This window comes from Pseudoalteromonas sp. P1-13-1a, assembly GCF_001401875.1.
In the GTDB taxonomy this organism is placed as follows: domain Bacteria; phylum Pseudomonadota; class Gammaproteobacteria; order Enterobacterales; family Alteromonadaceae; genus Pseudoalteromonas.
Genome location: NZ_LKDV01000001.1, coordinates 57,672 through 173,014 on the forward strand (window position 1 = coordinate 57,672; position 115,343 = coordinate 173,014).

113 protein-coding genes and 2 pseudogenes (2 of these 115 cut by a window edge) are annotated in these 115,343 nt (G+C 40.0%); 50 read left to right on the forward strand and 65 right to left on the reverse strand.

All coding sequences use genetic code 11. From position 1 onward, the window contains the following. Together AN391_RS00270 and AN391_RS00275 are read left to right on the forward strand one after the other, a co-directional pair. A protein-coding gene (locus tag AN391_RS00270; RefSeq protein ID WP_055013522.1) for a hypothetical protein crosses the window boundary here: on the forward strand, positions 1-324 show its 3' end. The gene continues 357 nt to the left of window position 1, outside the view; the window shows 324 of its 681 coding nt (coding positions 358-681); the start codon falls outside the window, past its left edge; the stop codon is at positions 322-324. 134 nt (positions 325-458) lie between these two features. Beyond that, entirely contained in the window at positions 459-1,433 is a 975-nt protein-coding gene (locus AN391_RS00275; protein WP_055013523.1) for a transposase, read from the forward strand. A gap of 426 nt (positions 1,434-1,859) precedes the next feature. On the opposite strand, the gene AN391_RS00280 is transcribed toward AN391_RS00275, so the two are convergent. Then, positions 1,860-3,941 carry a TonB-dependent hemoglobin/transferrin/lactoferrin family receptor gene (locus AN391_RS00280; protein ID WP_055013524.1) on the reverse strand — a complete coding sequence of 694 codons (2,082 nt, stop codon included), beginning with the start codon at positions 3,939-3,941 and terminating at the stop codon, positions 1,860-1,862. Between the two features lie 140 nt (positions 3,942-4,081). On the opposite strand from AN391_RS00280, the gene AN391_RS00285 reads away from it, so the two are divergent. Genes AN391_RS00285 through AN391_RS00300 form a run of 4 tightly spaced genes read left to right on the forward strand, consistent with a single transcriptional unit; the run spans position 4,082 to position 7,441 of the window. After that, the gene (locus AN391_RS00285; RefSeq protein ID WP_055013525.1) at positions 4,082-4,891 is read left to right on the forward strand and encodes a hemin ABC transporter substrate-binding protein; all 810 of its coding nucleotides are present in this window, start codon (positions 4,082-4,084) and stop codon (positions 4,889-4,891) included. Further along, positions 4,888-5,940, forward strand: a complete 1,053-nt coding sequence (locus tag AN391_RS00290; RefSeq protein WP_055013526.1) for an iron ABC transporter permease — start codon at positions 4,888-4,890, stop codon at positions 5,938-5,940. The genes AN391_RS00285 and AN391_RS00290 overlap by 4 nt, the downstream gene beginning before the upstream one ends. Beyond that, positions 5,937-6,725, forward strand: coding sequence for a heme ABC transporter ATP-binding protein (locus AN391_RS00295; protein ID WP_055013527.1), 789 nt, complete (start codon positions 5,937-5,939; stop codon positions 6,723-6,725). The genes AN391_RS00290 and AN391_RS00295 overlap by 4 nt, the downstream gene beginning before the upstream one ends. Further along, positions 6,722-7,441, forward strand: coding sequence for a HugZ family protein (locus tag AN391_RS00300; protein WP_055013528.1), 720 nt, complete (start codon positions 6,722-6,724; stop codon positions 7,439-7,441). The genes AN391_RS00295 and AN391_RS00300 overlap by 4 nt, the downstream gene beginning before the upstream one ends. Before the next feature lie 61 nt (positions 7,442-7,502). On the opposite strand, the gene AN391_RS00305 is transcribed toward AN391_RS00300, so the two are convergent. Next, positions 7,503-8,435: a ChaN family lipoprotein gene (locus tag AN391_RS00305; RefSeq protein WP_055013529.1), complete on the reverse strand. Its 933-nt coding sequence runs from the start codon at positions 8,433-8,435 to the stop codon at positions 7,503-7,505. Positions 8,436-8,611: 176 nt separating this feature from the next. Here AN391_RS00305 and AN391_RS00310 point away from each other — a divergent pair, with 176 nt between their 5' ends. The 5 genes from AN391_RS00310 to AN391_RS00330 are packed head-to-tail and all read left to right on the forward strand — an operon-like array spanning position 8,612 to position 10,466. Then, entirely contained in the window at positions 8,612-9,031 is a 420-nt protein-coding gene (locus tag AN391_RS00310; protein ID WP_055013530.1) for a hypothetical protein, read from the forward strand. Between the two features lie 3 nt (positions 9,032-9,034). Next, a complete protein-coding gene (locus AN391_RS00315) occupies positions 9,035-9,442 on the forward strand; it encodes a hypothetical protein (protein ID WP_055013531.1) in 408 nt (135 codons plus the stop codon). 13 nt (positions 9,443-9,455) lie between these two features. Beyond that, entirely contained in the window at positions 9,456-9,638 is a 183-nt protein-coding gene (locus AN391_RS00320) for a hypothetical protein (RefSeq protein WP_055013532.1), read from the forward strand. Positions 9,639-9,649: 11 nt separating this feature from the next. After that, positions 9,650-10,150 (forward strand): superoxide dismutase, Ni, encoded by a 501-nt coding sequence (sodN, locus tag AN391_RS00325; RefSeq protein ID WP_055013533.1) that lies wholly within the window; start codon positions 9,650-9,652, stop codon positions 10,148-10,150. Between the two features lie 10 nt (positions 10,151-10,160). Beyond that, a complete protein-coding gene (locus AN391_RS00330; RefSeq protein ID WP_268795547.1) occupies positions 10,161-10,466 on the forward strand; it encodes a S24 family peptidase in 306 nt (101 codons plus the stop codon). A 76-nt stretch (positions 10,467-10,542) separates the two neighbouring features. On the opposite strand, the gene AN391_RS00335 is transcribed toward AN391_RS00330, so the two are convergent. From AN391_RS00335 to gcvA, 3 genes are all read right to left on the reverse strand, one after another. After that, entirely contained in the window at positions 10,543-11,754 is a 1,212-nt protein-coding gene (locus AN391_RS00335) for an MFS transporter (RefSeq protein ID WP_055013535.1), read from the reverse strand. Positions 11,755-11,811: 57 nt separating this feature from the next. Beyond that, positions 11,812-12,333, reverse strand: coding sequence for a carboxymuconolactone decarboxylase family protein (locus tag AN391_RS00340; RefSeq protein WP_055013536.1), 522 nt, complete (start codon positions 12,331-12,333; stop codon positions 11,812-11,814). Between the two features lie 155 nt (positions 12,334-12,488). Continuing rightward, the gene (gcvA, locus tag AN391_RS00345; protein WP_055013537.1) at positions 12,489-13,418 is read right to left on the reverse strand and encodes a transcriptional regulator GcvA; all 930 of its coding nucleotides are present in this window, start codon (positions 13,416-13,418) and stop codon (positions 12,489-12,491) included. A 169-nt stretch (positions 13,419-13,587) separates the two neighbouring features. Here gcvA and AN391_RS00350 point away from each other — a divergent pair, with 169 nt between their 5' ends. The 5 genes from AN391_RS00350 to AN391_RS00370 all read left to right on the forward strand — a co-directional run bounded on the left by AN391_RS00350 (position 13,588) and on the right by AN391_RS00370 (position 17,097). Then, the gene (locus AN391_RS00350) at positions 13,588-14,364 is read left to right on the forward strand and encodes an SDR family NAD(P)-dependent oxidoreductase (RefSeq protein WP_055013538.1); all 777 of its coding nucleotides are present in this window, start codon (positions 13,588-13,590) and stop codon (positions 14,362-14,364) included. Between the two features lie 72 nt (positions 14,365-14,436). Beyond that, positions 14,437-14,721: a hypothetical protein gene (locus AN391_RS00355; protein WP_055013539.1), complete on the forward strand. Its 285-nt coding sequence runs from the start codon at positions 14,437-14,439 to the stop codon at positions 14,719-14,721. A gap of 24 nt (positions 14,722-14,745) precedes the next feature. Next, positions 14,746-15,090, forward strand: coding sequence for a carboxymuconolactone decarboxylase family protein (locus AN391_RS00360; RefSeq protein ID WP_055013540.1), 345 nt, complete (start codon positions 14,746-14,748; stop codon positions 15,088-15,090). Between the two features lie 225 nt (positions 15,091-15,315). Then, a complete protein-coding gene (locus tag AN391_RS00365; RefSeq protein ID WP_055013541.1) occupies positions 15,316-15,990 on the forward strand; it encodes a cupin domain-containing protein in 675 nt (224 codons plus the stop codon). A 3-nt stretch (positions 15,991-15,993) separates the two neighbouring features. Then, positions 15,994-17,097: an FAD-dependent oxidoreductase gene (locus AN391_RS00370; RefSeq protein WP_055013542.1), complete on the forward strand. Its 1,104-nt coding sequence runs from the start codon at positions 15,994-15,996 to the stop codon at positions 17,095-17,097. Positions 17,098-17,487: 390 nt separating this feature from the next. On the opposite strand, the gene AN391_RS00375 is transcribed toward AN391_RS00370, so the two are convergent. Beyond that, positions 17,488-17,859, reverse strand: coding sequence for a helix-turn-helix domain-containing protein (locus AN391_RS00375; RefSeq protein WP_055013543.1), 372 nt, complete (start codon positions 17,857-17,859; stop codon positions 17,488-17,490). 119 nt (positions 17,860-17,978) lie between these two features. On the opposite strand from AN391_RS00375, the gene AN391_RS00380 reads away from it, so the two are divergent. The 3 genes from AN391_RS00380 to AN391_RS00390 are packed head-to-tail and all read left to right on the forward strand — an operon-like array spanning position 17,979 to position 19,483. Then, positions 17,979-18,560, forward strand: coding sequence for an NAD(P)H-dependent oxidoreductase (locus AN391_RS00380; protein ID WP_055013544.1), 582 nt, complete (start codon positions 17,979-17,981; stop codon positions 18,558-18,560). Between the two features lie 9 nt (positions 18,561-18,569). Then, a complete protein-coding gene (locus tag AN391_RS00385; RefSeq protein WP_055013545.1) occupies positions 18,570-19,112 on the forward strand; it encodes a peroxiredoxin-like family protein in 543 nt (180 codons plus the stop codon). An 8-nt stretch (positions 19,113-19,120) separates the two neighbouring features. Then, entirely contained in the window at positions 19,121-19,483 is a 363-nt protein-coding gene (locus AN391_RS00390) for a hypothetical protein (protein ID WP_055013546.1), read from the forward strand. 494 nt (positions 19,484-19,977) lie between these two features. Here AN391_RS00390 and AN391_RS00395 read toward each other — a convergent pair whose 3' ends face one another. Continuing rightward, complete coding sequence (locus AN391_RS00395; protein WP_055013547.1) at positions 19,978-20,862, reverse strand: LysR family transcriptional regulator; 885 nt, start codon at positions 20,860-20,862, stop codon at positions 19,978-19,980. A gap of 166 nt (positions 20,863-21,028) precedes the next feature. On the opposite strand from AN391_RS00395, the gene AN391_RS00400 reads away from it, so the two are divergent. Both AN391_RS00400 and AN391_RS00405 read left to right on the forward strand, forming a co-directional pair. Beyond that, positions 21,029-21,511 (forward strand): DUF2938 domain-containing protein, encoded by a 483-nt coding sequence (locus tag AN391_RS00400; RefSeq protein ID WP_055013548.1) that lies wholly within the window; start codon positions 21,029-21,031, stop codon positions 21,509-21,511. 21 nt (positions 21,512-21,532) lie between these two features. Next, positions 21,533-21,943, forward strand: a complete 411-nt coding sequence (locus AN391_RS00405; protein ID WP_055013549.1) for a disulfide bond formation protein B — start codon at positions 21,533-21,535, stop codon at positions 21,941-21,943. Positions 21,944-22,070: 127 nt separating this feature from the next. Here AN391_RS00405 and AN391_RS00410 read toward each other — a convergent pair whose 3' ends face one another. The 7 genes and pseudogenes from AN391_RS00410 to AN391_RS20510 form a co-directional block, all read right to left on the reverse strand. Then, positions 22,071-22,661 carry a TetR/AcrR family transcriptional regulator gene (locus tag AN391_RS00410; protein WP_055013550.1) on the reverse strand — a complete coding sequence of 197 codons (591 nt, stop codon included), beginning with the start codon at positions 22,659-22,661 and terminating at the stop codon, positions 22,071-22,073. Between the two features lie 126 nt (positions 22,662-22,787). Further along, complete coding sequence (trxB, locus tag AN391_RS00415; protein ID WP_055013551.1) at positions 22,788-23,738, reverse strand: thioredoxin-disulfide reductase; 951 nt, start codon at positions 23,736-23,738, stop codon at positions 22,788-22,790. A 19-nt stretch (positions 23,739-23,757) separates the two neighbouring features. After that, positions 23,758-24,081, reverse strand: coding sequence for a co-chaperone YbbN (locus tag AN391_RS00420; RefSeq protein ID WP_054982009.1), 324 nt, complete (start codon positions 24,079-24,081; stop codon positions 23,758-23,760). A gap of 718 nt (positions 24,082-24,799) precedes the next feature. Next, on the reverse strand, positions 24,800-25,114 hold the full coding sequence (locus AN391_RS20865; protein ID WP_268795548.1) for a GNAT family N-acetyltransferase: 315 nt from the start codon (positions 25,112-25,114) through the stop codon (positions 24,800-24,802). Positions 25,115-25,171: 57 nt separating this feature from the next. Next, positions 25,172-25,369 (reverse strand): annotated as a pseudogene (locus tag AN391_RS00430) (GNAT family N-acetyltransferase); the annotation flags it as partial. A gap of 167 nt (positions 25,370-25,536) precedes the next feature. Further along, positions 25,537-25,617: pseudogene (locus tag AN391_RS20740) on the reverse strand (GNAT family N-acetyltransferase); the annotation flags it as partial. 203 nt (positions 25,618-25,820) lie between these two features. Continuing rightward, positions 25,821-25,973 carry a hypothetical protein gene (locus AN391_RS20510; RefSeq protein WP_408003037.1) on the reverse strand — a complete coding sequence of 51 codons (153 nt, stop codon included), beginning with the start codon at positions 25,971-25,973 and terminating at the stop codon, positions 25,821-25,823. Positions 25,974-26,151: 178 nt separating this feature from the next. On the opposite strand from AN391_RS20510, the gene AN391_RS00435 reads away from it, so the two are divergent. From AN391_RS00435 to AN391_RS00465, 7 genes are all read left to right on the forward strand, one after another. Continuing rightward, positions 26,152-26,664: a DUF2796 domain-containing protein gene (locus tag AN391_RS00435; RefSeq protein ID WP_055013552.1), complete on the forward strand. Its 513-nt coding sequence runs from the start codon at positions 26,152-26,154 to the stop codon at positions 26,662-26,664. Positions 26,665-26,725: 61 nt separating this feature from the next. Further along, entirely contained in the window at positions 26,726-28,060 is a 1,335-nt protein-coding gene (locus AN391_RS00440) for a dihydroorotase (RefSeq protein ID WP_055013553.1), read from the forward strand. Positions 28,061-28,077: 17 nt separating this feature from the next. Beyond that, the gene (folE2, locus tag AN391_RS00445; RefSeq protein WP_055013554.1) at positions 28,078-28,986 is read left to right on the forward strand and encodes a GTP cyclohydrolase FolE2; all 909 of its coding nucleotides are present in this window, start codon (positions 28,078-28,080) and stop codon (positions 28,984-28,986) included. A gap of 28 nt (positions 28,987-29,014) precedes the next feature. Further along, positions 29,015-29,575 carry a carbonate dehydratase gene (locus AN391_RS00450; protein WP_055013555.1) on the forward strand — a complete coding sequence of 187 codons (561 nt, stop codon included), beginning with the start codon at positions 29,015-29,017 and terminating at the stop codon, positions 29,573-29,575. After that, complete coding sequence (locus tag AN391_RS00455) at positions 29,565-30,608, forward strand: GTP-binding protein (protein ID WP_055013556.1); 1,044 nt, start codon at positions 29,565-29,567, stop codon at positions 30,606-30,608. Before AN391_RS00450 ends, AN391_RS00455 begins: the two co-directional genes overlap by 11 nt. Then, positions 30,595-32,223: an HAD family acid phosphatase gene (locus tag AN391_RS00460; protein ID WP_055013557.1), complete on the forward strand. Its 1,629-nt coding sequence runs from the start codon at positions 30,595-30,597 to the stop codon at positions 32,221-32,223. The genes AN391_RS00455 and AN391_RS00460 overlap by 14 nt, the downstream gene beginning before the upstream one ends. Positions 32,224-32,247: 24 nt before the next feature. Then, on the forward strand, positions 32,248-32,415 hold the full coding sequence (locus tag AN391_RS00465; RefSeq protein ID WP_055013558.1) for an SEC-C metal-binding domain-containing protein: 168 nt from the start codon (positions 32,248-32,250) through the stop codon (positions 32,413-32,415). Positions 32,416-32,499: 84 nt separating this feature from the next. On the opposite strand, the gene AN391_RS00470 is transcribed toward AN391_RS00465, so the two are convergent. Beyond that, positions 32,500-32,937: a hypothetical protein gene (locus AN391_RS00470; RefSeq protein ID WP_055013559.1), complete on the reverse strand. Its 438-nt coding sequence runs from the start codon at positions 32,935-32,937 to the stop codon at positions 32,500-32,502. A 1-nt stretch (position 32,938) separates the two neighbouring features. Beyond that, positions 32,939-33,517: a DUF3299 domain-containing protein gene (locus tag AN391_RS00475; protein WP_055013560.1), complete on the reverse strand. Its 579-nt coding sequence runs from the start codon at positions 33,515-33,517 to the stop codon at positions 32,939-32,941. A gap of 80 nt (positions 33,518-33,597) precedes the next feature. Between AN391_RS00475 and AN391_RS00480 the strand changes: the two genes are divergently transcribed. After that, the gene (locus tag AN391_RS00480) at positions 33,598-34,308 is read left to right on the forward strand and encodes an ABC transporter ATP-binding protein (RefSeq protein WP_055013561.1); all 711 of its coding nucleotides are present in this window, start codon (positions 33,598-33,600) and stop codon (positions 34,306-34,308) included. Next, entirely contained in the window at positions 34,302-35,540 is a 1,239-nt protein-coding gene (locus tag AN391_RS00485; RefSeq protein WP_055013562.1) for an ABC transporter permease, read from the forward strand. Before AN391_RS00480 ends, AN391_RS00485 begins: the two co-directional genes overlap by 7 nt. A 98-nt stretch (positions 35,541-35,638) precedes the next feature. Here the strand turns inward: AN391_RS00485 and AN391_RS00490 are convergent, their stop codons facing one another. Next, the gene (locus AN391_RS00490; protein WP_008130525.1) at positions 35,639-36,139 is read right to left on the reverse strand and encodes a lactoylglutathione lyase family protein; all 501 of its coding nucleotides are present in this window, start codon (positions 36,137-36,139) and stop codon (positions 35,639-35,641) included. 101 nt (positions 36,140-36,240) lie between these two features. Between AN391_RS00490 and AN391_RS00495 the strand changes: the two genes are divergently transcribed. Next, complete coding sequence (locus tag AN391_RS00495) at positions 36,241-37,107, forward strand: LysR family transcriptional regulator (RefSeq protein ID WP_055013563.1); 867 nt, start codon at positions 36,241-36,243, stop codon at positions 37,105-37,107. Between the two features lie 64 nt (positions 37,108-37,171). Here the strand turns inward: AN391_RS00495 and AN391_RS00500 are convergent, their stop codons facing one another. The 7 genes from AN391_RS00500 to AN391_RS00530 all read right to left on the reverse strand — a co-directional run bounded on the left by AN391_RS00500 (position 37,172) and on the right by AN391_RS00530 (position 46,304). Continuing rightward, on the reverse strand, positions 37,172-38,227 hold the full coding sequence (locus AN391_RS00500) for a heparan-alpha-glucosaminide N-acetyltransferase domain-containing protein (RefSeq protein ID WP_055013564.1): 1,056 nt from the start codon (positions 38,225-38,227) through the stop codon (positions 37,172-37,174). After that, positions 38,211-38,849, reverse strand: a complete 639-nt coding sequence (locus AN391_RS00505; RefSeq protein ID WP_055013565.1) for a hypothetical protein — start codon at positions 38,847-38,849, stop codon at positions 38,211-38,213. Before AN391_RS00505 ends, AN391_RS00500 begins: the two co-directional genes overlap by 17 nt. Next, positions 38,842-41,190, reverse strand: a complete 2,349-nt coding sequence (locus tag AN391_RS00510) for a GNAT family N-acetyltransferase (protein ID WP_055013566.1) — start codon at positions 41,188-41,190, stop codon at positions 38,842-38,844. The genes AN391_RS00505 and AN391_RS00510 overlap by 8 nt, the downstream gene beginning before the upstream one ends. Positions 41,191-41,215: 25 nt before the next feature. Next, entirely contained in the window at positions 41,216-42,394 is a 1,179-nt protein-coding gene (locus AN391_RS00515) for an MFS transporter (RefSeq protein WP_055013567.1), read from the reverse strand. Beyond that, positions 42,391-43,710 (reverse strand): lysine N(6)-hydroxylase/L-ornithine N(5)-oxygenase family protein, encoded by a 1,320-nt coding sequence (locus AN391_RS00520; RefSeq protein WP_055013568.1) that lies wholly within the window; start codon positions 43,708-43,710, stop codon positions 42,391-42,393. Before AN391_RS00520 ends, AN391_RS00515 begins: the two co-directional genes overlap by 4 nt. Continuing rightward, positions 43,710-45,248, reverse strand: coding sequence for an aspartate aminotransferase family protein (locus tag AN391_RS00525; protein WP_055013569.1), 1,539 nt, complete (start codon positions 45,246-45,248; stop codon positions 43,710-43,712). Before AN391_RS00525 ends, AN391_RS00520 begins: the two co-directional genes overlap by 1 nt. Before the next feature lie 378 nt (positions 45,249-45,626). Further along, on the reverse strand, positions 45,627-46,304 hold the full coding sequence (locus tag AN391_RS00530) for a haloacid dehalogenase type II (RefSeq protein ID WP_055013570.1): 678 nt from the start codon (positions 46,302-46,304) through the stop codon (positions 45,627-45,629). A gap of 385 nt (positions 46,305-46,689) precedes the next feature. Here AN391_RS00530 and AN391_RS00535 point away from each other — a divergent pair, with 385 nt between their 5' ends. Both AN391_RS00535 and AN391_RS00540 read left to right on the forward strand, forming a co-directional pair. Further along, positions 46,690-47,655: a hypothetical protein gene (locus AN391_RS00535; RefSeq protein WP_235576460.1), complete on the forward strand. Its 966-nt coding sequence runs from the start codon at positions 46,690-46,692 to the stop codon at positions 47,653-47,655. Positions 47,656-47,810: 155 nt separating this feature from the next. Beyond that, positions 47,811-48,632 (forward strand): hypothetical protein, encoded by an 822-nt coding sequence (locus tag AN391_RS00540; RefSeq protein WP_055013571.1) that lies wholly within the window; start codon positions 47,811-47,813, stop codon positions 48,630-48,632. A 161-nt stretch (positions 48,633-48,793) separates the two neighbouring features. Here AN391_RS00540 and AN391_RS00545 read toward each other — a convergent pair whose 3' ends face one another. Continuing rightward, positions 48,794-49,585, reverse strand: coding sequence for a class III extradiol ring-cleavage dioxygenase (locus AN391_RS00545; RefSeq protein WP_055013572.1), 792 nt, complete (start codon positions 49,583-49,585; stop codon positions 48,794-48,796). 104 nt (positions 49,586-49,689) lie between these two features. Between AN391_RS00545 and AN391_RS00550 the strand changes: the two genes are divergently transcribed. Beyond that, positions 49,690-50,595, forward strand: a complete 906-nt coding sequence (locus AN391_RS00550) for a LysR family transcriptional regulator (protein ID WP_055013573.1) — start codon at positions 49,690-49,692, stop codon at positions 50,593-50,595. A 1-nt stretch (position 50,596) separates the two neighbouring features. Next, complete coding sequence (locus tag AN391_RS00555) at positions 50,597-51,544, forward strand: LysR family transcriptional regulator (protein ID WP_055013574.1); 948 nt, start codon at positions 50,597-50,599, stop codon at positions 51,542-51,544. A 225-nt stretch (positions 51,545-51,769) separates the two neighbouring features. Here AN391_RS00555 and AN391_RS00560 read toward each other — a convergent pair whose 3' ends face one another. Further along, on the reverse strand, positions 51,770-52,777 hold the full coding sequence (locus AN391_RS00560; RefSeq protein WP_055013575.1) for a zinc-binding alcohol dehydrogenase family protein: 1,008 nt from the start codon (positions 52,775-52,777) through the stop codon (positions 51,770-51,772). 205 nt (positions 52,778-52,982) lie between these two features. Then, positions 52,983-53,867, reverse strand: coding sequence for a LysR family transcriptional regulator (locus tag AN391_RS00565; RefSeq protein WP_055013576.1), 885 nt, complete (start codon positions 53,865-53,867; stop codon positions 52,983-52,985). Between the two features lie 111 nt (positions 53,868-53,978). Here AN391_RS00565 and AN391_RS00570 point away from each other — a divergent pair, with 111 nt between their 5' ends. Further along, positions 53,979-54,704, forward strand: a complete 726-nt coding sequence (locus tag AN391_RS00570) for an aspartate/glutamate racemase family protein (RefSeq protein WP_055013577.1) — start codon at positions 53,979-53,981, stop codon at positions 54,702-54,704. 28 nt (positions 54,705-54,732) lie between these two features. Here the strand turns inward: AN391_RS00570 and AN391_RS00575 are convergent, their stop codons facing one another. Then, positions 54,733-55,983 carry an NADH:flavin oxidoreductase/NADH oxidase family protein gene (locus AN391_RS00575; protein ID WP_055013847.1) on the reverse strand — a complete coding sequence of 417 codons (1,251 nt, stop codon included), beginning with the start codon at positions 55,981-55,983 and terminating at the stop codon, positions 54,733-54,735. Between the two features lie 86 nt (positions 55,984-56,069). Between AN391_RS00575 and AN391_RS00580 the strand changes: the two genes are divergently transcribed. Further along, a complete protein-coding gene (locus AN391_RS00580) occupies positions 56,070-56,474 on the forward strand; it encodes a MerR family transcriptional regulator (protein WP_055013578.1) in 405 nt (134 codons plus the stop codon). 40 nt (positions 56,475-56,514) lie between these two features. On the opposite strand, the gene AN391_RS00585 is transcribed toward AN391_RS00580, so the two are convergent. From AN391_RS00585 to AN391_RS00605, 5 genes are all read right to left on the reverse strand, one after another. Further along, positions 56,515-56,799, reverse strand: coding sequence for a hypothetical protein (locus tag AN391_RS00585; protein ID WP_082422646.1), 285 nt, complete (start codon positions 56,797-56,799; stop codon positions 56,515-56,517). A gap of 140 nt (positions 56,800-56,939) precedes the next feature. Continuing rightward, entirely contained in the window at positions 56,940-58,406 is a 1,467-nt protein-coding gene (gene rmuC, locus AN391_RS00590; RefSeq protein WP_055013580.1) for a DNA recombination protein RmuC, read from the reverse strand. 771 nt (positions 58,407-59,177) lie between these two features. Then, on the reverse strand, positions 59,178-62,321 hold the full coding sequence (locus AN391_RS00595) for a DEAD/DEAH box helicase (RefSeq protein ID WP_055013581.1): 3,144 nt from the start codon (positions 62,319-62,321) through the stop codon (positions 59,178-59,180). A gap of 436 nt (positions 62,322-62,757) precedes the next feature. After that, positions 62,758-63,720 (reverse strand): hypothetical protein, encoded by a 963-nt coding sequence (locus tag AN391_RS00600; protein WP_055013582.1) that lies wholly within the window; start codon positions 63,718-63,720, stop codon positions 62,758-62,760. Positions 63,721-63,735: 15 nt separating this feature from the next. Next, on the reverse strand, positions 63,736-64,974 hold the full coding sequence (locus AN391_RS00605) for an AAA family ATPase (protein WP_004586301.1): 1,239 nt from the start codon (positions 64,972-64,974) through the stop codon (positions 63,736-63,738). 774 nt (positions 64,975-65,748) lie between these two features. Here AN391_RS00605 and AN391_RS00610 point away from each other — a divergent pair. Beyond that, a complete protein-coding gene (locus tag AN391_RS00610) occupies positions 65,749-66,963 on the forward strand; it encodes a hypothetical protein (protein ID WP_055013583.1) in 1,215 nt (404 codons plus the stop codon). A 62-nt stretch (positions 66,964-67,025) separates the two neighbouring features. Here AN391_RS00610 and AN391_RS00615 read toward each other — a convergent pair whose 3' ends face one another. After that, complete coding sequence (locus tag AN391_RS00615; protein ID WP_055013584.1) at positions 67,026-67,901, reverse strand: DNA replication terminus site-binding protein; 876 nt, start codon at positions 67,899-67,901, stop codon at positions 67,026-67,028. Between the two features lie 949 nt (positions 67,902-68,850). Here AN391_RS00615 and AN391_RS00620 point away from each other — a divergent pair. Beyond that, the gene (locus AN391_RS00620; RefSeq protein WP_055013585.1) at positions 68,851-70,200 is read left to right on the forward strand and encodes a class II 3-deoxy-7-phosphoheptulonate synthase; all 1,350 of its coding nucleotides are present in this window, start codon (positions 68,851-68,853) and stop codon (positions 70,198-70,200) included. 60 nt (positions 70,201-70,260) lie between these two features. Here the strand turns inward: AN391_RS00620 and AN391_RS00625 are convergent, their stop codons facing one another. Continuing rightward, the gene (locus AN391_RS00625; protein WP_004586305.1) at positions 70,261-71,070 is read right to left on the reverse strand and encodes a pyruvate, water dikinase regulatory protein; all 810 of its coding nucleotides are present in this window, start codon (positions 71,068-71,070) and stop codon (positions 70,261-70,263) included. Positions 71,071-71,225: 155 nt separating this feature from the next. On the opposite strand from AN391_RS00625, the gene ppsA reads away from it, so the two are divergent. Continuing rightward, the gene (gene ppsA / locus AN391_RS00630; RefSeq protein WP_055013586.1) at positions 71,226-73,601 is read left to right on the forward strand and encodes a phosphoenolpyruvate synthase; all 2,376 of its coding nucleotides are present in this window, start codon (positions 71,226-71,228) and stop codon (positions 73,599-73,601) included. Between the two features lie 65 nt (positions 73,602-73,666). Here ppsA and AN391_RS20305 read toward each other — a convergent pair whose 3' ends face one another. After that, positions 73,667-73,876, reverse strand: coding sequence for a PGPGW domain-containing protein (locus AN391_RS20305; protein ID WP_082429286.1), 210 nt, complete (start codon positions 73,874-73,876; stop codon positions 73,667-73,669). Positions 73,877-74,021: 145 nt separating this feature from the next. Between AN391_RS20305 and AN391_RS00635 the strand changes: the two genes are divergently transcribed. Continuing rightward, on the forward strand, positions 74,022-77,069 hold the full coding sequence (locus tag AN391_RS00635) for an FAD-binding and (Fe-S)-binding domain-containing protein (protein ID WP_055013587.1): 3,048 nt from the start codon (positions 74,022-74,024) through the stop codon (positions 77,067-77,069). A 138-nt stretch (positions 77,070-77,207) separates the two neighbouring features. Here the strand turns inward: AN391_RS00635 and AN391_RS00640 are convergent, their stop codons facing one another. Next, positions 77,208-78,404 (reverse strand): sodium:proton antiporter, encoded by a 1,197-nt coding sequence (locus tag AN391_RS00640; RefSeq protein WP_055013588.1) that lies wholly within the window; start codon positions 78,402-78,404, stop codon positions 77,208-77,210. After that, positions 78,404-79,615, reverse strand: coding sequence for a tyrosine-type recombinase/integrase (locus tag AN391_RS00645; RefSeq protein ID WP_055013589.1), 1,212 nt, complete (start codon positions 79,613-79,615; stop codon positions 78,404-78,406). The genes AN391_RS00640 and AN391_RS00645 overlap by 1 nt, the downstream gene beginning before the upstream one ends. A 137-nt stretch (positions 79,616-79,752) precedes the next feature. On the opposite strand from AN391_RS00645, the gene AN391_RS00650 reads away from it, so the two are divergent. Further along, positions 79,753-80,316: a YSC84-related protein gene (locus tag AN391_RS00650; protein WP_055013590.1), complete on the forward strand. Its 564-nt coding sequence runs from the start codon at positions 79,753-79,755 to the stop codon at positions 80,314-80,316. Between the two features lie 159 nt (positions 80,317-80,475). On the opposite strand, the gene AN391_RS00655 is transcribed toward AN391_RS00650, so the two are convergent. The 5 genes from AN391_RS00655 to AN391_RS00675 form a co-directional block, all read right to left on the reverse strand. Next, positions 80,476-80,826 (reverse strand): DUF4145 domain-containing protein, encoded by a 351-nt coding sequence (locus tag AN391_RS00655; RefSeq protein ID WP_161804099.1) that lies wholly within the window; start codon positions 80,824-80,826, stop codon positions 80,476-80,478. 318 nt (positions 80,827-81,144) lie between these two features. Beyond that, positions 81,145-82,179, reverse strand: a complete 1,035-nt coding sequence (locus AN391_RS00660; RefSeq protein ID WP_055013592.1) for a patatin-like phospholipase family protein — start codon at positions 82,177-82,179, stop codon at positions 81,145-81,147. 137 nt (positions 82,180-82,316) lie between these two features. Next, positions 82,317-83,723, reverse strand: coding sequence for a sodium:alanine symporter family protein (locus tag AN391_RS00665; RefSeq protein ID WP_055013593.1), 1,407 nt, complete (start codon positions 83,721-83,723; stop codon positions 82,317-82,319). Between the two features lie 125 nt (positions 83,724-83,848). Beyond that, positions 83,849-84,760 carry a citrulline utilization hydrolase CtlX gene (gene ctlX / locus AN391_RS00670; protein WP_055013594.1) on the reverse strand — a complete coding sequence of 304 codons (912 nt, stop codon included), beginning with the start codon at positions 84,758-84,760 and terminating at the stop codon, positions 83,849-83,851. After that, positions 84,757-85,839 (reverse strand): ornithine cyclodeaminase, encoded by a 1,083-nt coding sequence (locus AN391_RS00675; protein WP_055013848.1) that lies wholly within the window; start codon positions 85,837-85,839, stop codon positions 84,757-84,759. Before AN391_RS00675 ends, ctlX begins: the two co-directional genes overlap by 4 nt. 167 nt (positions 85,840-86,006) lie before the next feature. Between AN391_RS00675 and AN391_RS00680 the strand changes: the two genes are divergently transcribed. From AN391_RS00680 to AN391_RS00690, 3 genes are all read left to right on the forward strand, one after another. After that, positions 86,007-86,438: an Lrp/AsnC family transcriptional regulator gene (locus AN391_RS00680; protein WP_054201566.1), complete on the forward strand. Its 432-nt coding sequence runs from the start codon at positions 86,007-86,009 to the stop codon at positions 86,436-86,438. Positions 86,439-86,512: 74 nt separating this feature from the next. Further along, positions 86,513-87,223: an AraC family transcriptional regulator gene (locus tag AN391_RS00685; protein ID WP_082429287.1), complete on the forward strand. Its 711-nt coding sequence runs from the start codon at positions 86,513-86,515 to the stop codon at positions 87,221-87,223. A gap of 95 nt (positions 87,224-87,318) precedes the next feature. After that, positions 87,319-88,176, forward strand: coding sequence for a DMT family transporter (locus AN391_RS00690; protein WP_055013596.1), 858 nt, complete (start codon positions 87,319-87,321; stop codon positions 88,174-88,176). Positions 88,177-88,242: 66 nt separating this feature from the next. Here the strand turns inward: AN391_RS00690 and AN391_RS00695 are convergent, their stop codons facing one another. The 3 genes from AN391_RS00695 to AN391_RS00705 all read right to left on the reverse strand — a co-directional run bounded on the left by AN391_RS00695 (position 88,243) and on the right by AN391_RS00705 (position 91,395). Next, positions 88,243-89,238 (reverse strand): patatin family protein, encoded by a 996-nt coding sequence (locus AN391_RS00695; protein WP_055013597.1) that lies wholly within the window; start codon positions 89,236-89,238, stop codon positions 88,243-88,245. 282 nt (positions 89,239-89,520) lie between these two features. After that, complete coding sequence (locus tag AN391_RS00700; RefSeq protein ID WP_082429288.1) at positions 89,521-90,510, reverse strand: LLM class flavin-dependent oxidoreductase; 990 nt, start codon at positions 90,508-90,510, stop codon at positions 89,521-89,523. Positions 90,511-90,651: 141 nt separating this feature from the next. Next, positions 90,652-91,395 carry a siderophore-interacting protein gene (locus AN391_RS00705; protein WP_055013599.1) on the reverse strand — a complete coding sequence of 248 codons (744 nt, stop codon included), beginning with the start codon at positions 91,393-91,395 and terminating at the stop codon, positions 90,652-90,654. 123 nt (positions 91,396-91,518) lie between these two features. On the opposite strand from AN391_RS00705, the gene AN391_RS00710 reads away from it, so the two are divergent. From AN391_RS00710 to AN391_RS00720, 3 genes are all read left to right on the forward strand, one after another. Further along, the gene (locus AN391_RS00710) at positions 91,519-91,938 is read left to right on the forward strand and encodes a MarR family winged helix-turn-helix transcriptional regulator (RefSeq protein ID WP_055013600.1); all 420 of its coding nucleotides are present in this window, start codon (positions 91,519-91,521) and stop codon (positions 91,936-91,938) included. 81 nt (positions 91,939-92,019) lie between these two features. Continuing rightward, the gene (locus AN391_RS00715) at positions 92,020-92,433 is read left to right on the forward strand and encodes a LexA family transcriptional regulator (protein ID WP_055013601.1); all 414 of its coding nucleotides are present in this window, start codon (positions 92,020-92,022) and stop codon (positions 92,431-92,433) included. Further along, the gene (locus AN391_RS00720) at positions 92,421-93,680 is read left to right on the forward strand and encodes a Y-family DNA polymerase (RefSeq protein ID WP_055013602.1); all 1,260 of its coding nucleotides are present in this window, start codon (positions 92,421-92,423) and stop codon (positions 93,678-93,680) included. Before AN391_RS00715 ends, AN391_RS00720 begins: the two co-directional genes overlap by 13 nt. A gap of 1 nt (position 93,681) precedes the next feature. Here AN391_RS00720 and AN391_RS00725 read toward each other — a convergent pair whose 3' ends face one another. From AN391_RS00725 to AN391_RS00745, 5 genes are all read right to left on the reverse strand, one after another. Then, positions 93,682-94,137: a hypothetical protein gene (locus AN391_RS00725; RefSeq protein ID WP_055013603.1), complete on the reverse strand. Its 456-nt coding sequence runs from the start codon at positions 94,135-94,137 to the stop codon at positions 93,682-93,684. Positions 94,138-94,318: 181 nt separating this feature from the next. After that, positions 94,319-94,834 carry a DUF4240 domain-containing protein gene (locus AN391_RS00730; protein ID WP_055013604.1) on the reverse strand — a complete coding sequence of 172 codons (516 nt, stop codon included), beginning with the start codon at positions 94,832-94,834 and terminating at the stop codon, positions 94,319-94,321. Continuing rightward, positions 94,831-95,025, reverse strand: coding sequence for a YwbE family protein (locus AN391_RS00735; protein WP_055013605.1), 195 nt, complete (start codon positions 95,023-95,025; stop codon positions 94,831-94,833). The genes AN391_RS00730 and AN391_RS00735 overlap by 4 nt, the downstream gene beginning before the upstream one ends. 59 nt (positions 95,026-95,084) lie before the next feature. Further along, positions 95,085-95,366 carry a hypothetical protein gene (locus AN391_RS00740; protein ID WP_055013606.1) on the reverse strand — a complete coding sequence of 94 codons (282 nt, stop codon included), beginning with the start codon at positions 95,364-95,366 and terminating at the stop codon, positions 95,085-95,087. Between the two features lie 3 nt (positions 95,367-95,369). Further along, positions 95,370-95,582 (reverse strand): hypothetical protein, encoded by a 213-nt coding sequence (locus tag AN391_RS00745; protein WP_055013607.1) that lies wholly within the window; start codon positions 95,580-95,582, stop codon positions 95,370-95,372. 100 nt (positions 95,583-95,682) lie between these two features. Between AN391_RS00745 and AN391_RS00750 the strand changes: the two genes are divergently transcribed. Then, positions 95,683-96,510: an ion transporter gene (locus AN391_RS00750; protein WP_055013608.1), complete on the forward strand. Its 828-nt coding sequence runs from the start codon at positions 95,683-95,685 to the stop codon at positions 96,508-96,510. A 206-nt stretch (positions 96,511-96,716) separates the two neighbouring features. On the opposite strand, the gene AN391_RS00755 is transcribed toward AN391_RS00750, so the two are convergent. Further along, complete coding sequence (locus AN391_RS00755) at positions 96,717-97,832, reverse strand: DUF748 domain-containing protein (RefSeq protein WP_055013609.1); 1,116 nt, start codon at positions 97,830-97,832, stop codon at positions 96,717-96,719. A gap of 434 nt (positions 97,833-98,266) precedes the next feature. On the opposite strand from AN391_RS00755, the gene AN391_RS00760 reads away from it, so the two are divergent. Continuing rightward, on the forward strand, positions 98,267-99,427 hold the full coding sequence (locus AN391_RS00760) for a GGDEF domain-containing protein (protein ID WP_055013610.1): 1,161 nt from the start codon (positions 98,267-98,269) through the stop codon (positions 99,425-99,427). A 57-nt stretch (positions 99,428-99,484) separates the two neighbouring features. Here AN391_RS00760 and asd read toward each other — a convergent pair whose 3' ends face one another. The 13 genes from asd to AN391_RS00825 all read right to left on the reverse strand — a co-directional run. Continuing rightward, on the reverse strand, positions 99,485-100,624 hold the full coding sequence (gene asd / locus AN391_RS00765; protein WP_055013611.1) for an aspartate-semialdehyde dehydrogenase: 1,140 nt from the start codon (positions 100,622-100,624) through the stop codon (positions 99,485-99,487). 366 nt (positions 100,625-100,990) lie between these two features. After that, positions 100,991-103,708, reverse strand: coding sequence for a TonB-dependent receptor plug domain-containing protein (locus AN391_RS00770; protein ID WP_055013612.1), 2,718 nt, complete (start codon positions 103,706-103,708; stop codon positions 100,991-100,993). A gap of 95 nt (positions 103,709-103,803) precedes the next feature. Beyond that, positions 103,804-105,405, reverse strand: coding sequence for a hypothetical protein (locus AN391_RS00775; protein ID WP_055013613.1), 1,602 nt, complete (start codon positions 105,403-105,405; stop codon positions 103,804-103,806). Between the two features lie 300 nt (positions 105,406-105,705). Next, positions 105,706-107,028 (reverse strand): lipopolysaccharide assembly protein LapB, encoded by a 1,323-nt coding sequence (locus tag AN391_RS00780; protein ID WP_055013614.1) that lies wholly within the window; start codon positions 107,026-107,028, stop codon positions 105,706-105,708. A 33-nt stretch (positions 107,029-107,061) separates the two neighbouring features. Next, complete coding sequence (locus tag AN391_RS00785; protein WP_171042071.1) at positions 107,062-107,667, reverse strand: energy transducer TonB; 606 nt, start codon at positions 107,665-107,667, stop codon at positions 107,062-107,064. 12 nt (positions 107,668-107,679) lie between these two features. Continuing rightward, a complete protein-coding gene (locus AN391_RS00790; protein WP_055013616.1) occupies positions 107,680-108,093 on the reverse strand; it encodes a biopolymer transporter ExbD in 414 nt (137 codons plus the stop codon). A gap of 51 nt (positions 108,094-108,144) precedes the next feature. Next, positions 108,145-108,672, reverse strand: coding sequence for a MotA/TolQ/ExbB proton channel family protein (locus AN391_RS00795; protein WP_055013617.1), 528 nt, complete (start codon positions 108,670-108,672; stop codon positions 108,145-108,147). A gap of 3 nt (positions 108,673-108,675) precedes the next feature. After that, positions 108,676-110,043 (reverse strand): MotA/TolQ/ExbB proton channel family protein, encoded by a 1,368-nt coding sequence (locus AN391_RS00800; RefSeq protein ID WP_055013618.1) that lies wholly within the window; start codon positions 110,041-110,043, stop codon positions 108,676-108,678. A gap of 10 nt (positions 110,044-110,053) precedes the next feature. Further along, the gene (locus AN391_RS00805) at positions 110,054-110,806 is read right to left on the reverse strand and encodes a DUF3450 domain-containing protein (protein WP_055013619.1); all 753 of its coding nucleotides are present in this window, start codon (positions 110,804-110,806) and stop codon (positions 110,054-110,056) included. A 231-nt stretch (positions 110,807-111,037) separates the two neighbouring features. Next, a complete protein-coding gene (locus AN391_RS00810) occupies positions 111,038-111,652 on the reverse strand; it encodes a DsbA family protein (protein ID WP_055013620.1) in 615 nt (204 codons plus the stop codon). Continuing rightward, a complete protein-coding gene (locus AN391_RS00815) occupies positions 111,645-112,748 on the reverse strand; it encodes a GGDEF domain-containing protein (RefSeq protein WP_055013621.1) in 1,104 nt (367 codons plus the stop codon). The genes AN391_RS00810 and AN391_RS00815 overlap by 8 nt, the downstream gene beginning before the upstream one ends. A 627-nt stretch (positions 112,749-113,375) precedes the next feature. Continuing rightward, on the reverse strand, positions 113,376-114,629 hold the full coding sequence (fucP, locus tag AN391_RS00820; protein ID WP_055013622.1) for an L-fucose:H+ symporter permease: 1,254 nt from the start codon (positions 114,627-114,629) through the stop codon (positions 113,376-113,378). Between the two features lie 78 nt (positions 114,630-114,707). Next, positions 114,708-115,343, reverse strand: partial view of an ABC transporter substrate-binding protein gene (locus AN391_RS00825; RefSeq protein ID WP_055013623.1) — the 3' portion only. The gene runs 258 nt beyond the window's last position; only the last 636 of its 894 coding nucleotides appear in the window; its start codon lies off the right edge, out of view; it ends in the stop codon at positions 114,708-114,710.

The window sequence follows — 115,343 nt, forward strand, 5'->3', positions numbered from 1 at the left end:
CATTTTGAGCGCGGTGGCAACGCATTGTTTGCAACAAAGTTAACGTTTAAAAAACCGTTATATGTGAAAAAACTCGCTATAACTAAACCCAAAAAAACAGAGTTTGATTTAATAAAGGTTTCAGCAACGCAAGGCTTGGTAATTCATAAAATACAAAGCAAGCCAAGCTATGACTCAATAAGCTTAGTACCTTTGCGAAATGGTAAATATAACGCAGAGTTAAAGTGTCATACTGCGATAAATACTGCACTTAAAAGTAAGCTAGAGGCCTGTTTTAAAAATGCGCCGAGTTATTTAGAAACCCGAGACTTTACAGTTTTATAAAGTGTAACTATTTAGTAAGTTTAAGATGATGAAGAGCTAAAAGTTTACATTTACAATGACACCCACTGTTAATTTTGTACTTTAGCCATTTAGCAACTAAAATTTATTTAGCTTAATAAACAAACAGGCGCTACATGGTTATTGCAAGAAAACGCCAAATAAGTTTGGCTGATACAAAATACTATCACTGTATTTCGCGCTGTGTACGCAATGCTTATTTATGCGGCGAAGACTCATTAACAGGCAAATCTTACGAACACCGAAGAGGCTGGGTAGAGCAAAAACTATTTAGCCTCGCTAAAATATTTTGTATTGATATTTGCGCTTACGCAGTTATGAGCAATCATACGCATATTGTACTTTATGTGGATGATAAAAAAGCAAATAGGTTAAATGACAAAGCCATAGTGCTGCGCTGGCATAAGCTTTGTAAAGGCACACCACTAACGCAAAAATTTTTACAAGGTGAGGAGCTTAGCAGTACTGAGCGCTATTTTTTAAGCCAAACTGTTATTCAATACAGAGAAAGATTATCTAGCATTAGCTGGTTTATGCGCGTTTTAAACGAACATATTGCCCGAAAAGCTAATAAAGAAGATAAATGCACTGGCCGGTTTTGGGAGGGGCGGTTTAAATCACAAGCTCTTCTTGATGAAGCAGCCCTTGCAGCTTGTATGGCTTACGTTGATTTAAATCCAATTAGGGCAAAAGCGGCTAAAACTCCTGAAAGCTCCAACTTTACAAGTGTGCAAAAACGTATTGAGGGCGCTAAAAATTCAAAGCAGCCCAAACAACTTTTAAAGTTTGCAGGTAAACCACGTAAATTTATGCCAAAAGGTTTACCGTTTGAGCTTAAATATTACCTTGAATTAGTTGAACTTACTGGGCGCATCATTCGCGATGATAAACCAGGGTTTATTGAAAGCACCCAACTCCCTTTATTAGAAAGAGTAAACATATCGCCAGAGAATTGGTTAAAACTCACTACTGACTTTACCCGCGTATTTCACGGTGCGGTAGGTAAACCGCAATCACATGTAAGTTATTGCGAACACTTAAATAAAAAGCGACGAGTAAATTATAGTAATTGTAAAAAGCTACTAGCCTAAAGCCTCCTTAATAGTTTAAAACTGCATAGCAGCAGGTTTAAGCATGCTCTTAATTTAGCTAACCACATACCTAACAACACATTTTTAAAATAACCGCCGTAAATGCCTCTAAATAAGCAATTAGCTTATGAGTTTTTAAAGTTGCCTGATTAATTAAGCCAATTTATTTAAAATTATGATGGGTGTCCTTCTAATTTAGTTATGGGTTATTCAAGTGGGTGTCTTATTAAGTTTATAAGCTTAGGTCGTTAACCCAATCAATCGATTGAAAAGTTAAGATGGGTGTCTCCTTATAATTATTCCAGTTAATACCGATAAGTTAAAATGGGTGTCATTTAAAAAAAATACCATTTAAAAAAAATAACAAGGCGCTGCAGCTTCACGCAGCATACAGCGCTTGTTGGCATGTAATGCGTTAAACGCTAATTAAAACTCATAGCTTATTTTGGCTGAAAAATTACGCCCAGGTTGGGTGTATTGGCTAAAGTCAGCACTTTGTGATTGCCCTGCAATTAGCTCAAAAGGGACATATTCTTTATCAAGCAAGTTAAGTACGCCTACATTTAACTGCCATGCCTGCCACTCGTAATTTGCGTATAAATCAACAACGCCGTAGCCATGTCCTTGGGTAGTTTTATCGCCGTTTGTATCAAGCACCACATCCGATTGCGATTTAGCTAAACGCCACGCAGCGGTCCAGTTAATATCGCCAAGCTCCGTGCTTAACAATACCGAGCCGTTTAGCGGGCTAATGCTGGTAAGTGGCTGATCGGTTTCTTTATTTTCACCATCAACATAGGCCACGTTTGCCTCTAGTAGTATATTTTCAGCAATATACATGGCAATTCCTCCTTCCACACCGCTTATTTGAGTTTCACTAATGTTTTGATACTGAAACAGCGTTTTGTTTACGCCAGGAATATATGTTGGCTCAACACCCACTACGGCGGTTTCAATAAAGTCATCGTATGCTGCATAAAAAGCACTTAAATTTACGCTAATATCGCTGCTGGCGTATCTTAACCCAAGTTCAAATGAGTCGCTGCTTTCAGGGTCTAAATCAGCGTTTGGTAATATTTGATAAAACGGTTCAACACCATGGCTTTGATAGGCTTGGTCGTGTGGCGGTATTTTAAAGCCTCGTACGTATTGCCCGTACCACGATAAGTTATCATCCACTTGGTAAATAACACCTAGTTTAGGCGAAAAAGCAGATTCGGTAATATCATCAAGCTGTGCATCCAAGTATAGCTCATCATTTTTAGCCTCTAGGGTGTAGTAATCATATCGCACACCTGCAATAACCGACCACGCACTGTTTTTAAACGACATACTATCTTGTACGTAGGCTCCTATTAAAGAGGTATCAGCCCCCGGGAATGCTTTTTGTTTTTGGTCTGTAAAATCAACCGTGCCATCAGCTAAAACACGGGTTTTAAAACGTGGGCGGGTGGTGTCGTATAAGTCTATATCAATCCCATATACCACTTCGTGATCGGTGGTTTCTCCTTTAAGTCCTTTATTAAATACCGCTTTTAAACCTAAAATATTTTGCTCAAAACGATAGTCGTTATAATCGGTGTAGGTGCTTGCACCGCTAATTTGGTCGCTTTGTTGCTCGTAACTACTGTAAGACACTTGCCCGTGCCATTTATCAAACGCCGCTGTTGCTACCTCTGAGTAGTAATCTAGCGCTAGTGACCAATTAGTGTCGTCTTCTTCGGTTTCTTGAACGGCGGGAGTAATTACTTGCTCAGTTGTTTGGTTAAAGTAATCAAGGGTGTATTTAACTGTGCGTTTTTCATCAAGCTGTTGCTCAAATTTAACTAATAAAGCGTCCGATTTCGCATCGTAGCCAGGTAAGTTTTCATCATAGTTTTGTACTTCTTCGCTGTCGCGGTGGCTATAAACGGCGCTTACAGCAAAGTCGCCTAAATCTTTTGCAGCGGTAATATCGGCGGCAACTTGGTTGCTTTGACCTTGATACCCAAGTGCCATTTTTACAAAGCTGCTGTTATCTTTTAAATAATCGCTTGGATCTTTGGTGGTTATAACCACAATGCCACCCAGTGCATCAGAGCCATACAAAGACGATGCTGCACCTTTGGCTACTTCTACTTGTTTTACGCCTGCAACATCAAAGTAATTGCGGCCAACTAAATACCCCCCTCCACCTGCGTAGCCATCGTTAGTGCGTCGGCCATCTTTTATAAATACAACACGGTTACCACCAACACCACGCACGGTAAGTGTTTGCGCGCCTGCGCCACTGCCTGTGGTTGCAATGCTAGGATCGTATTTAAACATGGTTTGTAAATCTACTGCTAGCTGGTGCTCTATGTCTTGTTCGGTAATAACCGTTACTGAGCCTGTTACATCTTTAAGCTTTTGTTCAAAGCGCGAGCCACTTACAACAATATGGTCGTCAATTATGTTTTCGGCAAATGCAGCACCCGAGCCAAGTAATAAGGTTGCTATAGCAGTAAATTTAAATGCAGAGGGATTCATTTCAACTCAAAATGATAATAGTTATTATTTATGGCGGAGATGTTACAACTAAGTCAAATTGAGATCAATTAATTATGATAATCATTTTCATTTAGGTTTAATTGATTATAATAGCCGAAAAATAAAAACCGGAGTATGTAATGAAATACCTATTTATAGTGTTTGCTTTAATGGCCCAACCTGCACTTGCGCAAGAACGCGTTATTAGCGCGGGCGGCACCCTAACTGAAATAATTTATGCGCTAGGCCAACAAAATGACCTTGTAGCGGTTGATCAATCTAGCATGTACCCGCAACAAGCTACGCAGTTACCGCAGGTGGGTTATTATCGCGATTTAGCAGCAGAAGGCGTACTTTCTATGCGCCCAACCACCTTATTAGCGCTTGAAGGGGCAGGGCGAAGCCAAGCACTTAAGCAAATTGAGGCAACAGGGGTTAAGCTCATTCATTATAAAAAGCCTACTTCTGTTAACGAGCTACTTGCGCTAATTAAACGCTTGGGTGACGATTTAAACGCCCAGCAAAAAGCACAGTCACTTATTACTCAAATTAAAAAATCGCTGCCCAAAAAGGCAAAACAGCAAACGCACAGTGCGCTATTTTTACTCTCAGCTAATGAGCGCGGGCTTGTTGCCGCCGGGCAAGAAACCGTGCCTAATTTATTATTTAGCTACGCAGGCATTACTAATATAGGCGCTACGCATTCAGGATTTAAAGCAATTAACACTGAGATACTGGCTGTAAATCAGCCCGATTTTTTAGTCGCCCCAGCCCACGTTGTACACAGCCTTGGCGGTAAGCAGGCCTTTTGTGAGCAGCCTACTCTACGTTTATTAAAAGCGGCGCAAAGCTGTAATTTACTTGTAATGAATAGCCTGCTTTCGCTTGGCATGTCGCCGCGCATTGCCACAGCAATTAATGCGCTTAGCGAGTATAAAGCTAACTTATGAACACCCTAACATTGAGCCACTTTAGGCCTGTAACTCTTAGTCCAACCCATAAATGGATGCTATTTTCATCTGTTTGTATTTTTGCTTTGGCGCTACTAAGCATAGGGTACGGGCCTGCCGGATGGGATTGGCGTTTAGCCATTGCGTGGCTGGCACCCGAGTACTTTAACCAGTTTGATGCGCTACAAATTAATGTGGTTATGCAAATACGTTTGCCACGCTTTATGCTTGCTGTACTTGTCGGGTTGGTGCTTGCCCAAACAGGCGCGTCAACGCAAGCACTGTGCCGCAACCCATTGGCCGACCCATCTATTATTGGCATTAGTGCGGGTGCGGCCATGGTTGCAGTAGCATTTATTGCACTTAGCGCGCAGTTTAGTTTTAACGCGCAGTTGTATTTACCTTATGCCTCGTTTTTGGGGGCGCTTGGGGTAACCTCGCTGGTATATTTTATTGCCAAGCAACAAGGGCAAATTAATATCACCACACTTATATTAGTGGGAGTGGCTATTAACGCATTAGCCTTTGCGGTTATTGGGCTATTGAGCTTTTTTGCTGACGACAGCGCACTACGATTAATAAATTACTGGACCATGGGCTCGTTAGGCGGAGCAAGCTGGGGCACTATTATTCAAGCTGCGCCTTTGCTGCTTATTAGTCTTATTGGCCTGTGGCGCTTAAAAGAGCCCATGAACTTACTCCTAATTGGCGAATCCCAAGCTCAGTACCTAGGAGTAGACACCAATAAACTTAAATTATATGTCATTATACTTGTTGCATTAGGTGTTGGTGCAGTCGTGGCGCTTACCGGCTTAATAGGGTTTGTTGGTTTAGTCGTCCCGCATATTGCCCGCCTAATGGTGGGGCCGCATTTACGTAATATGCTGCCGCTTTGTATGTTAATTGGCATAGTAGTATTGCTACTTTCAGACTGGTTAGCACGCTTAGTCGTTATGCCTGCAGAGCTACCTATTGGCATTATTACTGCGCTTTTAGGTGCGCCATTGTTTATTTATTTAATCGTTAAAAATAAGCGAGGTTGGTCATGATCGCGTTTAGTAATCTAAGCGTTGGCTTTGGCAACCATAGCGTTTTAAACACCATTAATGGCAGTGCTGAACAAGGCCAACTTGTCGCATTACTTGGTGAAAATGGCGCGGGTAAGTCTACTTTGCTACATACCTTAGCGGGTATGCATGCCTTTACAGGTAGTGTACTTTTTAATAATAAGCCGCTGGCCACTCACGCTAAAAAAAGCCTAGCTACACAGCGCGCAGTAATGATGCAAGCTAACCATGTAGGGTTTGATTTTACCGTATTTGAGCTTATTGCTATGGGCCGCTACCCGTATGTAGAGTCATTAAAAATGCAAAGCGAAAAAGTACATAAGTACGCCGCTATTATGGATTTAAGTAATTACTTAACTCGCCGCGTAAGTGCGCTTTCGGGCGGCGAGCAACAACGTGTGCATATGGCGCGCACTTTAGCGCAACTAAACGCCTTCACACAATCGGCCGAGCCAAAACTCATGCTGCTCGACGAGCCTACATCCGCACTTGATATGCGCCACCAGCATGCTTTGCTCAGCTGCGTTAAAGCATTTGTAGAGCAAGGTAACAGCGCTATTATAGCAATACACGATCTAAATTTGGCCAGCCTGTATGCAACCGACGCTATTTTACTGCACAACAAAAAAGTGCTGCAAAGCGGGCCTATAAACACTGTACTAACTGAACAAAACTTACAACAAATGTACGCCATGAAACTGCACGTAAATCCTCATCCTTATAACGATGCACCCATGGTTTTTTCTCAACGTCAGGAGTTTTTATGAGAGAGCAAGCATTAAACGATGCACGCACCTTGGTTTACAAAACCAATGCCGGTGTTATGTCAACTATTTCAAATAATTTACGCGGCTACCCGTTTGGCTCAGTAACTCCCTATATGTGCGACGAGCAAGGCCGGGTTTACTTTTTTATTAGCGATATAGCCCAGCACACTAAAAACCTAAAACACGACTCTCGTATGAGCCTAACTATTTTTGATGCCGCCGCCAGTGGCGATCAAAACGAGCACGGGCGAGTAACGCTTGTAGGCGATGGCTCTATTGTGCCAAGTGAGCAAGCACACACTTTACTTAATAACTATATTGCCCTATACCCCGAAGCCGCTAGCTATCGCAACGCGCACGACTTTCAATTATGGCAATTAGACGTAGTACGAGTGCGTTACATTGGCGGATTTGGCAAAATATTTTGGCTTGAACAAACCGAGTGGCAGGGCGAGGCAAAAGCCTGGGACGAAAGCCAGCAGCAAAGCATGATTAACCACATGAACGACGATCATCAAGATGCTATGTCGCTCATATTAATGCAGCACCACAGCGTTGCTGATAACACCCCAATAATGAGCGGCCTATTACCCACAGGCTTTTATATACAAAGCCAAAAGCGTAACTACTTTATTAACTTTAAAGCCTTGTGCAACAGCCCGTTAGAGGTTCGTAAAGCGTTGGTTGAGTTAACTAACCAAGCCCGCAATAACTAAATATATGACGACATAGTTAACCTGAGCCCTAGCTAAAAGATTCACTAACTATGTCGTTATTTTATAAGCAAACTGTTTGCTCGCCGCGTTTAGCTAACGCTTTAAAAGCCGCTTGTTGATGCTGTTTTTGCACATAACGAGGTGGCAAAGCGTTAACCTGCAACTGATACCCTGTTTGATTAGCTTGCACACTTGTTACCGGCGATATCCAAACAACATTGAGCGATGGTGCTAACCGCTTAATAACACGCGCTATACCTTCACCATTTTTCACATGAAAATCGCCCGCTATATGCATTACCCGCGCACCGTTATGATTATTCAAATAGTTAACAATAGACTCAGCCATGGTTTCATCCCAGGTAACTTGCGCAGCATAATAGTTTTCGTTTTGACTCGCCGTGCCGTGGTGCATTGATGCCATAAAGCGTTGTTTATAATCACTGGGGGAGGTATCAATAGTGCTGGCAATATAACTTTGCTGTGTTTCATCAAGTTTATTTAGGTAACTTATGCCTTGCCTGCCAATACAGGTAACAATGTTTTTAGGTGCATTTGCTGCTATTACATCGCTATTGTTCGCTTTAGCCAGCTCTATAAGTGGCCGATAATCGCTTTTGTAATTGGGCCACGCTTGCGTGTTATCAATTAAATATTGCTCGCCAATTTCACCCTTAACGTACTGATTTAAAATAGGCTGATCGGCACGGCTAAATTGCTCAAGCGACAGGGCAGTGCGTTTATTACTTTTGCTTAATTGCTCAAATAACGCAGCCTGAAATAAATGCACGCCTGGGTGCGTATGCCATTCACCTACTAAAATCACATCGGCATTTAAAAGTGTTGGCTCTAATAATACAGAGCTAACAGGTTTTGCTTGTGAATTGTAAAGTGCTGAAAAATATAATGATGAGCTGTTATCAGGCGGCACAGTGGTTGTACTACAACCGCCCAAACCAGTCACTAACGCCAGAGCTAACATAGACTTTTTCATACGCACTTCACACACCCATTAATACAAATAATTATCAATATCATATATTTATAATGCGCTTTATACCACCCCAATAAAACACAAACCCAAATAAATACAAATAAAAACAATTATCATTTGATCTATTTGTATTTCTACTTTACAGTTTTAGCAAGTAAATAAATGAGGAACATATTATGGCTTTGCCATTTCTGTGCGCTAGGCATAAACAACATGTTTTATGCCAACCTGAGCAAGCACTTATAGATATTAAAACCGCACAATTAAGTGGTGAGGCATTATTTAAACAAACCCAGTTTGCACAGGCATTACCGCATTTAGGTAGTGCGCTAGAAAGCGTTACGTTACTAACGCAAATGCATAATTACGCCGATAAAACGCAGCTTATCCAAATAACCTCACTTACAGAGCGCCTGTATGCCACGCTGTATTTTTTAGGCGAAAAACACGCTGCCCATAACGCCCTAGCACAATCAATTAGCCTGCTATACGACCTTTTTTATTGTGACGACAAACTCAGTGATTTTGTTTTTGCATGTATTGCGCAACTTAAAAAGCTCGCATTACAACACCCACAACACCTTACAGAGCACTAATATATGCACAATTTAAGCGAGTACCAGCAATGGCAAAGCTATACAAAAGTAGGTAACGAATGCTTTAACAATGGCAATATTAAAAGTGCTAAAAGCCACTACCAAGTTGCTTTGTCGTTATCTAATAACTTGTTAAGCGCACACCCAACAGATAAAGCCGCTGTATGTGCCATGTTGGTCGCTCATCATAATTTAGCAACGTTACTCGCGCAGCAAACGCAATGTGGCTCAGCCTACAGTTTATTAAAACAAGCCCAACACCGCCTAGAAAAACAGCTTAGCAATAGCCATAAGCACAACGACTTATCGGCTTTATTGTGGGGGCTAAGTAAAAACCGCAGTGAGCTTATGGTGTTTGTTAAAACGCATTCATTTACACCCGTATCGTTTGCAACACAGAGTCTTAATTAAAGGAGATAAACACATGAAAAACTTACTCGTTATTTTTATAGCCATGGTGAGCTTACCGCTTTTTGCCCACGAAGGTCACGACCACGCGCATTGGTCTGCTGCGTACTTACACTTACTATTTTATGGCGCCATTATAGCCGTAGTAGCCGCTTTTTCGTTTTCGTTTTACAAACGTGCCAAGCGCAATAAATCATAAGGAAACGCAGTATGCTTTACTCATTTATTAACAGCCTAGATAAACTTTTAAAATTTAAAAGTGCAGCAGCACATTGCGATATTCCTTGCAAAATATACGACCCAAGCACGGCACAAATTGCAGCATTAAGCGTAATTAGATTTATAGACATTATTAACGAATTAGAACAACCGCTATCAGTAGCAAATACTGCACAACTTGCGCGGTTAGTGCGCGAAAAAGAAATTCATGCTTCTAAAGTAAAAGAAGAAGTACGCGTAATTTGGGGCGACTACTTTAAACAGCCTCAGTTTGATCAGTTTCCTGATACGCATGCATTAGTGCATTCAATTATGCTCACTGCATCAAAGTGTAAACAACATATAGATCGCGAACACGCTGAGCAATTACTCGCACTAGTAAATCAATTTGCAGACTCGTTTTGGCAAACCAAAGGCATTGCAACCTATCAAGCAAAAAGCCCATACCCGCCAAGCGAGCACGTGGTCTACCCAGACCTAAAAAGCGCCTAGCTCTCACGTTGTGTTAAAGTGCAACATAAGCAAAGTAAGGGGGCAGAGTATGTCTCCTACTTTTTTTGATTTAGATTATGTACTAAGTATGTGCTGGCCAAATATAAACTACCAACTAGGTGATGTAGTACTGGTAGAGCACCCAAAGTATGGCCGCATCATCAAACGTATTTGCCATATAGGACTGCATAATACCTACTTATTAAGCGGCGACCATGCCAGTAGCACAAGTACAAAAGAGCTTGGTTTAATCAAGCAAGGGAATATTTTAGGCCGCGTTATATTTCATATAAAACAGCCTCGCTACAAAAATTAAAAGTAAGGCTACTTTGCCAGCAGCTTAATAAACTTTAGCTTGCTTATATAAGCGGCTTGTAGGGCGGTTAGTGTGTTTAGGCTTGGTATTTTTTGGTAAATATCAAAACAATAACGGCCAGTAATAAAGGCACAAACGATGCCCATAAAACGGTGTGCCAACCGTAGGCACTTAATAACCCACCCGATGAAAAAGAGCCCACCGCCATTAAGCCAAACATAATAAAATCACTAAACGATTGAGCACGGTTTTTTTCTTCTGGCTTGTGCGTTTCGAGCACTAATGCTGATGCCCCTAAAAAGCCAAAGTTCCAACCTATGCCTAACAAAATTAACAGCGCGTAAAAGTGATATACACCTTCACCTAAAAAGCCTATAGCTGCTGAAATTGCAGTTAAACTAATACCAAAAACAGAAATACGAGCAGCCCCAAAACGTGCAATGAGCTTACCGGTAAAAAAGCTAGGTGCATACATAGCAATAACATGCCACTGCATTCCTAAGTTTGCTGACTCTTGGCTATGTCCGTGCATATGCATTGCCAAAGGGGCCGATGTCATCAAAAAGTTCATCACCATATACGATGCTGCACCACAAATAACCGCGCTTATAAATCGTGGTTGCAAAGCTATTGTGCTCAATGACCTTCCTGAATATGCTTGATTTGCTAAAGGCTTAGCCAATTTAACGCCAAACAAAATAACACCAGCGAGAGCCGCGACAATGGCTTGCGCTATAAATGTGGCAGCAAACATTTTGTCTGACCATAGGTGCATGGTATGCGTAACTAACTGAGAGCCAATAACACCTGCAGCTACGCCACCTGCCATTACCATAGAAAGCGCTTGCGGGCGTTTATTTTCGGGCACGCCATCGGTTGCAGCAAACCGAAATGATAAGGCCACTGCCGCATAAGCGCCGCCCAATAGCGCAGATAAACAGTACAGCCAAAAACTGTCTATATACAACGCAATAGCCGCTAATAGTCCGGTTAAAACTCCCGCGCCAGTTCCGGCCATAAAGGCTGCACGGCGGCCATATTTTCGTGCTAATTCACCGGCGGGTAAAACACACAACGCCATGCCCAAAACAAAAATAGAAACAGGTAAAGTGGCTAAAAGTGCAGTAGGAGCAAGCAAACTGCCCACTACCGCACCTGTTGCATATAGCACAACGCTATTAGCCCCAGAAAGTGCCTGGGCTAACATTAAACGCCATAAGTTAGCTGTTTGAACTTGAGGGTCGCTCGGCTCAAGCCTATCTGAGTCTATAGCGTTTAATTTTTGCATGATTTCACTTTCCTAAAAGTATGTAAGGGGCTAAAAAGAGAGTTGTAGTTGAGGTATTTAAATGTCTAACGCCACTAAAAAGCGCGATACCATGTTATAAGCAGCCACAGTTGCTACCGCTTCTACAGTTTGCGTTTCGCCAAATAGTGCTTTTAATCGTTCAATAACGTCGCTATCAACATTTACTTTAGTGGTTGACTGCTCAGTAAGTTCAAGCAAAGCCAGCTCCTGCTCAGAGAATAACTCAGCATTTACTACCACACTTTTAAGTGCAGTTGCTTTTTCATCGCTACCGCCAGCTTGTATGTATGCTGGGTAGTGCACATTCCATTCAAAATCGGCTTTGTTTAATACCGCCACACGCAGCATAATAAGTTCGCGGTACTCAAGCGATAAACCAAAGTTTGCTCTAACGCGCCCTAGCAACTCATTCCAGCCTTTAGCTAAAGGAAAGCTTTTTAGTAGTACTCTATCTATACCTATTAATTCACCGTTTGGACGACGACCTTGCATTTCGGCGAGTAGTTCGGCTGGGGCTTGCTCGCCATCTTGCCATGGCGATACTCTTACTTGTGACATAATATTTACTCCTAATTAAACGCCACTTTAGTCATTTAAGTGGCTAACTTGGAGCGAAATCTTACGGGGAATGAACGTGGTTAACCACAGAGATTATCTTTTAATATGGTAAACATTTTCTTTACTGTTATGAGTTATAAAAGTACTCCTGAGCTTTAATTTCTTTTAGCCCGCGGGTTTTCTACCTCTTTAAATAGCCATTCTTTAAATGCCTGTATTCTTGGCAGCTCAGCACATTCGGGGCGATAAATAACGTAATACGCCAAAGGCGATTCAAAATAAATATGAGGGAATAACCTGACCAATCGCCCAGAGGCTAGGTCATCTTTAGCCATTACACTGCGTGCTAACGCCACGCCGTGACCGTCAATAGCTGACTGCAATACAGCCGCTGAGTTATTTATTTGAATACTTTTAGTGGTTAAAGGGCCTGTTACTCCGGCTTTTTTTAACCACGCCGACCAAGACGGAAAACCCGTATGGTCATCCATTGACTGATCGTGTATTAGGGTTTCGTTCAATAGTTTATCTATGGTATTTAAGCGGTTTGAGTCTTCTAAAAACTTAGGAGAGCATACCGGGTATACCTCTTCATCCATTAGTTTTTCTGCGCTTAAGCCCTGCCAAGTGCCTACACCAAAGCGTATGCCTATATCTATACGTTGCTCAGTAAAATCGACCGGCTTTAAATTAGTATTTAAATTTACACTGGTTTGCGAACATATTTCTTGAAAAAAATGCAACCTAGGTAATAACCATTTAGCGGCAAATGCAGGGCTTACTGCAACCGTTAATGCACCGCTTATGGCGTTGTCTTTTAAAATGTCTAGCCCTTGAGCAAGTTTATCAAACCCTTCGCGTATTAATGGCAGGGCACTTTGCGCGGTTTCGGTGGTTATTAGCCGTGTTTTACCAGAGCTCATTCTATGAAACAGCGGTGTGTCGAGCCACTCTTCTAATGTTTTTACCAGCTGCCCAACGGCTGCTGGGGTTACGTTTAGCTCATCAGCTGCCGCTGAAAAACTTTGGTGCCTTGCGCTTGCTTCAAACGCTTTTAATGCATTGAGATGTATAGGTGATTTCATACGATAAACTTTTTCTTTATTGATGATTCAGATTATCTCGTTTGTTAAAGCAAGTAAATAAGTAAAAAATACCTCCCAAGCCAAACAGCAAGTTACTTGCTATTAGGCAACTCAATACTTTTTATTTATATAACAAATACAGCGCATATTAGCGCTTGGAGAAATAATCATGACTAAGCAATTTTTAGGTAAAAAGTTACTCGTTATTGGTGGTACTAGCGGCATGGGTTTTGACACGGCTCGATTAATTTTAGAGCAAGGCGGCCAAGCTGTCATTGTTGGCCACCGTAAAGAAAAAGCCCAAGCAGCAAAAGAGCAGCTATCAGCTTTAGGCACTGTTGAGGTGTTAACCGCTGATTTAACCAGCGATGAAGGCGTGCAAAACTTAATTAATACACTTTCACAAGACCACACAGACGTCGATTTACTGGTAAATGCTGCCGGTGTGTTTTTCCCTAAACCATTTTTAGAGCACGAAGCGGCTGATTACGATCAATACATGCAAATTAACCGCGCGTTGTTTTTTATTACACAAAAAGTAGCCGCTAATTTAGTGGCAGCAAAACGCGCAGGCGCCATTGTTAATGTGGGTTCTATGTGGGGTAAGCAAGCTATTGCCGCTACCCCCTCGTCGGCGTATTCAATGGCTAAGGCAAGTTTACATGCGCTAACGCAACATCTAGCAATGGAATTAGCAGCGCACAACATTCGCGTTAATGCAGTATCGCCAGCGGTTGTACAAACGCCAATTTACGAAGGTTTTATTCCTAAAGCACAAGTAAACGATGCCCTGCAAGGCTTTAACAGTTTCCACCCAATTGGCCGTGTAGGTACAAGCGAAGATGTCGCCAACACCATTACGTTTTTACTCAGCGACAAAGCCGCTTGGGTCACAGGTGCAGTATGGGATGTTGACGGCGGCGTAATGGCAGGTCGTAACTCATAGCTATTAATAAATACTGTAAGCGCTAATGGGCTAAAGCAGCCCATAGCTAAATTTAATCACTGGAGAACAAATATGGTTTATTTACAAATTACACTAAATGTTGACCACGGTAATAGAAAAGCAGCAGCAGAGGTTTTTAATACCTACAAAGCCCCATTTTTAGACACTGTAAGAGGCGCAGTTTCAAAAGAGTTATTAGCGCGTGATGAAGATGTACAAGTGCTTCACGGCTTTGAAACTATTGAGCACGCTCATGAGTATTTAGAAAGCGATTTATTTAATGCCGATGTAGTTACCGCGCTCGCGCCACTACTTACTAATGACCCAGAAGTACGCATTTACTGCGTAGCTGAGTAAAAACTTAAGATAGGAAAGTAAAAAATGTCACAAGATTGGAACGCGTACCGCACCGAAGTAATGAACACTGTAGGTGCGTTTGCTAAGCAAAGCCCAGATACCCTACGCGGATTAATGACAATGGATGGCGCTGGCGCAAAAACAGGCCATTTAACGCCTAAATTACATGAGCTAATAGCACTCGCTGTTGCCGTAACAACACGTTGTGATGGGTGTATTGCGATGCACACTAAAAAAGCGGTTGAGCACGGCGCAACAATTGGTGAAATATCTGAAGCGTTAGGCGTTGCTGTAGCCTTAAATGCAGGTGCAGCGCTAACTTACAGTGCACGAGTACTTGACGCTCACGCACAATTACAAAACGCTTAATAAGCGTAAATTTATACCAATTCGCTTAATTAAGTGATCTATTTTGAGGTTGGAAAAACGTGTTGATAGTTAGGCAAGAAATTCGCTATTTAGTTGTTATATATGAGAATTTTTTAACGCAGGTAGCGACACGTTTAGCCCCGCAAAATGATTAAGTATTAGTGCGGATTGGTATCACAGAGTAATAACTTATGTTATTGCTCTTATTTTATTTAGGTTGGACAAATGCGAGTCAATTCAGATTTTTCACAACACGCTTTAATGCTGCCAAGTCAATATAGTTGGCAAACATCGCCTCAGGCGGGTGTTGAGCGCGTAATGCTCGACAGAATAGGCGCTGAAAAAGCCAGAGCAACAAGCGTAGTACGCTACGCGCCTGAGTCTACTTTTCCAAGCCATGCTCACCCAGGTGGAGAAGAAATAATGGTACTTTCGGGCACTTTTTCAGATGAGTCGGGCGACTACCCACAAGGCTTTTATTTACGAAATCCGCCAGGGTCTTCACATGCACCTAAAAGTAAAAGTGGCGCAACCATTTTTGTAAAACTGTGGCAAATGTGCGTAACAGAAACCACCTCTGTGCGCATAAATACACACGATCCGGCTACGTGGATAACACAAAATAACCGCACAATATGCCCGCTTTATCAAGATGATAACGAAGTAACTAAACTGGTTAAGTTAACCCCGCAACAGCCCCTATTTGATAACCTAAAAGCACATAATGCCTTAGAGCTATTTGTACTGGGCGGCAGCGTAATACACAACGAGGTAGAATATTCAAAAGGAAGCTGGCTAAGGCTGCCAAGCACGAGTAAAGCGTTAATATCAGCGGGAAATAACAGCGCTACAATTTACCTAAAAGTAGGGAATTTTAAAAACGTAGGCTGTGGAGGCTAAATAATGCGTACAAAAATTGCGATTATAGGCGGTGGGCTAAGCGGCGTGTATGCAGCTTATCAGTTAGAGCAACAAGGCATTACCGATTACATATTGCTTGAAGCCAGAGACCAATTAGGTGGCCGTATTATGGACTTTACAAGCCTGTCGCAAGCGACAACAAACAGCTTTGATCTTGGCCCAACGTGGTTTTGGCCAGAGTTTCAGCCGCAATTAAATGCCATTATTAAAACGCTAAACCTAGAAACATTTGCCCAGTACGATCAAGGCAATACGTTAGTAGAGCACTCACATACGCAGCCGCCAACAGCAATGCCCGGTTATACGCATGCGCCTAAGTCTATGCGGCTAAAGGGTGGCATGGGCATACTTATTAATACCTTACATGAAAAGCTTAGCAACAAACACATAGTGACCGGCGCTTTGGTAAACACAATTACCCACCAACACGGTCATATTGAAGTTAACTTTAGCACCTCTAACACAGCCGATAATAAAGTAAACGTTGAGCACGTAATGCTTGCGCTACCACCACGCTTAGCCACAAGCCAAATAACATTTACCCCCGCATTGCCAAGCGATTTAGTATCGCAGTGGCAAAATACCGCAACCTGGATGGCACCCCACGCTAAGTATATTGCTGTGTACGATACGCCATTTTGGCGTAAGCAAACGCTCTCGGGCAGCGCCCGCAGCAGCGTTGGGCCAATGGCAGAAATACACGACGCATCAAACCCACAAGGCCAAGCCGCATTATTTGGCTTTATTGGCATACCCGCCGATGATCGAAAACGCATTAGTAATGAAGATTTAATCACACATTGCAAAGCGCAATTAGTCAGGCTTTTTGGCGCACAAGCCGCCACACCAAAAGCCGATATTATTAAAGACTGGGCACAAGACCCGCTCACCGCAACATCGCTTGATATACACGCAGCTAATACGCATGCGCCAGCACCTTACATAACCGCGCAAAATGGCCCATGGCATCAAAATTTAGTCGGTATTGGCAGCGAATGGTCGGTGCAATTTCCGGGCTATGTAGCTGGTGCGGTTGATGCAGCAAACATAGGCGTTGAGCTGTATTTAAAAAAAGTTAACGCGTGATGTGTAGAGGCTGAGGTTTGAGCTTAGCGTTTTAATGGATAGCTCATAACGGCAGCTGATGGGCGGTTATGAGCGAACTCCGGAGATTAGACATAATTTTTGCGAAAATCCGCTTCAGACAAAGAGCGGACGCTCAGGTTTAAAAACTCATAGTGCTGCTTTGTGCCAATAGAGGATCACCAGCCTAAACTCGTTTTTGCCCCAAAACGAGTTAACGTAAATGCTCTAAGGGTGGCTTTAAGCGGAGAGCAGAGAGTCGAACAAAATCATTTTTGGACAAAAGTGATTTAACGTAATTACTCTATAGGTCGTAAAGTTACCCTAAATTCGAGGCTTGCTCATCTGATACGGAAAGACCACTGTTAAATATTGACTTGGAACAGGTAAAAACTACTTTGAATTTAACTCTATCCCATTTGCCTCTGACCATTTTCTTAAATCATCTAAAATAGAAAGTGCTGATTTGCCAAAATCAGTAAGTTCATATGTAACAGCTATGGGTCTGTCGCTTATAACCCTTCTAATTACCATACCTTCTTCTTCAAGTTCCTTGAGACGTTGATCAACCATTTTTTTTGTTGCGCCGCCTAGCATTCGAGTTAAGTCATTAAATCGGACTGGCTCATCTTTTAAATGATAAATGATTGATCCTTTCCATTTTCCACCGATCAAACGCATACCTTTTTCAATCGCGCAAGGCTCCATGCACGCGTTATAAACTTTTTTCCTTCCCTTACCATCTGTTTTTATTGAACTTTCCACAGTTTCTCTCTTATTTTCTTAAGGTTACTAAAAGTATACTAATTGATTGTAGTTAAAAGGTATATAAAATATACCACGGTTAGGCATTCAGAATAAATTTTATTTTTGGAGAAACACAAATGAGCAATATTTTAATTATTAATGGTCACCAATATTACCCTTTTTCGGAAGGCAAGCTAAACACTACGCTAGTAGAAAAAGCAGTTTCTATATTAGAGGCAAAAGGCCATAAAACTCGCGTAGTTACAATCTCAGAAGAGATTAATGTTGAGAAAGAACTTGAAAATCATCAATGGGCTGACATCGTTATTCTTCAAACCCCGGTAAACTGGATGAGTGTTACCTGGTCATTCAAAAAATACATGGATGAAGTCTATACAGCGGGTATGGGGGGTGCACTATGTGTTGGTGATGGTCGTGACGAATCTGCACCTAAAAAGAACTATGGCATGGGTGGCACACTAACTAATACAAAATACATGATGTCGCTAACGTTAAATGCGCCAGAAGAAGCGTTTAATGATGAAAACGAATTCTTTAATGGAAAATCAATTGATGACCTATTATTCCCTATGCATATGAACTTCAAGTTTTTTGGTATGAAGCCTATGGAAACATTTGCATGCTTCGATGTGATGAAAAATGCAGAGATTGAAAGCGACTTCAAACGTTTTGAAGCTCACATTAACAAACATTTTTAAGGGGTAGTTATGAGCGTTGAATATACTACTAAATTACACGCGGGAGCTGACTTCCCTGTAATTGAAGCAAAGCTATTAAATGGTGATATTAAAAAGCTTTCTATTCCTGAAAATGGTTTGGATTGGAAGATGGTTGTTGTTTACAGAGGTCAACATTGCCCTCTTTGTACACGATACCTGAACCAATTAGGAAACGCGAAAGACTTACTTGCTCAAACAGGCGTAGATTTGATCGCCGTTTCTGGTGACAGTAAAGAGCAACTCGAAAGTCATATGGAAAGACTTAATGTGGCTTTCCCTATTGCATACGGCCTTACCCTTGAACAAATGGAAGAACTTGGGTTGTACATATCAGATCCAAGGTCCCTAGAAGAAACCGATCATCCATTTGCTGAACCGGGGCTATTTGTAGTCAATAGTGAAGGAAAAGTTCACGTAGCAGACATTTCTAACAATCCGTTTGTAAGACCTGAACTTCAGTCTCTAATTAGTGGCTTAGCTTGGATACGAAACCCTGACAACAACTACCCCATTCGTGGTATGCATAAATAGGAGCTACTATGAAAAAGGTTGTATTGACTGCTGTTATTTCAGCCCTATTACTTGGAAACGCATTTGCAGATGACACAATAGTCGAACCTGCTCACATCGCATCTCCAAAACAATATGAACTTCTTCTTGAGAACGAACAGGTTACGGTGCTTAAGATGACACTTAAACCAGGAGAACAAGATAATTGGCATAAGCACAATGCTGAGACTGTTTACTTCGAAAAAGGTGGCAAGGCAACGATAATAACGAGTGAAAAAGACATGACTTTGGAGATCCCGGATGGCTACGTGATGTGGCATGACCAATGGGAACACCAAGTTAAAAATGTTGGTAACAAAACAATCACTGCAATTATCGTAGAGAAGAAATAATGATGTCAAAGACCCAAACTAACGATTGAAATCGTTTCTGGTGTGGTATGTCCTAGGTGTGTAATTGGCTATAGTCGCTTAAAAGCAGCATTAGCCAATTGCCTTGCCCTGAATCTTTAGTCACTCTGTAGCATCGAATTAGAACGATTGGGACAGTTTGGTTTCAATTCTAATGGGCATAAACAATTTAATCATGAATGACTGCTCATGACACAGCACCGTCCTTCGCTCATAGTTGACCTCTGTCCCTAAAAGTGCAATTTCCGCAATACGTAATCTTCTGCCGCTTAATTACAAATAATCGAACACCAGCTTTTGGCACTCTCTAGCCACACGACAACATAAAATGGTGATAATAATTGGCAAGGTATTTTACTATTTAGGATGGCGCTTCGCTTATCCGACCTAAACAGGCATATACCTAACAGCTAAAGTTAATACTCCACAAACTTCGTTAATTCGCATTAACGCCCTACATTTAACAGCAAATCCATTTACACATTAGAGCGCGTTGATTCTATAAACCCTTTTACATAATCAAGCTGTAAGTCGTCATCGCGCACACCTACATTAACGCTTTTTTGCAGCCCTTTATTACCTATGCTGATGCCTTTTATGCCTAAACGACTTTCGTGCGATGACACTAGCCACTCTGGTAATACTGCTACCCCCCGATTGGCCGACACTAATTGCAGCATCATTTCAGTGCTTTCTATGGGTACTCTGCGTTTGGGTTGCACGTTAGCGGGGTCTAAAAATCGGGTGTAAACATCTAAGCGGTTGTAGCCTACGGGCACGGTGTAAAGTATTTGGTTTTCGAGATCTTGTGCTGTAACAAACGCTTTGTTGTATAGCGGGTTTTGCTCGCTTACTACAATACATAAATTGTAGTTAAACACAGACCTAAAATTTAAGCCCTCTGTATTTACGGGGTCGGGGGTTATTAGCACATCTATTTCGTTGGCTTTTAGCGCTGCTATGCCATCAAATCTAAAGGCACTTTTTATTTCTACGTCTACCTCTGGCCATGCTTTTAAAAATTGCTGAATTTTGCCCATCAACCATTGCTCACACGGGTGACACTCCATTCCTATACGCATTATTCCTCGGCGGCCTTGGGCAAACTCTTGTAATACTCGCTCGGCGTGCTCAAACTCGGTGACCATTTTGTCTGCAAGTGAAAGTAAATAAAGCCCCGCCTGAGAATATACAAGCGTATTGCCTTTACGATGCCACAGTTTTACGCCAAATCGGCGCTCTAATTTAGCAATAGTATGGCTCACAGCCGACTGACTTAAGTTTAAACTTTCGGCCGCGGCGGTCACGCTTTTAAGGCGATTAACCTCTTTAATAATGTGTAGATGATTACGTTCAAGCATTATGATTTATATTCATTCCAAAACCAGTTTTTACCATTAGTGTTCATAATGGCGTTTTGGTAATATTATCACATTACATACCCAAGTCTATGCACTTTGCTGTTGTGCTATGTATACACACCAGCAAAACACCTAGCATTTAACGTATTACCAGGAGATACAGCCTATGTTTAGCGACTCTTTCTATACTTTTATATTAATAGGTATAGGGGGCACACTAGTGTTAGATATTTACGCGGGGTTACTCGCTAAGTTTTTTGATTTACCCGCCACAAATTGGCGATTAGTTGGGCGCTGGGTAGGTCATATGAAGTCGGGGCAATTTTATCAGCCTGCACTACCTAAGGCCGAAAAAATACCGGGTGAGCTTGGTATTGGTTGGGTTGTACATTACCTAATTGGCATAGCGTACGGGTTAATATTAATGGTGTGTGTAAACACGCAGTGGCTTGATTTGCCAACCATACTACCTGCATTACTTGTTTCGTGGTTTGGCATAGTTGCCCCCTTTTTTATAATGATGCCAGGCATGGGCGCGGGTATGGCCGGTGCAAAAACACCTAACCCCACAGTTACGCGCATAAAAAGCTTTGTAGGGCACACCATATTTGGCTTAGGCATGTTTTTAACCGCACTGGTTTTAGCATAATTTTAAGTAGGAAAGCAGTACATGAACATTTTAAATTTAAGCACCTATTCTACGCATATAAAAATAGTGGGCTTAATCGCTATTGTTATTTCAATAGCTGCGTGGAGCACAGACTTATTAGGCATAGTGTATGCTTGCCCCTATTGTAGAGTGCAGCGCTCAGTAATAGGCCTGTTAGGTTTATTATTAATAACGCCTGCGGTTACACACTGGATAGGCAAATATTTTGCTTTAGTGATTGGTTTTTTTGGCGCAACAGTGGCCGCTAATCAGCACTTTATGGGCTGGAAAAAAATATCAGCTGGCACCTTTGAATTTAAAGATAACCTGTTAGTTGACCCCTTTATTTTATCGGCCTGTGCACTAACAGGTATTATTGGGCTCACTTATTTAGCAGTAACAGCCGCAAAGTTACCTGCTAAAACGGCTTAACATTTAGTACCCTAGCTAAAACAAACAAGGCGCACTTTTTATTAAAAGTGCGCCTTGTTTTTTTATATATAAATTTAATTTAGTTACGTTAAGTCTGTTTTTCTATGCGCTTAAAGCAATCTACTTATTACCACCTATCTAAAAATAACTCACAGGCTTCTAAAAGCTTTTCTCGTGCAATGCCGTCTCTTGATTGAATAGAAAGGCCATTAATAAAGGTATCTAAAATTAGCATAAATTGCTCTACGGGCATTTCTTGTTGCCACTCTTGCCGGGCTGTTCCGCGCTCTATGCATTTTACAAGCGCTTTACGAATGTCGTTGCGTACCGACAGCGCCATTTGCTCAACTTCTTTATTTTCGTCGCCGCAATTTAAGCCAGATAAAACAATCATGCAGCCCGATGGTTGCTTAGTTGAGGTTTGCATATGAATGGTTTTAAACACCATGTTTTTAATCGCTGCTTTTGCAGGAACCGACTCGTTTTCTAGCTCCGAAAAGGTCTCTCCACAGGTGCTGGTATAAAGTGCTAAACATTCACTGTATAGAGCTTGCTTTGAGCCAAATGCTGCGTAAAAACTCGCAGATGAAATATTGCCTAACACTTTGCGTAGCTCAGCTAAAGAAGTGGATTCGTAGCCTTTTTGCCAAAATAAATCCATTGCACTTTTTATTGCATCTTCACGGTTAAACTGGCGTGGGCGTCCGGTTCGGGCCATATAAATTACCTCAAGTAAGTAAATTTTAAATAAGTGTATTGTTAGTTAAAACACTCAAGCCCGAAATACTAAGTATTGTCGGGCATTGTGTTGATCATACCATAAGTTTTAAATACAGTTGCTGTGCTAAGCACCTAAGCGAGTAAAGTATTGCTCTACATCTAGTGCTGCTTTACACCCAGAACCTGCAGATGTAATTGCCTGCCTATAATGGTTATCGCTTACATCACCTGCGGCAAATACGCCGGGAATATTCGTTAATGTTTCACCATTTTCAAACCCAGAATACACATTAATGTAGCCATCGCGCATATCAAGCTGATCTTTAAAAATATGTGTATTAAGCTGATGCCCAATGGCAATAAACACCCCATTAACGCTCAGTGTTTCTCTGTCTTGCTCCGGTAACGTTGATTTAATAGTAATTCCTGTAACGCCGTTAGCGTCACCCACTATTTCATCTACTTGGTTATTCCACTTAATAGTTACTTTACCTTGCGCTACTTTATCAAATAGGCGCTGTTGTAAAACCTTTTCGGCACTGAGTGAATCACGACGGTGAATAAGCGTAACGTGCGACGCAATATTAGCTAAATACAAAGCCTCTTCAACTGCGGTATTACCACCGCCAACCACAGCTACGCTTTGGTTTTTATAAAAAAAGCCATCGCAAGTTGCACACGCCGATACACCCTTACCTTTAAACTCAGTTTCGCTTTGTAGGCCAAGGTACTTTGCCGATGCGCCCGTAGAAATAATTAACGCATCAGCTGTGTAAGTTTGCTGACCTTTAAGCACAAACGGTCTTTGCTGCAGGTCAACATATGTGATGTAGTCATGCACTATTTCGGTATCAAAATTTTCAGCATGCTCTTTAAACTGTCTCATCAGTTGTGGCCCCTGAATACCCGTTGGGTATCCTGGCCAATTTTCAACATCAGTTGTTGTTGTGAGTTGCCCACCCACTTCAAGGCCAGTAATTAGTAATGGTTCAAGGTTTGCTCTAGCTGCATAAATAGCGGCAGTGTAACCAGCAGGCCCCGAACCCAAAATTATCAACTTTCGATGTGTGCTCATTTATCACCTCTTTGGCGTACTAATCTTTTAAAATTAGCGCTTGTAGCTCTGGCGCAGGCATCATACCTACAGAGCGATTTATTTCTTTACCGTTTTTAAATACAACAACAGTAGGAATACTTCTTACCGCTAATTTGGCTGCAACTGATGGAAAATCATCAATATTAAGCTCCCCCATAATAATATTTTCATCAGCGAGGTTATCGGCTACTTGCTCGTAAATAGGCGACATCATTTGGCATGGAGCACACCACTCAGCCCATAGTCTTACAACTAATTTGGCGTCTTTTTTGTTTAGCGATTCGAAGTTTTCATCATTTAATTTAATTACTTGGTTAGTCATTTTTGGCTCCTAGTTAAAAGTAAAAATCGACCCACAGTGACACACCTATATTTCGCCTAACAGGGTATTTATATATGCAAACTACGCATAATAAATATCAGAGCTATAAACGTGTTTTAAAAAGATGCTATTTAAAATAAGAGGAACAAACTCTTAAAATATCAACTTAAAACACATTACCCATAACACTTGTGGATCGATTGATCCGAAATTTACACGCAAAAACAGAGAGTGTCAATAACTTATAGAACGCTCAATCCACAAATAAGTAAAATTAACACTCAAAAAGCCGCACTAAAAAATTAATTTTAAGCGACTTTGTTTTTATTTTTTAAATTAAAGCAATAGGTTATAAAGTAAAAAAAACAACGCAGCTAGGAGCTGAAATTTAAAATAATTAATTTATGATTTTTGAGAAAAGAGTAGGGAAGGAGAGCAATATACATTCTGAGGTTGTGAGTTTTTCTTAAATAATTTGAATAATAAATGCGATTTAAAAGCATAATAATGAACGCACATTGTATTTATTATGCTATTTAAAGGTTTAGAGGCCTACGACGGCGCTGCGCCTTTCCATTAAAGTTACATTGCGCCATACGCCATGCAGCTGTCCTAATTTTTCTCGGTTTCCAACTTGCCTAAAACCATTACGAGTATGAAGTGTAATGCTGCTTATGTTTTCAGGGAATATACTGGCTTGTAGCATCCATATACCGTTTTATTCTGATTCTTTAATGAGTGCACAAAGCAATGCGTGCCCCAAGCCTTTACCTTGGGCTTGGTTTGCAACATATACACTTACCTCGGCAACGCCCGAGTATACCTCACGGCTTGAAATCGCAGATAACCCAGCCCAGCCAAGCACCTTTTCATCCTCAACTGCAATAAGACGACAACAGTTGAGCATAGAGCTATTCCATTGCTGCCAGCTTTTTGCTTTAGTTTGAAAGGTCGCGTTGCCGGTATCAATACCTTGCTGATAAATATTTTGAACGGCTAAAAAGTCGTTCTCTGCAAATGGCCTTATGTTCACAGTATTTCCTTAAAACTATTATTATTCTTTAAAATTAGCGGCTTACTTATAAATGAGTTAACGGCTAATTTTAATAACGGCTAACATGTCGCCCTCATCGAGGCCAACTTCCTCAAATCCAAAACTTGAATAAAAATCTTTAGCTATTGGGTTTTGCGGGTTATAACAAATCTCGATTTGTTCAAGCTCAGGGTTTGTTTTAATCTCTTCAATTGCCATGAATAGTGCTTTGCGCCCAATGCCTTTATTTTGATAATACCAACTCCATTTAAGTATGTGTTCTAAATTTTACGCCGAAAAAACAATTCAGTTCTAGGCGTAAATTGATGTAAGTGGTTGTTCCCTTTACGAAATTTAAAACAAAGAAATGGGTTGTTTTAGCAAGTAAAATAGAGCAACTATTTATTGGAGTTGGTATAAGTTTGATCAACCATAAAGCGCCAAATAGAAACCTTTGTTGGGGTTTCTTGTACCCACATAAAAAAGCCTACTGGCAGAGCATTTAGGAAAATAACCTGAACTCTGGTTAAGAGATTTACTAACATATTGAGTCAAAAGTGATATTTATGCTTATTCTCTCTAGCCAGAGATTTCCAGTGAAAACAAGGCGAAATTACGCGTCAATAGCTAGCTTATTGCAAGTAAATTCAACGCAGTTAGCGCTGAAAATAACTGCTTGAGATAGATTTATTATCCAGAGTTCAGGTTAATTCGCTTTACAGGTATACCCGCTATTGTAGTGCGCCTCTACTAACGACCACATATTACACGCTACGTATTCTTCTTGAGTTTTAGTAACCTCTAAATCGCATACGGCTTCGTAATTATTGGCGGTGATGTCTTCCAATGACAGTTTCATGTTTTTCCTTAAAAATAAATTATTTATATAGCTAAAACTTACCAGCATCTGTACCTATAAACAATAAATGGCTTTACTAGCCCAATAGAGCCTTAATTATTATCTTTTTAGGACACAATCGGTATGTTATACTATAACAATTGCTGTATTTAGCTCTATTTTGTATAAGGGTTAGCTTATGAAAACGTTTACAAAAGGGTTCACTATTGCCCTGCTATTAGGGTTGGGTTTTAGTGCTAATGCGCAAAAACATGTACATGGGGAAGGTGAGTTACTTATTGCTCAACAGGGCAATGTGCTGCAAATGCAGTTTATTATTCCGGCTGCTGATGCGCTTGGTTTTGAGCACCAAGTTGCAAGCTCAACAGATAAAAATGCGATTGATGTACTTGCCCAGCAGTTAAAAAATAGCAGCCACGCCATTGATATAAAAGGGCAGTGTATTTTACAAAGCACCGAAAACTCACTTGCTCACAGCCATGATGAACACGCAGACCTTCATAGCCACGATCATCATAATGTTGAAGCCACCTACAATTTTAACTGCAAAACACCGGTTAGGGGCTTTACGGTCACGTTGTTTAAGTTAATGCCTTCACTGAATGCGCTTAACGTGCAATGGATTAGTAACACAGGGCAAGGCTCAACAGAAGCGACGCGTAATAACCCTGTTATTAGTTGGCAAAGCTAATATTTGGCCGCCAACTCACACCCATTAAACATACATTGCTGACTAAATAAGAGCCGTAAGCATGAAAAGCCAACTAATAAAAAATGCCCAAATGGTTAACGAAGGTAAAACGCAACGTGCTGATGTACGCATTACCAACCAATTTATTGAATGCATTGCTGCTAATATCACCCCGAGCATAAACGATGATGTATTTGACGCAAAAGGCGCGTACTTGCTCCCAGGTATGATAGATGACCAAGTGCATTTTAGAGAGCCAGGCCTTACCCATAAAGGCTCTATATTAACTGAATCACGCGCGGCAGTGGCAGGCGGTATTACAAGTTATATGGAAATGCCTAATGTTACCCCTTCAACCACAAACAAAGCGGCGCTTGAAGAAAAATACGCCATAGCTGAGCAGCACTCTTATGCTAATTACTCTTTTTACCTTGGCGCAACCGAGCACAATTTAGATGATATTAAAGCGCTCGACCCTAAAAGAGTATGTGGCGTAAAAGTGTTTATGGGCGCCTCTACCGGTAATTTATTAATAGAGAACCCACAAGCGCTTGAGGGGATATTTCGCGAATGCCCTGTGCTTATAGTTACCCACTGCGAAGATGGAAAAATCATTAGCAAAAATAATCAGCGCTACGAGCAACAAGGCATTGTGCCTAGTATTACCGAACATCCAAAAATACGTGATGCGCAGGCGTGTTATGCCTCATCGTCGTATGCGGTGTCGCTTGCTAAAAAATACAATGCGCAATTGCATGTATTACACATAACTACCGAAAAAGAGCTGAGTTTATTTACTAAAGGCGATATAGCCAATAAAAGCATTACCGCAGAAGCCTGTGTACACCACTTATACTTTTGCGAGCAAAATTACGAAGCCTTAGGCAACTTAATAAAATGTAACCCTGCCATAAAAGCTAAAACCGATCGCGATGCGCTTATAAACGCGGTTAAAAATAATCAAATAGATATTATTGCCACCGATCACGCTCCGCATACATGGCAAGAAAAACAAACCGATTATGTTAACGCGCCAGCAGGTTTGCCCTTAGTAGAGCACGCACTTTTAAGCTTACTAGAACACGTTAAACACAACCGCTTAAGCATTGAACAAGTAGTAGAAAAAACCGCACATAACCCCGCGCTGCGTTTTAAGGTAGATAAACGCGGCTTTATAAAAGAAGGTTACTACGCCGATTTAGTGCTGATAAGTACACAGCAAACTACAAAGGTGAGCCACGACGCTTGCCGCTACCTTTGCGGCTGGACGCCTTTTGATGGCGTTGAGTTTTCATCAAAAATAGTAAGCACGTGGGTTAATGGCGAGCGCCTTTACGATGGCAAAACAGTCACTAAACCAAGTAAACCTGCAATGCCTCTTATTTTTAATCGTTAACCGGAATAGTTAAATTTATGAATGCTAAAAGCCATTTGCCCGATATTACTTCGCAGCCTAACTCTCTTAATGCACGCCCATTACAATGGGTGGGTATGGAAGAGGTTTCGCTGCCGTTACATATTTTAAACAACAAAGGTGAGCAACTACACACTCACGCCAAAGTAGGCATATTTGTTAGCCTTGATAAAGCAAATGCAAAAGGCATACATATGTCGCGCTTGTATTTATTGTTTAATGAACAACTGGCTAATAAGCCACTCAATGGCCAAGTTTTAACAACGCTAGTTGAAAACATGCTGAGCTCTCAGCAAGGCTTAAGCTTAAGTGCCAAAGTAGATTTAGCTTTTGAGCTTGTAATAAACAAGCCAGCGCTTTTATCTAATCAATCTGGGTTTCAGACGTATCCGGTGGCTATTAGCAAAACCATTAAAAATGGCGTTATTAATACCGAGCTTAGCCTCACAATTCCTTATTCTAGCACGTGCCCGTGTTCGGCCGCGCTTTCTAGACAAGCGTTAAGTGACGCCGTAGCAGAGCAGTTTACAGAGCAGCAGCTTGATAAAAACACTTTATTAGAGTGGCTTACATCGCAGCAAGGCAGTGTAGCTACCCCGCACAGCCAACGCTCGTATGCGTATATAAATATGAGCTTACAAGGCGAGCAACTCCCTGATTTACCCACTCTTATTACCCAAATGGAACAAGCCATAGGCACGCCAGTACAAACCGCGGTAAAACGAGAAGACGAGCAAGCCTTTGCTAAATTAAACGCCGAAAACCTACTGTTTTGTGAAGATGCCGCCCGCAGGTTAAAGCACGCCCTTGAGCAAAATACAGATATTTGCGACTACCACTTTAAAGTTGAGCACCAAGAAAGCCTACATGCGCACAATGCCGTAGTGTACGACCAAAAATTTGCATAGCAAAAGCATTAATTAGTAAGGAATAAACATGTTAAGAAAAAACCCAAACGGCCACATGCCAAGCGTAGCGCAAAGTGCATTTATAGACCCAACCGCCATTATTTGCGGCAAAGTAATTATTGAAGACAACGTATTTATTGGCCCTTATGCGGTTATTCGCGCAGATGAAGTAGACGACACCGGCGATATGCAACCAATTATTATTAAAAAAAATTCAAACATACAAGATGGCGTGGTTATTCATTCTAAATCGGGGGCGGCGGTATCCATTGGTGAGCGTACATCTATAGCGCATCGTTCAATTATACATGGCCCGTGCAGCGTAGGGGATGATGTATTTATTGGCTTTAACTCGGTAGTATTTAGATCAGAAATTGGCAATTGTTGTGTAGTAAGGCATAACTGTGTAATTGATGGGTTAGATTTACCTAAAGACTTTCATGTACCGCCAATGACCAATATAGAACCCGGCTTTGATTTAAACAGCATAAGCAAAGTGCCGCCAGAATATTCAACATTTTCTGAATCGGTGGTGTCGGCAAATCACGATTTGGTAAAAGGTTACAAAAAATTGGCTAATGAACTCTAATAAGCAAACGCTAAAGGCAATACCCACTAATATTATTAGTGGGTTTTTAGGTGCCGGAAAAACCAGCACTATTGTATCGCTACTTAAAACCAAACCACTCACTGAGCGCTGGGCAGTATTAGTAAACGAATTTGGCGAAGTAGGTATTGATGGCGCGCTACTTAATGGGCAACAAAGCCCAAACAGTGGTGTATTTATTCGCGAAGTACCCGGTGGCTGCATGTGTTGTACCGCAGGCGTGCCAATGCAAGTTGCACTTAATCAGCTGCTAAAACAAGCAAAACCAGACAGGCTTTTAATTGAACCCACAGGGCTTGGCCACCCAAAAGAAGTATTACAAACACTTTCATCATCGCATTATAAAAATGTACTGAGCTTACAAAAAACAATTACTTTAGTTGATGCCAGAAAGCTCAATGACTCGCGTTATACAAGCCATGCTACGTTTAATCAGCAAATTGATATTGCAGATATTATTGTAGGTAACAAGCACGATTTATACGCTCAAAATGACACTGAAACATTAACTGATTATGTAATAAGCCGCGCAAACCAAACACAGCAAATTGTATTTACTACACAAGGTGAAATAGCGCCTGAGTTGTTACAAGGTGAGTGCGACTATAATCAATCGGCGCCTTGCACTGCGCATACTCATACAAAGTCAGGCATTAATACCCGTGAAGTGCCATTACCCACAAATGGCATACTGTGCATTAAAAATAGCGCTCAAGGCTATCAAAGTATTGGTTGGCGTATTAGTGCAGCACACATACTTAGTAAAACCGCGCTGCACGCTTTGTTTAGCAACTTAAAAGTAGAGCGAATTAAAGCTGTTATAAAAACAGACGAAGGGTTTGTAGGCTTTAACCTAGCGGAGCAAACCTTAACCGTTACCCCCTTAAACGATTGCCAAGAAAGTCGTATAGAAATAATAGCGATACAAATTAACTCTATGTGGGAGCAACAACTCATGAACTGCTTAATTAATAATAAAACCAACTCAGAGAAAACCAACCATGAACACATTTAATACATTAACCATTGCTTTAGTCAGTGCGCTTAGTGTTGGCTGTACATCTAACCTAGCCAAAAATACTAATGAAAGTTTTTCAGCGCAGCCGGCCTCGCAGCTACAAGCACAAACTCTACCTGCTTTAAAAATAGCGACTTGGAATGTTGAGCACCTTGCATACCCAATAGATACAGGCTGTAGAGCCAGAACGCCTAGCGATATTGAGGCTATGAAAGCCTACGCAAATAACTTAAATGCTGATGTAATCGCCCTGCAAGAAGTGGCTTCTAAAGAGGCGCTAGAGCAAATATTCTCTGAAGACGACTGGCAACTAATGGTATCGAGTAGAGCGCCTAGCCCTGCATATACGTGTAGAAAAACAGGGGCTAAATCTACCCAACAGAAAGTCGCTTTTGCGGTTAAAAAAACAGTGCCGGTATTAAATATTGAACCCTTTGAACCACTTGGTCTATCAAAAACAGGGCTGCGTTATGGCTTGCAACTTACAATTAATACAGCAAAAGGGCCTACCGATATACTTAACGTGCACATGAAAAGCGGCTGTTTTGTAGATGACTACTTAAAAAGCGACTCACCTGCGTGTAAAACTTATGCACAACAAGCACCGGTGCTTAATAGCTGGGTAGAAAAACGCGAAACAGCAGGTACGCCTTACGTAATATTAGGTGATTTTAACCAACGTATATCAGCACCTTATAATAGGCTAACTCGCACTTTATTAAGTAATGAGCGCTCAACTCGTATTACAACCAGCCAATTATTAGGGTGCCAAGCACGCTATCCTGCGCCTATCGATCACATTATTGTTGGCGGTATGAATGCACAAAATATTACAAAGTCGGCTCAGGTGCATAAATTTAAAAATATGGATAACAAAGCCATGTTGAGTGACCACTGCGCTGTATCGGTCTCACTTGCTGCTAATGCACACTCATTGTCGTCGGCAGTGTTATGGCAAACAACCAGTAAAGAGTACAAAGCACTAGCAACTACAACCTACGAACAAGCAAAAGCAGCAGTAATGCAATTGCCAAACACAACAAGTAACTGGGTAGCTGTGATGGATGTAGATGAAACCGTGCTTGATAACTCAGCTTATCAAAAGCAAACCGAGCTTAACGGTAAAGGATATACACCACAATCCTGGCAGGCATGGGTTGCAAGCGAAAAAGCCACACTGGTACCTGGTGCTAAATCGTTTATAGAAACAGTGTATAAACACGGTGGAAAAATAGCGCTTGTTACTAACCGTAATAAACAAAACGATTTGCACACATGGAATAATTTAAAAGCAGTAGGTTTACCTGTAACACTTAAAAACACCTGTTTAATTGGCCGTTCAGAGGCTGACAAAAACGCCGTTAATAACAACGAATTTATTAACGATAAAGACTTGCGCCGCCAACAAATAACACAAGGCACAGCCGATTGTTTTTCACCAAGTGGGCAAAATAATAACTGGCAGCAGCCACAGGTTATTAAATTTCAGGTGGGGGATAACATTGAAGACTTTAGCGGTGTAACACAAGAAACCGCCAATATAAAAACGCTACAACCCACGCTTGGTAAATCATTATTTTTACTACCAAACCCTATGTATGGTTCGTGGTAAATACTATTTAAAAGGAACAGTAATATGACAGATAAACCTTCAACGCCAACCAGTTCAGGCTGCACTAACACAAGCTGCTGCCCACCACCGCAAAGCCCTATTACGCGTGGCACGCCTAAAGTAGGGCGAAACGATCCGTGTGTATGCGGTAATGGCCGTAAATATAAAAAGTGTTGCGGTAAAAACGCATAAATTGCAGCAAAGCTGCTTTTAATTTAGGTATAAAAAAAAGGGCTAGCGTAATGTTAGCCCTATTAATTTCTAAGCTCAGCGTATTTAACTGGCTGTTACTTCTATTTTTTGCTCTAGCGTAAAAGGCTTTTCATTTAAAAGGCCGCTTATTTGCACCAAAATTTCTGATTTACCGGGTTTATTAGCTACGTATTTTAAACTGTGTATTCCGCGTGTACGCTCTAATAATATTATTGGCTTACCGGTAAGTTTAATACCTTGTGGCGCTACAAACTTTACACTTACCGCGCTGTAACGTTTAGGCACTAAGTAGCTAAATTTAGCTGTGCTTGTATCGCCAACATTTACTTGTGCTTGCTTAGCGTGCTTTACAGAAAAACGCTCAAGTATAGGGGTTTGAAAGCTTTGACGAGCAAACGGATGAAATTGATTTAAACCAACCCTGGAGTGAAACTCGCATGCATTAACGCCAACAGACGCACTTGCCAAAACGAATGAGCAAAGCAGATATTTTTTATTCATATTATTCCTCGTACGGTAAAACTCGGTCTAACTTAAGCTCGTACGCCGATGTACCTAATTCGTTTTCTACGGTATTAATTATTATTTTTCCTTCAAACCAAAAAGCGTCGTATAAGCTTTCAAGCTCAACGCCTTGTTCAAATTTAACGTAAATTATTTGGTTTGGCGGCGGTGGCGGCATATGCAAACACGCCCCAAAGTAAGGCACTACAAAAAACTCACTAATGCGCTTACCTTCTTCTGATTCAAGCGGCACAATAAAACCAGGCACGCGAATTTTTTTATTGTTATAGCTATCAATGACTCGAGCTGAGCTTAATGCTTGCTGATAGCGTTTATCTTGCTCGTTTTCGAACGACTTAGCGTCTAGGCTATCTAGTGTGTCTTGCTCTGAGCCATCTTCAATTTCGGTTAAATACTCTGGCGGATTAAGCAGTGCGTCTAAATCGTCTTTAGGCATTAACTGAATCCACTCTATTTGTTCGTAGCTTGAACTTTTAGCCACTGACTCACAGGTAATTACTAAACTGGCCAAGGCTATAACACACCAAGCAACCATGTTAGTTACATTCTTTGACATATTTTCATCTCAATTAGCTTATTGCTTAACTAAAAACGTTATAACATATCAATACTTATCAAACCATAGGAGTCTCATCATTGCCTAATACAATTTCTTCGGCCTCTACTCCCTTTGCCATACATATTAATCAACTTAATTATAAGTACCATAAAGCCGATAAAACCGCGTTTTATATTCCTAACTGGCAAGTAAAGCAGGGGGAACAGGTGTTTTTACACGGTGAATCTGGCTCAGGTAAAACCACATTACTTAATTTATTAGCAGGGGTGCTCACACCGCAAAGTGGTGAAATAACCTTACTTGAGCAAGCATTTTCAACGTTTTCGTCAAAAAAGCGCGATAAATTTAGAGCACAAAACATTGGCGTGGTGTTTCAGCAATTTAATTTAATACCGTATTTAAGTGTTTTAAAAAACATTCAGCTGGCTAGTTACTTTGCAAAAACGAGTAATACGCAAATAGAGCAAGAGGCGAGCGCTCTGCTTTTAGCGCTTAAGTTACCAACGACTATTTTGCACAAAGCAGCAAATACATTAAGTGTTGGCCAGCAACAGCGTGTAGCTATTGCCCGCGCTTTAATAAATAAACCTAAACTGCTATTAGTTGACGAACCTACCTCAGCATTAGACGCCGCATCGCGCGAAGCATTTATGGCCCTGCTAATTGATTTATGTAAGCAGTACGGCATAACGCTTGTATTTGTAAGCCACGATATGCACTTACAACAATTTTTTGAGCGCAGCGTAAATGTAACTTCGCTTTTAAAAGGGGAGGGCAGCAAATGCTAGTATCGTTAGCGTGGAGCAGCTTAGCCTGTAGGCGCAAATCGGTCATACTTACGTTTTTATCATTACTTATAAGTATAAGCGTGCTGTTAAGTGTTGAGCATATTCGCCAGCAAGCCAAAGAAAGCTTTAACAGAACCATCTCTGATGTAGATATGATTGTGGGCGCACCTAGCGGGCAGTTAAACCTTTTACTTTATTCGGTATTTAGAATGGGCAGCCACACCAGTAATATTAATTATAAAAGCTATGAAACCCTAAAAGGCAGCTCATTAGTTAAATGGGCAATTCCCATTTCGCTTGGCGACTCGCACCGTGGTTTTAGAGTAATGGGCACTAATAATAGCTACTTTGAACACTTTAAATACGGCACTAAGCAACCACTTACTTTTAGTAGCGGCCAGCCATTTAACACATTATTTGAAGCGGTAATAGGGGCCGATGTAGCCAAAAAACTCAAGTATAAAATTGGCCAAAGCGTAGTGATTGCCCATGGTATTGGTAACACAAGCTTTACCCATCACGACAACACCCCCTTTATAATTAAGGGCATACTTAGCCCCACAGGCACACCCGTTGATAAAACCATACATGTAAGCTTAAACGCCATTGAGGCCATACATTTATCACCGGCAAAACAAGCTAAATTACTTAATAATGTAGACTCAGTAAACACCACACCCGAGAGCATTACCGCAGTAATGCTGGGTTTAAAATCTAAGTTTTCTACCTTTAAATTACAGCGCGATATAAACAACTATAAAGCCGATAGGTTAATGGCCGTGTTACCCGGTGTTGCCATGGCCGAGCTTTGGCAAATGATGGCAACCGTTGAAAACCTATTACGCGTTATTGGTATTTTGGTGCTGGTATCGTCGTTATTTGGTTTATCAACCATGTTACTTGCCTCTATGGCACAACGTAAAAACGAAATTGCCGTGCTACGTGTATTGGGCGCAGGGCCAAGCGTTATTTTTAGCTTAGTACTGGTAGAGGCGCTAATTTTAGTAATGCTGGTAAGCGCAGCCGCAACGGCTTTACTAAGTTTAACTTTATGGCTTTTAGGCGATTGGCTAGGCACCAGGTACGGCTTATTTTTAAATGCAAATATGCTTAATGTAGAGACTTTGAAAGTAATAACGGTTATTACTGTTGCGGCTATTATTACCTCAGCTATACCCGCGTATGAGGCCTATAAAAATGCCCTGCATAGCTCACTTGGTGCTAAAAGTTAGCCCCTTTAAAAGTTGCACCACGTACTAAACAAAAAGGCCGCAGTAATAAATACTGCGGCCTTTTTGTTTTTTGCTCAACTTTTTTAAACTAGTTAAGTTTAGTAAGCGCCTGCGCTGTAAATAAGCTCGTAGCTGTGGCTGTAAATCTCAAGGATGTTACCAAACGGGTCTTCCATGTAGATCATGCGGTATGGCTTTTCGCCAGGGTAGTAGTAACGTGGCTCTGGCATACGCTTTTTACCACCTGCAGCAACAATACGATCCGCTAAGCCTTCTACATCTGGGTCTTGTACACAGAAATGGAAGATACCGGTTTTCCAGTATTCAAAATTGTCTTTAGGGTTTTCTTGGTCTTTAAATTCAAAAATTTCTACACCAATACGGTCGCCTGTTGAAAGGTGCGCTATTTTAAATTTTTCCCAATTTGGACCAAATACATCGGTACACATTTCGCCAATTGGGCTGTTATCTTCGGTGATCACGGTAGGCTCCATTATGGTGTACCAGCCCATCACCTTAGTGTAAAACTCTACGGCTTTTTCAACATCCGGTACTGAAATACCAATGTGCGAAAAACTACGTGGATATGTATGACTCATAATATGTCCTCTTTAACTGTGATTAGTTGATGGAGTTAGTTTACGAATCAGCCTTTATTAAGTAAAATTATCATTAATCATCATTTTGAGTACGTTTTGTAATGATAAACCCGACATGGTTAAACACGTTTTGTACGTTGGTTGAGGTAAACCACTTTACCCAAACCGCCGAGCGCTTATTTATGACCCAATCTGGCGTGAGCCAGCATATTAAAAAGCTAGAGCAGCAAGTAAACTGCGCGCTATTAGAGCGCCACGGTAAACAATTTACCCTTACCGTACATGGGCAAAATTTGTATCAGCAAGGCAGCTTGTTATTAAAAGAGTGGCAATTTTTAGAGCAGCAATTAAAAGATGATTCGCCTTACAGCGGCCTAGTAAAAATACAATCGCCAGGTAGTTGTGGGCTACAATTTTATAGCCAGTTATTGGCGCTGCAGGCAAAGCATACCGAGCTTAATATTGATTATCGCTTTGCACCTAATACAAGTGTAGAGCAAGCTGTGGCAAACCACAGTGCCGACATAGGCTTTTTAACCCAAGCTCCCACACTTAGCGAAGTTACTAGCCACAAAATTGGTAAAGAAGCGCTATTACTTGTCACTCCCGCACATATTAAAAACCCTACGTGGGAGGTTTTATGTGAGCTTGGTTTTATTGGCCACCCCGATGCAAAACACCACGCGCAGCTGTTACTTAGCGAAAACTACAGTGAGTTTGAACATGTTGATCAATTTAAGCGTTCGGGGTTTTCTAACCAAATAAGTTTGATACTGGAGCCGGTAAGTTTAGGGCTGGGGTTTACGGTTTTACCTGCGCACGCCGTTAGCGCATTTAATAAACCTGCGCTTATTAAAACGCATCACTTAGCTAATCCGATAAGCGAAAATATTTATGTGTGTCACCATCGTAATAGGCCAATGGCAAAGCGCATGAATACCGTAATTGAGGCGATAAAAGCGGGCTAGGGCACGTGTGTAACTGCGCCCGTAAAGCCCCTTTACAGTTTATGCTGCACGCTTAGGTTTTTGCTTAAAACCAAGTAAGGATTAACTTAGTTTGCAAATACATTTTGTGTACTGCAAAAGTGAGTAAACTCATAAGCGCCATTAGGCACAACGTTGGCACAAGCGACTGCGTATGATAACCAAACACGCCCATAAACCAGCAAATAAGCACCCACTGAATAACATACAAAGCGGTAACATGTTTGCTCGCATATAAAAGAGCGCGGGTGATAGGGCCATTAAATTTATTAGCAAAAACATACTCTATAAGAGCTAAAGCACATAAATTTAAGCCAATTAAATAAATAATACCGCCGCCATTTAGGTGAAAAAAGTTACCAAACTGACCATTAAAATCAATAAATAACCATGCTGCACCAATCACTAATAATGCAGCCCCTAACTTTGCGCACACGCTAAATAAGTACGCAGCATTATGCTGGCTATTTATATATAAACGACCAAGCACGTAACCGGTTAATATAGCACTTATCCACGGAAACACCGGAAAATAAACTTGGTAGTTATTAGCAAAAAACAAATCGCTAATATAAGGCGAAAGTGTAAACTGCTGCCCCCTTACAAACTGGCTTACAAGTGCAATAGCAACGGCTAAAAAAGCAATCCCTGCGGTTTTCCAGCGGGCAATATTAAACGCACCAAACAGCACTAAGCTAACCCCAGCAAGTTGTAAAATATCACCCGTTAGCACCATAAATTGTAACTGCCCAGCACTTAATGGGCTTTGCCAACCATAGGCATTTATAAATGCCTCGGGCATGGTGTTAAATACCTCAATAGGTAGCCAAAACTTTGCCGCATTCATTAAATACGCAAGTAGTAAAAGTTGTACGCCGCGCTTAATTAATAACATGGGTGTTTGCCTACGCGAAAGTGCCATAGATAGCCCCATTGCCACTAAAAACGAGGCGGTACCTTTGCCAAGTATATGAATAACAGCACCAAATAAGCTTTCACTTTGAAGCGCTGTGCTTGAGTACATCCATAACGTGTGGACTAAAATCATAATAAAAACGCTCGCACCTCGGGCAAGGTCAATCGTTTTAAGACGTGTGTTCATTGCTTTTAATATCCTTTTTAGGGCAGGTTTGGCATTTGTTATAACCTGCTAAATAATAACGACAGCACGTTAAGCGCTCGGCCGTTAATTTAAATGGGGTGTGTAAATTAAAGTGATTACTGATTAAGTTATGTAGCTGTTGATGGCAATGCGTAATGTGCTCAGCACTTGCTAAATTTAAGCTATGAGCGCGCTCAAATGCGCTGTTAAGGGTGTCGAGTAATAAGCGCCCTTGCTCTTTATTACTCAGCGCATAATCGGTATTTATCCACTTACCTACACAGTTAATAAACTCAATAAGAACATTGTTTTGATCAGTTTTACTTAATATAGGCCCACCTGTGAGGTTAAAACCCCGGCTGTAAGCACCGCTAATATTTAACTGTAAGTGCATGGGGTTATGCGCGTTGTGTTTACACGTATACCAATAACAATAGGCATACATAGTTTGCCAACAAAGCTGCAAATATAAATGCCGGCTAATAAATTGCGTAGGCGCATGTGGGTAATGCGCCTTGCAAAAAACCGCTAATTTGCGCACTAAACCTAAGCTTGGGTAAGCCGCTGCAACCGGCTCATTTGGGCTAAATAAAAAGTGCGCAAGGGTTATGGGCTTAGCCATACAGCGTTGCCGATACCGGGTTATTTAAACTTCCGGCAAACTGTAAGCTGCCTGCGGGGTCGGTTAAATCAACCATTTGTTTATTATTGCCAAGCTGTAAGCGGTTTAAGCAAGAGTGCGCAAATTCATCACTAAAAAAGTCATACTCTTTAAAGCGCGCATTTAAGGCCGGGTTGGCTTGTTGATACACTTTTACACTTTGCGCAACGCCGTGCCAAAAATCGTGCTCGGTTATGCGTTTTTCTCTTACTAAAATAGCGACTAGGTATCTGAAAAAGCAGTCAAATACATCGGTAAATATACTTAGTAATTCAAGCTCTTTAGGCATAGCAATATGAATGCGCGATACTTCCTCAGGCAAAGACTCAGTGCTGTTAAGTAGCGCCACTTCTTCACCTATGTCTTTCATGTAGGCGCCTACAGGTACTGAATTTTTAAGCTTTAAAATGAGGTTTTCGCCGTGGGGCATAAACACCAGTTTATGAGCATAAAAACAATGCACTAACGGGATAAGGTAGGCATTAAAGTAGCTTTGTAGCCAAGCGTTTGCATTTAAGCCGCTTTGATCTATTAATGCACCTGCCATACTTTTACCGTGGTTATCTAGATGCAGCAATGCGGCCATGGTAGTGAGCTGCTCATTATTTTGTAAATTATGGTTTGGGTTTTCGCGCCATAAACACGCAAACATTTTACGGTACGGCGTATCGCCCAATGCGCTTTGCTCAAAGGTGTGATGCGCATACCCTAACGTGGCGTACTCTCTAAGCGCTGTAAAGTTACACGCGCTAAGTGTTGGGTCGTGGTTTACTTTATTAAACACCCAATCGTTTATGGCCGGAGTAACCGCCATATAAGCGCGCGAAAGCCCGCGCATAAAGCCCATATTTAAAATAGACAGCGCCACTTTTAAATACGGTTTATGTGGGTGTGAGCAGTTATATAACGTACGAATAGATTGCTGCGCTTGATATAGATCGTCACCTTCACCTAAATACACTAAGCGGTTATTGGCAAACTCGTTAGCAAACACCACACTTAATTTGTGTTGGTACTGCCACGGATGGGCAGGTATAAATAGGTAGTCGTCGGGGTTTAGATTTTGCGCTTGTAGCGCTTTGTTAAACGCATCACGAGTGGTTAAATCAAGCTCGTCACTAATGTGGCTTGGGTAGTCACTAAAATATTCACTGTGGGCAAAATCACATACTGTTTTGTGCGCCGCTAACCACAGTACTTTAAACGGTTTGCCTATTTCTGGCGCATAGCGTAAAAAGTCGCTTTTGCTAAAGCCAATTCGGCCATTATTAGCCACAAACGCAGGGTGGCCTTCGCTCATTGCCGCCTCTATTTGTTGCAGCCCTAATTTCGCAAGTTCGGCTGCGCTAAGGGTGTTATTTTCGCGTTTATAACAGGCACTGGCAAGTGTGGCATTAAGCTCTTCAAGGTAGGTGGCTAAACGCTCGCCAGTTAACCCCAGCGCAGGGCCTTGCACACTAAAAAAGTGCAGCACATCAAGCGCTACTTGCTCATTGTTAAGGTTATAAAAGCATAAACTTGGCTCGTCTATATCTATGTGGTTAAGCGCCATAGCGCGGCCGTTAAATAAAAAGTAACCCCCTTCAATATTTACTTTAAAACCGTGCGGGGTTTGCTCTGCAACCAATAAGCGCTCGTGTACAAGTTCGCTAATGGCTTTACTTTGTAAGTGCCTATTTGCCCACTGCCAATGATCAAACTTTACATAGTCGGTGTTTATGGGGGCTTGGATTTTGTGGTGTAAATTAACGTGCGCTTCAAACGCGGCTTTATTACAAAACCCAAGGTATGCGTTTTTCTCACCAAGGGTTATTTGCTTAGTATGCACAAAGCCTAAACGCTTATTTAAGGTATGAATTTTACTATTGGCAATATCGGGCTCTACCACTACGCGCGCATTATCGTTATGGGTAAAAATACTGTGTAATACACACTGCATTATTTCAAAGCTAAAATGGCGTTTTGGCCGTGTATTTGGGGCAAGTAAAATGTGCATGCCGGTATCGTTTGGCATTACCTCATAGGCAGCCGCAAGTAGCTTGTCGTGCACGGGGTTGTAAAGCTCAACAAGGGCTAGTAGCTCATTATTTTGCTCAATAACATACGCATGATGATGCGGGTTGTTTATTATATCTTGGTAGGCGCTGCACATTTGCTCGGGTGTGTGTTTATTCATACCCCAAAAATGCGCATAAGGCAGGGTAAGCCACTGGCAAATGATAGGCATATCGCTTTGCTTTAGTAACCGCATAGTCACATTACCTGTGTGTTGTAACGTGGTTACAAAAGATGAAAAATACATAAAAACTCCTAAATCTTTTTAATTATTAAGTGGCTGTGTGTGCGGCTTGGCTAACAAATTTAACGCGCCAGAGCAAAATAGCGCCAAGGCTTGCAAAGCCAATGGCAGCAAAGTAAAAAGGCACGGTGGTATTAAAATATTCCACACTCATACCCACCAATAACGACGCTAAAATAACGCCAATATTTTGCGCAACATGCACTTTGGCAAAATCACTGCCGTAGTGAGCAGGCTCACTTTTAGCAAATAACATAACCTCTAATAAAACCATTACTTGAAACAGCGCTATACCGTATAGAATGCGCGAGCTGACGACTAACCACACCGACTCTTGCGCCTGTAAATAAAGCCCAATAGCGCCAAAAATAAGCGCGCACGAAAATGTACTGGTGCGGCTAAGCGTAGGAAGAGGTAAATGCTGCCTAAAGTGGTTAAACAAAAGCATTAGTAGCGCTGCAAAAGCAGGAATGGCGTACACAAGCGCACTTTGAAATGCACTGCTTTGCGCACTCATTCCTTGCCAATGGGTCGTAAAAAATGGCCTAATTAAAAAGGCGCTAAAGTAAACAACCACGCTTATAAAACAAAATTGCCATATAAAATAAGGTGTGCGAGTACGTGGTTTTTCGCTTTCAATCGCTTGCTGATAAATACCTAGCTTTAAGCTCAGCATTAAATAGGCGCACAGCAGCACTTGTATTACATCGCCCGCCGCACTTAATAACAATGCATAACGCGGTTCGTTTAAACTAAAAAAGTAACCGCCCACTAACGCGCCGCCAATAGCACCAAAGTGCATAAGTACCGAAAACAACCCAATAATAGAAAGGTGCTTACTTTGCTGCTCTAAACGCAGTGCAAACGGGTAGATAAGCAAGTAGCTGGCTTTAAGCACCAACATAAACTGGTAATAAAACCAAAATTCCCACACGTTAGTTGCAAAATAACAAAGCAAACCAAAGCATGCGGCAATCACTTGGGTTACAAGCCAAAGAGCCAGCTCGTGGTATTTTTTGACAACCTTTGCCCACAGCGGTAATGCCAACATAACCGTAATACAACAGTTAGCTACAAACACCCCAATAAGTGTGGGGTTACTTACAGAAAATTCGCTGGCAAAAAATTGCGGATAAAACGGCAGTAATAAGGTGTCGCACACCACCGAAATAACCGTAAGCAAAATAAGCGCTAAACGTAAACTCATGCGGCGTTACTCTTTTGCTGTGAATGGGTTTCTACATCGCTTAAATCAAAACACTGAAATGCAATTTTTTGCTCAACCTGATACGGCGCATAACCGAGTATTTCGCGCAAAATTATACTATTTCGATAACACGCCATGCCTAAATCGGGGGTTACAAAACCATGGGTGTGCTGCTCTGCATTTTGCACAAATATACGCTTTTGGTCGGTATCTATTGCGTATTCACGGCTTACTATATAACGGCCTTGATCGTCTTCTGGTAGCTGCTGCGCAATGGGGTTTAAAAAAGCGGGGCGCTTGTATTTAAAGCCCGTGGCACAAATTAAATAATCGGTTTTTATTTTAAAGGCTTCATTTAGCTCTTGATGGTAAAACTCAGTCACTAAGCGCCCAGCACTTTTACGTGTATTCGTAAGCTTGCTGTTAGTTTTAAACGTAGTAGAAATTGGCCCATCTAAGCTTTGCGCGTAAAGGGTGTCAAAAATGTCATTAATTAAATCGCTATTAATGCCTTTAAATAAGTTTTTTTGATTTTGATTAAGCCAATCTCGTTGCTCGGTCTTTAAATTATAAAAGTAATCTACATACTCAGGTGAAGTCATCTCAAGAGTGAGTTTGGTGTACTCCAGCGGGAAATAACGCGGCGATCGCGCAATCCAATCTAGTTGTAAACCGTTTGGCACGGCTTGCTGTAATAAGGTGTGATAAATTTCGGCAGCACTTTGCCCAGCACCCACAACCGTAACGCGTTTAGCAGCTTTTAGCTCATCTAGGCGGTGGCAAAAGTCGCTACTGTGCAGTACGTTATTTGAATTACTTTGCACTGCGCAATCAGGAATGTACGGGGCAGGGCCGGTGCCAAGCACTAAGTGGCGCGTAACATAGTGTTGCTCCCCATTTGGGGTGTTACAGGTAACGGTATAGCACTCACTTTGCTGGCAAAATTCAACCTTGGTTACACTTTGCTCAAAGCTTACGTTACTCAGCTGCGAGCACACCCACTGGCAATAGAGGTTGTATTCTTTACGCAGTAAAAAAAAGCTCTCACGAATATAAAATGGGTATAAGCGGTTATTAAGCTTGGCATAATTTAAAAAACTGTACTTGCTGGTAGGGTCTGCAAGAGTCACCAAGTCAGACATAAATGGCGTTTGCAAAGTAACACCTTCTAGCATCATGCCGGGGTGCCAATCAAATTGGCTACGCTGCTCTAAAAATAAGCTTTTAACGCCCTCTAGTGGCTCACTTAAACACGCTAACGATAAATTAAACGGGCCAAGACCAATGGCTATAAAATCATAAGGTTGGTTGCTCATTATTTTTGCTCCTTATACGTTTGCCACGCAATAGCGCTAATTTGCTCAAGCACAGCGCGCACATCGCTCAATTGGCACTGGGCATTAAGTAACGTAAATTTAAGATAATGACGGCCGTTAATTTTGGTGCGTGCAATCATTGCGTCGCCGGTGTTTAAAAATGTTTGGCGCACGTGCAGGTTTAGGGAGTCGAGTAAATCGGGATTTTGTTTTAGCGCCTCTGGTGCAAACCGAAATACCAGTGCGCTAAGCTCTGGGTAATTTATAACTTCAAAATCAGGGTGGTCGTTAAGTACAATGTGGGTTTGACGAGCAAGGCCAATTACTTTATCAAACGCTCGCCCAAGTGGCGCTTCGCCCATAGTGCGCAGCGTTAGCCAAAGCTTTAAGGCATCAAAACGGCGTGTGGTTTGTAAGCTTTTATCAACTAAATTTGGCGTGCCATTGCCGGCCTCAGCAAGCGGGTTAAGATAGTCGGCGTAAAGGGTGATATGGCTAAAGTGGCGTTTGTCACTTAATAAAAAAGCACTGCAGCTAACCGGTTGCATAAACGATTTATGGTAATCAATAGTAATTGAATCTACGAGCTCTATACCGTTTAAGGCACTGCGATGGTGCTCACTGACCAATAATCCGCCGCCGTATGCGCCATCTACATGGCACCAAAGCTGCTCCTCTTTAGCAAGTTTTGCTATGTCTTCAATTGGGTCAATTGAGCCAAAATCGGTTGTACCTGCGGTAATTACCACAGCGATAGGTAAATCGCCCTTTGCTTTAGAATCTGCAATTGCATGGTTAAGCGCGTCCATATCCATTTGCATTTTGCTGTTTGTAGCCACAGGGACTACCGCGTTATAACCTAAGCCCAATAACGCCGCAGCCTTTTGAATACTAAAATGCGCCACCTCTGAGCAATAAATACGAAAACGCGAGGCCACGTTTGGCAAACCTTGCAGTTTTACCTGGTGATCAGGGGCATAGCGGCTCACGGCAACTTCTCGTGCAACTAGCATGGCCATTAAATTCGATTGCGTACCACCACTTGTAAAAACGCCATCGGCAGTACTCGGTAGCTTTGCTTTTTCACAGCTCCAATCAATTAATTTTTGTTCGATAAGGGTCGCGCCAGCACTTTGATCCCAGGTGTCTACTGAAGTGTTGATTGCGCCTATGATGTGCTCAGCCACAACCGCAGGGTACGTAACAGGGCAATTTAAATGCGCCATGTAACGCGGATGATGAAAATACACAGCGTGATCTAAATACACGCTTTTAAGCTCGTTTAATACCGCAGGGAAATCAGCGAGAGGTTTGGCTAAATCTACATCATTTACAGTCGCGGCAAGCGTATTAACCGCCACGCCAGAAAACGGCTTTTGCGCTTTAGCCATAGCTTGTTGTACAGCCGAAAGCCCCTGCAAAGACGCTATTTGGTAGTTAATAAATTGATCGAGATTAAATTGAGGAGGTAACCCGTTTTGCTCAAATATTGCTTGATTTTCGACAGGACTGAGCTGCGCCGATTGTAATTGTGACATATTCGCTCCTTGGTTGTACTTATATTGGGGCTGAGGATCTTAATAGTAACAATTTGCATTTACAATAATGATTAAGGGTTAGATATAGCTTTATTTTCGCATTTATAAGTGATTGATTAGTTATAAGGAATTACATTTGAAACTAAAAGAGTATGTAAAATGAGCTATGGGAAGGTGCAAAGGCGCGTGTTAAATAATGGCGGTTTGTAAAATAAGTGCGGTGGGTGAAATACTAAAGTTGAGAATTGAAAAAATGGGGAGAAGAGAGCTAAAAGCTAACGTTCTGTAAAGTGGCAATACCACGATAAAAAGTAAACCCCCTTTACAACTCGGTTAAACCTAAAGTATTAAAGAGGGATATAAAAGTAAAAATGCAGCTTAATTGATATCTTCAAGCTTGTTTTTCAAATCCACTAAATCAGTGGCAACCGTATTAGGCTGAATTTCCCACGGATCAAAAATAGAATCTTCAGAGCGCTTTATCCACGCACCGCGCATACCATGCGAAATAGCGCCGGTTATATCAAACGGATTACTCGAAATAAGCCACGTATTTGCACCCGTTGAGTTAGTTTCGCGTAAAAAATGGCTGTAAACACCTGGGTTTGGCTTAAATGTTTTCATATCGTCGGCACTTACAACACCTTCAAAAAACTCACTAATACCAGCGGTTTCGAGCAATTTATTTACCGCATCAGCAGCGCCATTAGAAAACGCAAACAATCGGTAGTTTTGTGCTTTAAGTTGCTCAAGGCCTTTTTTCACATCGTCAAAGGCGGGTAAAATTTTATACTGCTCAAGCAGTTGCTGCTTTTGATCATTACTAAGCTGCGTTTTATGCGTTAAACAGGCGTAATCGAGAGCATGTTTAGTACATAACGAAAACGGTATATAGTTTTGCATTAATCCGCGCCTAAAGGAGTATTCCAACTGTTTTTCGCGCCATGTATTTGAAAAGTTTTGCGCGTTATCGCCAATCATATCTTCAAGTAAGGTCAGTACGCCATGGGTATTTATAAGCGTGCCGTATACGTCAAATGCGAGTGTGGTTGCCATGTTTACTCCCAATAAATTTAAATTACTTGTAGGTTAGTCGCTCTGAGCTTAACTTACTTTGAACGATTGCTCAAATTAATAAAGCTTATTTGCTTTAAGCGCTAAAGTGTTAATTATCATATTGGTAAAAAGGGGCTATCTTTGTTGTTGATTACTTTGATAGCTGAGTAAAAAAGAGTGGAGCTTAGCTAGTTAAAAACCACAGGATACTATTTTTCAGTATTATAATTTGATTTAAAAATACACTAGACGAAATGTTTACGAATAGATATTATTTGTTCCTATAAAATGTAAAAGGATGAACATTATGACTTGGAAGCACTCAGGGAAAGCATAGGCTTTTGAATATGTAGCCTTAGATGAAAGTGTAGCTCAATCTTATAACTTGATTTATAACCCAGTAGAACTAAAAAGTACTCGGATTTTAATAACGAAACAAGCTTTAGCTATGCTTGGCAGTTTAAATCGATTTGATCAACAAAAAGTTATCGAAGAAATTACTTTTGTTTGCAATAACCCCAATAGTTGTAGTTCAGTTAAACACAGCACTCTCCCATTTAAACGCTTATTTCGCTCTAAAAATCAGTTCAAGTCTTATCACTATTTAATTGACTTTAAAATCACTGCAGATAATCAAGTTGTGATTCACGATATATACTTCGATACTAATGCCACTGGACCAAAGCCAAGAGAAAGTCTAGAGCGTAACATGCTGTATAACGTCAAACGTCAAGGTGGACGCTTTAATGGGGCTTGGGATAGTGATGAGTTACAGCAAAGTAAAGATTCATGGGGATTATCTGGTTCTGGCGCCACTCAAGTATCTAATCAGCATGCCGCAGTTAATGGAATGCAGAATAGTCTAAATAAAGCTACTTGGTTAATGGGTGCTCATTTAGATGTAGCTTACCCTAAGGATAGTTTTGATACATACACTTTATTTCACAACCCAACGGATCGCATGCTCTATGACGTTGTTGAGTGCATATTTGATAAACGTAAAGGGACTAAATCACAAAATGCACAACATTTAGCGGCTATTTTTTTTCAATCTCAGCAACAGGGGAAAAAAATAAAATGGGTCGTGCACAGTCAAGGTGCTATTATCTTTACTGCGGCACTTGAAGAATATGCTAAAACCCACACTTTTAAACTAACTTCCCAACAAGTAGCCGTTCACTCTCCTGGAGCGTACCTTCCACGATTAAAATCCGCAGCTGCGAGGTTAGGTATGTTAGTGCATCAAGCTAATAGTAACCCGTTTGACTTAGTACCTAACCTGGCAGGACAAAATAATTTATCCCCAAGCAGTTTGGTACGTAGCTTAAAGTTTATGGGGTTAACTTTTTAGGTACAGAATTAACTAGTCCCCATACGTTACCATATCTGGGGCTCGAGTCTTACCACACTCAACTACGCTTAGCTGGCAATCATCGTAGAGCACAAGATGTACTAAACTATATAGAAAAAAATACATAAAGCGGTTGTATTGAGAAGGATATTTAGATGCTATTGAAAAAAATACTCAGGAACTACCGCGGAGGCCCTGATTTTAAAAATATTCAGGAAGATTATTATTACCTTGACGGTGAGTTTAAATTAACAGTTGCACTTCCAGTTTGTAACCCATTAAAACCACCTAGAACAAAAATTATAAATTATCCTTATACAGAACCAAACTGGTTTGAGAATCATCATAGTCAAATTCGTCACTCGAAATATATTCCAATTCACGAGTCTTATTGGTTTTACTGGCCTCTATTTCGTACTCCAATGACAGGTGAGTTAGGAAACTTGCGTCTAAATATTACCCTTGGAAAGCTATTATCTCCCGTTGCTAGTAGTGAAGAACTTGGTCTTGCCATTCTGAAAGAATATAACGACTATTATAATTCACCCTCAATAGGAAAATATTTTAAAGGACATAACACTGAACTAGTTAATGAAATAGAAGCTCATTCTGCTCGTCGCGCCACACCATTTTCAGATGAAGAAAAGCAGGAGCAAATAGAGTCTCATATGTTTAATGCCGGCTTCCCTGAAATATCTCAATTTAATGAATATAAATTTAATAATATTGAGTGGATAAAATATACTGAGCTTCGTTCTAATGAAACAAAGAAAAAATACGTTTTTGCAACGTTATTAGATAAAAAACACTACCTTATGGCTAATTTTACATTCGATCTAAATATGTCCCATAATGATAAACCTTGGTATAAAGATGTCAATGCAGCTATAGCTCCTATAATGGAAGGAATTACGCTTAAACAATTAGAAAACATAAGTGAGGAAAAAAAGTTACTAAATGACTCTTTTGATAACTAAACAAATTGTAATTTAAAAATATAAAATCAAAGTCCTAGTTTCTTAAGAGCCCCCCCTAGCTTTATACCTTCGTTTAGTTACTCTAAATTAACCACTCTTGTAAACCCCCATTACACTTTGATTAAATAAACGACTAGGTGCTTGCACTGTACTAATTAAAATTAATAAAACTTATACGCATCGAGCGCTAAAATATCCATTTCGGTATCACTAAAGAGTTTTTCAACCTGCGTGCCGCCTGCACCCATTGCCGCAAATAATGGTAAAAAGTGTTCTTGAGTAGGGTGGTTAAATAACACATGCGGTGCTTGGGTTAAATAATCTAACAGGGCGGCAGTGTCTTGCGCTAAAAGCGTTTGTTCAACCCATTGAGTAAACTCATTAACCATTTGCACACGATTGGGGGTAGGTGGCTTTTTAAATATTTCGGGTAGATTATGGCTAATCCCGCCGGAGCCAATAATTAATATATTTTGCTCGCGAAGTGGAGCAAGTAACTGACCGAATTCGTACATGGCCTTTGCGCCTAAACGCGTATTTATAGACACCTGCACGATAGGAATATTAGCCTGTGGGTACATTAAGCGCAGAGGTATCCATACGCCATGATCCCAACCTTGGGTTGCATTAAGCTCGGCCTCAATACCTTTGTCTTTAAAGCGCGCTGCAATATCGTTAGCAAGTGAAGGCTCGCCCGGTGCGGGATATTTAATGTTATACATATGGGCAGGGAAATTATAAAAGTCGTGAATGGTTTTGGGCGCTTTGCCTGCAGTAATCACTATGTTGTTGCTTGCGTCATTGTTAGCAACATCAAAATGGGCCGAAAAAATAATAATAGCGCTCGGTGTTTTAAGCGTTTTACTAAGCGATGTTAAAAAATCAGAAGTGGGAGATTGCTTAATTGCCATTATTGGCGAGCCATGTGAAATAAATAAAGTGGGCTGAACCATGCTATTACCTAATTAGTCTATTTTAATATGGCCACTTTATTGCTTTTTAATTTGGTGATAAATATGCTATTTATTTATAAATTACAAACAACGTATTGTTAATTATGGACAAGCTAACCACCATGAAAACTTTTGTGAGCGTAGTGCAAGAGGGTTCATTTTCTAAAGCCGCCGATAAACTCGATATATCGCCGCAATTGGTGAGTAAATATGTATCAGCACTGGAAGAGGGGCTGTCTACCCGTTTATTGCACCGCACCACACGAAAAGTAAGCACCACCGAGGCGGGGGATCACTATTTCACTCGCTGCCTACAAGTACTTGGCGATATAGACGATATGGAAAACTCGCTTAATAACTTAAGCGAAAACGTATCGGGTGTACTGAGTATTAGTGCGCCTATGTCGTTTGGGGTTAAGCATTTAGCACCACTGCTGGTTGAGTTTCAAAAGCAATATCCAAATTTAAAGTTAGATTTAAAACTCACTGACCAATTTATAGATATAGTTGAGCAAGGCATTGATATAGCGCTGCGTATTGGGGTGTTAAAAAACTCATCCCTTATTGCTAAAAAAATAGCGCCTATACGCTTAGCGGTATTTGCATCGCCTGCGTATTTAAAGCAGCACGGTACACCCACTACACTGCAAGAGCTTCAACAACATAATTATTTACGCTACGCCAACGCAGAGCCTGCTAAAAGGCTTACAGGGGTTAATGAACTTAAAAGCGAGTTTAAACTTGAAAGTAACTTAGTGGCTAACAACGGTGATTTAATACTAAATACAGCCATTGCAGGCGGCGGCATTGCTATGCAACCTACCTTTATAGCTGGTGAGGCACTCGCGCAGGGTAAAGTTGTGCGTATTTTACAAAAGTTTGAGCCTGAGCCTATGGGGCTTTATATGGTGTACGCAAACAGGCAGTTTTTGCCTAGTAAAGTGCGCGCATTTGTTGACTTTACTAGTGACTATTATGGCGATGTGCCTTATTGGGATTTAGGAGAATGACATGTCGATCACCAATCAATTAGCGTTATTTGTAGATGTAGTGCAACAAGGCTCATTTGCTAAAGCTGCCGCCTTAAACGATATGGATAATTCGTCACTTTCTAAACAAATTAAAAAGCTTGAAAGTAGCTTAGGTGTGCAATTACTTAACCGGTCTACGCGCTCGTTTTCGCTTACCTCGGCAGGGGATGAAATACTCCAACAAGCGCACATTATTATAGATACCCTTAATGATATTCACAATATTGCCGACTCCTACCAAGCCAAACCTAAAGGCATTTTACGCATAACCTCGGGCATGTTTTTTGGGCAGCAATATATTCAGCCTGTTATTAATATATTTATGCAAAAGTACCCAGAGGTAAAAATTACCCTAATGCTTGATGATAAGCGCAACGATATTATTAGCGACCATTACGATTTAGCGTTTAGAATTGGCAAACTTGACGACTCAAACCTAACGGCAAAAAAAATATCTGATATGCATTTTGCCTTGGTTGCCTCGCACGATTTTATAGCGCGCCATGGTATGCCAAATACACCTGAGGAGCTTTTAGCTTTACCTGCAATAGTTTATGGCAATGGCGATGTAAGCCTAGATCAAGTTAAATTAAGCACACAACCTCATGGTGATGAATTCAAAACCCATAAAATGAAGGGCAATTATAAAGTAAGTGACGTACGCGCTATGCTTGATGCCACTAAAGCGGGCTTAGGGTATGTGATGCTTGATTTATTTAACCTAGAAAAACCCATAGACGAAATGGGGTTAGTGCCACTTTTAACGAATTATAAGCTTAGCGCATCGGGCACTGGTATTTATGCGCTTTACCCGCACCGTAAGCAAACGCCACTGGTAAGCGAATTTATAAAAACGGTACAAGAGTATATTGGCAGCCCAGCATTTTGGGTTAATCATATTCCTAATTACAAACAGCTTTATAATTAATACCAATCCGCATTAATACTTAATCATTTTCAGGGGCTAAACGTGTCGCTATCTGCGTTAAAAAATTCTCATTTAGAACAACTAAACAGCGATTTTTTTGCCTTGCTATCAACACGTTTAGCCATCCTCAAAATAGATCACTTAATTATGCGGATTGGTATAACAGCCACAAAAAAGCCCTGTTAGGGGCCTGTATACTCAAAAAAACTTTATTAGCTAAAGGCCTTAAAAGCCTTCTAACACCACTTTACCTTTAGCGGTTTGCGATTCAAGGTGCTGATGCGCTTTGCGTAAATTGGCTGCGTTAATTTTACCTAAGTGTTCACCTACGGTGGTTTTAATTTGCCCTTGGTCAATCATAGTGGCTACGTTATTTAAAATAATGTGTTGCTCTTGCATATCGTCGGTTTTAAATAACGAGCGAGTAAACATAAGCTCCCAATGTACCGACACGCTTTTGTTTTTAAAAGGCACAATATCAAGTGTTTCAGGGTCATCAATAAGTGCAAATTGACCTTGTGGTTTTACTATTTTCTCTATTTCAGGCAAGTGTTGCTCTGTATTGTTTAAGCTTACTACGTAATCCACTTCGCTTAAGTTTTTGGCTGCAAATTCTTCACTTAATGGATTGCGGTGATTAACAATCATATTGGCACCTAAATCTTCTAACCACGATATTGTTTCGGGGCGAGAGGCGCTGGCAATAATATTTAATTTAGTACGCTGCTTTAACAGCTGCACCATAATTGACCCCACACCACCGGCGGCTCCAATAACTAAAATGCTTTTAGAGTCATCGTTTTTAGCTACGTTTAAACGGTCAAACAATAATTCCCATGCAGTAATGCTGGTAAGTGGTAATGCAGCCGCTTCGCCATACGAAAGCGAACTTGGCATATGGCCAACAATACGCTCGTCAACTAATTGAAACTGCGCGTTACTGCCTGAGCGCGTTATATCGCCTGCGTACCATACTTTGTCGCCTGGCTTAAATAACGAAACGTTTTCGCCAACCGATTTAACAATCCCAGTTGCATCCCAACCAATTACTTTATACTCGCCATTTGCTGCCGGCATTGCTTGGCGAATTTTAAAATCAACTGGGTTAACCGATACCGCTTTAACTTCAACTAAAATATCGTGGCCGTGTGCTGTTGGCGTTTCAAGTTCAATGTCTTGTAGTGATAGTTCGTTTTCGATAGGTAAACTTTTTTGATATCCGATTGCTTTCATGGGAGTTGCCTCGTTAGCTAGTTAATACTCTGTGTTGATGTCGCTATTTTGGCTTCACCAACGCTATTAAAAAAGAGACAAAACGCCCAATTATTATGGAAATAAAACTCCATAATTAAATAGGCAAATAAGTAAAATACAGATTCATATTGCTTTAAGCACGTTAAATTAATAACGCCTATTTAACTGTAACGGGGGTTTACAGTTAAGTTATATTAAGCTCGGTTAATTTATTCCACACACTTTCGCCACCGGGGTGCAAAGCCGCATGATACCTATACGCGTAGTAAGTTATAGGCACGCAGTGGTGCTCACTCCCTACAACTACAAGCGTATTATTTTTAAGTTCATTAGATATAACGTAGTCGGGCAGCCAAGCAATACCATTACCCGCAACAGCGTGTATTTTTAATAGCTCCGTCATGGATGAAACAAATACTTTTTTTAGCTTAGCACTGGATATAATCGGCTCTAATTGCCGGCCCATGTAGGAGTCGAGGCTGTAGGCTAAATGCGGTATAGGCGCAGCGCTTTCTAGGTTATACAGGGCTTTGCCCTGAATGTCACAAGCACTAACAGGTAATAACTTAGCATTCCCTATTTTTTGATGACTAAATGGCGGCAGTTTAAGGCGTTCGTTATCAAAGGCGATAAGTAAGTCGCATTCACCTTGCTCTAACGCTTCAGTGGCTTTATCTACGTCTATTGCCTCAAGGTTGAGTACTATATCTCGCTCATCTTGCGTTTGAAAATTAGCAAGTTTTAAGGTTAAAAAACTCGCTAAAGAATGGGCAGCCGCAACCTTTACAGAATAATTTTGCTGCACCGATAACTCCTCAAGCATGCTAACCGAGGTATTCATTTGGTTTATTAAATTACGCGCTGTTATATGAAATATTTTACCGCTTGGGGTAAGGGTAATAGGCAGATTTTCTCGATCGATTAACGCTGCGCCAAGCGTATCTTCAAGGGCTTTTATACGCCGACTAAATGCAGGCTGTGTAACATGCCTGAGCTTTGCCGCTTGCGAAAAGCTTTTTGTGTGCGAGAGCGTTAAAAAATCTTCTAACCATTTACTTTCAATATTCATAGCTGCTACTTAGTTATGCAAGTTATGCATGGGTGGTAAAATAATAGCATTATTCAAAGTAAATAAAACATTATAAATTAAGCCTATAGACTCAATAACTGGAACGTAATCATGCTCAGAACTCTTGGTGTATTAGGCGGAATGGGGCCCTTGGCTACCGCCTCATTTATGAACCAGGTAATTGCGCTATCTCCTGCTAAAAATGATCAAGAGCACATACCTATGTTTATAAGGAATATCCCACAAATTCCTGATCGAACAAAATTTTTAATGGGTATTGAAGATGAAAATCCATTTTTTGAGCTAAAAAAGGGCTTTAAAGAACTATCAAACTTAGGTGTAAGTTGTATTGTTATTCCGTGTAATACCGCGCATTATTGGTACGATGCACTCACTAAAAATGCCGATGTACACACTATTAGTATTGTAAAAAGTGTTATTAAAAAGGTTAAAGCTACTAATAAGCAAAAGGTGGGTATTCTAGCTACTACAGCCACACTAAATATGGGCATTTACCAAAATGCGTTTAAGCAGCACAAAATTGATTTTGTTGAACCAAACCCTCAACAACAAGCTGACATAATGGATGGCATAACCGCCGTAAAAGCGGGGGATTTAAATACAGGGCGTAACTTATTAAGCAAAGCTTACGATTTAATGCTTGCCCAAGGTGCAGATTGCGTATTGTTTGGCTGCACCGAAATACCGCTAGTACTAGATGAACAAGCTAATCAATCGCCAGATACCTGCTTAGATACCATCGCTATTTTAGCGCAAGAGTGCGTTAACTGGGCGTATACAAACGCCCACCAACCAACGCTCTCAAGTGTGGCATAGTAATGATAGGGTAAATACTAGGTGCAAGCTAATTAAGCTCTTTAGCAAAGCGTTTTCGGTAGCGCTTTGTAAGCTTTGCAGCACGTATTTGGTCGCTTATTATAGTAAAAATAGCCGAGGCATTTGCCTTAACGTGTTTACCTTCGCCAAGGCGACGAAGCTGCCTTTTTACCAGTGCCATAGTGGCAAGCCCAGCGAGTGTTTTGTCTTTAAAAGTAACCCGCGGCATAAGTGGGTTATGCATTGGCTGTGTTTGCCAACTATTAACTAAGTTTGGTTGAAATGCCAGTGCTGTTGCAATACCAACGAGCGCAACGCCTGAGCTAATAACTTTATTTGCCACCTCTAATCGGCTAATACCACCTGTGGTCATAATAGGTATGTTCGACTGCTCGCTAATTGCTTTAGCAAACTCTAAAAAGTATGCCTCACGCGCAAGTGATCGCTCATCGCCTGTTTGGCCTTGCATAGCTGGTGCTTCGTAGCTGCCGCCCGAAAGCTCTACAAAATCAACCTTTAGTGCACTTAGCATATCTACAACCGCTTGCGCGTCACTTGGCTCAAAACCGCCGCGCTGAAAATCAGCAGAGTTTAGCTTAACTGATACCGAAAACCGCTCGCTACAGTGTGCTTTAACGCTTTTGGTAATTTCGCGTAATAAGCGGGCACGGTTTTCAAGGCTACCGCCCCATTCGTCATTACGTTTATTAGTCAGAGGAGATAAAAACTGTGCCAGTAAATAGCCATGTGCAGCATGTATTTGCACACCATTAAACCCAGCTTTCTCAGCTTGTTGCGCCGTATGAGTAAATCGGGCGATAACATCATAAATTTCGCTTTTATCCATCGCTTTTGGCTGTGCAAAATAGTGCGAGTGTTTGCCCATATTAAGCGCGATATCAGAAGCACTAAGCGCTTTACCGCCCATTTTTTTAAACACTTGGCGGCCAGGGTGATTTATTTGCATGACAATTTTACAGTCATTTTGCTGTGCTAAACGTGAAAGTTCTGCAAAAGCTGTAATATCGGTTTTCTGTTCAAGTGCAAGGCCTCCAGGTCCTGTCATTGCAAGGTGGTCAACCATAACATTGCCGGTGATAATTAATCCGCAACCACCTTTAGCCCATTCGCTGTATAGATTTTTAAGCACTTGCGAAGGTGTTAAATCGGCTTCTGCGAGGTTTTCTTCCATAGCGGCTTTTACTACTCGGTTTTTAAGGGTTAAACCACTTGGTAAGGTAAAAGGGGTAAATACAGGGTGTTGTTTATTTTCAGACATAATGTAAACCATAAATTGACATTACAGTCACTATAACCTTAAAGTCAGCTTTAAGGTCAACTGTCATTTTAGGCTAATAAACAACAATGAAAATAGGTGAACTTGCAAAACAAAGTGGTACAGCAGCCAGCACAATAAGGTATTACGAAAGCATAGGTTTGCTTCCAGCTGGTGTGCGTAGCAGCAATGGCTATCGCCAATACACGGCAAATAGTGTCGAGCAGCTCAAAATAATTAAGTTTGCACAAAGTTTAGGGTTTTCGCTTGAAGAGATCCCCTCCCTGCGTAAGCCTAATGAGGAGCTTGAACACAACGCCATTATTGAGCGCCTCAAGCAAAAACAACATGAGGCCAACGCACTAATAAAGCAGCTACAGCGTAAATCAGAGCGTATAGGTAGTTTAATTACCCTACTAGATACAAGCTGGTCTAATGGCGGGTGTATTGGCAATGAAAAAATCAATGAGTTATTAAATGAGTTGGAATATTAAAGCCGTAAGCGAGTACATGTGAGCTTTACTTGTGTTAGTTTTACGGCGCTTTACCATGAAAATTGATATAAAGCGTTTGTAAACTTTCCGGAACGAAGGGCCACCCAAGCGCAATAGTATGGGGGCTTGCGCCCCAAAATAATGTTTCTACGTAATATACGTCTATGTGTTCAATTACTTTTGCCTTAGCGTTTATTGGTTTTTCAGCCATGTAATTTAAATAACACAGGGCCTGCTCCACATTACCAAGAGCAAAAGCCTGCGTTGTGGCTTTAGAAAATGCCTCCATTTTAAACGTGGTTTCATCTTCATCATAGATGCTCATTAATTGCTTTAACTTCAGGGAATTGAATATTGATATCATCTAACAAATTAAAAATCGTTTTCATATTTTTTTACCGAGAGCTCAATTAATTGCAACCTAAGCAAAGAGAACCATAAACCTTTTGCATATAAAAAGTAGAACTAATCCAGCTCTAATTGAGCTTTTTCTACGCTTTCGTTTGGTAGCTCTTTTTGAACCGATACACCTAGCTCTTTAAATTCAGACGCTTGTTTAATTAAGTTACCTTTACCACGGTAAAGCTGTGAAAAGGCTTTATCGTAACTTTCTTTTGCGCGGTCAAGTTGTTTTCCAACACCTTCCATACTTGTTAAAAAGCCATTGAGCTTGTTGTAAAAGCGTTCGGCACGATTTGCCAGCTCTTTAGAGTATTTAGTTTGCTCTTCAAAGCGCCACAGCTGTTTAACAATATTAAGGCTTGTAAGTAGGGTAGTTGGTGTAGCAACTAAAATATTTTTTTCGATGGCTTGCTGGTAAATATCGCTTTGGTATTTAAGGGCCTCTACAAAGGCAGACTCAATAGGGACAAACATAATAACCACTTCAGGTGAGTTTATACCAGGGAGACGATCGTACGATTTACTGGCAAGCTCGTTAATACGTGCTGTAACAGCATGTACATGCTCTTTAATTGCTTGGCTAGCCTCTAATTCGTTTTCGGCGTTAACGTAGCGGGTATAAGCATTTAGCGAAGTTTTAGCATCAATCACTAAGTGGCGGCCCTGTGGTAAATACACTACTACGTCGGGGCGCAGTCGGCCGTCTTCGGTATTAAACGATACTTCGCGTTTGTAGTCCGTTCCCGCGCGCAGGCCTGCGCTGTCGAGTACGTTTTCGAGCATCAGTTCGCCCCAATTACCTTGGGTCTTTTTTTGCCCTTGTAAGGCATTACTGAGTTTATCGGCTTGCTCGGTAATAGCTTGGCTTTTGGCTTGTAAGTGCAGTAGTTCTGTTTTAAGAGCAGCCCGTTGCTTTAAATCTTCAACGTGAATCGATTCCATTTTATCTCTAAAACCTTTTAGCTCCCCTTGAACAGGTTTTAATAGTTGTTCAATGCTTTCTTGGTTTAGCGTTTTAAAGCTTTGCGACTTTTCTTCTAAAATTTTATTAGCTAGGTTTTCAAACTCTTTTTTAAGCACACTTTTGCTTTGCTCTATTTGAGCAAGCTGCTCGGTAAAGTTTTGCTGCTTTTGTTCAAGCGTAGTGCGCATATTATTAAGCTCAATATCGCGCTGGTTAAATTGCTCTCGCAAAGCGGTTAGTTCGCCTTCGGCTTTACGCCAGAAATGGTTGTATTGAATACTTTGTTTTTCTTGCTCGCTAAAGCGAGTTTTAAAGTGCTGTGCTTCATCGCGCTGCTCTTGGTGTGATTGCTCAAGTAGCTCATGCTCGTCAAATAAAGCAGTGTATTGCTGCTGCTTGTTGTCGTACTGATTTTGTAATAACGATAGCTGCTGCTGTTGTTCGCTAATTTGCTTTTTTAACTTGTTCCGAGAAGGTAGCGAAACAAGGCCATAGAGTACAAGCCCAGTTGTAATCCCTGCACCGGCGCTTAACCAATCAATATGCGTTATTAGCTGAGTAAACATAAAATAAACTTATAAAATTTAGAGACATGCCATCATAACGAATAAAACTTGTGGGGGGTAGAGGCTAATTTAAGACAGAAAAAAACCAGCTTAAAAGGAGCTGGCTTATTCATTACTAAATTCAGTAACTAATCGGGAAATCAACATGAAGCTTGTGATAACTGCAATTAATCAACAAGCAAAATAGTAGACGCCGTGTTTTAAATTTAGTTCAAACAATTTATAAAAAATGCAATTTAGGTGGCTAATGCGGGTATAAAAAAAGCCAGCTTAAAAGGAGCTGGCTCAATCATTACTAAAATTAGTAATTAAACGGGGTAAATCAACATGAAGCTTGTGTTAACTGCAATTAATCAACAAGCATAATAGTAGACGTCGCACATGAAATTAAGTTCACATAAAAATATAAAGAATTTAAAAATTAAAATATGGGCATAAAAAAAGCCAGCTTAAAAGAAGCTGGCTCAATCATTACTAAAATTAGTAACCAATCAGGGAAATCAACATGAAGCTTGTAATAACTGCAATTAAACAACAAGCAAAATAGTAGACACGTGTTTTTAAATTTAGTTCAAACAATTTATAAAAAATACAATTTAAGGTCTTATTTACAGGCATAAAAAAAGCCAGCTAAAAGGGCTGGCTTAATCATTACTAAAATTAGTAACCAAACAGGGAAATCAACATGAAGCTTGTAATAACTGCAATTATTCAACAAGCATAATAGTAGACGCCCTCGTATTAAATTAGTTCAACTGTTTATTTAAAAATTTAACTTTTTATAAGTGATAACATTTGCTGCTCATCAAACGATGTGAAGCTCATTGATTTATCGGTAAATAATGCATCAACAAGCGCTTGCTTATCTTGCTGCATTTTAAATACCTTTTGTTCAATTGAATTACTCATAATTAATTTATAAACAAACACTGGATTTGTTTGGCCAATACGATAAGCGCGATCGGTGGCCTGTTTTTCAACAGCTGGGTTCCACCATGGATCAAAATGAATAACAGTATCGGCCTGGGTTAAGTTAAGCCCAGTACCGCCTGCTTTTAAACTGATTAAAAATACCGAGGTTTTGCCACTAGTAAACTCGTCAATTACTTTGTCGCGATGACGCGTTTGCCCAGTTAGCATACTAAAATTAATATGTATGTCGTTTAAACGCTCTGCAATTAAATCGAGCGCAGAGGTAAATTGGCTAAAAATAATTACTTTACGACCAAGTCTTAGCATTAACGGCAAATGCGTAGTTAGCCATTCTAATTTTGCTGAACCTGCTTGTGTTTCTGGCTCTATTAATTTTGGATGACAACAAATTTGCCTAAGCTTTAATAGCGCTTCTAAAAATGCGAGCTTACTTTTTTGTGCGCCTTGCTCAGCAAATAAGTCTATAAGCTTTTCTTCTAATGCGCGCGTAATACCTTGGTACATATCTTTTTGTTTGGGCTCAAACTCAAACTCTTTTAGCAGCTCTGTTTTTTGTGGGAGCTCTTGCGCTACCTGCGCTTTTGTACGGCGTAATATAAACGGCATAATAAGCGACTTTAGTTGCTCAGCGCGTTCAGAATCGGCTTCGCGCTCAATAGGTGTTTGAAAGTGCTGTTTAAAATGTGCCTGCGAGCCGAGCAATGAAGGCATGGCAAAGTCGAGTAACGACTTAAGCTCAAATAAATTATTTTCGATTGGCGTACCGCTTAAACATAACTTAAAGTCAGCATTTAAACGCTTAACTAAGCGCGAGACTTGTGCAGTATCGTTTTTAATATATTGCGCTTCATCTAAAATAATATTTTCAAAATAAAGTGGCGAGTAATAAGCAATATCACGTTTTAGTAATGGGTAAGTCGTCAAAATACATTGCGCTTGCGCTAAATGTTGTAAAGGCTCATTACGTTGCGAGCCAAAGATAGTGGTTACTTTAAGGCTTTTGGCAAATTTGGTTATTTCGTTTTGCCAATTACTTACCAAGCTAGTAGGGCACACTATAAGAGTCGGCCCCGCTTGCGGGCGATTAAAACTGCTGGCTAAAAAGGCAATAACTTGTAGCGTTTTACCAAGTCCCATGTCATCAGCAAGTATGCCGCCCAATTGGTGGCGTTTTAAAAAGCTAAGCCAATCAACACCTTGTTGCTGGTATTCACGTAGTGTTACCGAGTCATTTAAACCGTGTAAGGGCACCACTGGCATTGCTTGCTCGGTGTTATTTAACTCATCAAGATAACGCTCAAGAGAGTCATCATGAAGGTCTATAGTGACTGCGGTATGCTTTACCAGCTCAGGCAAATAAGAAAGCGGGATATTAAATTCTTCGCGTGTTTTTACAAACTCAAAGCGTTGTTTAAATTCTGTTAGTAAATTAATCGCATCTTTACTAATAACACCAAATTGACGCCCAACAGGGTAGTAATAAAACAGCTCACTTTGACGATTTAATGATTGATAAGTGGCATCATCAGTATTAAAAAGTGCACCGGCTTTGGCATCACTTAATTGCACTTTGCAGTGCATTTGGTGCCCTGCAGCACGGTTTACATCGAGTGTAACGTGTCCTTGAGGGTCGGCTACATTTACTTTGGTTTGAGTTACTTGCCAACCACGCTTTTTGAAGCCAGGGAATACTTCGTAAACAAGCCAATGTAAATGTATAGGTGATTGTTTATTAAATATAAACTCACTTTGTAAACCCCCTTTACAAAACTCAAAGCCTAAATTTACTAACTCATTTGTTACTGTGTTTTCAAATGCACTATTTATTAAACTCGATGGCGCTGTTCCCGCTGGGTAATTTTTGTTTTTATATTTAAACAGTAGCGAGACTTTAAGGGCTTGCTCATCCATAGTGGCTTTTAAAACAGCATTACCAAGTTGCTTAACGTTGACTTGTTCGTTATTCGGATGCGGTATAACACCGGCTCCAAAATTGTCTGCAAGTTGTTTATAAATACGATCAAAATTTGCATCATGTAGTGCAGGAATTGATTGTAAATGTGCTATTTCATCAGCACTAAGCTGCGTTCTGATCCGGCCAACTTTAAAGTGATCAAGATCTAAATAAGCAGGCGGCGTGGTTTTGATCAGTGCCCAATTTTTACTGTGTTCAAGCTCAGTAATTAATTGCGATAACTCGTTTTTTTGCTGCCATTTAAAATTCAGCGACTGGCCTGTTTGGGCTTTAATAGCCACACGCGAACGCTGCAAAAACAATCGCTCAGTTGCAATTAATTGTTGTAAAGCGCTAAAGCCCCATTGTCCTTTTAGCTCTAAATTACCCACTGCATTTTGTGAGCGAATCCAACTAAATAGTCTGAAGTCACTTTCGAGCAAATCGTTAGGCGTTACAAAACTATTTAATTGTTGTTCCGTAAGATTACGGCCCAGCGTGTAGTTATTATTTTTGTTGTAATTAGCAATTTTTGGCGTTAAAAAAACTTTATTATTTTCAATGTCTAATACAAATAGAAGAACTTGCGAAGGATGTTTAGTATTTAAACTTTTAAGTGCTGACAGCTCACTAAACCAATCATTAATAAAGTAGTCTTCTCCGTATTCACCTGAGTGCTCTATTTTGAGTTTAAATAATACGGCAGCTAAGTGCCTACATTTGGTTTTAGCATTACAAGAGCAATGCGTATCTACAGAGTAACCAGTCGGTACTTTACTAATTTCAATACGTTGGTTAAATGCTGATCCGGTAGCGCTTTGTACAGTTGAGTCAATAACAGCAAAATCACTACTGAATTCTAGCCAACTAATTTGGCCGTTTTTATAATACTCTTTGCCTTTATCAAGCACGTTAGGCCTAAATAGCTTTTTTATAAAGCGCTCAGAAAGAGGAAACAAGGTTGCCTGCTCATTTTTTATTTCTTCAAAAATAGCCAGTAAATCATTTTTTGATAAGTTAGCAGACATGTCACTCTAAGTATTAAATTTTTAAAATAATTCTGCCAGTATATTCTTTAACTGCGCACAGCAAAAGCAATATTAACGTTATATAAACTGGTTGGAGCTGCTAGGTTAGTAAAAAATCGGTTTATACGTAGTTTGTAGTAATTTATCTGCCAAAATAAGAATAGGCAAACAGTAAGCTCACAAGTTACAAACAACTTATTAACAACGCAGGGGCTTTACAGATCAGTTTTTTACTAACAAACTAAAATCCAGCATCAAATAGTCGCAAAAACTAAATTAAGTTGGTAAAAATGTGATCTTAAGAGCAGAAATGAGGGATTGATGGGTTATAAATAGCAAAAAAGATCAGGATTTTACTAAGTAAAAGGCCCGTTAGATCAGAATTTAACTAACCTAACAGGCTTTAAAGATCACTATTTTACTAAGTAGTAAGGTACTAATTAAACGCGCTTAAAAGCTTAGTAAGCTGTTCTAAGCGTTTGTCAGTCAATACTTTATTATCTATTTTAATAGATACGTCACCACTTTTTAAATTGCGCTGTACGTTTATAAAGTTGTTTTCAAACACAGCTTCACGTTTAGCAACCGCGCTAGGCTCGGTCGTTAAACGTTTAGTAATAGCCATTGCGCGTTTGTCGTCGCTTGTAATGGCGTTAATCTCATCATCGTTGTGCAATTCACTAACTAACGCGTTAAAAGCCTGCTCATCTCGCTCCTTTGCACTAACAAGCTTTTTAGCTACTTCTCTGCCTACATGGTTAGCCGTTGGGTAAAGTGAAATTACATCAGCCGGTATTTGCTCGTACGCTTTAATGGCATCTGCAATTGCGGTGTGCGATACACCTTCAATGGCAGCAATTTCACGATAAGAGCCTTTTTTACCTTGCTCAATAAGATCGTTTTTAGTTTGTTGGTAAGCTTGTCCGAGCTCCCAAAGGCTCGGGGCTATGTACTGATCTGAAGATACAGCTAAAATTTTAGCGTCTTGCTCAGTAAAATCAGGAGAGCTTAATACTAAGTAGTCGGCATTACCCAAAATACAAGCTTTACGACGACGAGAACCTGCAAGTACTAAGTTAGTATTTCCCTGATCCCAAAGTAAAGCAGGGTGCTGATTTCGGCCATCTTCAGTAATAGCGGGTAAAATGTCAGAAACCGATTTTTCGTTTAAAAGTGCTTGAACACGGCGGTTTTTACCGTAAACCGTGGTGCTAGATTCTATATCTGCATGGGCTATAACTTTACACACTAAAGTAATTTCGCGTGTAGGGTCACTAGGCGCAGGCATTCTAATTACATCGCCAGCGTTTGCTTGCTCAAGTAATGCGTCGAGACTGCTATTGCCTACAGCAGTTGCAAATGGATCTAAGCGGGTGTCGTTTTTACGTTTTTTAGCCATTTTTATTTAACATCCTTACTTAGTGTTGTTAAGTGATGATTGGGTTGACTCCCAATTAGAACGAATAAGCATTTCTAATTCGTCTACAACATCTTTAATATTTTCTTGCGCGCGTAATAAAGACTCGCGACTTGCTAAACTATCCGATGCTTTTTGATCAAATATGGTATTAAAAGATGATGAACTAGCCGTAATTGCTGAGCTGTGGTTAATAGGGTAGCTCATTACTTGGCGGCCAAACGCACTGCGTACATCTTTAACAATATCGCGCTGTGAATGATTACCCTTAACGTAGTTGGTTACCAAAAACTGCATAAAGTCCCAACCTTCATGACCTAGAGCTGCAACAGTGTGGTAAATCTCGCCTAAACGCTTTAAATATTTGTTGTTAGCATCAAAATCTACAGCTTCTGGATGAACTGGAATAAGCATTGCTGTAGAGGCCATTAAGGCGTTATAAAACATAAAGTTAAGAGTAGGAGCAGTATCAATTAAAATAATATCGAATTCATCTTTAACCGGCTCAATAACTTTCTCTAACAGTTTATGATAATGACGTGTTTGTTCATAATTAGAGGTATCTTTTAAAAGCGTAGCGGTTTCATGCTCAAAGTAAAAGTCATCCATACCTGAGGGTAAAACACGGATATTTGGGATATGCGTAGTCACAAAAGCACTCGAGACAAACTCTGGCCATGTTTCGCCTTCATCTAAATCAATGCAATCACGCATTAAATCGCCTACCGTAACGGGGTCATGATCGTTTGATGGGAAAAAGCTTGAAGATGACCCTTGAGGATCTAAATCAATAATACCAATTCGGTAACGTTTAATATTAGTGGTAGCTAACGCTGCAGCAATATTAACCATACTCGTTGTTTTACCGCAGCCACCTTTGAGTGAATTAATAACAATAACTTGAAGCTTATCGTTAGCAGTACGGTGATCTGGCTGAATATCCATGATATCAGCCATAGCAAAAATATTAACTAAGGTGTATGCATAGTGCCCATTTGCACCACGCTTGATATTTAAATCATCAAAGTCACCATTATCATGACGACGTTTTAAGGTACGGTTATTACACCCTAGTAAATCAGCTGCTGCTTTTTGGGTATATGTTCTTAATTCTTTTTCTTCTGATTTAAGGTGAGCGCGATAATGTTGTATGCGTCCTTTTAGAGATTTTTCAGCAACTTCGGCTGTTGCTTTTAAAAGCCGGTAAGTACTTAGCGCATTATTATTGATAGACATACTTTCTTCCTCAAAGTTAGGCAGTTAGTATAATGTCCATTCAAATAGCTGTAAACAACTATTTATGACGACATGCATTTTAATAAGAAGACATCTAAAAATATTTTTACACCTTTAAGATTGCTTAGTATAAATAAAGAAGTTTAAAGGTGGTTAAATATATAAGGTAATAAAGGTTAAGGGTGTATAATAGTGGTGTAACTATATGATATTAATAAATAATGTAAAAAAAAGCAGATCACCTTTATACTTGGTTAAGATCAGATCTATATCTACATACAGATCAGCTTTTTACTAAGCCTGATTTAAATATTAAAGTTATACACAACTTACTCAAAAGGTTATGTACAAAATGACTGTGTGAGATCAAGTTTTTACTTAGTAAATTATAAAGTTATACACTTAATCTTGCGAAGAACGGCTCATCTAATTGGTATAGATCTGATCTGTAGTAAGTACAGATCAGATCTATGCTAACTCGAGTTGCTGTTATCCACAGCAGATATATGTTTTACGAATATTTGTCGTGTGAAAAGTTTAAAATTAGCGCTTTCAGTGGACAAAAATATAATTGAGTTAGTAAAACTTTAACTTGTGAAGCAAAGCTTAGTAAAATTGTGATCCAAATTTAAGGTTATCACTCGTAACTTAGTATAATAATGATCCAATACGTTTATTTAGTGATGGATCACTTTTATACTAACTTAAACATTTAACTTTTGTTGCTTAATGTGTTGTTATTAGCTGTCGCAATAAAAAATGGAAATCAGAACAATGAGCCGAAAGGTCAACATCTCGGTAGATAACTTGCCCGATACACTTAGGGGCCAAATACACGGGGTGGAAAGTGCTATAGATAATGAAAGCTTAGCACTATTTACAGATAACAAAGATGTGCGAATTTCTATCGAAAATGCCGCTCATGGGTTACGTGCTTATTCAAACACGTTTAACCACTATGATTTATGGGGGCGTTTTGTACGTTCTGGGCATAAAAAATTGCCATTAGAAGAAGCACCTAAAAAAACAATTGTTACGCGTAAAATATCCGAAAAAGTGGATGGTATTTTATATGACGGCGAAATAAAAATTACACCGGCTGTTGTAAGTACCCGTAAAGATGGTGAAGACGTAGAATATTTAGTATGGCCGTCAGATAGAGAAGAAAAAGTTGAACGTGCGTTAATTCGCTTGGCATCGAAAGGTAAAATTGTAAAAATCAATTTTAAGTCCGGTATTCAATATGCCGTGGTTTTTTCGATGAACGAATTAGCCCAAGAACTTAAAGCGGTTGGGCAATCAATGCCATATCCACAAATCAAAGAATCACTTGAAGCTCTTCAAGGTTCTAAGCTTTCATTTAAATACTCGGCTACTGATACTAAAAATACAGACATTGATGATTCTTTTTACGAGTCGAATATGAACTTTTTATCATCTCTTCATTTTAGTGGTAAAAAAGGCCAAGGCGGCAATGTTAAATGTGTTGCATGTTTAAATGCATTTGTTCATAACATGATTGACAACCTTGAATACAAAGGATATTACTTTAACAGTGCACAAGAACTAAAACGTGGTTTATCACGTTGGATGATGTTGCGTTTATACCACCTTTGGCGTTATGCCGCGCCTGGTAAAACGTATCACTTCAGATTGTTATCTATTATGGAAAAATACGGCTCAATTTATTCAACCGACGATATAACAGAAAACAAACTAAAAGCTTTACGCCGCGATATGACCACAACAATGAAAGACTTAATTGAAAAAGGGGCTATTTCGGAATACAGCATTACTAATGTAAAAGATGATAAAACCGGAAATATTATTGATTACACCTACGAAATGCATCCGTCTGATCAGTTTTGTGATGAGATACTCACGCTTAACAAGCAAAATAAGCGTATCGAGATTCAAGGCGGCAAACGAATTGTCGAAAACGCAGTTTTAATTGACGAAGATAAAATAGAAGAAATAGTCGAGAAATAACTTCAGTTAAAATAATAAGCTACTTACCAAAAAGGCCACACTATGTGGCCTTTTTAACATAATTATTTATCTACTTGTTCTAAGTAAAGTCTATCAACTAAAAAGTCATACTCTTTTTTTCTCGGATGAGATTCAGGTTTTTGATAATCTGGTAAGGTACCTAACTTAACGTCAGCCTGTGGATTAATTAAAATAAACGGCAATGCAGCACTTACGTGATACCTATTTTCTGCGGTATACCTAACATTAACTTGGGGGCTTACTCGGGTAGGGCGGCGAATTCTTAACTTTTCTTTATCACCTAAACTCGCTACTCGCAATTGCTCTTGTGCAACAAGGGCTTGCCATTTTTGTTGGTCGATCATTCTTGGGTTTCTATAACCAGCAGATTTATCGAGCATTTCAAGCGCCATTTTTTTAGTTAGAGTTTTAGTTGCATGCTTATGCATCCACGTAAATCTCACTGAAAAAGGGGATTCACTTTGAAAATGAATTTTTCGATAGGCTGCAAGAGTGATTAAATTTGGCACCGCGTTATGAACGGCTTCAAATCGCGCATCATTATTATCTATGGCCAAAACACATTCTTTAAAAGCAGCCTTAGCTTTATTAACTTGTTTTATGCGGTTTGTTAATGCCATGACATCTGCATTTTTTAGAACCAAAAGACCAGGGTGGCGCTTTAATACTCTACTACTTAAACTTTCTTTTTTATAAATATCAGTAAACGAATTTAAAATTGCCCTATGAGCAATTTCACCGGTTAATTTTTTTACAAGAATTGACTCGGGAATAATATTTTCATCAACACTTGTTATATCTGGGAGCTGATAATATTCAGCCTTTGAATATTCACAGACACGTAATTCATCAATCAACAACGACGTTAACTCATTCATTAAATCAAACTGACTTCTTATTTGTACTTTAGAAACCATAATCACCTTAAGAACACATCTTACCTATCTATTTATTAAGTTTAACCTTTTCCTTTGGTAATTGATAGTTTATCTATAACGCTGTAGCTAAGTATAAATTTGTATTAATTGAAGTATGATGTGTTCTTCTGTTGTTTCATTACGCTAATGAGATCCAAAATATAAGGAATTAGTGAACCCATGTTTGATCAATGTACTTGTTAATATTTAGCTAGATGAAGAAATTTGATTTAGCGCAGTTAATTGTCAGGGGGATATATGCTTATATATTATCAACCTTTGTGAAATGCTTTTAGCTTAAGGCCTGAAGTCAATTTTGATTGGGCAAGCAGTTACTGTATAGTAATTATGAGTGGTACTTTTAATAAAATACCAAGCTCCTGTTATGGGGAAGGCAGCTTTATGAAAATAAACTCTACTACAATTTAATATTAAAAATAGTCGATGTCTGTACAGATTATCTTTAGTAGCCTTAATTACAGTACTTACATTGTCTAGCAATCTGCTCCCAGCTGTTTAGCCGCATATAAAAAGTGGATTCATAGCTATTTACTTTTAACAGCCCGTCTCGCTATACCATATCTTAGGGTGAGTATCTATACGCCTGTTTGATTTAATTAAAAGGGCACTGTAAAGCTAAGATTACAATCAACTCGATTTAAGTATGATGTGTTCTTGCTAAAACTGTTAACTTTAAGGCTTTTAATTCAATTTGGTTTGAGATGGTTAAAAAAACACCTCCATATGTTTAACTTATTGTATTTAAATAAAAATAACCAAATTAAACAACGCTTAGGTCAAAGCCTTTACAGCTATAAAATCACAAAAAGCCTTATAAATACTTAACTCATAACAAATTAGTTGGTAAATACTGAATATAGTCCTTGAACTTAGGGCTATGCATACGTTAATTTCTTTATATCAGGTAAAGTAGGAATGAGGAAAGAACATGCAATCGTGGAACCCAAATAGCTGGAGAGAACTGCCAATACTGCAGCAGCCACAGTACCCAGATCAAGAAGAACTGAAAACAGTAGAAAGCCAGTTAAAGAGTGCTCCGCCACTTGTTTTTGCAGAAGAAACAAGAAGCCTCTTTAAACAATTAGAAGATGTATGTGAAGGTCGTGCATTTTTACTTCAAGGCGGTGACTGTGCCGAATCATTTAGCGACTTCAATGCGGCTAATATTCGCGATACATTTAAAACCCTTTTACAAATGGCTGTTGTTTTAACATACGGCGGTAAATGCCCAGTTGTTAAAATTGCACGTATGGCAGGCCAATACGCTAAACCACGCTCTGCTGATTTAGAAACTATTGACGGTGTATCTTTGCCATCTTACCGTGGTGATATTGTAAATAGCTTTGAATTTACAGAAGAAGCACGTATTCCCGATCCACAACGTTTAATGAAGGCATACCACAACAGTGCCGCTACATTAAACTTACTTCGTGCATTTGCACAGGGTGGCTTAGCAGACTTACACCAAGTGAATCGCTGGAACATGGGTTTTGTAGCCGCTAATCCGCAAAAAGAACGATTCCAACAGCTCGCTGACAAAATTCAAGACGCGCTTGAATTTATGGAAGTATGTGGCATCAATTCAACTATTGCGCCAAGCCTAAAAGAAACCGATTTGTACACGTCTCACGAAGCGTTACTACTAGACTATGAAGAAGCGCTTACGCGTCGCGATCACCTATCAGGTGACTGGTACGACTGTTCTGCGCACTTTGTATGGATTGGTGAGCGTACACGCCAGTTAGACCATGCACACATTGAATTTTTCAAAGGTATTAAAAACCCAATTGGTGTTAAAGTTGGCCCAGGAATGGACCCAGACGATCTAATTCGTTTAATTGATGCAGTTAACCCAGATAACATTCCGGGTCGCTTAACGCTAATCACGCGTATGGGCGCAGACTTACTGCCAGAGAAACTACCAGCACTTGTAAGACGCGTTCAACAAGAAGGCCGTAAAGTAATTTGGAGCTCAGATCCAATGCACGGCAACACTGAAAAAGCGACATCTGGCTACAAAACACGTAGCTTTGATAACATCATGCGCGAAATTAGCCAATTCTTTGCAGTACACAAAGCTGAAGGCTCATACGCAGGTGGTATCCACTTAGAAATGACAGGGCAGCACGTAACAGAGTGTACAGGTGGTGCTTACGGTTTATCAGACGATGACCTAGCTCAACGTTACAAAACACAATGTGACCCACGTCTAAATGCAGACCAGGTATTAGAAGTTGGTTTCTTAGTAGCTGATTTATTAAAAGACGCTCGTAAGTAATAAGTAAAAAATTAAAGCCGCATATTGCGGCTTTTTTTAGCAAAATAGTAAATTAGTTTGTTAGTACTTACGTCGCTCAAGGTTGCTGTCTATTAATATTTTTGCAGATATTTCTTCTACAGAATGGTGAGTAGAATTAAAGTATGCAATTTTATGTCGCTTATAAAGCATTTCAACTTCACGCACTTCAATTCGGCATTGTCTTATTGATGCGTATTTAGAATTTGCCATACGACGATGCCTAATTGCAGCTAAACGCTCAGGGTCAATCGTTAATCCAAATAACTTATGTTTGTAAGGGAGCAAACATTTAGGTAATCCTTCGCTCTCTAAGTCGTCTTCAGTTATTGGGTAATTTGCAGCTTTAATTCCGTACTGTAACGCTAAGTACAAGCTAGTAGGTGTTTTACCGCTTCTGCTTACGCCTACTAAAATAATATCAGCCTCAGAAAAGTTTTTAATATTGCCGCCATCATCATTCATAAGAGCATAGTTAACCGCATCTATTCTAAAGTCATAGCTTTTTTCATGAATAGAGTGGGTACGATGCATTTTTGGCACTGGCGCAACATTAAGCTCTTTTTCTATTTTTTCACTGTAAGTAGACAAGAAATCATACGCAATTGCATCGGCCGATTTAATAATTTCACTTAAGTTATGATTTACAAAGGTAAAGAATACAAATGGCTTCTCACCTTCTTTTGCGGCAGTTGCGTTTATTAACGCTTTAATTTCATTTGCTTTTTCTTCTGTTTCTACAAAAGGAATAGTTTTGTGGTTAAATTCAACCGGAAACAACGACAGAGTCGCGTGACCAAACACCTCTGAGGTGATTGCAGTGCCGTCTGATATATAAAAAGCAGTTCTCATAGTTTACCTTTTTATTACGTTTAATCCCTAAAATGGCTTACTCACGGTTTACGTGAGGTCTAATGCCAGTGTAGAATGAAGGTGACCTTTATAAAAGGTTTTCTTTCTTAACTCTCACAGTTACAACTACAATTTGTTTTTTTGGAGAAAGACCCGTGCAAGAATACGTTCTCTGGTATCAAGAGCTTGGTATGCAAGATGTTCCACGTGTTGGCGGCAAAAATGCCTCACTCGGTGAAATGATTTCAAACCTCGCTAACGCAGGTGTACAGGTTCCGGGTGGTTTTGCCACTACAGCCGACGCTTTCAATGAGTTTTTAGAGCAATCTGGACTCAATGCAAAAATTCACGACATTTTAGATACACTCGATGTTGATGATGTAAATACACTCGCTAAAGTCGGTGCCGATATCCGCCAATGGATTATCGATACCCCATTCCAACCTAACCTAGACCAAGCCATCCGCGACGCATATAGCCAACTACATGGCGATACATCAGCCGATGTTTCATTTGCAGTACGCTCATCAGCTACCGCTGAAGATATGCCAGATGCATCATTCGCAGGCCAACAAGAAACATTCCTAAACGTACGTGGTATCGACTCAGTCATGGTCGCCATTAAACACGTATTTGCTTCTTTATTTAACGACCGCGCCATATCGTACCGTGTTCACCAAGGTTATGATCATCGTGGTGTAGCGCTTTCTGCTGGTATTCAACGCATGGTTCGTTCAGATAAATCAGCGTCAGGGGTTATGTTTAGTATTGATACAGAGTCTGGTTTTGAAGACGTTGTATTTGTAACTTCAAGCTACGGTTTAGGTGAAATGGTTGTACAGGGTGCAGTAAACCCTGATGAATTTTATGTTCATAAACCAACATTACAAAAAGGGTTGCCATCGGTAGTACGTCGTAACATTGGCTCTAAAGCCATTCAAATGATCTACTCTGCAGATGAGGCACACGGTAAACAAGTAGAAATTGTTGACGTAGAGCCAAGCCTTTCAAACAAATTTTCAATTACAGATGAAGAAGTGCAAGAACTTGCAAAACAAGCTGTAATTATCGAAAAGCACTACGGTCGTCCTATGGATATCGAATGGGCAAAAGACGGAAACGATGGCAAATTGTACATAGTACAAGCGCGCCCAGAAACCGTTCGCTCAAACGAAGATACCAATATTATGGAGCGTTTTCAGTTAAATGGCACAAGCAATGTCATTGTTGAAGGCCGTGCAATTGGTCATAAAATTGGTAGTGGTGTTGTTCGTGTTCTTGATTCAATTCAAGAAATGGATCAAGTACAAGAAGGCGATATTTTAGTTACCGACATGACCGACCCAGATTGGGAACCTATCATGAAGCGCGCCGCAGCCATTGTTACAAATCGTGGTGGGCGTACGTGTCACGCAGCAATTATTGCCCGTGAACTTGGTATTCCTGCGGTAGTTGGCTGTGGTAACGCAACCGATTTAATTAAAGCAGGGCAAGAAGTAACCGTATCATGTGCTGAAGGCGATACAGGTTATATATACGAAGGTATTTTGGATTTTGAAATACTTACGTCGCGCGTTGATAAAATGCCAGAACTACCAATGAAAGTAATGATGAACGTGGGTAATCCAGACCGCGCGTTTGACTTTGCACGTTTACCCCATGCAGGTGTTGGCCTTGCACGTGTTGAATTTGTAATTAACCGCATGATTGGTGTTCACCCTAAAGCGCTATTAAATTTTGACGACCAGTCACCTGCACTGCAAGCTGAAATTACCGACATTATCGCCGGTTACGAATCGCCAGTTGAATTTTATATCTCTAAATTAGTAGAAGGTATTTCAACGCTAGGCTGTGCCTTTGCTCCAGAGCGTGTCATTGTGCGTATGTCTGATTTTAAATCAAACGAATATGCCAACTTAGTAGGTGGTGAGCAATACGAGCCTGAAGAAGAAAACCCAATGATTGGTTTTCGTGGTGCTGCGCGTTATATCTCAGAAGACTTCCGTGATTGTTTTGCCCTTGAATGTGAAGCAATTAAACGCGTAAGAAACACTATGGGTATGACAAACATTGAAATCATGATCCCATTCGTGCGTACCCTTGAAGAGGGTAAACGCGTTATCGAATTACTAGAAGAGCATGGCCTTAAACGTGGTGAGAATGGTCTAAAAGTAATCATGATGTGTGAGCTTCCTTCAAATGCATTACTTGCCGATGAATTTTTAGAGATGTTCGATGGTTTTTCTATCGGCTCTAACGATTTAACTCAGCTAACACTTGGTCTTGACCGTGACTCAGGCCTAATCGCACATTTATTTGATGAGCGTAATCCTGCGATTAAAAAGCTACTTTCTATGGCAATTAAAACAGCTAAAGAAAAAGGTAAATACGTAGGAATTTGTGGTCAAGGTCCTTCAGATCATGAAGACTTTGCAGCATGGTTAGTAGAGCAGGGCATTGATTCTGTTTCACTAAATCCAGATACAGTACTAGAAACATGGTTATACCTAGCAGACAAACTTGCTAAATAATCATCAGTACCCGTAACAAATAAAAATGCCAGCAATTATGCTGGCATTTTTGTGTGTGGGCTAAATTACCGAGCTAATTTTTTATCTAAATAATTACACGATTTAGTTAATGCTTTTTGGCAAAGCTTTAAATAATGCCTGGCTTTTGGGTAATAAAAAGAAAAGCACAGTAACCCCGCCATAAAAAATATCAGGGAGGGGCCTGGCACCAGAGAGAAAAACAACCCAAGCAAAATAAACAACACACCTATGATCTGTAATAGACATTTTTTCATATAAACCTCAATACAATGGTTTAACTTGATTATAAATACAGCAGCTTAAATTACGATAAAAAGAGTGTTACAAACTGTAAAATCTTCAATTTCTATTAGCCATCACCATGATATAATTACACAAATGCCTTAAATTATCGCCGTCATGATAGCAACAATTACACAGCAAGATGCAGCGACCGAGCTTGTCGCAAACTACTTAAGTACACTTAATAATCAGGGGTTTAGTGGAGACACCGATGCAAGCTATGCAACACGTTTAACCGCCTCTACCGATAACAGTATTTATCAGCAAATTCCACAAGGTGTTATTTTTCCTAAAACCGAAAAAGACATTCAACTGGCATTGCAAACAGCATCTCGCGACCCATTTTTGTCGCTTACTTTTGGCCCACGTGGTGGTGGTACAGGTACTAATGGGCAATCACTCACACCAGGAATTGTGGTTGATTTGTCTCGCTACATGCGCGAAATACTCGAAATTAACGTTGAAGAAGGTTGGGTTAGAGTACAAACAGGTGTAATTAAAGATCAATTAAACGACTTTTTAAGACCGTACGGCTTTTTCTTCTCACCTGACTTATCAACCAGTAATCGAGCAACTATTGGCGGGATGATCAGTACTGATGCATCGGGCCAGGGTTCATTAGTGTACGGTAAAACAAGCGACCATGTTTTAGGACTTACTACCTATTTAGTCGATGGTAGCCCAATGGTGACATCACCCATAGACATTGAAAAAGCTAAAGTAATAGCCGAGCAAGAATCATTAATCGGTAGCCTTTACAAAACAGTATTGGAAATTTCTTTAAATGAGCGCCAAGCAATTTTAGGAAAATTTCCACGCTTAAATCGCTTTTTAACCGGCTACGACCTAGAACATGTGCTAAGTGATGACTTACAAACTTTTGATATGAGCAGGCTAATTACCGGATCAGAAGGCTCCCTGGGTATAGTGACTGAAGCTAAATTAAACCTAACGCCCATAGCTGAATTTAAAACACTAATAAATATTAAATACGACAGTTTTGATTCGGCACTTCGCCATTCTCCCTTTTTAGTTGATGCACGTGCAACATCGGTAGAAACAGTCGATAGCAAAGTATTAAACCTAGCTCGTGAAGATATTATTTGGCATTCAGTATCAGACTTAATAACCGATGTGCCAACTAAAGATATGCAAGGACTCAATATGGTTGAGTTTAATGCAGTATCACCTGAAGATATAAAAGACAAAGTAAACACACTTTGCACCTTACTCGATGAATGCGTAGCAAATCAAACCAATGGAGTTATTGGCTACCAATTAACAAGCAATAAAAGTGACATTTTAAAAATTTACGCCATGCGTAAAAAATCTGTTGGCTTACTCGGTAATGTTAAAGGCAGCCAAAAGCCATTGGCCTTTGCTGAAGATACCGCTGTACCGCCAGAAAACCTTGCCGACTATATTGTAGAATTTAGAGCATTACTCGATAGCCATAATTTACAATACGGTATGTTCGGCCATGTTGATGCGGGGGTTTTACATGTGCGCCCGGCGCTAGATATGTGCGACCCAGAACAAGAAAAACTGCTTCGTAAAATTTCGGACGAAGTTGTAAAACTCACCGCTAAATATGGCGGTTTAATGTGGGGTGAGCATGGTAAAGGTTACCGCAGTGAATATGGCCCTGAATTTTTTGGTGAGCATTTATTTAAACAACTTCGTAAAATAAAAACCGCGTTCGACCCAAATAATAGAATAAACCCTGGCAAAATATGTACTCCCATAGAAAGTGAAGACTCACTAGTTAGTGTAGATGGGCAAAAGCGTTCGTACTTCGATAAGCAAATTTCTATCGATGTAAAAACAAGTTTTAACAATGCAATGACCTGTAATGGTAATGGTATTTGTTTTAACTACGACGAAAACTCTCCTATGTGTCCTTCATATAAAGTAACCGGCGATCGCAGACATTCGCCAAAAGGCCGCGCAACATTAATGCGCGAATGGTTACGACTTCAAGAATCTAAAAATGTAGACTTGCTCGAAGTAGAAAAAGAACTTAACAAAGGCGAAGTCATTACCTGGTGGGAGCGCTTTGTTCATAGCCGTGACAAAAACAAAGGCGTTTACGATTTTTCTCACGAAGTAAAAGAGTCAATGGATGAATGTTTAGCGTGTAAAGCCTGTACAACATCTTGCCCAATTAAAGTGGATGTACCTACTTTTAGAGCACGCTTTTTAAATTATTATCACAGTTATTACGCGCGCCCACTTAAAGATTATTTAGTCGCTAACATTGAAAGTTCGGCGCCTGTAATGTCTAAATTTGCACGCGTAATAAACCCAATTGTTAAAACAAACTTAGTAAGTAGTTTAATTAAAAAAACAGTAGGGTATGTCGATACCCCTCAATTAAGTGTGCCTTCACTTGAAAAACGCGTAGCAAAAGCACATAAATTTGATTTTGAATTATTAAACTCACTTTCAAGCGAAGAACAAAATAACTATGTGCTAATAGTACAAGACCCGTTTACCAGCTTTTACGAAGCCGAGTTAGTGCAAAGCTTTATAACACTAATCACTGCGCTGGGTAAAAAGCCGATGCTACTACCATTTAAGCCAAATGGTAAAGCTCAACACGTAAAAGGGTTTTTGCATGAGTTTAAAGTAACCGCAAAAAATGCCGCAGAATTTTTAAATAAACTCACAGATATAAATTCACCTTTGGTTGGTTTAGATGCATCGTTAGTTATGTGTTATCGCGATGAATACAATACCATTTTAGAAAATAATCGCGGTGAATTTCATGTGCAACTTGCCCATGAATGGTTACAAACTCAATCGTTTAAATCACTATCGGCTACACACAAAACCGATACTGAATTTACACTATTGAGTCACTGCACAGAAACAACAGCCATGCCAAAAGCAGCAAGTGTATGGAAAACAATTTTTACTGATATTGGTTTAACCCTAAATACAACCAATACCGGATGTTGTGGTATGGCCGGTACTTATGGCCATGAAGTACAAAACCAAGAAAATTCCCGTGCACTGTACGAAATGAGTTGGAAACCAATAGTAGATAAAAATAAACCCGAGCAACTTTTATCAACGGGGTTTTCGTGCCGCAGCCAAGTAAAACGCTTTGAGCAATTTAAACCTAAACACCCTATAGAGTTACTTGCACAGGTACTTAGCTAATAAAAGTTAACAATAAAAAAGCGTAACTTAAAAATAAGTTACGCTTTTTTTTATTACCCTGATAAATTCAACAACTAGGTTCACACAATAAATAAAAATTAAAAGTAACGCTTTAAATTTAAATAGTTATAAATACTACTAAGGCTTTTTAGCAAAACTATTAGCGATTGGCTTTGTGCTTATACCATGGATAAACACGCTAAATAAAATAGTGGTCATTGCAATAGTGGCAATATCGTATTTATTTTCTATTTGCGTGTCTATTACCATTAAAGTAAAAACAATAGATGCTAAACCTCGCGGACCAAACCACGCAAAAGTAAAACGTTCTTTCCAATTAAGTGCTGTAAATTGTAACGATAACATAACTGGTATTATTCTAATTAATGTAGTGCTTAGTAGGGCATACACAATTATGTTTGTATTTAATTTTGGTATTACTAAATACGCACAAACAAATCCAAATAAACACCAAATCATTAATGAAGTAAAATCAGCAATGTGCTCAGAATCTTCTATTAGCTCAGCGCGAATATCGGTTTTAGAAAATTTATCAAATAACAAACCCGCTACAAATACAGCTATAAATCCGCTGCCATGAAAATATTGTGTAATAGAAAACACCGCCATCGCAAACCCTAACAATAAAAATGGGCTGGTGTTTTTAGCGAAGTAATGTCGTTTCATTGCAAAATTTAGTGCCGGTATAAATACCGCAATAGAAAAACTAGCAATCAACAATGCTAAGCCAAGCTCTCTTGAAAACACACCTAAGGTATGTGAAGCAGTAATAGCTGAGTCAGGATTTTTCGCGAGTAAAATAAAAATTAAAAATACAGGTACACATAAACCATCGTTTAATCCGCTTTCTGTATTGATACCTTCCCTGATTTTTTCGGGTACTTGTGTACTTTGTAATAACCCTTTACTTAAAGCAGCATCGGTTGGCGTAAGTATAATTGCCAGCAGTGCCGATTGAATTAACGACAACTTTGCAAATAAAAATAAACTAACACCAATTCCACATAATAAAGTTAAGGGTAGGGCAACGAATAATAATAGGCTAGGGTATTGAAAACTATGCCTCAATACACCTAACTTAGATTTAGCCGCATCAGAAAATAAAAATATACTTAGCGTTAGCTCTATCAGTGGTAATAAATAATCTATTCCTGTTTTTAATTTTTCGCCTTCATTAGGAAGTAAAAACGCCAAAAACATGCCGCCAATAACAAAAAACATAGGCCCTGTTATTTCTGTGCGCTCTAGTTGTCTAATTGAAATTGAATAAACTAAAAATAAAAAACCAATAAATGCTATTACTAAGTATTCCATTAAATTTTCCTTTTAACGCCAGATTTTGCTCGCTCTTTAATATTTGTTTGAATGTAAATTTGATCGGTTGTGGCAATTTTTGAATGGCCTAAATCTTCCGATAAATGTTTTAGCGGTCGCGTTTGCGCATCATGTGTTGCGCCCGTGTGACGAAGCCAATGGGCAGTGGCTGCTTCAAGTTGTTCTGCATCATCTTTAAACCCATCATCAAGTAAAGATTGCTGTGCTAAATCAAAACTTTGCTGTACTAAACGCCTAATTTGTCTAACGGTCATCCCACCTTGTCCACGAATTTTATGCACCAATGGTTCAGATTCATCAACGCGTGGTAGGGCGGGTAACCCTCTGTATAATCTATAACGCTTTAAATACTCAACAAAATCATCACTTAACGTAACATCTCGTAGCTTATTACCTTTGCCCATAATTCGTAAAAACCAAAAACCGTCATTATCTTGCCAAAAGTGTGACATAACCGGCGACCACTGCGGGCGCTCTGATAATTCTGATATACGTAAATATAGCCCTTTTAAGCACGCAAGCGTAAATAGGTTACGTTCAAGCTCTGGTTTTTTTTCACATAAATCGCGTGTTACGCCAAATACATATTCCCATTGTATATCACTTAAAGTGTCTGGGATCTGAATTTGAGATTGAACAACCAAATAGGGACTATTTTTTTTCACTACAGGAATAAAGTTCTCAAATGTTTTTTCTTCTAATATAGAAAACTTATAAAATACATTTAGCGCAGTAAACATAGCCGCTAATGTTTGCTGACTCGCAATTGACTCTTTTAATATAAAAGGGCGCCAATTTTGGTTTAATCGACGAATACCTTGTTCGTCTTTGTAACGCCATTGCACCGAAGTTGAAGCCCATTTTTTATCTGGCTCAGCCATAAAATCAACATACGCTTCAATGTCTTCGCGTTTTAAATCAAACACTGATTTTTGGGCAATTAGCCAAGACCACAAATAAAATCGTTCAAGCTCATTACGAAAACGATTAAAAGTCGCCTCAGATTTTCGGCCGTATACATATAAAAATTGGTATAAAAATTTTAGATCGTCCTTTGATTCAGTTACAGTCAAGCCAACTTGCTGTATAAAGGATGCAAGTTCTGGGTATTCTGAATTTAGAGTACCATCGTCAAGATGAGCAATTTGATATCTTAATTGTTTTAACGTATCAACTAAAGCAACAAGCATAATGTATAAATATTCAATAAAATAATAGACTTACAGCTTAACGCTAAAGTCCGATACTGTCTAGTATTGGACATAGTGAAAGTGGATTTATTTAAACATTGTTGTGGATTGTTATGAATCGTATTAAGGAAAGTTTTATGAAAAAATTTATCGTGTTAAGCCTACTTACAATAAGTGTATTACTAACAGGTTGTGCTACGACCGGTAGTGCTTCACCTAGCGAAAAACGCGCTTTAGTACAAAGCATGAAAAACAATACCCTCGACAAATTATACGCACAAAAGCCCGATGTTAAAAAACAAATCGCCAATTCTGCTGGTTACGCCGTATTTGATAACGCAAACGTCAATGTAGTTTTAGCCAGTTTTGGTGGCGGCTACGGTGTAGTAAAAAATAATTTAACGGGTAAATCTACCTACATGAATATGGGCGAAGCCGGTTTAGGGCTTGGTTTAGGTGTTAAAGACTTTAATGTGGTTATGGTTTTTCATAACCAAGCGGCAGTAAATAGATTTATTGAACACGGTTGGGCCTTTGGCGGAAACGCAGATGCAGCAGCAAAATACGAAGATAAGGGTGGAGCACTGGTTGCAGAAGCCATTGCCGACCAAGTTACCGTATATTCTTTAACCGAAAATGGCCTTGCACTACAAGCTGTACTAAAAGGCACTAAATTTTGGGTAGATTCTGAGCTAAATTAACACCTAATTACTCTCCTAAAAGCGGGCTGGTTTGTATAATCACGCTCGCTTTCTTATTAACTAGTAAATTTAACATAACGTAATTTATGGGTTGTCACGTTATATAGCCAATAACCTTCACCTGATCCTTTAATACTTTTCTTTTACAACTATCTATGCTTAATTACGTTCCATTTCATTCATATACTTCTTTGTTAAGATTGATGTTTCTATCCACGCACATGTTAATTGAATTAAGATCTTTAAATCTTTAAGGTCGTGGTTTTCCCATTTTCTAATATAATGAGTTTCATCATTACCAAGCCATACAGCTCTATTTGCACAATTTTTTAGATTTTCATCTGTTACATAGTTATTTATAACACGGCTTAATTGATTTGGTTTGATATCTTCTTCCTTTTCAGGTTTTATACTAATGCAATAGTCTTTAATTAAATATTCAAGTGCTTTTCTATAATCAATACCAGCCAATTCATCTAATTGTCTTGATTCAGCTTCACTTGCTTGCATGAATATTTTTTCAAATGATTCTGAGGTATTTATTATTACCTGGGAAATATTAGGAGTATTGAAAGTCTCTGGTATTGATTGATCAAATTTGAAATTATGATTATATGTACTACGAGTTTTACTATAACGACTAATATATAATCGTGCGCAGTTAAGGTTCATACATTTCATAGCAAGCTCTAACTTCGTTTTTTTATTTTCAACATCACCAGTTAGTTTTGCAAAAATATTAACCGGTAACTGTGCTTGATTACAAATAGGACATATATCTGGAGCCTTATCTATATCAACCGTGATACCGTTATCTAGCTTAATTTTTTATGCATTATATTTATCCTTTTTCAAATTACTATCGAACGCTTCTGCCAACTTTTCAGTTTCACTAAAAACGGTATTCCAATATTTAATGCGTGTGTCTGCATCAAGATCACTAAAGTCGTTTCTGTCTGGGATTTTTCCGTAAGGTAAACCGGCTATAAATTCTTTTGATGGGGCGATCATCACCACGTTGTCGTAATTAAGTGGCGACACTTTACGTTTTAAATTTTTATCGAACCACCCTGCTTTTGGCTCACTATTAAAATGCGGGTATAAAATTAAGCCTGGGTTGTTAATTTTTAAATCAAAGTGGTAGTCAATTATTCCGCCATCGCGATACATACCGGATGGCGAACCGGCAATATTTTTTATTCCTTGCATAACAAGGGGTATAGAGCCGGATGCGAGTAAGGCATCTTTTAAATTTGTTTGGCTAAGTGCTATGTTTTGGGTTTTAAAATTGTAACTGTCGGTTATTGATAAGTTACTGTTTGGTGCGCCAAAAATAAATCGCTCGTACTGCGAGCCTAATAATTTTCGGTTTACACGGTTGAGCATGTAACTTTTTGATAAACCTAAAAGCTGAATTAATTTGTTTTCGCTGGCAATAAACCCATTAGACTTAGCCACTATAAAATGCGCTTTAAAAATAGGGTTATTTAAAATTTCGGTTACGCCGTTATCGCCAAATACATCATCTAATAATGCGCGGGCTTTTAGTGTAATTTCAGCGGGTGTTGGTTTATTACTAGAATAGCGTGTTTGCGAATACGATTTTGCTAAACGCTCAATGGCAGCAACGGGGTCGTTTTGTGCAAAACAGGCAGATCGAAATGCCCCAGCAGATGAACCAATTAAGTTAAGTGGTTGAGTGCGGTTTTTAAAAAATTCACCAAAAATATATTTGTCTAATCCGAATAAAGTAAACCATTTAGGCCCGCCACTTGCCCCTAAAAAAGAGGTAAATAATTCCGGTTTAAAGCCCTGCTCGTTAATAATTTTTGCTGCTGTTTTCCCTGCATGAATGTCGATCATTAAATTACTTTACCTTATTGTTTTTATTTTTGTGTTATTTACAAAACCTAATTTTGAATATTTATGCAAAATTAAAAAGCGATTTTATGTTGCCATAAAACCGCTTTTTATCGTTAAAATTGCTTAAAATACGGGAATCAATCCCAAATACCGCTTTCGCATTTTCCCTGTACTTTTACATCTTTTACTTTAAATTCTGGCTCTATGCCTTTTTCTCTTTGTGTGTTGTAATCGCGATTAACAGCCACAATGGTTGGCGTGAGTAATATAATAGCGATTACGTTAACCACTGTCATTAATCCTAATGCTATATCGGCTAAGTCCCAGACTTCTTTTAGAGATGCCGATGCGCCCCACAGCATCATTGATAAATAAAGTAATGTATAAATTGTGCGCCCTACTTTGTTATCGAGCTTAAATAAATGCAGGTTACTTTCGGCGTAAGCATAGTTGGCCACCACCGAGGTAAACGCAAATAAGGTTATGGCTGCCGCAACAAAATATACGCCGCCTTGTGCTAAATGCGCAGTCATAGCGCTTTGCGTTAAACGTATACCTTCCATTTCGCCGCTTATATCTACATCGGCTAACAAAATAACAACAGCAGTACAGCTACAAAGTACAATGGTGTCGAAAAACACGCCAAGCATTTGTATATACCCTTGTGTAACTGGGTGATTAGGGATAGGGCTTGCACTTGCTGCGGCATGGGGCACACTACCCGCACCAGCTTCGTTAGAATATAATCCGCGTTGTATACCATTTTTAATGGCAGCGCCCATTGCGCCTGCGCCAGCCTCTTGTAAACCAAAGGCCGATAAAAACACATCTTTAAGCATGGCTGGTACTTGCGGCAAATTTATAAGCGTTATAATAACGGCAGCCGCTACAAATAATATGCCCATAAATGGTACTACGCGCTCTGCAAAGCGGGCTATTGCTTTAAAGCCGCCAAGTATAATTGAGCCTGCTAATACGGTAATTACTAATCCTGAATAAAAGGTGGGTACTTCAAATGCGTAGTTAAGTGCATCAGTTATGGTATTGGTTTGCATAGCACTAAAGGTAAAGCCATAACCTAAAAATAAACACGCCGCAAACACAATGGCAAAGGCACGGCTGCCTAAACCTTGTTGAATATAATAGGCGGGGCCGCCTCTAAATTCGCCACTACTATCGCGTACTTTATACACCTGCCCTAATACACTTTCGGCAAAGCCGGTTGCCATGCCAAGTATGGCTATAACCCACATCCAAAATATAGCGCCGCTTCCGCCTAGTGAAATAGCAACAGCTACCCCGGCTAAATTACCTGTACCTACCCGGGCACACAGGCCAGTACACAATGCCTGAAATGATGAAATATCGTCTTTTTTACACTTGCTACTGCCTTTTAACAGGCTAAACATGTGTTTAAATTTTACTATTTGAATTGCTTTTAAACGTACCGAAAACCAAATACCTGCAAACAGTAGTATGTAGATCAGTATTTGGCCTTCTCCCCATAATAGGCCATTTACACTTTTTACTACGGTATCGAACATGGGCTAATCCTTTTGTCTTTATTATGTTTTACTCAGCAAGTGGTTGAGTAAATGGCATTTAATTATGCATATTAGCCATAGAGTAAGGCAGCTATGCTGCCTTAGTATGTTGACTTAGTGGTAGGTTATTTACTTTGCAGATGAATGCCTGCAATCATGCATCTAACCGAACCTCCCGCCGACTCTATGGTTGGTATAGGTAACGGAACAAGTTTAGCTGTTTTTTGTATTGCTGCTTTTTGCTCGGTTGTAAGTGCATTAAACGCCGTTTGTGAGAGTGCTAAAATACGACCATTTGTACCTTGTAACTCTATTGCGTTACCACAAAAGCTACTTATTTGCTCATTAGTTAAGTTTATTACTTCTAAATGGCTTTGTATAAAATGGTTAGTTAATTGTTTGTGCTGACTATTTGGCACCATATCTAGGCTGATCATGGCAAACTCTGTGGCTACACACATTAATACATTAGTATGATAAACCGCAGTACCTTGCTTATCATAGGCATTAAATACAACAGGTTTTAGCTTTAATTGCTCGCATACTGTATTAACCACGGTTTTAGTAGTGCGCTTAGATTCTACTGCATAAGCAAGCTTATGTGGGTGGTCAATAACAAGCGATCCGGTGCCTTCTAAGAATGCATTTTCTTTCGCTAAAAATGAATAATCAGTCACAGACAACACTTTATAGTGATTAGTCAAAAAATCAATAATATCTTTTCGATATTCTAATCTTCTGTTTTCTGCGTACATTGGGTACATAACTAGCTCGCCACTTTGATGGGTAGAAAACCAATTATTTGGAAACACAGAATCCGGTGTGTGTGTATGTTCGTCTTCAAAAAGATGAACCGTTACGCCCTCGTTTTGCAATAATTTAACCGCATTGGTTACTTCATCAAAGGCATGCTGACTCTGATTTTGTGAGTTGCAAGTACTTTGAAACGTGTTGTCTAACATAGTTTGTGGGTTAGATGTAAAGTGATGCGGTCGTACCATCACCACAGCGCTGGGTGCTTGCTTTATATAACTCATGCCACTTGCTCTTGCTTAGGAGTTTTTGCTGTTTGTGTACTATTAAGTACCGAAAATAAATTACGCGGATCGGCTTGTTGTGTAATTAAATCAAGCAGTTCAAACTCACCTGCAGCCACCAGCGCGTCTTTAATATAAACCAATGCGGTAAAGTCTTCGCTTGCAAAACCTACCCCATCAAAAATAGTAAGCTCGTTGTTACTTGTACGCCCAGGTACTTGTTTATTAATTACTTTATGAAACTCTGTTACGCCAAAGGTTTCGCTCATTTGCTGAATTTCGCCTTCTATTCTGGTTTGCGGCTCGTACTCTACAAACACAGTGGCACGCTCTAGTAACTGTGAATCAAGCTCTGTTTTACCAGGGCAATCGCCACCAATGGCATTTAAATGCACACCCTGTGGGATCATATCGCTGGTTAAAATAGTGGCATTTTTTTTATCGGCTGTGCAGGTTGTAATAATGTGCGCGCCTTGAACGGCTTCTTCTGCGCTATTGCATAGAGTGACATTTAAGCCGTAGCCACTTAAGTTGTTGTAGGCTTTTTGTGAGGCGTTTTTATCAATGTCGTATAAACGAATGTGAGTAATGCCTAACACAGCTTTAAAAGCCAGTGCCTGAAACTCAGACTGTGCACCATTACCAATTAATGTCAGCGTTGTTGAGTTTTCAGGCGCTAAATACTTTGCCACAAGCGCTGATGTAGCCGCTGTTCGCAGGGCCGTTAGTAGACACATTTCACTGATCATAACTGGGTAGCCGCTATCAACATCTGACAAAATACCAAATGCGGCCACTGTTTGAAGCGCTTTAAATGTGTTTTTTGGATGGCCATTTACATATTTGCAGCTAAACATTTTGCCATCGCTTACGGGCATAAGCTCTATTACACCATCTGGAGAGTGCGCTGCATAACGTGGCGATTTATCAAATTCGTGCCAGCGAGCAAAATCTTGCTCTAACCTTTTAGTAAGCTCTAGCAACACGTTTTCTATGCCCATTTTATTTATAAGTTTGGCCATTGCCTGTACGCTCACAAATGGAACACCTTGTTTAGGCTGTGCGATAAAATGACTCATAAATACCTCTTTAATGACTAAATAAATTATTTGAAATAAGTTTATAGGCCAGAGACGCCACTTAAAATGCCAAAATTTTATACAAATAATAGTATTTTTTAGCAAATTGCTATGCATTAAAGTACAAATTTAGTAATTTGTACTAAACACATAATCCAAGGCGTTTTATGACCCCTTATATTTACGACTCGTTAGATAACGCGTTAATAGCCGAATTAAGAAAAGATGGCCGCGCTTCTATTTCAGCCCTAGCCGATGTTTTAAAGGTGTCTCGCGGGACAGTCCAAAACCGTTTAGACCGGCTCGTTTCATCGGGTGCTATATTGGGCTTTACGGTGCGTGTACACGAACACATAGAAACCGAAGCTGTAAGAGCCATTATGATGGTTGAAGTGGTGGGTAAATCGACCTCGCAGGTAATTAAAACCTTGCGTGGTATACCCGAACTTACTAAGTTACATACTACCAATGGCGCTTGGGACTTAGTGGCTGAAATACAAGCAGCAAATTTAGGTGAGTTTGATGGCGTACTCAGGCAAGTACGCGAAATAGAAGGCATTTTAAATAGCGAAACCAGTATATTATTGTCATCCACTTAGGTTTATTAACGCGATGTTTTACTAAACGTATTATAGGCAATACTCGGTTTATGTATTAGCTAATGGAGTATAGATTGAATAAGCTTTCGATTCGGTATTATTCGCAAGATATAAAGTGCCACCAGCACAATTACCATCAACTCGTGTTACCTCTACACGGGGAAATTTTTATATCGTTAAATAATGACTTTAAAACAACCGTGAGTACGGGCAGTTGTATCGTTATAGAGAAAAACGTAGTGCATGCCTTTACGGCCGATGAAGCCGCGCGTTTTATTGTGGCAGATTTAGATGCCCTGCCTGATAACCTTATAAACCTTTTATGCCCTAAAATCTCTATAGATAGCCGTTTATTAAGTTACTTACAATTTATAGAGCAGCAACTGCTTGTTGTTAATGATGAAAAGCTGACTAGCTCAACCTTTGATTTATTTTATTTACTACTTTGTGAGCAAAGCAGCCACAGTAATATTGATAAGCGTATAGATAATGTAATAACCACGGTAAAGCAAAATTTAGCGTATCCCTACACGTTAAAAGAGCTGGCCAATATTGCCTGTTTAAGCGTTACGCAATTTAAAACTGTGTTTAAAAGAAACACCAACATGAGTGCGCTGCAATATATCACTATGTTACGAATGCAGCATGCGCGCGCCTTATTAACCCATTCAGACCTACCAATCGCTTTAGTAGGTGAGCGCATTGGTTATAACGATGCCTCAGCGTTTAGCCGTCGGTTTAATTTATACTTTGGGCAGCCACCTAAGGCGTTTAAAAAGCAGTAAATTGCGCCTAAGCAAACAACAACACCGTCTTTTTAGCATATTTAACCTTCAGCCTATTGGTACACTCAGTAAATAGTATTTACGGAGGGTAATTAATGGCAACACACATAGGGTTTTTAGCAATATTTTCGTGGGGGCTTTTAGCATTACTCGGTAATTTAACTAAAGCACTGCCTGCTTTTGAGTTACTTTTTATATGCTTTTCAATCTCTTTTATTATTTTATTAGTTAAACGCGTCGCTACAAAACAACCATTATTAACCCCGCCTAAGCTTTCTAAAAAGCAAATTATAATAGGTGTTACTGGTTTGTTTGGTTTTCACTTTTGTTATTTTATGGCTTTAAAATACGGTCCTTTAATCGAGGTAAGCCTAATTGTGTACCTTTGGCCATTATTGCTAGGTGTATTTGTGGCTACTCCAGGGGCTAAATTTAAATCAATATTGGGCGGATTACTGGGTTTTTTAGGCACGCTTAGTTTAATTACCGATGGCAGTGGGTTATCTATCAATAGTGAGTATTACTTAGGGTATTTTTTTGCAGGATGCTGCGCAGTATTATGGTCGAGTTATTCTTATTTAATGTCGCAATTTAATAGCCATGTAGATGACATAGGCTGGCTTTCACTTATTGTGGCTGTGCTTGCCCTTTTTGCACATTTTTATTTTGAAACAACCGTAATAAATTTATCTATTTCACAATGGCTAGGCGCTATTTTATTGGGGTTAGGCCCTGTAGGCGGTGCATTTTATTTATGGGATTATGGTTTAAAATTTGGTAACCGAACGCTATTAGCTTCGTTCAGTTTTTTAACGCCGGTGCTCTCTACCTTTATTTTAATACTTGCCTTGCAGGCTCCCTTTAGTTGGTCAGTATTTATTGCTTTGGCGCTTATTTTATTAGGTGCAGCTATTAGCAATAAAAAACCTTCAATAAGTTTAAAAAAAGCATAGCTTTAATTTTGTTTAGGCACTTTACCAACGCTTAAACTTAAGTAGAGTTTAAGCGTTGGTACCCAATTACATGGCGTAGCTATGTGCGTAATCTACTATACGTGCATTTTGGCTTTTTAAATAAGCGCGGCCTGCTTTTACACCTAGCTTATGATCAAAGCGTAAATCATCGTTTGAGCTGCCTAATAATTTACTGTGCAGCTTTTCATCTGCAAAAATTTGTATAATTTCTACATCACTAGGCGGATTAGCAATAAACGTCAGCTCGTCTAGGTATGCTTGTTCGTGCTGAACCAAGTAATCGAGTGTTTTTGGGCAGTAACCTGATGCACATGCAAATGTTCTAAGCTTTTGAACCCATGCAGTTTGCGCTTGAAAATGCTCATCAACGGTTCTTATTACTACAATTTTTCGTGCACCACGGTTATAAGCTTCGCGTACAGGCAATGGTGCCGCTAAGCCACCATCTACATAAAAATCTTCACTCGATTGCTCTTGAGTTAAATGTGCTTCGTTTGCGGCTTTTGTATCTAACCAAGGCGTTAGTTTAACCCCCTGTTTATACAAAAAAGGGAGTGCGCTCGATGCCTTTAGTAAATCTCGCCATTGCCTACCTTCACCTGTTGGCGATAGGTAATAAGCTTTTCTGTCACGAGTGTTTGTAGCGGTTATGAGCAACTCTCGCTCACCTAAACTGTTTTTAGCTGTTTTAAAGTCAAGAGCTCTGTTTACTTCGGTGGTTTTTTCAAAGTACCAATCTAAATCAACAATGTGTTTACCCATTAAACCACGGCCTAATTGAAAAAAACGCTTGTTACGCGAAAGCCCTCTAATTAAACGTTTTGCATAGCCTTTTTGGCGTGCTAAATAGCTAGTTAAATTTTGCGAGCCGGCGGAAGTGCCAATAAATAAATCAAATGGGTCGTAGTTTTGCTCTAACCACGCATCAAGTACACCGGCTGTGAATATTCCTCGTTGCCCGCCGCCTTCAGCTATCAGTGCAACTTTTGGCTGCGCTGTATGAGTAACTGAATTAGTCGTTGCGGTTGTTAGAGCGTTCACGGTGTACCTTCCTTTAATTTAATGATGTTTGGTTAATAACTACATTATAAAAAACTAAAGCAATGTCTTAAAATTGATTGTTTAAATCAGTTTGATTGATAAAACAGAACGATACATAATTTTAAACGGGCCTTGTCCTTGGCACTCATAGTATATTTAATTGTCGATATCGTTTGTTCAGACATCACTTAAAGCTAATAAGTTTGTATTCACTTTTAATGATGTCTATATACTAGCAAGGCCTGTGTGTACGCTTGCTTAACTAAACACCTCCTTTTTAAATTAGTGCTTTATTTCCATTAAAATTTCTAGGGCTCGGTGGCGTTTTTCGCTGTCGTATACGTCGTTTGTAAATATAAACTCATCCACTTCTAGCTCTTTGGCTATCATTTTTAATTTATGCTTTATACTCACATGCCCGCCAATAACGCTTAAGCTTAAAAAGCTTTCCACATGAGCGCGCTCTTGCTCACTCCATAAACCTTCCATACTCTCTACCGGTGGTTTTAACCACAGCTCTTTACCACGTATTAGTTCAAGTACCCGTTGCTTTGAGGTGGTAGATAGGTATTGCGCTTCTTCGTCAGTTTCTGCTGCCACCAGCGGTATAGCAAGCATTACATAGGGTTTATGGAGTACATTTGAGGCTTTAAATTCTCGTTTATATAGTGCGATTGCATCGTGTACAAAGCGCGGTGCAAAGTGCCCTGCAAATACATAAGGTAGCCCTTTTTTAGCGGCCAGTTGGGCGCTAAATAAACTCGAGCCTAATAACCAAAGCGGTACGTTTGTGTCCTCCCCCGGTATAGCACGTATAGGGTGAGTACCGTTATATGGGCCTAGTAATGTTTGCAGCTCTGTTACCTCCTCTGGGAAGTTTTCAGCGCGGCTCATATCATTATTCAGTGCACGGCTGGTTACCGGGTCACTACCTGGAGCGCGTCCAAGGCCTAAATCTATTCGTCCAGGGTATAAACTCTCTAATGTGCCAAATTGCTCAGCCACAACTAATGGCGAATGATTCGGCAGCATTATTCCACCGGAGCCAACACGTATACGCTGAGTTTTACCTGCAATATGGCCTACTAATATTGAAGTAGCAGCACAAATTATACCGGGCATATTGTGATGCTCAGCCAGCCAAAAGCGATTAAACCCTAATTGGTCAGCGCGCTGAGCGTATTTAGTGGTTTTATTGAGCGTATGAGAAACACTGTCCCCTTTGATCATGGGGGCAAGCTCTAATAACGAAAAGGGAATGGAAGATAACAAAATAGCAGCTCCTTAAAATGCACGCTAACAATGGGCTTCATCATCAGCATAAAACACTTAAATGGGTCTGCTATTTATTCAATTCAAGTTAGCTAACAGATAAAAGAAAAAATAGCGTTTAACTGTCTTACCTTAAGGTATTCATGCAAGTTCAGGGCTTTGCTGGCGCTCTTTTTTATAACTCTCTGAGTTCAGGCCTTTTTTCCAATAACCAGAAGAAACTATATTACAGCGCGGTATATCACACTCCTGCGTAAGAAAGGTTTTGGTTTTACGTACCAATCCTGCCTCTAATGCCATAAATACGATAGGTGGCTCACTTGTGACTGTTAAATTGTTAAGCGCGCTGAGCATATCGGCCTCGGGGGTATTTGTAATTAACCAAGTAACATCGCGCTGCGTGTGTAGATTAATTATGTCTTGCGCTGTAGGGGCATGCACAAAGGCGTCAATTTTTGCGCTGGCGGGTAACTGCTGCATGTAGCCCTTTATTGCATTAACTGAGGTTAAATCGCCTAACAATACATAATGCGGATGCTGGTAATTATCAAGCTTTTTAGGGCCAGGGCCCGCTACGCCTACGTTGTCACCAACTTTTGCAGTTACAGCCCATTGCGTAGCTGGGCCTTGGTGCATATTTATTACAAAGTCGAGCGTTATTGCACCGCTTGCCTCTTCAATGTCTCTTATTGTGTAAGAGCGCATACACGCGGTTTTTAAATTAAAATCAACTTTGCCATTTTGGGGGATAAGCACTTTTACATAACAACCAATATGCGCTTGTGTTAAATCCGAAAACTCATCAGAGCCTACAACAATGCGCTGTAAATGCGGTGTTATTTGTTCAGTACTTAGTACCGTAGCTTTGCGAACTTGTTTACCCATTTAAAATCACCTCGTTTAACAAAATAGTTAACTGCTGTTTAAAGCAAGCATTGCACAACGCCCCACTGGTTGATAAAATCAACTATAACAAACTAATTGACATTGTCAACCATTAGAGAGCTTATGAACACGCTTTTATCAAATACCCTATTTGAGCTGATGCAAAATTACCGCGTAACAATACGCGAGGCCATTAACGCAGGCGACCTTGGTATTAATGCTATGCACGTGCGTTGTATACACATTATTGCCAGTACATCTAACTGTACCGCTAACGACATTGTGACTAAAACACAGCGCGACAAAGCACAAATTGCCCGATTAATTAAAGATCTTATTGCCTTAAACCTTATTAATAAGCAAGCCAGTGAGCACGACAAACGATGCTTTATTTTGTCGCTCACTGAACAAGGCAACACACTGTTTGATAAGTTATTAGCCTCTGAGCAGCAAATAAATGAGCAAATGTGTAAAAACTTAAACCCGCAGCAAATCAAAGACTTTTTAGATACCGCGCAACAAATGATCAAAAACATGGCGTGATCTGTCTTTCATTTCTTGGCATAACTTACATAAAACGCATATACTGTACACTTATACAGTATATGCGTTTTAGGTTGTGTTATGTTTGTTATTCCCGTTTATATAGAAGCCGGTGTGTGTGGGTTTGAATCGCCCGCGGCGCAATACGCCGAGCTTGGTGTTTCGCTTGATGAGCTATTAATAAAGCACCCCGACGCCACCTTTATTGGTATTGCATCGGGTAACTCCATGCAAGAAGTGGGGATTTTTGAGGGCGACTTGCTTGTAGTAGACCGTGCTGAGGAAGCCGATAACGGCGATGTTATTGTTGCCAACTTAAATGGTTTATTTGTGTGTAAGTTACTTGATAAAACCAATGCGCGGTTACTTTCAGCATCGCCTTTACATAAGCCGGTACAACTAACCCCAGCTGATGAGTTTCAGTTAGAGGGCGTGGTTACACTATCAATTAGAATGCACCGCCCAAGCCCTGAGTTATTAAAATGTACGCCTTAGTCGATGCCGTTGCTTTTTATGCCAGTGCCGAAAAAGTGTTCGACCCTGCTATTCGCTCTAAACCTGTGGTGGTTTTAACTAATAACGATGGCTGCGTATGTGCGGTATGCCCTATTGCTCGGCACTTAAACATTCCTAAATTTGGCCCCTATTTTAAAGTTAAGCACCTGCTTGAGCAACACAAGGTGGTTGTACGTTCGAGTAACTATGAGCTGTACGCCGATTTAAGCGCCAAAATGATGAACATAATTGGCCGCTTTTGCGACACACAGTATATATACAGTATTGATGAGTCGTTTTTACACTTTAATGGCTACACACCCCTTATACAAAACTGGCATGAGTACGGGCATACAATAAGGCGTACCGTTTGGCGCGAAACTAAACTCCCTGTGGGTGTTGGTTTTGGCCCAACACCTACGCTTGCTAAAGCCGCTAACCATGCAGCTAAAAAGCTAAGCGGGTTTGATGGGGTGGCCGTTATAAATAACGAGCAAAGCCGCCAAGCAGTTTTACAAAGAATGAGCTGCGCCGATGTATGGGGCATAGGAAAGCGCCTAGCTAAAAAGCTTAACACAATGAACATACATACAGCATGGGATCTGGCACAGCAAAACCCTAAAACTATGCGCCGCGCGTTTAGTGTGGTGGTAGAGCGTACCGTAAGTGAGCTAAATGGTATAGCGTGTTTAACATGGGACGATGTACGCCAAGATAAGCGAGAAATATATTCTACTCGCAGCTTTGGTGAGCGGATCAGTGAGCCAACAGCTCTTAAAACTGCCCTTATTAACCACGTAACTACGGTTGCCAGTAAACTACGAGGGCAGCGCTCACTAGCAAAACAACTGTATATATTTGCCGCCACGGGCAAACATGAAGACCGCTATTGTAAAAAGTCGTTTATATATAAATTTGCCACCCCCACTAACGATACCTGCGTAATGGCCAATGCTGTATCAGAAGTATTTACTCATATTTACCAGCCAGGTGTACGGTTTTATAAATGTGGTGTAGGTGCTTTAGAGCTTACCTCGGTGCAGTACCAGCAAAACGATTTATTTAGCCAAAGTGCCGATAACCCTAAATTAATGCAGTGTCTTGATACAATAAACAACCGCTACGGAAAAGGCATACTCACTCTAGCCAGCAGCAAATTAAACCAAGGCTGGCATATGAACAGAGATTACTTATCGCCCCAATACACAACGCGCTGGCACGATATACCGCAAATTCATTGCAAGTAAATTAATCAACTTGTCTTGTAAATGTGCACTCTACTGCCGGGGTACTCTGCGTATATTTGAGCGTTGTAACACTGGTAAACTTAATGCTTTGTCTGATGGTTTTTTCGTTATTAGGGTCAATACAGCGGCTCATTTTTAAGCTGTTATCAACACCATCACTTTTGTACTTATAAGAGCTAGTTACAAAGCAAAAATTTGGCTTTTTAGTTGTACGGGTGCCGTTGTGTAGGCTTTCAAACGCAATATGCTCGCCTAATTTAAAACCCGCATCAGGGTAAACGGGGTTAATTAAACTCAACTGACTATCCACACATAAGGGGGAGTTAGCAGTTACCACCTGGTAATCGCCAAGCATTGTTTTTAATAACGGTATAAAACGGCTTTTATTACTCGGCGCAGCCAATGCAGATGCACTAATAAAGGTTGTCGAAATTAAAAAACAAAGTAAAGTTTTCATTAAGTGGGCGTATCCTCGTAATAAGTAACGTGCGGCGCTAACTTTTATAACTATAACAGAGATTTAATCTAAAAAAAGGACGCAGCACTTAGCATTATATAATGCAGTGTTATGGTTATGTTTTACGAGGAATAAAACAAAGTGGTTTATTTACTAAATAAATAAACCACTAAGAGACACTTTACTGCCAGTATTTTGCAAATAATTGCGGATAGCTTTGTTTTAAAAACTTGGGTTTGTCTTTAAAGCGCTTACCTGTAGGTTGCTCCCCTGAGGGTACAAAAGGTAATTCGTCATCGTTACGCTCTTCATAGAGTAAACCCGCAATTAAATCATACTCATCAATATAAGGGTAAGGTTGCTCATTTAAATAATACACTGGGGTGCACTGTGCAAGTGAGTCGGCGTTATCTAAAGCATTGTTAAATACTGTTTTTCCGCGGGAGATGAGCCAACACCTAAATTCGCTAAAGCCGTATTCATCGTTACAACCGGCCATAACAAATGCAGCGCCAAATAAATCCCAGGTAAAACATTTGCGCATGTGAATACCAAAAAACTTATCAAAAGCAATAAGCTGCTCATCAGTTAGCTCGCTCAATTTAGCTTTTAAGTTTTCGCTTACACTTTGTGGGTCGAGCCCAAGGTCGGGAGTAGTTACTAAGTCCCAAAATTCCTGCTCAGTTAACGCTGTCATTCTAAAATCTCTTTCACTCGACCAACTTGACCATCTTCTAGGCGTACTTTAATACCATGCGGGTGATTAGGTGATCTAGTCAATAAACGCTCGACTACACCTTGTGTTAATGTGCCGCTGCGTTGATCTTCTTTTAATACAATATTTACGGTTGTACCTGGTGTGATTTGCGAACGCGATGGAACAGCCATGCCTTACATCCTAAAAATAATTTTGGTAATTATACCGTCCATAGCTTGGCAAACCAATGTTAATCAACTAAAAACGCTATTTGGTTAGCCGCTACTGATAAGCTAATTTTGCTAAGTTCAGCGTTAATAATATCGACTAGCTGAGAAAAATGCGCCTCGGCATCGTGATAGGCTATATCATCTTCAAAATAGCAGCTTATTTTTAGTGACTTAGCTTCATTATTTAAATCAATGGTGTGAGTTAAATAGGCAAAACCATAATGAGTCGCTTTTATTTGCTCACAGGCGTGAGTGAGAGCTTGACGTATTTGTTTGTCGCGCAATTTTTGTGTTTTAGTCATAGATTATTGTGTTTGTTCGTTTTGCTGTTTTTTATATTCTTCGAAATTTTTATCTTGTTGTTCAAGGCACTCATAATACTCTTTATCAGCTTTATAATTACATTCATCAAGACGTGCCGATTGTATTTCGTGAAAGCGGGCATCAGAGCTACACCCTGCAAGTACCGATAATCCCACAAGTAGCAATGCACTTTTAGTTATTTGACTGATTATCATTAAATTCCCTTACATTTTTAGTGATAAAAATGGGTTAAATCACAACAATATTATTGTATATTAGCGCCATAAAACCTTACTTTGCATAGGATTCATAATTATGATGTCGCAGTTACAAAAGTTGTTTCAGCGTATAGACAAAAGCAAGATATTTCAATCATTTGTTATTGCTGTTATTGTTGTTTCTGCTCTTACGGTAGGTGCTCACACTTACTCACTTCACCCGACTGTAGAATTTGCCCTTAATTGGATGGATGTTGGGATCACTGCCTTCTTTTTAATTGAGTTAATTATTCGCTTTATTGCAAGTAAAGGTATAAAAGACTTCTTTTCAAAGGGCTGGAATATATTCGATACGATTATTGTACTTGGTAGCCTCTACCCTGCTGCAGGATCAACCATGTTACTTGCCCGATTGCTACGTATATTTAGGGTACTGCGTTTAGTATCTATGATCCCTGAGCTGCGTTTATTAGTTAATTCCTTGCTAAAAGCCATTCCGCAAATGGGCTATATAGCGCTGCTAATGTTTGTTATTTTTTATATATACGCAGCCATGGGCAGTATGATGTTTGCTGATATTAACCCAGTGCTTTGGCAAGATGTATCCATTTCAATGCTTACGCTATTTAGAATAGCCACCTTTGAAGATTGGACCGACATTATGTACGAAACTATGGCGGTGTACGAGCTGAGCTGGATTTACTACCTCACGTTTATCTTTTTAACTGCGTTTGTATTTTTAAACATGATGGTAGGTGCTATTTTAGAAGTAATGAGCGAAGAACATCGCAGTGCCCGTGAGCTAAAAGCAGATAATAACTCACTGCCTGCAACGCAGGGACAAGTGCTAGAGCTACAAGCGCAAATAGCTGAGCTAAAAACGTTATTAAGTAAAACATCAGAAAATAAAAATACACCTAGCTAAAAGCTCAAAAAGCCCTTTGTACTGAGTTAATACAAAGGGCTGTATGGAATACCAATTTGCAATAATACTTGCTCATTTTGCGGGGTTAAACGTGTCGCAACCTGAGTTAAAACACACTCAATTAGAACAACTAATAACGAATTTTTTTACCTGCTACCTAAACGTTTTCCCTCTTAAAATAAAGAGCTTAATTAAGTGAATTTGTGTTACTCGTCTTGTTGCTCTTGTGTGCTTTCAAATGAAATCACATTGTCAACCTTCATTTTAAATGCTTCAAAAAACGCGTTTTTTAATACCGAGATCACGGCTTCAAAAGTAGATACATCAGCGTTGTCTAGCTGTCCATCTATGGGCACCCGAGCAGCCACCAGCTCTGACTCGTCGTTTTCTAATAGCGCACCGAGTAAATCAATACTGCCTTCAAAAATAACGGTAAATAGGCCGTCATCATCTTTTTCTATATCTTCACGCCACGAAAAAACACTTAAGTCATGAACACCGGCTTTTACATATCCATTTAAGTTATTATTGTTAGCGGCCAACTCCATTGCGCCATCTATGCCGCCGGCTTCAATATCAAATGGGGTATACACTTTAAAAACAGTTTCAAGGTTTTTAACCGCAAAACGCTGCACTTCAACATTAAAATCAAAGTTAGCCTTATCGGTAAAGGGGTCTAATTTACCATTTAAAGACAACTTAGCTTCACCCATTAGTTGCCCCTCTACTTTTAAACTCGTAACTAAGGTTTTAGAGAGGTTTTGTGCATTGGTAATGTTGTTAATATTAGCGTTTATATTTGATATATAGGTAGGCTGCTCTCCTTCGCTGGTGGCATTAACTAGAGTTACTTTACCTTTCTCTATACGAAGCATATCGATTGAAAACGGTACCAGATCATTGGCAAGGCCTATCCACGTTGTTTCGTCTTTAACTTGTTGGTTTTGTTCAGCGGTTGATGGGTCCTTATCGTAAATAACAATTTCTGGGCGGGTAAAAGCCATGTTAGTGACTAGATTGCCCTTCAAAAGGGCAGACCAAGCAAGTGAAAAATCAAGGGTTTGTATCGCCAACAAAGGTTTAGGGGCTGATGTTGCATCTACAGCGTAAATTTCAACATCGTCAATCGCATAAGCACCACGATATAAATATAAATCTACATCACCAACATGCCCTGTTATGCCTTGGGTTTGCTCAAGTTGCTGATTTACATAATATTGCACGGCATAAGGGGCTATTGCTCTGAGTAAGATTAGCAGCAAGGCAGTAACCACCAAGGCATAAAACCATTTTGCGCGTGAATTTTTAAAAGTTGAAGCCATTATCTTTCCTTATGTGAAGGCTCATACCAATCGCTATAAAGACTCAATCAATTTGCTGAGCGATAGATGTTGCTACAAGCGTTAACATTTTAATTAGAAAAAATTAAATAACGCGTTTTTGCATCGCCGAGAACATGTGCTCACTCTCAAAGAGATAAGTTGATTAAAGCAATTGGTATAAATAACTCGGTTTAAGTAAAAAATACCTGTAAAAGTGAATTAAATACTCACAAAAAGCTGAAACCGAACGAATAAAGGTATATCACAATACTGTGAGCAAAAGGCATACCACGAGGCACAATACATAAGTATTAGCTAAATTCACTCAATACATAAACATTTACAAAAGCGACGGCTAAAAACACCTAACCCACTCGAATAAACTTATAAGCTCAACTACAGTAAAAGATAACTTACACAAGAACATAGACTCTATGAGCCCAATATTTTTTATTTTAATTACTCTTTTGCTAACCAGCATTATTTGGTCTGTTATATTTTTAATGGCGTGGTTTACACTAGGTAAAAAGTCGTATGCTTTATTTTGGGCTGGCGCGTTTATACTTTCTGCATGCCAATGGGGGACTATTTTATTGCGGTCTCACTTCGACTCAGACACCCTCTATTGGATGACAGGGGTCAGTTTATCTATGGGGTCTGTAATTTTGGGAACTTGGGGACACGCTATTCGAGCTCGAAGTCCTATTAATTTAAGGTATTTATTAGCATTAGCTGTAATTACCTTGGCCTCAGTTTATTATTATAAAGCCGTAGATGTTCATATAGGCTTATCCATGTCGTTGTATATTTATTACGATATTTTACTGCTACTGATCAATGCCGTCATCATCATAAAACATAAAGCTAAATCGCTACCTGCCGAAATTGGAGCTGCCATTACTTACACTGTGTGTGGAGTGTGTTTATTTATTGCTGCGACGATTGCACTTATGCAAGGCAGCCAAGTAAACCAAGCTTATTTAGATTTATACACACTCATTAATTTTATCACAGTCCCGACTGCGCATGTCGGTATGGCGGTGTTTATTATTTTTATAATGGCTTCAGACTTAGCCCAAGAAATGCAAAAACTGGCCATGACTGATGTACTCACACAGTGTATTAACAGACGTGGCTTTTACGACATTGGCCAACAAAAAATTGAATCTCAACTTGGCTGTAAACAGCATGTATCCCTTATATATTGGGATATAGACTCATTTAAAAATATAAATGATGACTATGGACACGCCGCAGGAGACGAAGTGCTAGTCCAAGCAACTCAGCGTATAAAAATGTGTTTACAAAAAGACGATATTTTTGCTCGACTAGGCGGAGAAGAATTTGTCATTCTCATAGCTAGAGACTCAGAACTAAAAGCAAAGCAGTTTGCTGATAAACTGCGAGAAACTCTTGCGAGTAAGCCTATTGAATACGAAAAGCAATGCATAAATGTTACGGCAAGCTTTGGGGTGATCAGCATTAAGTCTGTTAACACGCCAATTGATAAAGCAATAGATTTAGCAGACAAAGCGTTGTATATAGCAAAACACGAGGGGAAAAATAAAGTAGCGTATGCAATGCCACTTAACTAAAAAGAGTTAGCAATATGCTAACCCTTTTTTAAAACATACCAGCTTATAATGCAGCAGTTATTCACCATCTACAATAATGCGCAGCATACGACGAAGTGGCTCTGCCGCACCCCATAACAGCTGATCGCCCACAGTAAATGCGCTGATGTATTTAGGGCCCATAGCAAGTTTACGAATACGCCCAACAGGAATACTTAATGTTCCCGTAACTTTAACTGGTGTTAAGTCGGTAGCACTAATTTCGCGCTCATTAGGAATCACTTTAACCCACTCGTTATGCGACGCTAAAATTTCTTCAATTTTTTCTACGCTAATATCTTCACGTAATTTAATGGTCATCGCTTGGCTATGACAACGCATTGCACCAATACGTACACATAAACCATCAATGGGCACTGGCTGTTTAGAGGAGCCTAAAATTTTGTTCGCTTCAACTTGAGCTTTCCACTCTTCTTTAGATTGGCCACTTGGCATTGGCACGTCAATCCAAGGAATTAAACTACCGGCTAGCGGCACGCCAAATTGGTCTTGTGGTAAATCGCTTGAACCCATTTTTTCGCTCACTATTTTATCAATTTCTAAAATAGCTGAACTTGGGTTATCTAGTTGCTCGGCAACGCTTGAATGAATAGCGCCCATTTGTGCAATAAGTTCTTTCATATTACGAGCGCCGGCACCAGAGGCCGCTTGGTAAGTCATTGGGCTTACCCACTCAATTAGGTCTTGCTCAAACAAACCACCTAAAGCAAGTAGCATTAACGATACGGTACAGTTACCACCCACAAAAGTTTTTACGCCTTGCGCTAAACCTTGTTCAATGACATCTTTATTTACAGGGTCAAGTACAATAATGCTGTCATCAACCATACGAAGTGCAGAAGCTGCATCAATCCAGTAACCATCCCAACCCGATTCGCGTAATTTAGGGTAAACCGCTTTGGTATAATCACCACCTTGACAGGTAACAATAATATCCATTTTAGCAAGTTCATTTACATCACTTGCATCTAATAACGGTTTTGCGTCGCCCGCAATATCTGGGCCGAGTTGCCCAGCTTGTGAGGTGGTGAAAAAGGTGGTGTCGATATGAGCAAAATCACTTTGCTGTTGCATACGTTCTAATAACACAGAGCCAACCATGCCACGCCAACCGACTAATCCTACTTTTTTCATTGTTTTTTCCACTGTTTGATTCATAAAAGATGCCTTAATACATTAAAAATTAAAATTCATTGCGTGAGAATTAATTTTTATTAAAACCAATCATATTAAGTTATTAATCATTTATAGCGGTAAATTAATAGCGAGATAACAAGGCATAAATTTTTATATGTAGCTGTTATACATCAAAAATTTATAACGCCGTTCACGTTTTATTTAGCACACTAGAATAACTAGATATTTAAGTTGATTAGTATAGAGCTAACCTACCACCCCAAGCGCCCTAAAACTAGTGAATAAAGCGAAACTTAAATATTTTTCATAGTCATAAAAAAGCCCTGTATTAAATACAGGGCTAATCGGTAGTTAGGTTTTATTATACCCCCTTCCTTGGGAAGAAAATTAAAACTCGTAGCTGTAACTTAAATCAAACGTTACACCTTGCTCTTTTGAGCGCACTATAATGTCTGATTGTGTTACCTCTTGATCTTCATCGAGTAAGTTTTTAACTTTAAACTTAATCTTAGAATTAAAATCAGGGTAATAAGTATAAACTAAATCCAGTGAGTGAAATGGTTGCTCATACGCATCATCTCTATTAGCAACACCGGCTGCTAAAATTCGCTCACCAAATACGTTATAAACTAATGAACTGCTGTGCATGCCATCTAATGAATCGTAGTTTAATTGTAAATTAACTACATATTCAGAGTGGCCCGTCATACGTTTTTTAGGATTAGTTAATGTACCCGCAAGTGCTGGGTCAATAGACGCTTCAGAATCACTCAATGTGATATTACCGCTAGTAAATAGGCCTTCACTTACAAAGGTTAAGTCTTGTAGCCATTCAGCTTCAATACCATAAACTTTTGCTGTTTCACCATTTATAAACGATGCTGAGTAATCTTCATCACCAATGTTTAAAACTGTTTCTATTGGCGCTGTAATATCTTTATAAAACGCCGCTACGCTAAATGAATTACCAGCTTGTCCGTAATATTCATAACGTAAGTCGTAGTTTTTAATTGGGCTACTTTTTATACCTGTGCGACCAAACGTTCTAATGTCGGTCAATGGGTCGTAATATGTAACTGGCACTACTTCACGAAAATCAGGGCGTACTACTGTTTCGCCGTAACCTAAGCGCACCTGGTAATCATCGCCCCCTATATAGGTAACAGACAGTGCCGGATACCAATCATCGGAAATAACAGAGCCTGCTTGAATTTTGTCTGGATCGTAAAAGGTATTTAAATCTTCTTCATCAAAAATAAGGCTCGATGTACCGATAGAAGATTGTTTAAATTCTTCATAACGAATACCACCGCTTATTCTTATCCATTGATCATAAAACACATCAAACGACGCATAACCTGCATCCACCTTTTGCGCAGCAACGTAATCATCAGCATCTGGGGCTGTTGGCTCATTAAAATCAACTAACACAGCGTTATTATCAATAAAATCGTCAGTTAAAAAGCCACTATTATTAAGCGCATCATTGCTACCATCATTTATTGAAATACCTGAGCCACCACTATTGTTTATAGCAAAGCTTGAGGTATTAAATATCCGGGCTCTGTCAGAAAAATCGTAACCAACTTTAAACTCAACTTCCATAGACTCTAAGCTAAGCGGCAACGTTAAGTTACCACCGTACGATTTAACACGCTCTTCCATATTGGTGTATGACATAATTACACGGTTATCATCGCCTGTAATAGTCGAGCCGGCATAGCTGCCATCACTATTATAAGTGTCACGAAACTCAAAATCGGCACTGGTAGGTATATCAGTCGTTGCTTTAGCTTCGGTGTACTGCCAATCGGCACCAATACCAAAATAATCTAAAAAGGTATGTTGGCCCATAACTTGAGTAATGTTCAATTGGCGTTCTTCGTAATTAAACTCATGATTACGGTTTGCAATCCCATCACCCGCAATACTAAACGTAGAACTACCCGCAGGGCTTTGCGAAATAGCAATTTCAGACTCATCTTCATTATCAATAATGTAAAGCTGTTGAGCAGAAATACTGTGCGTACCTAAACGGTATGACAAGCTTAATGAACCGTTATAACTTTCGGTTTCCGTTGTCACTTGCGAATTTTTGACTGTGTTGTAACACGAGTTACTCACATCTTCACTGGTCGCTAACGAGGTTGTACAATCTACATTGCCTTCTTCGTTTTCCAAATCTTGGGTGATAACTGAGCTAAAACGTTCTTCAAAATCCCATTCGTTTTTGTAAGCACCTGCCAGTAAAAACCCAACCTTGCCACCAAAATAGCTCTCTTCAAAGCTATCACCATAATGGGCTTTAATATTATAACGCGGGTCTAACGACTCTTCTTTTAACTCATAATCGCGAGGAAGCGACTTTAAAAGTGCGTTATTAACAGCGGTTGCTTGTTCTGCACGTGTTAAATCGCCATCTTCAAAGCCTTCACGACTAACAATATTGCCAATACTAAAATCACCACGGTATGTTGAAATAGCCTGTGATAACTCACTTGGAATGCCACTTTCGTTACGATTGTAGGTAAAGCCATCACTTGATGCCGTATCGTAACCTGCACCTACTTCAATGCCTGCGGTAAATTCACTCGGGGCGGTTTTAGTTCTAATATCTATATTACCGCCACCAAACGCTGCTGGCATGTCTGGAGAGTAAGCTTTTTGAACAGCCATACTTTCAATAATACTGGCAGGGAAAATATCCAGCGGAATAACGTTACGGGTTAAATCTGGGCTTGGTATGTAAGCGCCATTTAAACGCGCACTAGAGTAACGCTCACCAAGGCCCCTAACGTAAATAAACTTACCATCAACAAGTGTTAGGCCTGTTACTCGACGAAGCGCAGATGCTGCATCACTGTCGCCCGTGCGTGATAATTGTTCAGAGCCTAAAATATCGGCAACAAAGGCTTGATTTTTACGTTCTTCTACAACTGCCGCAGCGCTCCCTTGTAAACGCGTACCTACAGCAACAACTTCTTCTATTTCTTGTTCGTTTGTTAACTGTTCATCGGCTTGTGCAGCAATTAAGCTAGTCGAATGAGCGACTAAACCTAAACTAATTGCCCAGGTAATATGATTGAGTCTATGCTTTTTAGACATGAGATAATCCTAATCAGGTTATACAAAAGAGGCGCCTGACGCTTAAATAACAAGCCACAAGGCGCCTTTAATCAGAGGTTATAATGGGGTGCTATTTAGTCAGCATTTGCTGCTGTAACAGCCGCTTCAACCCATTTATACCAGCTAGAGTCTGTATCCTGATCCGATACCGCACCAATGTAGTTTACGCTTTCAAAAAATGAATCGCTTGTGCTTAAGTCTGTTGCTGTAACCGTTACTTCGCTCGCCGCGGTGTTCGTTGCAAAACCGTTATCTGCAAGTACTGCAACATCATCAGTTAAGATTTGGTTAGCACCATCATTTTCAAACCACGCTGTTTTTGTTTGACCTTCTAATGGGCCGCTTGCAAACGTATCTGTATCAGTAAAGTTTGCAGAACACGCCATTACAGAGCTTGTGAATGAGATTTTATCTGCTTGTGCTTCACCATCGCCCGAGAACTCAATACATTGCGTGTTAGTTGCGTTTTGCTTAACGATAACTGTGTTGTAAATGCTTGAATTAAATTGGTCATCAAACTTGTAAGCTTGTGAAGGGTCGTCATCACGTACCGAGTTACCATCTGTAGTTACAACCGTTACATTGGCCACCGTTGGGTTAGATGGAGACACTTGATCGGTAGAAGAACCTTTAACACCATCAGACTCAAAGCCATTGTTACCCATGTTAACTACAGTGCCGTCATTTAAAGTTACAGTACCGTGTTGAACAAATAAGTACTGAGCTTTACCTTGCCAACCTGCGTCAAAGTCAAACGAATCATCTTGTGTATCTGTTACCGCTACGTGTTTAAGCGTTGTAGCACCGCCAAAAATTTCAATACCGTCATCAAAACCTTGGTGAATGTGTAGGTAATCAAACTCAGAACCAGAGCCAACTGCATTGAGTGTTAGTGAATTCAAATCATCGCCTTCACCACCAACGCGAGGGCCTGAACCTGCGTACCAAATTTTAGCCCATTTAATATTACCGCTAGAGTCTGCATTATCGTTACCACCAAAGTAACTTGTAATACCTTCAGAGGCTACGTTACACGTACCACCGTCACGCTCTGCATCAGTACATTGGTCAGTAATGCCGTTACCATTAATGATGATACCGCCCCAATCTGCGTAGCGTGCGCCTTCGCCTGCTGTATCAAAACGGTCAAACGCGTTTGCAGAAGTAAATACAACCGGCTTTTCTTCAGTGCCTACTGCTTGAATTTTTGCACCACGTGCAATGCGTACAATTGCTTCACCTGAGCCAAATGCTAAAACGGCACCTGGTTCAACAGTCATTGTTGGACCATTTGCTGGTACTTCAAAGCCATCTACAGTGCTGCCGTCTTCGCCAATTTGTAATGCATCTTCAAAAACGTGAACACCGCCATCAGGTAGCTCAGCGAAAGTAATGTTGCTTGTGATAGAAATTGTTTTACTTGCAAACGAGTCGTTGTATAAACAATCAATGCCACTTACTACGCCTGTTACCGTACCTGCATCTGATTCGTAGCTTGCACAAACAGTTTCTTCTTCAGTTGTTGAACCAGTTGTATTGTTTGAATTATTAACACTGTTATCTGTTGTTGAGCTGTTATCGTTTACAGTAGGTGTAATTTCGATATCGCCACCACAGCCAGCTAGTGTCATTGCAGTTGCTACTAGGCTGACCTTAAATAAATCAGATAATTTCATTGTTCACTCCGTTAAAGTATTTAATTATTTTGTTAGTGCATTAAGTAAAAACTTAAGTCACTTTAAGGCACGATACTCATGCATTAAGGTGACCTGAGTTATCGGATGCAAATAAGATACTGCAGGGATATGACAAAGCAGTTACACTTTAGTAACCATAAGATGACAATAGTAATTAATTAAAATTCAAAAACTTAAATATTTTAGCAACGAAAAAAACCGCCCTAAGGCGGTTTTGGTGTTGCGATTATGAAATAGTTTTGCACGCGTTACTTTTTAATGAGTAAAGCGCTTTAAAATTTACAATAAAGCTGTTTTGAGAGTTTCTGCATGCACTTTTTCACGCTTTACATATTTGATCCACTGTTGTGCCAAACGCTGAGATTTTTTATGTTTTTCAGCCTGTTCAAACGCTAAAATTGACGCATCAAAATTTTGCATGTTGTACTGCGCCATACCTAACGCAACGTAAGCATTTGATTCAAAATCAAGACCGCCTTTATCAAGCGCTTTACGCGCAGCATCAGCGGCTTCTTCGTATTGCTCGGTGTTAACGTAAACTTCAGCTAGGCGTTGATCGTACTTACCATGCTCTGATAGGTCAGCCGCTTTTGCAAAGTAGCTAATCGATTTTTCATCTTCTTTAGCTTGAATCATGGCCTCTGCAATAAAGGCATAGTTTTTCGCTGATTTTTCTACAAGGCCTTTTTCTATCGCATCACTCATTGTTTTAGCTGCTTTATATGCCAGGCCGTTATAAAGGTAAGTTTGCGATAACTGCCTCAAGTCAGACTTGGTTTTTAAAAAGCCTTGTTGATACGCCGCTTCTATTACGGCGAGTTGCTCTTTTTCTTTGCCGGTTTCTCCGTACATACCAGCTAGCTGAACCCAATACTCTGGTTTATTGTATAGCTTCACCATACGTTCAAGTACAGCGACTACTTTGTCAGTTTGATTAAGTGAGTAATACATAGCACGTTGTAATACAAGCCAGTTTTCTTTAGGGGTTTTACCTTCGCTGTCACTAAGCGCAATCACTTGATTGATGTACTCAAGCCCCTTTGAGTATTCTTTTAACTGGTAGTAAGTTTGCGCTCTAAGTAGGTAATACCCTTCAGTAATCGGTTTGGTATTTATTTCATCCCACTTATCTAAAAACGCAATTACCTTTTTATACTCACCATTCGCCATTGCAAGCTGCGCTAAGCTAAACGTGGTGCTTAAACGTAATGATTCAGGAATAGCCTCCTCGGCTACCACTTTTTCAAACGAGGCAATCGCTTTTGGCAAATCATTTTCGTTGTAATAAATAAAGCCGTAAAAGTTATGCATCATCGCAATTTCGTACGAGTTCATACTAGACGCTCGCTCTTGAATGCTATCAAGTGCTTCAAGGCCGCCTTTTACATCGCCCTCGTCGGCAAGCTTTTGCGCACGAGCGAGCTGGCTATATACCTTTTCGCGCAGTGCGGGGACACGTTTTGTTTTTTGCTCAGCATGGGCAATGGCTACGTTTAGCCCAGGCATAAGGCTGAGTGTACTTGGCACCACAATACTTGTACTCACTGCAGCAGTACAAAATAACGTTATTTTTAAAAATTTAGCTGTAGGTAGTAATTTCATAATCGCCTCGCTATTTCATCCAATTAAGATATGTTAACCATTAATTTGGAATGATATTTTGTTTTGAACACCGGCTACTTCAACGGCTTCACCATTTACTACACGCGGTTTATATTTAAATTTAAGTGCAGCATCCATCGCAGCTCTATCAAAGAGTGACTCGGGAACCGCTTTTACTACTTGAGGGTCGCGCACTGTGCCTTGCTTAGTTACTGTAAATTCCACAATGACATAGCCTTCAATACCACGCGATAACGCACGACGCGGATACACAGGGGCTACTTTTACAATGGGTAGGTATTCACCATCACTTGTTTCAAGCGCTAATCCACCTGCTAAATCAACATCGCTGCTTACATCGGCACCAAAATCAAAATTATTGCTGGCCGCGTTTGCATCATTATTTTGCATTTGCGGTGACTCCATAGGCGGTGGTGGCTCTTTTGGAGTGGGTGGCTTTTGTGGTTTACGTTCTTTCTTTTGTACGGTTTCTTCTTTTTTCAAACGTACAAAGTCTAAAACGTTTCCTTTTACTGGCTCCGACATGGCACCTTCACCACCGGTGATCAGTGCCTGCATGCCCAAAAACAGCATAAAGGTCACTACACCCGCCACTATTAATGCTACTAAATATCGCAACATGACTAACCCTTAAGACGCATCTTGTGCAGCAATTGACACATCAAATGCACCCGCAGCACGCGACGCATCCATTACTTTTATTAACATATCAGTGGTGGCTTTTTTATCAGCCTGAATGACCACGCTCCCTTGTGGGTTTTCAGCTTTTAAGCGCTCAATATTCGCTTGCACTGCACGTACATCGATTTGACGTTTATTAATCCAAATTTCGCCCTTATCAGAAATAGCCACTAAAATATTAGCGCGTTCTTTTTTAACCGCTGTTGCGGCTTCTGGGCGGTTTACATCAATACCGGCTTCTTTTACAAATGAAGCGGTAACAATAAAGAAAATAAGCATGATAAATACAACGTCTAGCATTGGGGTCATGTTAATTTCTTCTGCGTCATCTTCTTGAAATAGATTTCCTAATGGGGCTCTCATCATTATTCTCCTAGGATGAGCGACTCTATAAGCCGCTTATCAAAATATTACTTAATGGTCTAAAACCATGCTGTCTTGTAGTAGTTCAACTTCGCGCTTGGCTTTGCGCTGTAAAAACGTAGAGGCAAATACACCCGAAAGTGCACCCACCATACCTGCCATGGTTGGAATAGTGGCTTTAGAAACACCTGATGCCATAGAGCGCGCACTGCCCGTACCGGTAATAGCCATTACATCAAATACTTCAATCATGCCGGTTACTGTGCCTAGCAGGCCAAGTAGCGGACACAATGCAACCATTACATTTATCAGCGCTAAGTTGGTGTCTAAACGCATTGAGGCACGAGAGATCATTGCCTGGCGAATTTGTTCAGCATTCCAGCTATTGCGCTCAGCACGGTTTTTCCACTGCGCTTTTAGCTTTTGCTTGTAACGACTAAAACCTTTGAAAAAATATATAAATCGCTCGAGTATCAATAACCACATCGCGAAGATTAACACCCCGATGACCAAGAGGACTTGGCCACCAGTGTCGAGAAAATCACGGATAGCATTGATTGAGTCAATCAATAGCACCATGGTTTATGCTCCCTTCTCGCTTCGCTGTGCGATAATACCTGCGCTTTGCTCTTGAATAGTAAGCAAAATGTTTTTAGCGCGGGTATTAAGTAGGGTATATAAAAATACCGTAGGAATTGCGACAACTAAGCCTAGCACCGTTGTTACCAATGCTTGCGAAATACCACCAGCCATTAGTTTAGGGTCGCCTGTACCAAATAATGTGATTGCTTGGAAAGTGTTGATCATACCGGTAACGGTACCGAGTAAACCTAGCAGCGGTGCCACTACTGAAATAATTTTAATAAGCGTTAAATTACGCGTTACTTTTGGCATTTCACGTAAAATTGCCTCGCTTAATTTAAGCTCTAATGTGTCGTGGGCCACATCAGGAAACTGATCTTTTACTTTCATTACGCGGCCAAGTGGGTTGTCATCGCGTGCTACATCATCTTTAAGCTGACGACGTACTTTACCGCCAATAACCAGTAATGAGAAAAAACGCTCAAGTGAGATAAGTAAAGCAATGACACCTACACCCAAAATAACATAACCGACTGTGCCACCTTGATGTACACGCTCTTGCGTATCGGGTGCTTGCACTAATAAGCCTAAAATTGAGCCACCGGTTGGGTCAAGCGCAAACTGTACAACACCGCTTTTAGCATTTTGTAACTCTTCAGCAGTTGCAGTAAAACGTGCTACAGGCTGGCGATTTAACTCGCTTAAGGTATTTGTTACTGGGTTAAATTCTAGGTATTTACCGTTAGAGATTAAGTTAAAAGCACCTACACGCACCACTTCTTGTTGTGCTTTTTCACCACCTTGTACAATTACATCGGTAGTAAAGCGACTAACTTTGCCTTGCTCTGTCATTTCGCGTTGTAGCTCAAACCATACTTTTTCAATATCTTCGATAGAGGCAAGCTTTGAAGTAGAACCCATTTTTTGAGCAAGCTCATCCATAAAAGTACTACGCCCCGCAATTTCAGCTGATACCACAGAAGTTGCAAACTTATTGCTAGAATCCCCTGCAACTTGCTGAAGCACGCCAAATAGCTCTTTTAAAGAACCCATTCGTTTAGACAGTGTATCTGTTAGGTTAGCAAGTTTAATTTCGTTTTCTTCAAACTGTGTTTCTAAGCGCTCAGACTCGCCAAGCATTTGATTACGCTTTGCTTGTATATTGTTAAGCATTTGCACTTGTTCGTTTTGGCGCGCCATAAATTCTTGTTCGCGTTGCCTGTTTTGCGCGCTTTGAGCCGATTTGCCTTCTTCAAGTGTTTTTAATAGTGAGTCTAAATTAATAGGCTCAGCTGCCACACTTGCGCCTGCAAAGCTTAGGCTTGCAGCAAAAAGGGCCATTTTTGTCATTTGAGTAAACAGTTTCATCTTCAACCTCTTATTCTGCTGCGTGTACTGGCAGAGTTAACATATCTGGGGCAAGCTGCTTACGCGCGATGCGTAAACCTTTATTAATTTGACTAATTGTGGAATCTGGTAAAGTAGAAAACGACTTAGTGTCGTTATCCCAACTACCAGCTTGCTTACCATCACGTGTTAAATAAATAAGCTCTAAGCGGCCAATGCGTAAAAAGTCTACTTCACGCTCTTTACCATCTACCGTTAGCAGTGAGGTGTAGGCTTCAATAGTGCGTCCATAATCAACTTCTACTTGGTATGCTTCTAATACGCGGCGGAATTTTTCGCTTGAGTTAATATCTGCACGGTCCATCATGGTGTTTAAAGAGCGAATACGCTCAGTGCGCTCTTCTTGCAAAAATGGCACATCAAGGGCTACAAATTGCTCAAGCCCTTCAATCATGCGCAGCATTAGTGGGGTGATCTGGCGTTCAATAATAGAGACTTGATCCATTGATAGATTAAGTGACTCCATTTCTTCAATTTGATTATTTAACTGTTTAGTTAATTGCGCGTTATAAACAGTTAAGCCATCGATTTCTTTATTGAGGACTTTAAACTGTTGAAGACGTCCTTGCATTGAATCAGCAATCTTGTCTATTTTTGTTTGTGATTGCGCAGCTGATTTATTTATTTCACTGCTTTTATCGATAACCTTTTCTAAATCATTGGCATGCACTGCAGCACTTGCTGCTACAATACCTGCTAAGATCAATGGTTTAACGCCTTTCATCGCATACACCTTTACTCGTTAATTAGCGGATTTGCTAGTTTGTTTTTTTAGCCTAAACTGACTTCTTTTAGGCTAAAGATTTTCAATGAGTGAAATTGTATAGAGGAATAATGACAGGCATGTTGCGCAAAAAAGTCTGTTTTATTACAGCTGTAACAAAACAGACTCACTGCGAGTATTGAGGCGATATATACTGGGTAAAACAGTAAATAGATGTAACGTGTTAGCCCATTAGGCCAATAAACTATTAATCGTGTTTAGGGTTTGCTGATGGTCGGTGTAATTTATTTTAATTGCAATGGCTTTATTATCAGTTATTAATACTAACGAAGGAAAGCCTTGTATTGGCAAACTTGCATTAAATGCTAACTCCGCATGTAATTTCTGATTCAAAGCCTCTGAGTAAAGCTCTTCAAAAAACTGTTGTTTATCTAAGCCGATTTTTTCAGCTAAGGTAATGAGGGTACTTTCATCAGATGGGTTTTGAGCATGCAGATAATAAGCATGTTGAATTGCCTCTATCATTTGTGGCTCTTTATTATGCGCTCTGGCAATAATTGCTGCTCTGCAGGCTGGATAAGTCGAGCGCCTTGGCTGACAAACCTGCCAAAAATCAAAATTAAACTGTGTTCCCAACATCGCACTAATTTTATGCCACGTGCTTTGGAGCATGGCGCGCATATTTTCTGGCATCGGCTCTTGGCTATCTGGCGCAAGCCCCCCTACTCTGTATTCTATTGTCAGCTGCGAAGACAGCCCAGCTTTTAGCTTTAACCACGTTGGTTTATAGCCCCAACACCAACTGCACATAGGGTCATGTACATAAATAAGTTTAGTTTTACTCATAGGGCTCCTGCGTGTGTTTTGATACAACTCGATTTCGGCCTCGCTCTTTGGCAAGGTATAAGTATTCATCTGCCTGTTTAAGTGCTGCGCTAAAATGTTCCACGTTATCCACCTGTGCCACACCTATACTACAGGTAATAAATACCCGCTCATTATCATCTGTTAAAATAGCTTGCTTTGCGACACACTGTTTAAAACTATCGGCTATTTTTGTAGCTGCTGAGGCCGTTTCCTTAGGTAAGATAACCACAAATTCTTCACCGCCATAGCGTGCTTTGACTGCAGAGCTTGGAAATTGTGAGTCGAGTAATTTTGTAAACTCAATCAATACAATGTCACCAAAATCGTGGCCATAGGTGTCATTTAGTCGTTTAAAGAAATCCAAATCAAGTAACAAAATAGAAAACGGCAGGTATTTTTCAGGCGTTTTAGCGGCTAATTTTAAAAAGTGAGCAGAGATAAAACGCCTGTTCGCGCCACCCGTAAGCTGATCAGTATAGGCATCTTGCGTTTGTGCAAGCGTTATATCGGCAATGGCCAAGTGGCTTTTAAACCGAAAGTATTCGCCAATAAACGAAAAAATAAATACAAGCGTAAACAACGCTAAAAAACGAGACTTTTCAACGCTACCATAAGCAACTTGCCCAAAATCAGGTCCGTACAAAATAACGCTGCAACACAATAATAAACCTAAGCCAAGCCTACAGCCATGCTTTACGCCTAATGCTGCAAAGCACACCACTGGGTAAAACATAAGCCAATAAAGCGCTGTATTTTCTTTCCCTCCCGTGTAAGTCAATGCCACACACATGATAAATACAATACACATACTTATTAATGCAACCATTTCAAGTTTGGCCGTTTTTATAAAATAAAAAGCGCCACTAATAAGGGTAATGTTTACCGCTATTAACGAAACAGTGAGTATGGGCGAATACACCTTGTAGTTAAACACCACCAACATGGAGATAACAATAATAGCAATGGCTATCATGGTAAATAACGAAAACGCTTGGCGCTGTTTATCCGAGCTATACACCTTATCGATGTTGATAAGGCTTAACCAACTTTGTCCTGACACTGATTTTTTTGCCATATTTTAAACTCTAAACTTTTGAACCACGTGTGCTAAATTGCAACTTAAGTTTAGTACATTCAGTATAAGTGTTTTTTTAAATTTTTTGTGCGATAGCGAGGGCCAAAGCTTAATACTTAAAAACGCTTTTTAGCACTGATTTTTGCCCACTATAACTAATCAAACTTTGTTTCACTGATCCGATAATGGTTTTGTACTGGTGAATAGTTGCCAAACTTATCAATACAATTTTTTGCATTTACACGGCGCACTGCTAACCACTTGTATGTAATTTTTGAAGCAATGCCTATTTAATTGGCCGAAGCCGATTTCGAGGAATTATTTATTGATAAGGCCAAAGAAACAATACGGTGCGAGTTAAAGTTGGGTGAGTACAGCATGAACGCCTTTTTTAATTATTTGTTATAGCGTGTATTTTTAACAAATATTTAAAGGTGTGTCGCTAATAACAAGTTAGATAAGCTCTATTTGAACTTAAAATAAGAATAAAGAACCAGCTATTTGATGATACATATTGAATATACGACAATATTTGCGGTCAAAACTAAATTTATTGGAACGTTCCTACAAATTTGTTATAAAAAAGCGACTGAATACGTATTCAGTCGCTCTTACATACAAGCGTATTTACCATTTTTTAGCTAAACGAACCACGTTCAAGCCATACCAAGCAATAAATACGTAACACACTAGCGGAACAAAAAAGCTTTTCTGTATATTAACAACATCAGCAATGTACCCTTGTAATAAAGGCACCAATGCCCCGCCGACAATTGCCAAACACAACCAGCCAGACCCCTTACTAGTCAATGATCCTAAGCGCTCTATAGCAACAGAAAAAATAGTTGGGAACATAATTGAGTTAAATAAACCAATTGCAAGAACCGCGTACAGCGCAACATTACCTTGTGTAAATATAGTCACAAGTAATAAGGCAATTACCATACAGGCATTAAAAGCCAACGCTTTTGAAGGCGCTATCTTTTGCAGTAAAGCTGAGCCAATAAAGCGACCAACCATAGCTCCGCCCCAGTAGTAGCTGATTAGTGCGGCAGCAGCGTGTTCTTCAAGCCCTGCTATATGCGCTTCACCAAAAAAGTTAACTAAAAAACTACCAATAGCAACTTCACCACCTACATAGCAAAAAATAGCCAGTACACCCATTGTTAAATGGGGTGCTTGTGTTAATGAACGAGTTTCATTAATTGGGTTATTTTCTTCTTTATGCCCTTCTATGTCAGGCAATTTAATAAAGGCGAACACAATCGCAATAATCAGTAAGGCCGCTGCTAACATTAAATAAGGGACTTTTACAGATTCAGCGCTTGCGGCACTGGCCGCTAGTGTTCCCGCTGTACCAAAAAAGAGTATTCCCCCAACATACGGGCCTACTGTTGTACCTAAAGCATTAAGCGCTTGCGCTAAATTTAGCCTTGATGACGCGGTTTTTTCAGGCCCTAAAGCAGCTACGTACGGGTTAGCAGAAACCTGCAAAACAGTTACACCGGCAGCAAGTACAAATAATGCACCTAAAAACAACCAGTATTCATGCACCACTACTGCAGGGTAAAACAGCATACAGCCAATTGAGGCAACCACTAGGCCGGTTAGTATGCCTTTTTTATAACCTAATTGTTTAACCAATATTCCAGCCGGAATAGAGACAATAAAATAGGCGCCAAAAAAGCAAAACTGTACCAGCATTGCTTCAAAGTAAGTTAGGTCAAAAACGCCTTTAAGACGAGGAATTAGTACGTCGTTTAAAACAGTAATAAAACCCCATAAAAAAAACAGTGTGGTCATTGCAGTCAGCGGTAACAGGTAATTTTTATTTTGTTGCTCTTTGACCGCAAATGATTGATTGGTATTTATTTCACTCACGTCATTTTCACTCCATTAACAAGTTGAAAATGATTTTACACGTTTAAGGCATATTAAAAGCACAAAATAATTGGAACGTTACAATAAACCACATTCATTCATTAAGGTTTTTTTGAGCCTTTGTGTTTCGCCACTATTTTTAAACTTGTACAAAGCCGTATTAATATCTTCTAGAATAGATAACCAATTAGGCGTTTTTTTGCTAATAGCAAAGTAGAGGGGGTTAAACTGAATTGGGTGACTTTCTGGTTCAATAGCACTGAGTAAAGCCTGTTTCTCGTTATCGGGTAAAGAGGCATATTTAACCGAGTAAATCAGTACAGCGGGATCGCCTATAATTAAATCCACACGCTCAGCCGCCAGTAATTTTACAAGCTGTAAATCATCAACGGCGTTAATAATAATAAATTCGTTATTATCCATCATGGCATCAAACTCAGGCGTATTTTGATAGCCTCTAACTACCCCAATACGCGAGCCCTTTAATGACTTTAAATTGCCATTAAACCTATCGGGCTCGCCTCTGCGTTTTAAAAAGCCTATATTGCCGCCTTCAAACGAATTAGAAAGGCCAAGTAATTTTCGACGAGTTTGGTGTGGTACGTAATCAGAAGGTGCGGTATCTTCGATAAAGTATTCTGGCATTAATATATCTGCTTTACCTAGTTCAACGGCACGAACAGCTCTTGCCCACGGTACAAATTCAATGTAAAC

Coding starts and splice junctions, on each gene's coding strand:
- AN391_RS00275 (WP_055013523.1), top strand. CDS start 459: ATGGTTATTGCAAGAAAACGCCAAATAAGTTTGGCTGATACAAAATAC.
- AN391_RS00280 (WP_055013524.1), bottom strand. CDS start 3,941: ATGAATCCCTCTGCATTTAAATTTACTGCTATAGCAACCTTATTACTT.
- AN391_RS00285 (WP_055013525.1), top strand. CDS start 4,082: ATGAAATACCTATTTATAGTGTTTGCTTTAATGGCCCAACCTGCACTT.
- AN391_RS00290 (WP_055013526.1), top strand. CDS start 4,888: ATGAACACCCTAACATTGAGCCACTTTAGGCCTGTAACTCTTAGTCCA.
- AN391_RS00295 (WP_055013527.1), top strand. CDS start 5,937: ATGATCGCGTTTAGTAATCTAAGCGTTGGCTTTGGCAACCATAGCGTT.
- AN391_RS00300 (WP_055013528.1), top strand. CDS start 6,722: ATGAGAGAGCAAGCATTAAACGATGCACGCACCTTGGTTTACAAAACC.
- AN391_RS00305 (WP_055013529.1), bottom strand. CDS start 8,435: ATGAAAAAGTCTATGTTAGCTCTGGCGTTAGTGACTGGTTTGGGCGGT.
- AN391_RS00310 (WP_055013530.1), top strand. CDS start 8,612: ATGGCTTTGCCATTTCTGTGCGCTAGGCATAAACAACATGTTTTATGC.
- AN391_RS00315 (WP_055013531.1), top strand. CDS start 9,035: ATGCACAATTTAAGCGAGTACCAGCAATGGCAAAGCTATACAAAAGTA.
- AN391_RS00320 (WP_055013532.1), top strand. CDS start 9,456: ATGAAAAACTTACTCGTTATTTTTATAGCCATGGTGAGCTTACCGCTT.
- sodN (WP_055013533.1), top strand. CDS start 9,650: ATGCTTTACTCATTTATTAACAGCCTAGATAAACTTTTAAAATTTAAA.
- AN391_RS00335 (WP_055013535.1), bottom strand. CDS start 11,754: ATGCAAAAATTAAACGCTATAGACTCAGATAGGCTTGAGCCGAGCGAC.
- AN391_RS00340 (WP_055013536.1), bottom strand. CDS start 12,333: ATGTCACAAGTAAGAGTATCGCCATGGCAAGATGGCGAGCAAGCCCCA.
- gcvA (WP_055013537.1), bottom strand. CDS start 13,418: ATGAAATCACCTATACATCTCAATGCATTAAAAGCGTTTGAAGCAAGC.
- AN391_RS00350 (WP_055013538.1), top strand. CDS start 13,588: ATGACTAAGCAATTTTTAGGTAAAAAGTTACTCGTTATTGGTGGTACT.
- AN391_RS00355 (WP_055013539.1), top strand. CDS start 14,437: ATGGTTTATTTACAAATTACACTAAATGTTGACCACGGTAATAGAAAA.
- AN391_RS00360 (WP_055013540.1), top strand. CDS start 14,746: ATGTCACAAGATTGGAACGCGTACCGCACCGAAGTAATGAACACTGTA.
- AN391_RS00365 (WP_055013541.1), top strand. CDS start 15,316: ATGCGAGTCAATTCAGATTTTTCACAACACGCTTTAATGCTGCCAAGT.
- AN391_RS00370 (WP_055013542.1), top strand. CDS start 15,994: ATGCGTACAAAAATTGCGATTATAGGCGGTGGGCTAAGCGGCGTGTAT.
- AN391_RS00380 (WP_055013544.1), top strand. CDS start 17,979: ATGAGCAATATTTTAATTATTAATGGTCACCAATATTACCCTTTTTCG.
- AN391_RS00385 (WP_055013545.1), top strand. CDS start 18,570: ATGAGCGTTGAATATACTACTAAATTACACGCGGGAGCTGACTTCCCT.
- AN391_RS00390 (WP_055013546.1), top strand. CDS start 19,121: ATGAAAAAGGTTGTATTGACTGCTGTTATTTCAGCCCTATTACTTGGA.
- AN391_RS00395 (WP_055013547.1), bottom strand. CDS start 20,862: ATGCTTGAACGTAATCATCTACACATTATTAAAGAGGTTAATCGCCTT.
- AN391_RS00400 (WP_055013548.1), top strand. CDS start 21,029: ATGTTTAGCGACTCTTTCTATACTTTTATATTAATAGGTATAGGGGGC.
- AN391_RS00405 (WP_055013549.1), top strand. CDS start 21,533: ATGAACATTTTAAATTTAAGCACCTATTCTACGCATATAAAAATAGTG.
- AN391_RS00410 (WP_055013550.1), bottom strand. CDS start 22,661: ATGGCCCGAACCGGACGCCCACGCCAGTTTAACCGTGAAGATGCAATA.
- trxB (WP_055013551.1), bottom strand. CDS start 23,738: ATGAGCACACATCGAAAGTTGATAATTTTGGGTTCGGGGCCTGCTGGT.
- AN391_RS00420 (WP_054982009.1), bottom strand. CDS start 24,081: ATGACTAACCAAGTAATTAAATTAAATGATGAAAACTTCGAATCGCTA.
- AN391_RS20510 (WP_408003037.1), bottom strand. CDS start 25,973: ATGAAACTGTCATTGGAAGACATCACCGCCAATAATTACGAAGCCGTA.
- AN391_RS00435 (WP_055013552.1), top strand. CDS start 26,152: ATGAAAACGTTTACAAAAGGGTTCACTATTGCCCTGCTATTAGGGTTG.
- AN391_RS00440 (WP_055013553.1), top strand. CDS start 26,726: ATGAAAAGCCAACTAATAAAAAATGCCCAAATGGTTAACGAAGGTAAA.
- folE2 (WP_055013554.1), top strand. CDS start 28,078: ATGAATGCTAAAAGCCATTTGCCCGATATTACTTCGCAGCCTAACTCT.
- AN391_RS00450 (WP_055013555.1), top strand. CDS start 29,015: ATGTTAAGAAAAAACCCAAACGGCCACATGCCAAGCGTAGCGCAAAGT.
- AN391_RS00455 (WP_055013556.1), top strand. CDS start 29,565: ATGAACTCTAATAAGCAAACGCTAAAGGCAATACCCACTAATATTATT.
- AN391_RS00460 (WP_055013557.1), top strand. CDS start 30,595: ATGAACACATTTAATACATTAACCATTGCTTTAGTCAGTGCGCTTAGT.
- AN391_RS00465 (WP_055013558.1), top strand. CDS start 32,248: ATGACAGATAAACCTTCAACGCCAACCAGTTCAGGCTGCACTAACACA.
- AN391_RS00470 (WP_055013559.1), bottom strand. CDS start 32,937: ATGAATAAAAAATATCTGCTTTGCTCATTCGTTTTGGCAAGTGCGTCT.
- AN391_RS00475 (WP_055013560.1), bottom strand. CDS start 33,517: ATGTCAAAGAATGTAACTAACATGGTTGCTTGGTGTGTTATAGCCTTG.
- AN391_RS00485 (WP_055013562.1), top strand. CDS start 34,302: ATGCTAGTATCGTTAGCGTGGAGCAGCTTAGCCTGTAGGCGCAAATCG.
- AN391_RS00490 (WP_008130525.1), bottom strand. CDS start 36,139: ATGAGTCATACATATCCACGTAGTTTTTCGCACATTGGTATTTCAGTA.
- AN391_RS00495 (WP_055013563.1), top strand. CDS start 36,241: ATGATAAACCCGACATGGTTAAACACGTTTTGTACGTTGGTTGAGGTA.
- AN391_RS00500 (WP_055013564.1), bottom strand. CDS start 38,227: ATGAACACACGTCTTAAAACGATTGACCTTGCCCGAGGTGCGAGCGTT.
- AN391_RS00505 (WP_055013565.1), bottom strand. CDS start 38,849: ATGGCTAAGCCCATAACCCTTGCGCACTTTTTATTTAGCCCAAATGAG.
- AN391_RS00510 (WP_055013566.1), bottom strand. CDS start 41,190: ATGTATTTTTCATCTTTTGTAACCACGTTACAACACACAGGTAATGTG.
- AN391_RS00515 (WP_055013567.1), bottom strand. CDS start 42,394: ATGAGTTTACGTTTAGCGCTTATTTTGCTTACGGTTATTTCGGTGGTG.
- AN391_RS00520 (WP_055013568.1), bottom strand. CDS start 43,710: ATGAGCAACCAACCTTATGATTTTATAGCCATTGGTCTTGGCCCGTTT.
- AN391_RS00525 (WP_055013569.1), bottom strand. CDS start 45,248: ATGTCACAATTACAATCGGCGCAGCTCAGTCCTGTCGAAAATCAAGCA.
- AN391_RS00530 (WP_055013570.1), bottom strand. CDS start 46,304: ATGGCAACCACACTCGCATTTGACGTATACGGCACGCTTATAAATACC.
- AN391_RS00540 (WP_055013571.1), top strand. CDS start 47,811: ATGCTATTGAAAAAAATACTCAGGAACTACCGCGGAGGCCCTGATTTT.
- AN391_RS00545 (WP_055013572.1), bottom strand. CDS start 49,585: ATGGTTCAGCCCACTTTATTTATTTCACATGGCTCGCCAATAATGGCA.
- AN391_RS00550 (WP_055013573.1), top strand. CDS start 49,690: ATGGACAAGCTAACCACCATGAAAACTTTTGTGAGCGTAGTGCAAGAG.
- AN391_RS00555 (WP_055013574.1), top strand. CDS start 50,597: ATGTCGATCACCAATCAATTAGCGTTATTTGTAGATGTAGTGCAACAA.
- AN391_RS00560 (WP_055013575.1), bottom strand. CDS start 52,777: ATGAAAGCAATCGGATATCAAAAAAGTTTACCTATCGAAAACGAACTA.
- AN391_RS00565 (WP_055013576.1), bottom strand. CDS start 53,867: ATGAATATTGAAAGTAAATGGTTAGAAGATTTTTTAACGCTCTCGCAC.
- AN391_RS00570 (WP_055013577.1), top strand. CDS start 53,979: ATGCTCAGAACTCTTGGTGTATTAGGCGGAATGGGGCCCTTGGCTACC.
- AN391_RS00575 (WP_055013847.1), bottom strand. CDS start 55,983: ATGTCTGAAAATAAACAACACCCTGTATTTACCCCTTTTACCTTACCA.
- AN391_RS00580 (WP_055013578.1), top strand. CDS start 56,070: ATGAAAATAGGTGAACTTGCAAAACAAAGTGGTACAGCAGCCAGCACA.
- AN391_RS00585 (WP_082422646.1), bottom strand. CDS start 56,799: ATGAGCATCTATGATGAAGATGAAACCACGTTTAAAATGGAGGCATTT.
- rmuC (WP_055013580.1), bottom strand. CDS start 58,406: ATGTTTACTCAGCTAATAACGCATATTGATTGGTTAAGCGCCGGTGCA.
- AN391_RS00595 (WP_055013581.1), bottom strand. CDS start 62,321: ATGTCTGCTAACTTATCAAAAAATGATTTACTGGCTATTTTTGAAGAA.
- AN391_RS00600 (WP_055013582.1), bottom strand. CDS start 63,720: ATGGCTAAAAAACGTAAAAACGACACCCGCTTAGATCCATTTGCAACT.
- AN391_RS00605 (WP_004586301.1), bottom strand. CDS start 64,974: ATGTCTATCAATAATAATGCGCTAAGTACTTACCGGCTTTTAAAAGCA.
- AN391_RS00610 (WP_055013583.1), top strand. CDS start 65,749: ATGAGCCGAAAGGTCAACATCTCGGTAGATAACTTGCCCGATACACTT.
- AN391_RS00615 (WP_055013584.1), bottom strand. CDS start 67,901: ATGGTTTCTAAAGTACAAATAAGAAGTCAGTTTGATTTAATGAATGAG.
- AN391_RS00620 (WP_055013585.1), top strand. CDS start 68,851: ATGCAATCGTGGAACCCAAATAGCTGGAGAGAACTGCCAATACTGCAG.
- AN391_RS00625 (WP_004586305.1), bottom strand. CDS start 71,070: ATGAGAACTGCTTTTTATATATCAGACGGCACTGCAATCACCTCAGAG.
- AN391_RS20305 (WP_082429286.1), bottom strand. CDS start 73,876: ATGAAAAAATGTCTATTACAGATCATAGGTGTGTTGTTTATTTTGCTT.
- AN391_RS00635 (WP_055013587.1), top strand. CDS start 74,022: ATGATAGCAACAATTACACAGCAAGATGCAGCGACCGAGCTTGTCGCA.
- AN391_RS00640 (WP_055013588.1), bottom strand. CDS start 78,404: ATGGAATACTTAGTAATAGCATTTATTGGTTTTTTATTTTTAGTTTAT.
- AN391_RS00645 (WP_055013589.1), bottom strand. CDS start 79,615: ATGCTTGTTGCTTTAGTTGATACGTTAAAACAATTAAGATATCAAATT.
- AN391_RS00650 (WP_055013590.1), top strand. CDS start 79,753: ATGAAAAAATTTATCGTGTTAAGCCTACTTACAATAAGTGTATTACTA.
- AN391_RS00655 (WP_161804099.1), bottom strand. CDS start 80,826: ATGCAAGCAAGTGAAGCTGAATCAAGACAATTAGATGAATTGGCTGGT.
- AN391_RS00660 (WP_055013592.1), bottom strand. CDS start 82,179: ATGATCGACATTCATGCAGGGAAAACAGCAGCAAAAATTATTAACGAG.
- AN391_RS00665 (WP_055013593.1), bottom strand. CDS start 83,723: ATGTTCGATACCGTAGTAAAAAGTGTAAATGGCCTATTATGGGGAGAA.
- ctlX (WP_055013594.1), bottom strand. CDS start 84,760: ATGAGTTATATAAAGCAAGCACCCAGCGCTGTGGTGATGGTACGACCG.
- AN391_RS00675 (WP_055013848.1), bottom strand. CDS start 85,839: ATGAGTCATTTTATCGCACAGCCTAAACAAGGTGTTCCATTTGTGAGC.
- AN391_RS00680 (WP_054201566.1), top strand. CDS start 86,007: ATGACCCCTTATATTTACGACTCGTTAGATAACGCGTTAATAGCCGAA.
- AN391_RS00690 (WP_055013596.1), top strand. CDS start 87,319: ATGGCAACACACATAGGGTTTTTAGCAATATTTTCGTGGGGGCTTTTA.
- AN391_RS00705 (WP_055013599.1), bottom strand. CDS start 91,395: ATGGGTAAACAAGTTCGCAAAGCTACGGTACTAAGTACTGAACAAATA.
- AN391_RS00710 (WP_055013600.1), top strand. CDS start 91,519: ATGAACACGCTTTTATCAAATACCCTATTTGAGCTGATGCAAAATTAC.
- AN391_RS00715 (WP_055013601.1), top strand. CDS start 92,020: ATGTTTGTTATTCCCGTTTATATAGAAGCCGGTGTGTGTGGGTTTGAA.
- AN391_RS00720 (WP_055013602.1), top strand. CDS start 92,421: ATGTACGCCTTAGTCGATGCCGTTGCTTTTTATGCCAGTGCCGAAAAA.
- AN391_RS00725 (WP_055013603.1), bottom strand. CDS start 94,137: ATGAAAACTTTACTTTGTTTTTTAATTTCGACAACCTTTATTAGTGCA.
- AN391_RS00730 (WP_055013604.1), bottom strand. CDS start 94,834: ATGACAGCGTTAACTGAGCAGGAATTTTGGGACTTAGTAACTACTCCC.
- AN391_RS00735 (WP_055013605.1), bottom strand. CDS start 95,025: ATGGCTGTTCCATCGCGTTCGCAAATCACACCAGGTACAACCGTAAAT.
- AN391_RS00740 (WP_055013606.1), bottom strand. CDS start 95,366: ATGACTAAAACACAAAAATTGCGCGACAAACAAATACGTCAAGCTCTC.
- AN391_RS00745 (WP_055013607.1), bottom strand. CDS start 95,582: ATGATAATCAGTCAAATAACTAAAAGTGCATTGCTACTTGTGGGATTA.
- AN391_RS00750 (WP_055013608.1), top strand. CDS start 95,683: ATGATGTCGCAGTTACAAAAGTTGTTTCAGCGTATAGACAAAAGCAAG.
- AN391_RS00755 (WP_055013609.1), bottom strand. CDS start 97,832: ATGGCTTCAACTTTTAAAAATTCACGCGCAAAATGGTTTTATGCCTTG.
- AN391_RS00760 (WP_055013610.1), top strand. CDS start 98,267: ATGAGCCCAATATTTTTTATTTTAATTACTCTTTTGCTAACCAGCATT.
- asd (WP_055013611.1), bottom strand. CDS start 100,624: ATGAATCAAACAGTGGAAAAAACAATGAAAAAAGTAGGATTAGTCGGT.
- AN391_RS00770 (WP_055013612.1), bottom strand. CDS start 103,708: ATGTCTAAAAAGCATAGACTCAATCATATTACCTGGGCAATTAGTTTA.
- AN391_RS00775 (WP_055013613.1), bottom strand. CDS start 105,405: ATGAAATTATCTGATTTATTTAAGGTCAGCCTAGTAGCAACTGCAATG.
- AN391_RS00780 (WP_055013614.1), bottom strand. CDS start 107,028: ATGAAATTACTACCTACAGCTAAATTTTTAAAAATAACGTTATTTTGT.
- AN391_RS00790 (WP_055013616.1), bottom strand. CDS start 108,093: ATGAGAGCCCCATTAGGAAATCTATTTCAAGAAGATGACGCAGAAGAA.
- AN391_RS00795 (WP_055013617.1), bottom strand. CDS start 108,672: ATGGTGCTATTGATTGACTCAATCAATGCTATCCGTGATTTTCTCGAC.
- AN391_RS00800 (WP_055013618.1), bottom strand. CDS start 110,043: ATGAAACTGTTTACTCAAATGACAAAAATGGCCCTTTTTGCTGCAAGC.
- AN391_RS00805 (WP_055013619.1), bottom strand. CDS start 110,806: ATGAAAGGCGTTAAACCATTGATCTTAGCAGGTATTGTAGCAGCAAGT.
- AN391_RS00810 (WP_055013620.1), bottom strand. CDS start 111,652: ATGAGTAAAACTAAACTTATTTATGTACATGACCCTATGTGCAGTTGG.
- AN391_RS00815 (WP_055013621.1), bottom strand. CDS start 112,748: ATGGCAAAAAAATCAGTGTCAGGACAAAGTTGGTTAAGCCTTATCAAC.